66 protein-coding genes, 2 tRNA genes, 1 riboswitch and 2 other annotated features are annotated in these 82,004 nt (G+C 48.0%); of the genes, 18 read left to right on the forward strand and 50 right to left on the reverse strand.

The genetic code is table 11. From position 1 onward, the window contains the following. The first annotated feature begins 246 nt into the window (after positions 1 to 246). Positions 247 to 711 (forward strand): hypothetical protein, encoded by a 465-nt coding sequence (locus BLR65_RS17065; RefSeq protein ID WP_211285284.1) that lies wholly within the window; start codon positions 247 to 249, stop codon positions 709 to 711. Positions 712 to 848: 137 nt separating this feature from the next. Here the strand turns inward: BLR65_RS17065 and BLR65_RS17070 are convergent, their stop codons facing one another. The 7 genes from BLR65_RS17070 to BLR65_RS17100 form a co-directional block, all read right to left on the reverse strand. Further along, positions 849 to 2,051, reverse strand: a complete 1,203-nt coding sequence (locus BLR65_RS17070; RefSeq protein WP_093795395.1) for a glucose-1-phosphate adenylyltransferase — start codon at positions 2,049 to 2,051, stop codon at positions 849 to 851. 26 nt (positions 2,052 to 2,077) lie between these two features. Next, a complete protein-coding gene (gene glgB / locus BLR65_RS17075) occupies positions 2,078 to 4,009 on the reverse strand; it encodes a 1,4-alpha-glucan branching protein GlgB (protein WP_093795396.1) in 1,932 nt (643 codons plus the stop codon). A 237-nt stretch (positions 4,010 to 4,246) separates the two neighbouring features. After that, entirely contained in the window at positions 4,247 to 5,389 is a 1,143-nt protein-coding gene (locus tag BLR65_RS17080) for a glucose-1-phosphate adenylyltransferase (protein WP_093795397.1), read from the reverse strand. Positions 5,390 to 5,552: 163 nt separating this feature from the next. After that, positions 5,553 to 6,677 (reverse strand): YibE/F family protein, encoded by a 1,125-nt coding sequence (locus BLR65_RS17085; RefSeq protein WP_093795398.1) that lies wholly within the window; start codon positions 6,675 to 6,677, stop codon positions 5,553 to 5,555. Position 6,678: 1 nt separating this feature from the next. Continuing rightward, positions 6,679 to 8,163, reverse strand: coding sequence for an alkaline phosphatase (locus tag BLR65_RS17090; RefSeq protein WP_093795399.1), 1,485 nt, complete (start codon positions 8,161 to 8,163; stop codon positions 6,679 to 6,681). A 217-nt stretch (positions 8,164 to 8,380) separates the two neighbouring features. Continuing rightward, entirely contained in the window at positions 8,381 to 9,148 is a 768-nt protein-coding gene (locus BLR65_RS17095; RefSeq protein WP_093795400.1) for a CXXX repeat peptide modification system protein, read from the reverse strand. A 20-nt stretch (positions 9,149 to 9,168) separates the two neighbouring features. After that, entirely contained in the window at positions 9,169 to 11,394 is a 2,226-nt protein-coding gene (locus BLR65_RS17100; RefSeq protein WP_093795401.1) for an ATP-binding protein, read from the reverse strand. A 159-nt stretch (positions 11,395 to 11,553) separates the two neighbouring features. Here BLR65_RS17100 and BLR65_RS17105 point away from each other — a divergent pair, with 159 nt between their 5' ends. After that, positions 11,554 to 11,955, forward strand: a complete 402-nt coding sequence (locus BLR65_RS17105; RefSeq protein WP_093795402.1) for a hypothetical protein — start codon at positions 11,554 to 11,556, stop codon at positions 11,953 to 11,955. A 101-nt stretch (positions 11,956 to 12,056) separates the two neighbouring features. Here BLR65_RS17105 and BLR65_RS17110 read toward each other — a convergent pair whose 3' ends face one another. After that, the gene (locus BLR65_RS17110; RefSeq protein WP_245692859.1) at positions 12,057 to 12,773 is read right to left on the reverse strand and encodes a polysaccharide deacetylase family protein; all 717 of its coding nucleotides are present in this window, start codon (positions 12,771 to 12,773) and stop codon (positions 12,057 to 12,059) included. A gap of 120 nt (positions 12,774 to 12,893) precedes the next feature. Here BLR65_RS17110 and BLR65_RS17115 point away from each other — a divergent pair, with 120 nt between their 5' ends. Further along, positions 12,894 to 14,051 carry a D-alanyl-D-alanine carboxypeptidase family protein gene (locus BLR65_RS17115; protein WP_093795403.1) on the forward strand — a complete coding sequence of 386 codons (1,158 nt, stop codon included), beginning with the start codon at positions 12,894 to 12,896 and terminating at the stop codon, positions 14,049 to 14,051. On the opposite strand, the gene BLR65_RS17120 is transcribed toward BLR65_RS17115, so the two are convergent. The 9 genes from BLR65_RS17120 to hypA all read right to left on the reverse strand — a co-directional run bounded on the left by BLR65_RS17120 (position 14,046) and on the right by hypA (position 22,215). Beyond that, positions 14,046 to 14,825, reverse strand: a complete 780-nt coding sequence (locus tag BLR65_RS17120) for a CheR family methyltransferase (protein ID WP_093795404.1) — start codon at positions 14,823 to 14,825, stop codon at positions 14,046 to 14,048. The genes BLR65_RS17115 and BLR65_RS17120 overlap by 6 nt on opposite strands. Positions 14,826 to 15,105: 280 nt before the next feature. Then, positions 15,106 to 15,306, reverse strand: a complete 201-nt coding sequence (locus tag BLR65_RS17125) for a hypothetical protein (RefSeq protein WP_176772759.1) — start codon at positions 15,304 to 15,306, stop codon at positions 15,106 to 15,108. 106 nt (positions 15,307 to 15,412) lie between these two features. Further along, positions 15,413 to 16,528 carry an alanine dehydrogenase gene (gene ald, locus BLR65_RS17130; protein ID WP_093795406.1) on the reverse strand — a complete coding sequence of 372 codons (1,116 nt, stop codon included), beginning with the start codon at positions 16,526 to 16,528 and terminating at the stop codon, positions 15,413 to 15,415. Between the two features lie 323 nt (positions 16,529 to 16,851). Then, complete coding sequence (locus BLR65_RS17135) at positions 16,852 to 18,234, reverse strand: alanine/glycine:cation symporter family protein (protein ID WP_093795407.1); 1,383 nt, start codon at positions 18,232 to 18,234, stop codon at positions 16,852 to 16,854. A gap of 109 nt (positions 18,235 to 18,343) precedes the next feature. Further along, complete coding sequence (alr, locus tag BLR65_RS17140; RefSeq protein WP_093795408.1) at positions 18,344 to 19,456, reverse strand: alanine racemase; 1,113 nt, start codon at positions 19,454 to 19,456, stop codon at positions 18,344 to 18,346. A gap of 53 nt (positions 19,457 to 19,509) precedes the next feature. Continuing rightward, on the reverse strand, positions 19,510 to 20,871 hold the full coding sequence (locus BLR65_RS17145; protein WP_093795409.1) for an amino acid permease: 1,362 nt from the start codon (positions 20,869 to 20,871) through the stop codon (positions 19,510 to 19,512). Between the two features lie 95 nt (positions 20,872 to 20,966). Next, entirely contained in the window at positions 20,967 to 21,167 is a 201-nt protein-coding gene (locus BLR65_RS17150) for an aspartyl-phosphate phosphatase Spo0E family protein (RefSeq protein ID WP_245692861.1), read from the reverse strand. 19 nt (positions 21,168 to 21,186) lie between these two features. Beyond that, a complete protein-coding gene (hypB, locus tag BLR65_RS17155) occupies positions 21,187 to 21,843 on the reverse strand; it encodes a hydrogenase nickel incorporation protein HypB (protein ID WP_093795410.1) in 657 nt (218 codons plus the stop codon). A 3-nt stretch (positions 21,844 to 21,846) separates the two neighbouring features. Then, entirely contained in the window at positions 21,847 to 22,215 is a 369-nt protein-coding gene (hypA, locus tag BLR65_RS17160; protein WP_245692863.1) for a hydrogenase maturation nickel metallochaperone HypA, read from the reverse strand. 179 nt (positions 22,216 to 22,394) lie between these two features. Here hypA and BLR65_RS17165 point away from each other — a divergent pair, with 179 nt between their 5' ends. Beyond that, positions 22,395 to 22,682: an alpha/beta-type small acid-soluble spore protein gene (locus BLR65_RS17165; protein WP_093795412.1), complete on the forward strand. Its 288-nt coding sequence runs from the start codon at positions 22,395 to 22,397 to the stop codon at positions 22,680 to 22,682. An 88-nt stretch (positions 22,683 to 22,770) separates the two neighbouring features. On the opposite strand, the gene BLR65_RS17170 is transcribed toward BLR65_RS17165, so the two are convergent. Beyond that, positions 22,771 to 24,762, reverse strand: coding sequence for a penicillin-binding protein (locus BLR65_RS17170; protein ID WP_093795413.1), 1,992 nt, complete (start codon positions 24,760 to 24,762; stop codon positions 22,771 to 22,773). A 140-nt stretch (positions 24,763 to 24,902) separates the two neighbouring features. Beyond that, positions 24,903 to 25,592, reverse strand: coding sequence for a TerC family protein (locus BLR65_RS17175; RefSeq protein ID WP_093795414.1), 690 nt, complete (start codon positions 25,590 to 25,592; stop codon positions 24,903 to 24,905). Positions 25,593 to 26,168: 576 nt separating this feature from the next. On the opposite strand from BLR65_RS17175, the gene BLR65_RS17180 reads away from it, so the two are divergent. Further along, on the forward strand, positions 26,169 to 26,888 hold the full coding sequence (locus tag BLR65_RS17180) for an alpha/beta hydrolase (protein ID WP_093795415.1): 720 nt from the start codon (positions 26,169 to 26,171) through the stop codon (positions 26,886 to 26,888). Positions 26,889 to 26,895: 7 nt separating this feature from the next. Here BLR65_RS17180 and BLR65_RS17185 read toward each other — a convergent pair whose 3' ends face one another. Genes BLR65_RS17185 through BLR65_RS17200 form a run of 4 tightly spaced genes read right to left on the reverse strand, consistent with a single transcriptional unit; the run spans position 26,896 to position 29,768 of the window. Next, positions 26,896 to 27,546: an amino acid ABC transporter permease gene (locus BLR65_RS17185; protein ID WP_093795416.1), complete on the reverse strand. Its 651-nt coding sequence runs from the start codon at positions 27,544 to 27,546 to the stop codon at positions 26,896 to 26,898. Next, positions 27,543 to 28,214, reverse strand: coding sequence for an amino acid ABC transporter permease (locus BLR65_RS17190; RefSeq protein WP_093795417.1), 672 nt, complete (start codon positions 28,212 to 28,214; stop codon positions 27,543 to 27,545). Before BLR65_RS17190 ends, BLR65_RS17185 begins: the two co-directional genes overlap by 4 nt. After that, complete coding sequence (locus tag BLR65_RS17195; protein ID WP_093795418.1) at positions 28,214 to 29,026, reverse strand: transporter substrate-binding domain-containing protein; 813 nt, start codon at positions 29,024 to 29,026, stop codon at positions 28,214 to 28,216. Before BLR65_RS17195 ends, BLR65_RS17190 begins: the two co-directional genes overlap by 1 nt. Positions 29,027 to 29,042: 16 nt before the next feature. Then, the gene (locus tag BLR65_RS17200; RefSeq protein WP_093795419.1) at positions 29,043 to 29,768 is read right to left on the reverse strand and encodes an amino acid ABC transporter ATP-binding protein; all 726 of its coding nucleotides are present in this window, start codon (positions 29,766 to 29,768) and stop codon (positions 29,043 to 29,045) included. Positions 29,769 to 30,127: 359 nt separating this feature from the next. On the opposite strand from BLR65_RS17200, the gene BLR65_RS17205 reads away from it, so the two are divergent. The 3 genes from BLR65_RS17205 to BLR65_RS17215 are packed head-to-tail and all read left to right on the forward strand — an operon-like array spanning position 30,128 to position 34,051. Continuing rightward, the gene (locus BLR65_RS17205; RefSeq protein WP_093795420.1) at positions 30,128 to 31,750 is read left to right on the forward strand and encodes a spore germination protein; all 1,623 of its coding nucleotides are present in this window, start codon (positions 30,128 to 30,130) and stop codon (positions 31,748 to 31,750) included. Positions 31,751 to 31,755: 5 nt separating this feature from the next. Beyond that, positions 31,756 to 32,928, forward strand: coding sequence for a Ger(x)C family spore germination protein (locus BLR65_RS17210; RefSeq protein ID WP_093795421.1), 1,173 nt, complete (start codon positions 31,756 to 31,758; stop codon positions 32,926 to 32,928). A 19-nt stretch (positions 32,929 to 32,947) separates the two neighbouring features. Next, positions 32,948 to 34,051: a GerAB/ArcD/ProY family transporter gene (locus BLR65_RS17215; RefSeq protein ID WP_169717029.1), complete on the forward strand. Its 1,104-nt coding sequence runs from the start codon at positions 32,948 to 32,950 to the stop codon at positions 34,049 to 34,051. 89 nt (positions 34,052 to 34,140) lie between these two features. Here BLR65_RS17215 and BLR65_RS17220 read toward each other — a convergent pair. Further along, a tRNA-Ser gene (locus tag BLR65_RS17220) sits at positions 34,141 to 34,231 on the reverse strand. A gap of 138 nt (positions 34,232 to 34,369) precedes the next feature. Next, positions 34,370 to 34,458, reverse strand: a tRNA-Ser gene (locus tag BLR65_RS17225). Positions 34,459 to 34,894: 436 nt separating this feature from the next. On the opposite strand from BLR65_RS17225, the gene BLR65_RS17230 reads away from it, so the two are divergent. Then, positions 34,895 to 35,842, forward strand: a complete 948-nt coding sequence (locus BLR65_RS17230; RefSeq protein WP_093795423.1) for a magnesium transporter CorA family protein — start codon at positions 34,895 to 34,897, stop codon at positions 35,840 to 35,842. A 264-nt stretch (positions 35,843 to 36,106) separates the two neighbouring features. Then, positions 36,107 to 36,994 carry an LPP20 family lipoprotein gene (locus BLR65_RS17235; protein WP_093795424.1) on the forward strand — a complete coding sequence of 296 codons (888 nt, stop codon included), beginning with the start codon at positions 36,107 to 36,109 and terminating at the stop codon, positions 36,992 to 36,994. A gap of 76 nt (positions 36,995 to 37,070) precedes the next feature. Here BLR65_RS17235 and addA read toward each other — a convergent pair whose 3' ends face one another. The 7 genes from addA to BLR65_RS17270 form a co-directional block, all read right to left on the reverse strand. Next, positions 37,071 to 40,832 carry a helicase-exonuclease AddAB subunit AddA gene (gene addA, locus BLR65_RS17240; RefSeq protein ID WP_093795425.1) on the reverse strand — a complete coding sequence of 1,254 codons (3,762 nt, stop codon included), beginning with the start codon at positions 40,830 to 40,832 and terminating at the stop codon, positions 37,071 to 37,073. Continuing rightward, positions 40,832 to 44,308 (reverse strand): helicase-exonuclease AddAB subunit AddB, encoded by a 3,477-nt coding sequence (gene addB / locus BLR65_RS17245; protein WP_093795426.1) that lies wholly within the window; start codon positions 44,306 to 44,308, stop codon positions 40,832 to 40,834. Before addB ends, addA begins: the two co-directional genes overlap by 1 nt. After that, a complete protein-coding gene (locus BLR65_RS17250; RefSeq protein ID WP_093795427.1) occupies positions 44,298 to 45,896 on the reverse strand; it encodes a diguanylate cyclase domain-containing protein in 1,599 nt (532 codons plus the stop codon). The genes addB and BLR65_RS17250 overlap by 11 nt, the downstream gene beginning before the upstream one ends. 102 nt (positions 45,897 to 45,998) lie before the next feature. Then, complete coding sequence (locus tag BLR65_RS17255; RefSeq protein WP_093795428.1) at positions 45,999 to 47,138, reverse strand: iron-containing alcohol dehydrogenase; 1,140 nt, start codon at positions 47,136 to 47,138, stop codon at positions 45,999 to 46,001. A 198-nt stretch (positions 47,139 to 47,336) separates the two neighbouring features. Continuing rightward, positions 47,337 to 48,113: a basic amino acid ABC transporter substrate-binding protein gene (locus tag BLR65_RS17260; protein WP_093795459.1), complete on the reverse strand. Its 777-nt coding sequence runs from the start codon at positions 48,111 to 48,113 to the stop codon at positions 47,337 to 47,339. Positions 48,114 to 48,277: 164 nt separating this feature from the next. Continuing rightward, the gene (locus BLR65_RS17265; protein ID WP_093795429.1) at positions 48,278 to 48,793 is read right to left on the reverse strand and encodes a mismatch-specific DNA-glycosylase; all 516 of its coding nucleotides are present in this window, start codon (positions 48,791 to 48,793) and stop codon (positions 48,278 to 48,280) included. Continuing rightward, positions 48,790 to 50,013, reverse strand: coding sequence for a metallophosphoesterase (locus BLR65_RS17270; RefSeq protein ID WP_093795430.1), 1,224 nt, complete (start codon positions 50,011 to 50,013; stop codon positions 48,790 to 48,792). Before BLR65_RS17270 ends, BLR65_RS17265 begins: the two co-directional genes overlap by 4 nt. A gap of 171 nt (positions 50,014 to 50,184) precedes the next feature. Here BLR65_RS17270 and BLR65_RS17275 point away from each other — a divergent pair, with 171 nt between their 5' ends. Further along, on the forward strand, positions 50,185 to 50,787 hold the full coding sequence (locus tag BLR65_RS17275; RefSeq protein ID WP_093795431.1) for a hypothetical protein: 603 nt from the start codon (positions 50,185 to 50,187) through the stop codon (positions 50,785 to 50,787). An 8-nt stretch (positions 50,788 to 50,795) separates the two neighbouring features. On the opposite strand, the gene thiD is transcribed toward BLR65_RS17275, so the two are convergent. Together thiD and BLR65_RS17285 are read right to left on the reverse strand one after the other, a co-directional pair. Continuing rightward, a complete protein-coding gene (thiD, locus tag BLR65_RS17280) occupies positions 50,796 to 51,605 on the reverse strand; it encodes a bifunctional hydroxymethylpyrimidine kinase/phosphomethylpyrimidine kinase (RefSeq protein ID WP_093795432.1) in 810 nt (269 codons plus the stop codon). 4 nt (positions 51,606 to 51,609) lie between these two features. Continuing rightward, on the reverse strand, positions 51,610 to 53,529 hold the full coding sequence (locus tag BLR65_RS17285; protein WP_093795433.1) for a putative bifunctional diguanylate cyclase/phosphodiesterase: 1,920 nt from the start codon (positions 53,527 to 53,529) through the stop codon (positions 51,610 to 51,612). A 348-nt stretch (positions 53,530 to 53,877) separates the two neighbouring features. Here BLR65_RS17285 and clpB point away from each other — a divergent pair, with 348 nt between their 5' ends. Together clpB and BLR65_RS17295 are read left to right on the forward strand one after the other, a co-directional pair. Further along, positions 53,878 to 56,460, forward strand: coding sequence for an ATP-dependent chaperone ClpB (gene clpB, locus BLR65_RS17290; protein ID WP_093795434.1), 2,583 nt, complete (start codon positions 53,878 to 53,880; stop codon positions 56,458 to 56,460). Positions 56,461 to 56,622: 162 nt separating this feature from the next. Next, a complete protein-coding gene (locus BLR65_RS17295) occupies positions 56,623 to 57,714 on the forward strand; it encodes an HD-GYP domain-containing protein (protein ID WP_093795435.1) in 1,092 nt (363 codons plus the stop codon). 55 nt (positions 57,715 to 57,769) lie between these two features. On the opposite strand, the gene BLR65_RS17300 is transcribed toward BLR65_RS17295, so the two are convergent. Further along, complete coding sequence (locus BLR65_RS17300) at positions 57,770 to 58,351, reverse strand: tryptophan transporter (RefSeq protein WP_093795436.1); 582 nt, start codon at positions 58,349 to 58,351, stop codon at positions 57,770 to 57,772. 77 nt (positions 58,352 to 58,428) lie between these two features. Then, positions 58,429 to 58,690: a binding site (T-box leader), on the reverse strand. Positions 58,691 to 58,826: 136 nt separating this feature from the next. Between BLR65_RS17300 and BLR65_RS17305 the strand changes: the two genes are divergently transcribed. From BLR65_RS17305 to BLR65_RS17320, 4 genes are all read left to right on the forward strand, one after another. After that, positions 58,827 to 59,927 carry an N-acetylmuramoyl-L-alanine amidase family protein gene (locus BLR65_RS17305; protein WP_093795437.1) on the forward strand — a complete coding sequence of 367 codons (1,101 nt, stop codon included), beginning with the start codon at positions 58,827 to 58,829 and terminating at the stop codon, positions 59,925 to 59,927. A gap of 2 nt (positions 59,928 to 59,929) precedes the next feature. After that, positions 59,930 to 60,850 carry a DUF5050 domain-containing protein gene (locus BLR65_RS17310; protein ID WP_093795438.1) on the forward strand — a complete coding sequence of 307 codons (921 nt, stop codon included), beginning with the start codon at positions 59,930 to 59,932 and terminating at the stop codon, positions 60,848 to 60,850. 68 nt (positions 60,851 to 60,918) lie between these two features. Further along, on the forward strand, positions 60,919 to 61,116 hold the full coding sequence (locus BLR65_RS17315) for a hypothetical protein (RefSeq protein ID WP_093795439.1): 198 nt from the start codon (positions 60,919 to 60,921) through the stop codon (positions 61,114 to 61,116). Next, a complete protein-coding gene (locus tag BLR65_RS17320; protein WP_093795440.1) occupies positions 61,103 to 61,960 on the forward strand; it encodes a serine hydrolase in 858 nt (285 codons plus the stop codon). The genes BLR65_RS17315 and BLR65_RS17320 overlap by 14 nt, the downstream gene beginning before the upstream one ends. Positions 61,961 to 62,178: 218 nt before the next feature. Here the strand turns inward: BLR65_RS17320 and BLR65_RS17325 are convergent, their stop codons facing one another. The 11 genes from BLR65_RS17325 to BLR65_RS17375 all read right to left on the reverse strand — a co-directional run bounded on the left by BLR65_RS17325 (position 62,179) and on the right by BLR65_RS17375 (position 76,132). After that, positions 62,179 to 62,439: a hypothetical protein gene (locus BLR65_RS17325; RefSeq protein WP_093795441.1), complete on the reverse strand. Its 261-nt coding sequence runs from the start codon at positions 62,437 to 62,439 to the stop codon at positions 62,179 to 62,181. A 1-nt stretch (position 62,440) separates the two neighbouring features. Next, on the reverse strand, positions 62,441 to 64,087 hold the full coding sequence (locus tag BLR65_RS17330; RefSeq protein ID WP_093795442.1) for a vWA domain-containing protein: 1,647 nt from the start codon (positions 64,085 to 64,087) through the stop codon (positions 62,441 to 62,443). Beyond that, positions 64,080 to 65,438, reverse strand: a complete 1,359-nt coding sequence (locus BLR65_RS17335) for a magnesium chelatase ATPase subunit I (RefSeq protein WP_245692865.1) — start codon at positions 65,436 to 65,438, stop codon at positions 64,080 to 64,082. The genes BLR65_RS17330 and BLR65_RS17335 overlap by 8 nt, the downstream gene beginning before the upstream one ends. Before the next feature lie 157 nt (positions 65,439 to 65,595). Beyond that, on the reverse strand, positions 65,596 to 66,828 hold the full coding sequence (locus BLR65_RS17340; protein ID WP_093795444.1) for an LL-diaminopimelate aminotransferase: 1,233 nt from the start codon (positions 66,826 to 66,828) through the stop codon (positions 65,596 to 65,598). Positions 66,829 to 67,060: 232 nt separating this feature from the next. After that, positions 67,061 to 67,738 carry an energy-coupling factor transporter transmembrane component T family protein gene (locus BLR65_RS17345; protein ID WP_342741398.1) on the reverse strand — a complete coding sequence of 226 codons (678 nt, stop codon included), beginning with the start codon at positions 67,736 to 67,738 and terminating at the stop codon, positions 67,061 to 67,063. After that, positions 67,728 to 68,561, reverse strand: a complete 834-nt coding sequence (locus BLR65_RS17350) for an energy-coupling factor ABC transporter ATP-binding protein (protein WP_093795446.1) — start codon at positions 68,559 to 68,561, stop codon at positions 67,728 to 67,730. Before BLR65_RS17350 ends, BLR65_RS17345 begins: the two co-directional genes overlap by 11 nt. After that, a complete protein-coding gene (locus tag BLR65_RS17355) occupies positions 68,554 to 69,420 on the reverse strand; it encodes an energy-coupling factor ABC transporter ATP-binding protein (RefSeq protein WP_093795447.1) in 867 nt (288 codons plus the stop codon). Before BLR65_RS17355 ends, BLR65_RS17350 begins: the two co-directional genes overlap by 8 nt. A 225-nt stretch (positions 69,421 to 69,645) precedes the next feature. Beyond that, positions 69,646 to 69,906 (reverse strand) — a binding site (T-box leader). Positions 69,907 to 70,044: 138 nt separating this feature from the next. Then, the gene (locus BLR65_RS17360) at positions 70,045 to 70,518 is read right to left on the reverse strand and encodes an 8-oxo-dGTP diphosphatase (protein ID WP_093795448.1); all 474 of its coding nucleotides are present in this window, start codon (positions 70,516 to 70,518) and stop codon (positions 70,045 to 70,047) included. A 54-nt stretch (positions 70,519 to 70,572) separates the two neighbouring features. Continuing rightward, positions 70,573 to 71,457 carry a diacylglycerol/lipid kinase family protein gene (locus BLR65_RS17365; protein WP_093795449.1) on the reverse strand — a complete coding sequence of 295 codons (885 nt, stop codon included), beginning with the start codon at positions 71,455 to 71,457 and terminating at the stop codon, positions 70,573 to 70,575. 209 nt (positions 71,458 to 71,666) lie between these two features. Next, a complete protein-coding gene (locus BLR65_RS17370; RefSeq protein WP_093795450.1) occupies positions 71,667 to 74,879 on the reverse strand; it encodes an AAA family ATPase in 3,213 nt (1,070 codons plus the stop codon). After that, complete coding sequence (locus BLR65_RS17375) at positions 74,876 to 76,132, reverse strand: exonuclease SbcCD subunit D (RefSeq protein WP_093795451.1); 1,257 nt, start codon at positions 76,130 to 76,132, stop codon at positions 74,876 to 74,878. Before BLR65_RS17375 ends, BLR65_RS17370 begins: the two co-directional genes overlap by 4 nt. 302 nt (positions 76,133 to 76,434) lie before the next feature. On the opposite strand from BLR65_RS17375, the gene BLR65_RS17380 reads away from it, so the two are divergent. Beyond that, the gene (locus BLR65_RS17380) at positions 76,435 to 77,871 is read left to right on the forward strand and encodes a bifunctional diguanylate cyclase/phosphohydrolase (protein ID WP_093795452.1); all 1,437 of its coding nucleotides are present in this window, start codon (positions 76,435 to 76,437) and stop codon (positions 77,869 to 77,871) included. Between the two features lie 45 nt (positions 77,872 to 77,916). Here BLR65_RS17380 and BLR65_RS17385 read toward each other — a convergent pair whose 3' ends face one another. From BLR65_RS17385 to BLR65_RS17400, 4 genes are read right to left on the reverse strand one after another with little or no spacing between them, the layout of a single operon-like run. Beyond that, complete coding sequence (locus BLR65_RS17385) at positions 77,917 to 78,735, reverse strand: MetQ/NlpA family ABC transporter substrate-binding protein (RefSeq protein WP_093795453.1); 819 nt, start codon at positions 78,733 to 78,735, stop codon at positions 77,917 to 77,919. A gap of 19 nt (positions 78,736 to 78,754) precedes the next feature. After that, positions 78,755 to 79,954, reverse strand: a complete 1,200-nt coding sequence (locus tag BLR65_RS17390; protein WP_093795454.1) for a pyridoxal phosphate-dependent aminotransferase — start codon at positions 79,952 to 79,954, stop codon at positions 78,755 to 78,757. A 15-nt stretch (positions 79,955 to 79,969) separates the two neighbouring features. Then, positions 79,970 to 80,623, reverse strand: coding sequence for a methionine ABC transporter permease (locus BLR65_RS17395; RefSeq protein ID WP_093795455.1), 654 nt, complete (start codon positions 80,621 to 80,623; stop codon positions 79,970 to 79,972). After that, positions 80,592 to 81,647: a methionine ABC transporter ATP-binding protein gene (locus tag BLR65_RS17400; RefSeq protein WP_093795456.1), complete on the reverse strand. Its 1,056-nt coding sequence runs from the start codon at positions 81,645 to 81,647 to the stop codon at positions 80,592 to 80,594. The genes BLR65_RS17395 and BLR65_RS17400 overlap by 32 nt, the downstream gene beginning before the upstream one ends. Before the next feature lie 81 nt (positions 81,648 to 81,728). Continuing rightward, a riboswitch (SAM riboswitch) is annotated at positions 81,729 to 81,837 on the reverse strand. Positions 81,838 to 82,004: the final 167 nt, after the last annotated feature.

Here is an 82,004-nt window from a genome sequence, read left to right on the forward strand (position 1 = left end):
TCTTGCTCTGTGTACACTTCACCTATGTTGTTACCAATATAGGCGCAACACTCGATACGGATGGCTGGTTAGGCCTTATCCTGCGCGGACTCTCACCGCGCCAGAAACTACCAAGCTTGGCTTGGCGTACCACAAATAAGTGTTGCTTCGAGCACGCAGACTTATCTTTGTATAAACAACTCGTTTATTGCTAGGCAATCAGTCCCTGCTGCTAATCCCTGTATATTTGGGAAAGGAGTTTTTCCTGTGGCTTTAAAAATCGTCTATCCCATCTGTTGTGGCATTGACGTTCACAAAACCTTCGTCGTAGCCTGTATCGCTTCTTCCAACAGCAAAGGCATCACTGCTTACAAACGCCATCGCTTTTCTACCTTTACTAAAGGTCTCAACGGGATTTCGAGAGCCGGCTGCTACATCAAGCCTCTCTTGGTACAGTGTGCTACCGCCGTAATCAAAAGCGAAAAGCATCCCGAAATCCGAAACCGCTATCTGCAACTGAAGCGGCGCAGAGGCCATAAACGAGCCATCATTGCCATTGCTCGTATGCTGTTAACAGCCATCTATCACATTTTAAAAACCAAAGAACCCTATAACCCTAGTTTATATAAACAATCTGATGTTCGTCCTGTCGTTCATCATGAATTTACGATAAAAGAAGCCATTCTGCTGATACAAGCACAGGGTTATCAAATTCTGGCACCTACACCCTAATTCTTAATTAAAATACATTATTTACCATTATGTCGTCCTACGGACGGCCTGTTTGGCATGCTCTTTTCCCTTATTAAGCATGTTAACCAAGGATTTCAGACTTTTCCTCCCCCTAACGGCAGCTTTTTATTACAGAATCACTGGCCGGTATGCAAGCCATTATGCCTCAGCCTCATCCCGGCGGTAATAATGAGGTTATCACCTATTAATGTTATACCGGCAAACTTGTTACTGATTTCCTGACTGCTTTGCTCATTACTGCCAAGTTGCGTTCCAGCCTCAATCACTGCTTTCCGGCCAACAATCGCTTTGTTCACAACGGCTTTAGAGCCAACTGTCGCATCGGGCATAATAATGGAGTCCCTCACAATCGCTTCTTTGCCGATATAGACGCCGGGAAATAGTACCGAGTTTTCAACCTGCCCGAAAATCCGACACCCTTCACTAACCAGCGAGCAAACCACCCGCGCCGCACCGGCGATTACGTGCGGGGGCTGCGTCGGAGTAACCGAATAAATCCGCCAGTCGGAATCATATAAATCGAGCGCAGGCTCATCGCCGAGAAGATCCATGTTGGCTTCCCAGAAACTTTCCACCGTACCGACATCCTTCCAATAACCGTTAAAACGGTACGCATAAAGCCGTTCATGGCCGGCCAGCATTTGGGGAATCACATTTTTGCCAAAATCATGACTGGAGTTGCTATCAGTGGCATCTGCCGTTAAATAAGCCCTGAGCACAGGCCAACTAAATACATATATGCCCATTGAGGCAAGATTATTCCTGGGTTTTTTGGGTTTTTCCTCAAAATTGGCAATCCGGTTGTCTTGATCCGTATTCATAATGCCGAAGCGGCCGGCTTCCTCCCAGGGTACTTCAATAACGGCAATCGTGGCATCGGCCTGCTGAGCTTTATGGTAATCCAGCATGAGAGAATAATCCATTTTATAGATGTGGTCACCTGATAAGATCAGCACATAGTCAGGCTGAAACATTTCAATAAAATTAAAGTTTTGATAAATAGCGTCGGCCGTGCCCTTGTACCATTCACCGCCCTTTTCCCGCACATAAGGCGGCAGCACAAAGACACCGCCGTTGCGCCGGTCCAGGTCCCAGGCACTGCCGATCCCTATATAGGAATGAAGGGCCAGCGGCTGATACTGGGTAAGAACGCCGACAGTATTAATTCCGGAATTGTAACAATTACTTAGAGGAAAATCAATAATCCGGTATTTGCCCCCAAACGGTACGGCCGGTTTTGCCAGCTTTTTGGTCAGCATTCCCAGCCGGCTTCCCTGCCCGCCCGCCAAAATCATAGCGACACATTCTTTGCTTTGCAAAGTGCTCTCCTCCCCTGTAGTCCTGTCTATTCCGGAACGCAGTTTGCTGCCGGCAACTTTGGGGGCTTTTTATAGCCAACCGGCTTAAAATATACGGCAGCTAAAGGCGGCAGGGTTATCACCAGCGAAGCCGGCTGGTTATGCCAGACAACCGCTTCCGGTTTACATTTTCCGTGATTACTCTGACCGGAACCGCCATATACCGGATTATCACTGTTAAATACTTCAAGATAATAGACTGCGTCCGGTACTCCAATCCGATATTCCCGCCGGACAACCGGTGTAAAATTTACTACAACAATAATAAAATCGTCGGCTTGCTTGCCTTGCCGTTTAAATACTAAAACACTTTGCCGCCAGTCTTGACAATCGATCCAGGAGAATCCCTGCCAATCACGGTCATTTTGCCACATGGCGGGATTTTTTAAATAAAAATGATTAAGGTTCCGGACATACTCCTGTAATTTTCGATGCATTTCATAGTCCAGTAAGTGCCAATCCAGACTATCCTGACAGTTCCATTCAATAAATTGTCCAAACTCCCCCCCCATAAACAGCAGTTTTTTACCGGGGTGAGCCATCATATAAGCATAAAAGGCGCGCAAGTTGGCAAATTTTTGCCAATAGTCTCCCGGCATTTTATCCAGCAATGACCGTTTGCCATGAACTACCTCGTCATGGGATAACGGCAGGATGAAATTTTCGGAAAACGCGTACATAAATGAAAATGTCACCAGGTTGTGATGATGCTGGCGATACACCGGATCAAGCTCCATATAGCGCAGCATATCATTCATCCAGCCCATATTCCATTTAAAATTAAACCCCAGTCCCCCCAGATAGGTGGGATGAGTAACCAACGGCCAGGCTGTAGAATCCTCGGCAATCACCAATGCCTGCGGGTAACTCGCAAATACGGCTTCGTTAAGCCGCCGCAAAAACTGAATAGCCTCAAGGTTTTCTGTCCCGCCATAGCAATTAGGCGTCCATTCGCCCTCTTCCCGGCCATAGTTGAGATACAACATATTGGCAACCGCGTCAATGCGAATTCCGTCAATATGGTAAATGTCCATCCAGAATAAGGCGTTGGAAATGAGAAAGCTCATCACTTCCGGTCGGCCAAGATCAAAGTTGAGCGTTCCCCAGCCCCGATTTTTACTGCGGCGCGCATCAGCGTATTCATAGAGTGTTGTACCGTCAAAGGCTGGCAGTCCGTGCGCATCTTGGCAAAAATGTCCCGGTACCCAGTCAAGGATCACGCCAATCCCCCGCTGGTGGCAGCAGTCTACCAGATACATAAAATCTTGGGGCGACCCATAGCGGCTGGTTACCGCATAGTAGCCGGTAGCCTGATAACCCCAGGACCCGTCAAACGGATACTCGGCAACCGGCAACAGTTCAATATGGGTATAACCCATCTCAGCAGCATAGTCAGCCAAATCCCGGGCCAAATCCCGGTAAGATAAGCGTTGCCTGTCGCCGCCCAGTTTCCATGAACCCAAGTCGACTTCATAAATATTTATGGGCTGGCTATAAACTGACTGCCTGGCCTTTCTTTTCAGCCAGGCAGCGTCCTGCCAGTCATACCCCTCCAGCCTAGCTACTTTAGAAGCCGTTTTTGGCCTGAGTTCTGCGGCAAAAGCATAAGGATCTGCCTTATGCAGAGTTTCTCCCCCGGCAGTAATAATCTCATATTTATAAAAGGTGCCGACCTGGGCTTCGGGAACAAACAGACTCCAAATACCGCAAGTACTCACCCTTTCCAGGGCATGTCTACTGCCATCCCAGTTATTGAAATCGCCAATAACCCGGACAGCCTGCGCATGCGGCGCCCACACGGTAAACCTGACTCCCTGGCGGTCCTCGGCCACATGCGCCCCCAAGAGGCGATAGCTGCGCTGGAGATTACCTTCATGAAACAAATATAGATCCTGATCATCAAAACAGGCAGTGTCCATTGTTTATCATCCTTATCTTCACTGTACTTTTCCCTATTTTGCAGCTAATAAAGCAAAAACTTGCGGCAGGGTGTTAGGTAAAGCAAGGTCAAGCCCCACGGTAAAATGCTGCTAACACCCCTGACAGAAAGAGAATCTTTATTGCCTTTACCTATAGATTTTGTATAGAATAGTTCGCCGCTAATCCCATAAACTCCTGTAAAATTATGGTTTTTATTCTTTATTTTTCCACTACCTTTAAACCGCCAGGTATACCGGCTCAATCTGTTTCCGGGCAACCGGTATGACACCGCTGATGCTCGCTTCCTCCTTACTTGTACAAACTATGGTATTGGCAGTAACAATTGCACCCTGTACCGAGGCTTCTCTTTTCACTCTGGCATAAGGCATGATAACACTGTCTTTTATCTTGACCCCTTCTTCAATATAAACTCCGGAGAAAATTACCGAGTTTTCCACTTCACCCAAAACGGTGGCGCCGCCGGCAATCAAAGAACTGGTTACTCTGGCTTTCTCACCATGATAATGTGGCGGCAGGCTTAATTTCCCGGAATATACCGGCCATTCAGGCTCATTCAGCACAAATCTGGGGCAATCCCCCAGCAAATCCATATTAGCTTCCCAATAACTTGCCAGTGTTCCAACATCTTTCCAGTAACCGTCGAAGCGGTAAGCATACAACCGCTGACCGGCAGCCAACATGGCCGGAATAATATCCTTCCCGAAATCGTGCTGAGTACTCTCGCAGGAAGCGTCATGGCTCAAATACTGTTTTAACACTTTCCAAGTAAAAATATACACCCCCATGGAAGCTTGGTTCCCTTTCGGCTGGCAGGGTTTTTCAATAAAATCGACAATGCGCCCGCCGGTTGCCGTTTCCATAATTCCGAAACGATGGGCTTCTCCCCACGGCACTTCCAGCACACCAATCGTAGCATCAGCCTGCCTGATTTTATGCTGCTCAAGCATAGCCCTATAGTCCATTTTATAAATATGATCTCCGGACAGCACCGCTACGTATTGTGGCTGAAAATGTTCGATAAACTCCCTATTTTGGTAAACGGCATCAGCGGTCCCCGCATACCATTTACCTCCCTTTTCCCTGGCATAAGGCGGCAAAATATGTATTCCCCCGTCTGTTCGGTCCAGGTCCCAGGCAGCGCCGTTGCCGACATACGAGTGAAGGGTCAGCGGCCGGTACTGAGTCAATATGCCGACAGTGTCTACTCCTGAATTCCGGCAGTTGCTCAATGTAAAATCAATAATCCGGTAATGGCCGCCAAAAGGCACGGCCGGTTTGGCAATTTCCTTGGTCAATGCTCCCAGCCTGGTGCCTTGCCCTCCAGCCAACACCAGCGCAATCCACTCTTTATTTTCCAAAATGTTCCCTCCTTGAAGTTGGCTGCACGGCAGATATAACCAGCTTATGCTCCAGGAAAGAGATATAGAACCTGCTTTATAAATGCACAAAGCACCTGCTCTGCGAAAGTCTGATCAGGTGCTTTGTGCGTTATTTGAGGGGGGGAAGAAATATTTAGTTTATTTATTGCCGGCTGATTAGCAGCCAGCCCGCCAGCCAGGCCGTAAACGGCGCTACCAGAATAACGCCAAAACTGCCGACCAGCGTATGCAGAATTTCTGCTGCAATATACGTTAGGTTCAAGATATTCATGATTGGCGTACCTTGCGCCATAAATACCATCATCAACGCGGTAAAGGAACCGGAATACGCCAGTAATAATGTGGTTGTCATTGTGCCGACAACAGCCCGGCCGACATTCATGCCGGAAGCAATTGCCGCCTTACGGGTAATGGCCGGATGTTTGGCAATAAGCTCGGTTACGGCTACCGCAATATCCACGGCCACGTCCATCATGGCTCCGGAGGAGGCCACAAATATGCCGGCAAGAAAGATTTTCGTAAGGTCAATATGACTGAAGCCTACATGCAGCAAGGTCTCGGCGAACGGGACAACGGCACCATGGACTTTGAATATCTGGCCAAACCAAACAGCCAGGAAACAAGCGGCCATGGCACCGGACACCGTTCCGAGAAACGCGACCACTCCTGTCCGGCTGAGCCCTGTTACCAAAAAGGTAACACAGCCAACAATCGCGCAAACCACCAGCAGCGACAACAGTATAGGATCCCAGCCTTTTAAAAATAAGGGCCAAAGTACTTTCCATAAAATCAAAATGGTAAAAATGAAAGACAGAACCGCCTTTACCCCAGTCCAGCGGGCATACCAAAACAGCACAAGGATAAACAGCCCAAACAAAAGTACTTCCTTGTCAAGCCGGTAGTGATCAATTACGTTGGCCACACTCACCTGGCCATTTTGTCCCTTAACTACTACAAATGCCGTATCTCCGGACTGGAAGAACTTATCCATTTCCAATTTTCCCAGCAGTGTATTATTGGCTTCAATCTGCTGACCGGCAAATTCTCCCTCTTCAATTCGCAAGGTTAACCCTTGGATTCCGGTCCGGACAACACCGCGCTGATGAACAGCCTGGTTATCAACCGCAATTACCTCAGCCTTGCAGCGGACATAGTCATCTGCTTGCGTCGGAAACCCGGTCGGCAGGAAATATAATACCAGACAAAGCACAGCAATTACCAATACAAATATCTTATCGATGTTGCGGAAATTATTCCCTGTTGGCATGTTATTGCGGTTTTACGCCCATTATATTCATAATCTTTTTGGCAATATCGGTATTATCATAGTAGCCTTGGAACAAATCGCCGCCAACTCCTTGCGCAAATACCGGCACAGCTACCCCGGTGTGCGCATAGGTGGTCCAACCAATGCCGGCCTTCTGATTAAGGATATGAGTAACGGTTACACTAAACGGTTCATAAGGACCATAAAGCAAATAACTGGCGGGATCTTTGCCGCGTTTCTTGGGATCAACCATACTGGCGGCCAAAGCACTCTTGAGCCGGCTCTTGTCATAGTCAGTTAAATCCGTCAAACCAAAATTGTCGGCGAGAATCGGCAGCCAGTCATTCAGGTTGCCATTCTGTTCACCAACTAAATTACGATAAGCTTTTATCCTTTTGTCAAATTCTTCAAAAGATAGATTTTGATTATCAATTTTGCTGAAAAATGTTTCATATTCTGTACCGGCAAAGCCGATTGACATCCCACCGGTCTCATGGTCGCCGGTTACTACGATAAGTGTTTCATTAGGATGCTTGGCATAAAATTTAAGAGCCTCACTAATTGCATTATCAAAAGCCAGTACATCGCGAACCGTTGTTGCGGCATCATTGGCATGGCAGGACCAGTCAATCTTACCGCCTTCCACCATCAGGAAGAAGCCTTGGGAATTATCCAGCAGTTCAATACCTTTTCTTGTTAAATCTGCCAAAGTAACCTGACCGGAACTGCTGTCAATATCATATGGCATAGCCGCTTCGGCGGCAAGCTCCTCAGCCACGGCGAATACTTTGCCGTCCTGTTTGCTCAAATTAGTAAACTCCGCCTGGGTGTTGACCACTTTATAGCCGTTATTTTTGGCGATATCAAAAATACTTGTTTTATCCCTTTTGGGACCGGTAGGAGCCAAAAGGCCGCCGCCTGCAAAATAGTCAAAACCGCTGTTGGCCAGCGCCAAGCCAATTTCATAATAGTTTTTGCGGGTAGGTTCATGCGCATAGAAGGCCCCCGGCGTGGCATGGTCAATCGACACATTGGACACAATCCCCACTTTCATGCCTTTCTCCTTAGCCAGTTCAGCCATAGTTTTAAACTTTACGGTTTTTGTCTCATCCATGCCTAAAATATCGTTATTGGTTTTATGTCCGGTAGCCAGAGCGGTTCCGGCTGCAGCCGATTCCGTGATAAATGTGTTGTTCGACTGAGTGGTCTGCATTCCCTGATACGGGAAAACCGTGAACGCCAGCTTGCCTTTATGCATTTTATTGTCACTCTCAAGCGTACCCTTAAAAATCTCGGCAGCATTCACTTGCGGCATAGCCATACCGTCGCCGATAAAGAAAAATACATATTTTGCCTTCTTGCCGGCATAGCCGTTGTCTACACTGGCGTTAGCTATCTGCTGCTGCGGCAAGGCAGCTACCAGCACAACGGCAATTAAAACAATAATGGCAACAGACAAGCTAACCCATTTTATTCTCTTATTCACCCTGTCTCCTCCTTTGGTTTTGTTATGTATATATCTCTATTATAAATAGCATCTGGATATTATTGGTTAATTTATTGTTAAGTGTTTGTTAAGAAAGAACCGGGCTTGCGCCAACGGCGCAGGTGCTGTGTCCTGCCTTGCCGGCGGAAAACAAAAATATGAGAGTGAATAAAATAAAAGCGCCTGCCTTGCTTCACCGCTGGCAGACGCGTATAAATTATTTTGCTGTATCTTCCTTGTCTTCTGGCGCTATATTCTTTACTAATACCTGACCACTCTCATAATCCACTTCAATTTCGTCGCCGACAATATTATCCCATTGGTATTTTTCAAACTTTTCATCCCACCATTGTTCGCAAGCCGTAGATACCTCGCCCATTTCCTGAACAAGCATATCGTACAAGGTGCAGTACAATTCTTCCTTATCCATATCAATCAGCTTTTTTAATTTGCCTTTAAGTTCAGCCTTCCGGGCATTTAAAAACTTAATGGATGCCGCCTCTTCTGAGGTAACACAGCCGATTACAACCTGATCCCTTACTTTTGCGGGCTGCTCCCAAGCCTGTCTTAGCTCAATTGGATGATCTGCTTTTTTTTCCGTGGTCTGCAAAGCATCTCTAACCTTTTCCGGCAAAATGGTTTGCAGCTCCAACGGTTTGAGCGGTTTAATAAAATAATCATACGCTCCCAGCTCAAGTGCCTGCTTGATGCTGGCTGTATCCGATACGGCCGAATAAACAATGACCGGAATATGCTTATAAAGCACGCTTGCCTTAATCTGCCGCAACACGTCAAAGCCGGCTAAGGCTCCCGGCATAATCAGGTCCAGGATAACGAGATCAATTGTTTGACTGTGAATATACTCCAATGCATTAACACCGTCGGCGGCTTCCAGAAAGGCCACGTCCGGCAGGGCGCTTAGGGCCACCTTGACTACTTTGCGGTTTAAAAGCACATCATCAACCAATAATATATGGTACGCCATAATCTCACCATACCTTTACATTATAATAAGCCGGCGGCACGTTTAAGCGCCGGTCCCACCTGCCTCAACTCCGTATCAACTTTAGCCATCAGCGTTCTTGCCTCTACACAGTTTCCGTTTTTGCTCAGTTGTTCCAGGTCGCCGAATAAATTACTCAGTCTGATGGCACCAATGGTCGCACTCATTGACTTTAAGCTGTGAGCGACAGCACTCGCTTGTGCGGCATCGCAAGCCAGCAGTGCATTTCTCAGCTTTTCGGTAAGCGACGGCAATTCCTCCAGATAAGAATCAATAAACAGGTCGATATGAGATTGACCGCTGTCGGCTAATTGCTTTAACTCCTTTAACACGCTTCTGTCAATGCACTCAGAAAAATCTTCCCGCAGCCAGCGTTCAACCATTTGCCTAAGATCCTGAACAGATACAGGCTTTACCAGGACGTCGTCCATCCCGGCAGCTAAACACTGCTGCAGTTCATCAGGCAAAGACCTGCCTGTCAGGGCAATGATCGCCACATGCCGCCCGCTTGCAGCCTCTTTGTCGCGAATCAGCCGGGTTGCAGCCATTCCATCCAGTAAAGGCAAACCACAATCCATAAAAATCAGTTTATATTCGCCATTCAGCGTCTTTTGTACGGCTTCCGGGCCATTACCTGCTACCTCCGGCGTTAGTCCCAGATGTCTGAGTTGGGATATCAGCACCTGTTGGATAACCGGATTATCCTCTACAATCAGAACATTACCTGCTTGATTTTCTGCTGCTGACGCAATGGGTTGCGTCAACCAGGCAGGCAGTTGCTCCGCCGGAGCAACCGGCGTACTGAGCATAGCTTCGTCGAGACAGGACGCACTATTAGAAGTGGCCGACCGGAAAGGAATGGTAATCCAAAAAACAGAGCCCTCGCCTTTATGACTGGTAACCCCGATATCACCGCCCATAAGTTTGACTAAACTGGCGGAAATAGAAAGTCCCAGTCCTGTTCCCATATACTTGCGGCTATTTGCGCCTTCAGCCTGGGCAAAAGGCTGAAACATTTTGTCCATTTCATCCGGCTCCAGTCCAATACCGGTATCGTCAACCGTAATTTTCACCTGCACAGTGCTGGCATCTTGGCTAAGACATGCTGCCTTAATTTCTACTCGTCCCGCATCGGTAAACTTAATAGCATTACTTACCAGATTCAGCAGGACTTGCTGCAGCCGCGCCGGGTCCCCGCCCAGTATCTGCGGAATGTTTTGATCAACAGTGGTCACCAGTTCCAGTCCTTTATTGATGGCCGCTGCCTGCAGCATTTTTTTTATTCCCGCCAGCAGGGGGCGAAAAGCAAAGTCGACATTCTCTACGACCATTTTGTTTGCTTCAATTTTAGAGAAATCCAAAACATCATTTAGCACCGTTAACAGCGAGCGGGCTGAATAATCAATCGCAACCACATAGTCCTGCTGCTGCCTATCCAGCAACGTTGTCTCCAATAACTCTCTTAACCCTAAAATGCCATTAACCGAGGCGCGAATCTCATGGCTTAAATAGGCCATGAACTGACTTTTGGCCCGACTTACGGATTCTAGCGCCTCTTTAGCCTGTTTTTCCGCCAAATATACCCGTTCAGTCGCTTTGGCCGAAGTTTGCAGCGCGTAAAACAAAGCATACATCACCATAAGGATGGCCAGTGTTATCCCCATGCCAATCAATCTCGTGCTAGTCACAGCAACCTGCCAGTCACGCGCTGCTATATCCATGCCCAAAACAGCGACTATCTGCCCACTGGCGGGATCACGCACTGCCGCAAGCCCTGACACCCAGGTCCCCCATTCATCGCTAAGGGGTCCCTCGACAAAAGCTTTGCCGTCAATAAAAATTTGGCGTAACGCGTCAGAAGCCTCACTGTATTCCGAACCGGGCGGCGAGTAGTCCGCCGAGGTCGTCAGCTCTGAATCCGCCAAAAATACCATTCGCTTGTCCACCACTTTTAACAAATACACAAATCGACAGTCTGTATTCACCGCGCGAGTAGCAATCAACTGCTCGCGCAAATATTCATAACTGGGGGAACCGCTATCTACTGCCGTTGCGGTCAACTGTTCTATCCGTTCATAGCTAATCATGGTTGCGGCTGTTTCTGCCCTGAGCAACAACTTGCTCCGCAACTCCTCTTCGGTTAACTTTACCGCCAAGGTCATTCCCAGCCAGCCGGCTGTCAGTATTAACAGGGTTATAGCTATCAGCCAGCGCCGGTAGTTATTCAAATTGTGTTCCCCCCTTGCGCCAAAACTATTTAAGAAAATTGGATCATTTCTATTAGAAAAATTCTCCACTATGTCCGGTTTCTCCTGTCAAGTCTCAATTTTTTACCTGCATCATAGTCGGCTGATTTTTCGGATACACTAGGGGCGGAGGGATGTCATATGAACGAAATTGTATGTAAAGGCTGCCATAACTATTTGCCGAGAGATCTGACTGCTTGTCCGGGCTGCGGCAGCATGCTAATCTTTGACGGTGAAAGCAAAAATGTTATTGACCGGCTGCAGCCCAATTGCCTGATTCATCGCTACGAAGGCTCTGACCTGCTGGAACCGGCGGTCCTAATTAAAGAAACGAAAACCAATTGCAAAGTGGCTACCAAGCTTAAGGAATATGCCAAACCGCTTACCGTACCCAAAGCGAAAGTTTACCAGTTTGACCAAAAAATTCTGGGTGCCATTCAATCGCTCAGAAATGAACGGACTGCCACGATGTACCGCTATGACCGGCTGATTCAGGCCCATTGGCAAACCCTAAAGCCTTATACCCCACCTGTCAAAAACTAGTTGCTCTTGCCAACGTCCCTTTTCCGCTTTCCGGTCCGCGCGCGAGGTACACCTGAAATTTCCAGACACCAAACGGACCTGCCTTTCGATCAACTGAATCTTTATTGACTTTCTTCGTAATACTGCAATAATTCGCTTACTGTCACCAACTGATAGCCCTGGTTACGAAGATTGTCAATAATGCTGCCAATTGCCTGCGGGGTCGGCAACGGGTACTGTCCATCGTGCAGCAGTACAATGCTGCCCGGCTGCACTTGCTCGAGTGTTGTCCTAACAATCTGTTCAACAGACAGGCGCCGCCAGTCCCCGGGATCAACCGACCAAAGTATGGTTGTATAGCCCCGCTGGCGAAGCAAGGCAACAATTTGATCATTATAGCCTCCTCCTGGCGGCCGGATCAAGCTAGGTCTGGCCACTCCCGCGTTGGTTATAATCGCTTCCGTCCGTTCTAGCTCATCCAAAATAGCGTCAGGGGACATTTTGTTAAGAAAACGATGGCTGTATGCATGGCTCCCTATTTCGTGCCCATCCGCCGCTGCCTGGGCGATAATCTCAGGATAAGTCTCCGCATTCGCTCCAAGAACAAAAAATGTTACTTTAGCCTGTTTCTCTTTTAGAACTTTCAGTACCTCGGGGGTTGTTTTATAATGTGGCCCGTCATCAATAGTAAGAGCGACCACCTTGTGCGTGGTGGGAACTTTTCTGATTGCCTGATTTTGATTATCAACAAGCGCAACTGTCTCAGCCAGCAGACTGCCTACCACGCCAATAACAAGCATGGTGAAACAAAAAAAATTACGATATAGCAGACTACGCAAAAAGGATTCCCCCTACATAGTATTCCTGATTGATACTACGCAGGCCAGGAGTAAGATATGACAGCAAATAAGGCGAATAACCGCCGGCTGATGAACCGGCAAATTTAAAGGAGGTATTCTATGGCCCGCATATTACTCCGCTCTGCCACCCTTTTGCTTGTTTTCTGGTGGCTGGCCACCGGTATGGCTTACGCCGCCACGCCGGTCATATCCGCTCAAGGCGCCATTTTGATGGATGCCAAAACCGGTCAAGTGCTTTATGAGCGAAACATGAACAAAAAACTGGCACCGGCCAGTACAACCAAAATTATAACCGCAATCATTGCTATTGAAAGCGGCCGCTTGGACGAAACCACGCGTGTAAGCGCCCGGGCAGCGGCCACCGCCGGTTCTTCCCTGAACCTATATCCAGGTCAAACCATCACTCTGCGTGAGCTGGTAACCGGCCTCCTGCTGCGGTCAGGCAATGATGCTGCGGTTGCTATTGCCGAGCACCTTGCCGGTTCGGTTGACACCTTTGTTGATCTCATGAATAAAAAAGCCGCTAGTATCGGCGCCAGCCATACCCATTTTCGCAACCCGCACGGTCTCAGCGCCCCAAACCATCTGTCAACTGCCTTTGATCTGGCCACGATAACCCGCTATGCCCTCACAAATCTGACCTTTGCCCAGATCGTCAGTACCAAAGAAACAAATATCGAATGGCTAGATCGCAAAGGCAACAGCCAAGACCGCAATCTCCGCAATACCAATAAACTGCTCTGGATGCTGGAAGACGCCGACGGCGTAAAAACCGGTACAACCGGCATGGCCGGTCCCTGCCTGGTTTCAAGCGCTACCCGTGACAATCAAAAGCTGATTGCCGTTGTTTTGCATGACCACGCCCGCTGGTATGATTCGATGCAATTATTAAAATACGGCTTTGACAACTACGACCTCTACGAATACGCTGAAAACGGCACTGTGTTTACCGCTCTGCCAGTGGAAAACGGTATGATGGACATAGTGGATGCCCTGGTAGCCGATCATGGTTCTTTAGTGGTTCCGGCAACCGATTATGCTTCCGTAACCGTAGAAGTAGACTTGCCCGAAAAAATAAAAGCCCCGGTATACCAGGGCCAAAAAATTGGTGAAATCGTATTCTATGTGCAGGATAAAGCAGTAAAAACCGTCGATCTTGTTGCCGGCAATACCGTTGAGGAAAGTACCGTAAGCAAGATCCTCCTTAAGCATTGGCTGACTACCCTGCAGCGTCTGTCCGGTTGGGGACTGCTATAAAGGTTTCCGATAGAAGAACGGCAGATAGTGGGCAAATCCAATATCACGGAAGTTCAGGATGGCTTCGGTACCACCGACAAACAACACCCCGCCCGGTTTAAGCGAAGCGAAAAAGCGACGATAAAGGCTGTCTTTAGCTTCTTCCGTAAAGTAAATGACGACATTACGGCATAGAATCAAATCAAAACCAACCTCAAACTTATCCACCAACAGGTTGTGCCGCTTAAATTCAATTCTTGTTCTAATATCCTCATTGATGGTCGCCATGCCGTCAGCCTGCTTAAAATATTTATTAAGCCGGGCAGCCGGTATATTTTTTAATTCATTAGCGGTATAAGCCCCAAGCCTGGCTTTGGCCAGCATCTCCACATCCAGATCTGTTGCCAGAATCCGGTGTCTGGTATGAGGCGTAATTTCGTTCAGCATAATGGCCAGCGAATACGGTTCTGCGCCAATCGAACAGCCTGCACTCCAAATGGACAGTTTCGCACTTTGTTTTAACAGATCGGGAATAACCTTTTTCTCCAGTTCATCAAATTTCTCCGGTGTCCGGAAAAACTCAGTCACATTAATAGTTAAAAAATCAATAAAATCCTTATATAACTTTTGGTTGGCCTCCAGCTTACTGAAAAAGTCAAGATAACCGCTGGCCCCGTGACGGCTCATCATATTGCCAATACGGCGCTGCATTTGCGCCGGTTTATAGTCATTTAGATTAATTCCCGATTTGGTATGAAGCTTTTGCTTAAACAGCTCCCACTCTTTGTCGCTCATGAGCAACCCCCTACTGTTATTGTTAACGCATAACATTGCAAGTAATTTTGTATGATGGGAAATTCGACACATCTGCTGCTTTTTCCTCCACCATTCCCTGCTTCCTTTATGTATCTTTACCTGCTAAATTTATAGGAAATCCAATAATATTTTCCTTCTTTGCTTTTTGCCCGCATCTTTTTTACTACATATAGTTGGAAAATATAGAAAAATGGGTGACAAACTGTCGTCACCCATTTTATAAATTCCTTATTCATGGTTTAAAGACAATCAGCAGGATTTAAACTTGAAACCGGCTAACTGCCGCCTGTAGTTTTTCAGCCATTTGCGCCAGATTTTGACTTGATGACGCAATCTCTTCCATGGCTGCCGATTGCTCCTGCGTAGCGGCAGACACAGTCTGCGCTTCTTCGGCTGAGCGTTTACTTAACTGGTCAAGCTGTGTTACCGATGATACAATCTGCTGACTGCCCCCGCTCATCTTTTGGACAGCAACAGAAACTTCGCCTATTTGCTCCGATACCTGTTGTACCAAGCTGTTCTTTTCGAACCGGGAACTTTTGTATCAGGCCATCAGGCCGCAACTACTAACCCAAAATCTCCTCCACCGGTGTGCATGGCAATCTATGTGCTTCCGCAACACCCTTAAAGGTTATCTTGCCGTCATACACATTAAGGCCCTTAGCCAAGCCCGAATCTGCCCTGAGGGCACCCTGCCAGCCCTTATTGGCAATCTGCAGGGCATAGTCAATGGTCGCGTTGGTCAGGGCAATGGTGGACGTGCGGGCAACGGCACCAGGCATATTGGCGACAGAATAATGAACTACTCCGTATTTTACATAGGTAGGATCACTATGGGTCGTTACCCGGTCAATGGTTTCCACAGATCCTCCCTGGTCGATGGCTACATCTACGATTACTGAACCGGGTTCCATGGATTTAACCATTTCCTCAGTAACCAGCTTGGGTGCCTTAGCTCCAGGCAGTAAGACGGCCCCGACTAAAAGATCGGCGTTTTTGACCCAATGGGCAATATTATAACTGTTGGACATAACTGTTGTTACCTTGCCGCCGAAGATATCATCAAGATAGACTAGACGCTCAACCGATTTATCAAGAACGGCAACCCGCGCCCCCATACCGACTGCCATCTTGGCTGCATTGGTGCCAACCGTACCACCACCGACAATAACAACCTGCGCCGATTCAACCCCTGGCACACCGCCTAATAAAATTCCCTTGCCGCCGAACGGCTTTTCCAGGCAGTGGGCGCCAACCTGTACAGCCATTCTTCCCGCCACTTCGCTCATGGGCGTTAACAGGGGCAGCGTATGGTTGCGCTCAATGGTTTCATAGGCGATGCCAATGACTTTTTTCGCAAGCAGAGCCTTGGTTAATTCCGGTTCAGGCGCTAAATGCAGATAAGTGAACAGAATTTGCCCTGCGTGAAACAAATCATACTCCGGAGCGAGTGGTTCCTTGACTTTTATAATCATATCCGCCTGGTCAAACAATGCTTTTTTATCGGCAATAGTCTGCGCTCCGGCTTTTATATAACTTTCATCAGAAAAACCACTGCCTAACCCGGCACCTTGTTCAATAAGTACAGTATGCCCAGCCCTTTTTAATATTTCCGTGCCCGCAGGTGTAAGAGCCACCCTATTCTCATTGTTTTTAATTTCCTTTGCCACACCAATAATCATACATCTAACCTCCTTTAATAAAACTACCGGCAAATGCCAGCATAGTTTTTTTATTTATTATATTGCATTTATTATGCCAAATTTATCTAAACTATCTTAAAAATATTTGATACCCCTTAATTCCTCTATTCACTACACTTGGTAGTTTTTTTTATCATTACAAGCTGGCTGCTTTTAAAACTAGCCCACCCCAATGGAAACTAATGTTTCCATTGGGGTGGTACTCTTCTTTGCCAGTCGGAAACTTTAGTTTCCAACTTTATTGTATACAAAAAGAGACTCCCCCGTAAAGGAAGTCTCTGGTAACCGGCTGACCCAAAAATCTATTTTCTTTCCTTTACATACTGTTCAGTGGCTTCCCGTTCAAGTCCGCCTTCTTCCCACAGATAACGTTTGGTATCTGCAACAATTACCCCGCTTAGCGCAATCAGCGAGACCAGGTTGGGAATAGCCATCATGGCATTCATCGCATCAGCAAGATCCCATACCAGGGTTAGCGAAGTAACCGACCCTAGAAAAACGGCAATTACCCAAACGATGCGATAAGGTCTGATCGACTTTTTGCCAAATAGATATTCTACCGCCCGTTCCCCGTAATAGGACCAGCCAAGAATAGTGGAAAATACAAAGGTTAACAAGCCTACACTAAGCACAATTGGTCCGATTACCGGTATCTGGGCAAAAGCCCCCTTGGTTAAAGCTGCGCCTGAAAGCTGGTTGAGACCCGCCGGATCTTCAATAACACTACTCACAAGTACCAAACCTGTCATAGCACAAACTACGACTGTATCCCAAAAAGTGCCGGTCATGGATACCAGCGCCTGGCGTACCGGGTTTTTGGTTTGGGCCGCTGCCGCCACAATAGGCGCAGATCCTAATCCAGATTCATTGGAAAACAAACCGCGGGCAATACCATAGCGCATGGCCATCATCACACTGGCTCCGATAAAACCGCTGCCGGCGGCCTGGGGAGTAAATGCCGATTGAATGATAAGCGAAATAGTTGCTGGCAGATAGGAAGCATTCATCACAAGAATAATTGCACAACCAAGTACATAAAAAACTGCCATAAACGGAACCAGCTTCTCACAGACACTGGCAATTGATTTAACACCACCCAGAATAACCACAGCTGTCAGCACAGCCAGAATACCGCCTGAGAAATAGGGATTTATCCCCATAGTTTCTTGCAGCATAACAGAAATTGAATTAGCTTGCACCATATTGCCAATACCAAAAGCAGCAACCGATGTAAATATGCAGAATAAAACGGCCAGCCACTTCATATTCAGGCCATTTTCCAAAGCATACATCGGGCCGCCCAGCATGGTGCCATCCGATGTTTTGACACGATAGCGGACAGACAATAACGCTTCCGAATATTTTGTGGCCATGCCGAAAACACCTGTCAGCCAGCACCACAAAACTGCCCCAGGACCGCCAAGACCAACAGCAGTCGCCACCCCTACAATATTACCAGTACCAATCGTAGCGGCAAGCGCTGTCGTTAAGGCTCCAAACTGGCTTACATCTCCATCACCTGACCGGTCTTTGCTAACAGATAACTTGATGGCTTTGCACACATACTTTTGAATAAATTTAAGCCGTAAAGTAAGGAATACATGTGTCCCAAATAATAAAACCAGCATAGGAGCCCCCCAAAGATAACCATTGGCCCAATTAACCAGATCATGAAACCCTTGCATAAAAACACCCTCCTTTACATTGTTCTTCCGGTTAACCCGCGCTACCCCTCCTTTCCGGCTATCCTCACTCCACAACGAATTTATTCATAGCCTGCAACAAATCTATCTGTTAGGCGTTAAGGTACGTACGCGGCACGCGTTTTCCCACCATACACACCAATTCATAATTGATTGTGCCCAAAATACCGGCAACCTCATCGGTTGATAGTTCCGGCACCCCAAACAAAGTAGCGGTATCACCCGCTTCCACCGTAGCTATGTCACTAACATCCGCCATACACTGATCCATGCAAATTCTTCCGACCAACGGGGCCCGCTGGTCGTGAATCAGCACATTGGTTCTGCCGGATAACAGCCTGCTCCAGCCGTCAGCATAGCCAATAGGCAATGTCGCGATTTTACGCTCGCGCGGAGCTCGATATGTCCGTCCGTAACTGATACTTGTACCTGCTGTCACCGTTTTTACATGGGCAACCTGAGCCTTAAGGCGCATGGCCGGCCTCAGCTCAATACAGCGCTGCACCTCGGCCGAAGGCCATAATCCATACAATATAATGCCGGGCCGGACCATGTCCAAATGCGTTTCCGGCATCTCCAGCGTCGCGGCACTGTTCGCTATATGCCTGATAGGGATATGGATTCCCTTGGACTGGATCCGGGCAAGCGCTTCCTCAAATCTGGCATACTGCTCGTGCGCGTAAGTTTTGTCAGCAGCATCCGCGGTGGCAAAATGTGAAAATACCCCTTCAATTTCAACTCCCGGCAAGTCGGATACCGCAGCGGCAAATTCTCCGGCCTCTGCCGGCAAAATGCCAATCCTCCCCATACCCGTATCAATTTTTATATGGAGTTTTACTTTCTTGCCGGTGTCAAGCCCGGCTGCGGACAAAGCGCGTACGGCATCCAGCGAATACACCGTCTGCGCAATATCATACGCCGCTACCGTTCTGGCCTGGTAAGGCGGCGTATAGCCAAGTATCTGAATGGGAACCAAAAAACCTGCTTGCCTTAAAGCAATGGCCTCATCCAAAATAGCTACAGCCAGGCGGTCGGCCCCGGCTGACAGTACGGCTCTGGCCACAGCTACCGCGCCATGCCCGTACGCGTCGGCCTTAACGACGGCACAAAATTTTACACCCGGCTCTATGCATTTTTTTATCTCTTTAACATTATGTTTAATTGCCGCTAAATCCACTTCTGCCCAAACAGGACGTCCAAACATAACCAATCCCCCATTCCAAAAGTTACGCAAAATTTATCGCTATCTAGCGCAGCCTACCGTAGATTCACCCGCCCCCAATAGACAAGCGCCAGCCCCAGCAGCCAAAGCGGACCGATTATCAGGGCCGGAGCCGTATCGGCATTATAACTCATCACGACAGCTACCAGCACGAGCATTGCCAAACACAGAATGCCGGAAAAAGGATATAACGGCATTGGATAGCCTAATTGGGCAGCCGCCCCCTTCGACAGGCGCTGCCGAAACCTAAGCTGCACAATGAAAATAATGGCCCATACCCACAAACAGGCAAACGTGCCGATACTTGTTACATAAATAAATACTTTGGCCGGGATAAAGTAGTTTAGCGCTACCCCGACGAGTAGGCAGACGGCGGATACCAGCACCCCATATACCGGAATTTGGCTGCCGTTTAGCGTTCGCAAAAACGCAGGCGCCTCACCCTGAACCGCCAAGGTATACAGCATGCGTCCCGTACTGAATACCCCGCTGTTACAGGCAGACAACGCGGCTGACAGTACAACAAAGTTCATTATCCCAGCGGCATTGCCAATCCCTATCTTTTCAAATACAGATACAAACGGACTTCCCATACTCCCCAGTTCGGTCCAGGGGTAGATTGACATAATTACATACAGTGCACCAATATAAAATAGCGCAATTCGCCAAAACACTTTATCGATCGCCGCCGGCAGTGTTTTTCGCGGGTCCTGGGCTTCCCCGGCGGTAATGCCGATTACCTCAATACCGACATAAGAAAACAGCACCATGGAGAGCGCCATAATTGGTCCCGCCGCCCCATAAGGGAAAAAACCGCCATGTTGCCATAAATGAGCGATTCCAACCGGAATGCCGTTATTACCGACGCCAAACAGAATCATCGCCAAACCAACAATAATTAACGCAATAATGGCAACCACCTTTATAATAGCAAACCAAAACTCAAATTCACCATAAACTTCTACCCTGACAAGGTTGGCGCCGGTTATAAAAACCACGGCCAGCAACGCCGGAATCCACTGCGGCAACGTCGGCAGCCAATAGTGAACATATACACCGATTGCAGTAATCTCGGCCATACCGGTAACAATCCACATGAACCAATAGGTCCAACCTGTCAAATACCCGGCCAGCGGACCCAAAAAAGTGTGCGCATAGGCGCTGAAAGAACCGGCTACCGGCTGAGCGACGGCTACTTCTCCCAGTGCTCTTAACAAACAAAAAACTAAAATTCCCGCAATCAGATACGACACCAGCAAGGATGGACCGGCAGCCTGCATGGCGGTAGACGATCCTAAAAACAGACCGACTCCAATTGAACCGCCAAGGGCAATCAGTTGAATATGCCTCTCCTTGAGACCTCGTCTAAGTTCCTGCGGATTTTCCCGTCTATGCAATACCCATTCCCTCCGCCACGGTTACTTTTTCAGGAGATAACGCCTCCTTACTCATGTATACGAGCAACCGGAGCGGATTAGACCTTGTCTTTGTGTTAGGCGGACACCAACTTATCTTTCTGTAGCTGGCGGACACTGGCCATTTCGTATTCCACAATAAGCTGGTCAAGGTGACGGCTAAGTTCAGCTACCTCAGTGTCGGCAAAATCACCGACCTTCTGCTCCACCAGGCGGTGCAACAGAACACGAACAGTCTCAATTTCCTGTTCTCTTTCCGCCAGAGTCAAAATATCCACCCTCCCAATGTAATTTTCCTTAACCTTTAAGTAAAGCCGCCTGCCTCTTGAGCCATTCGATCCAGCCGCTTAGACCTTCGCCTGTTCTGCATGACACCTGAATCAAGGCCGCTTGCGAATTCAACCGGGCAATATCCCTCACCGCACTATCAATAGCAAAATTTGTATAGGGCAGCAAATCAATTTTATTGAGGACCACAGCCGCAGATTGGCGGAAAACGAGAGGATATTTTAACGGCTTGTCTTCTCCCTCGGTAACACTTAGTACTACTACCTTGGCATGCTCCCCCACGGCAAACTCGGCCGGACAAACCAGATTGCCAACATTTTCAATAATTAAGAGATCAATCTTATCTAAATCTAATTGCGCAACCGCCTCTTTAACCATAGCCGCGTCGAGATGGCAGCCTCCCTGGGTATTGATTTGAACAACAGGTGCTCCCTGCGCAGCAATGCGGTCCGCATCTTTAGAAGTATATAAATCACCTTCGATAATCGCAATTGCCAGTTCATTTCTCAGCAAGCCCACTGTTTGTTCAACAAGGGAAGTTTTCCCGCAACCCGGAGAACCTAACAAATTAAGTGTAAAAATTCCGCGGCTGGTTAACATCGCATTCAACTCAGCGGCTGTTTCATCATTTTTTTCAAGAATATTGCTCATAACGGTAATTTCCAAGTGCTACTCTACCTCCACACTTTCAACTTTAAGCTCACGCCCGGTTAGAATTTCCAGTGCATAAGACCCGCAGCTTGCACAGGTAAAGCAATATTTGTCAATGCAGCTTTGGGCACCACACTCCCGGCAGCGGCCTGTTAACGGCACCATCCGGATAGACAAGCACGCCTCTGCAGCCATTGATCCGGCCCTCAGCGCATCAAAACCAAATTCCAGTGCTTCCGGCACAATTCCGGCAAGCTCCCCTATCAAAACTTTAATCTTGGTCACCTTTGTTGCCTTATGGCAGGAGGCTGTACGTAATGCAATGTCCAGTATCCCCTGCGCAATAGCGAGCTCATGCATAATATACTCCTTAAAAAGTTTATACATCTATATAAATAAATTCTCTGCCACTCTGTAAATTCCTTCCATGTGAAAATCGTCATTTTCCTTAACCACACTGACAGTCATTGGAACGTTTTTACTTAATTGACATAATATAATAGGAATAACACAGATTCTCGTCGCAGATACTAGGATTAGAAAAATTTCAGGAGGTGCTTAATTATATGGCTAGAAGCAACAAACCGGTTAACCCGGGCGCAGAAAACGCACTTGACCGCATGAAAATGGAAGTAGCAAATGAACTTGGTATCAGTGAACGCGTACGCAATCAAGGCTGGTCTACTATGACTTCAGCCGATTGCGGCCGGGTAGGCGGTCATATGGTCCGCCGCATGATTGAACAGTATGAATCAGCTATGGGTGGCCAAACCGCCACCAGTTCAACAACCACTACCGGCTCAACAGCCACTTCCGGTACCATGACCTCCCAATTTGATATTAACAGCAAATAATCCCGAGAAACAAAAGGCGGCTAAGCCGCCTTTTGTTTTTAGCAATTTCATGGAGCTGACATGTTTTCCCGCTATAGGTTGTTCCACCTTAGGGTATTGTATTCACCGATTCAAAATAAACGATAATCTCCGTACCTGGTTTGGCGGTGGTATAAGGCGCAGGACTTTGCTTTACGGCTATGCCCGTGCCTACAGGCACAAAGGTGAGTCCAAGCCCATGCAACATATCGCCCGCTTCCCGCATAGTCTTGCCGGTTAGTGGCGGAATCAGCACTTGTCCGGCGGGTACTGCCGGAATTGTCCCTTGGCCGGCCGGCAAGGCCGCCTGATTGGTAGTTGCCGCTTCCGGCTTTGCGGGCGGTAACAAACGGCTGCCATCCTCCGGGCGAATCCCCATTACCCGCATAACCTGCGACATAATATCACTAAATACCGGAGCGGCAATCGTCCCGCCGTAATACATACCCGTCAAAGGATCATCCAGCATAACCACTGCCGCTACCTGCGGGTCATCAACAGGCCCAAATCCCGCAAATGAGGCAATATAATGCCCGGCCAAATAACCTACGCCATTAGGATTCAATTTCTCGGCCGTACCTGTTTTTCCGGCAAAACGATAGCCCTTAACAGCGGCTAGTTTGCCGCCGCCTTCGCTCACGACTTTTTCCAGCAGGCCTTTTAACGTACGGGCCGTTTCCGGACTAATAACCTGTCTGACAATAACAGGTTCAAAGGTTTCTTCCACCGTACCATCTTCATTGCGATATTCCTTCAAAATTCGCGGTTTTAGGAGTACACCGTCATTGGCAATAGCCGCAATGGCCGTAGTCAGTTGCAGCGGTGTAACTGCAATACTCTGTCCAATTGACATGGTAGCCGTATCACTGTCGCGCATATCTTTAGGATCAAACAGCAGTCCTTCCTCTTCTCCCGGCAGTTCAATGCCTGTTGCTTTGCCAAAACCGAAAGCGCGCGCATAATTTGTCAATTTCGCCGCTCCAACCCGCAGGCCAACCTGAACAAAGCCGGTATTAATGGAATTCTTAATAATATCCGTAAACGTTATGGAACCATAGCTTTCGTCACTCCAGTTTTTTATTTTCCTCCCGGAAACTTCAACATATCCCTTATCAATAAACCGCTCGTCCGGGCGTACCTTGCCTTCTTCCAGAGCCGCCGCCGCAATAACGGATTTAAAAGTCGAGCCGGGTTCATAGATAATAGAAATAGCTCGGTTTTTTAATGCTTCCGCACCGTAGTTCTCAAATTGATTCGGATTGTAGGTGGGGCGGCTGGCCATAGCCAGAATCTCACCCGTCTTGGGCTGAATAATAACCACTGTCCCCGCGCGGGCACCCGTCTTCGCCATGGCGGCATCCAGTGCCCGTTCGACAATATATTGAATATTGCTGTCAATTGTCAGGCAAACTGAGCGCCCCTTCTTCTCAGGTAAAAAAGAAAATACGGATTGAAATATGGGGGTGCCATAGCTGTCTGTATCAATAACTTGTTTTCGCTTGCTGCCTTTAATCACCTTGTCAAGCGAATTTTCAATACCCTCCAGCCCGACGTCATCTGTGCCGACAAAGCCTAAAACCTGCGCCGCCAGACTGTCATTGGGATAATACCGTTTACTTTCCTCAATGAACCCCAAGCCTGTTAGCTGATGCTCCTTGATCAGCGCGGAAACCGCCTTGGCAGCTTCCGGCTCCAGCGTTCGCTTAAGCCAGACAAACCGTGCTTCGGCTGTTAGCCTTTCCTTAAGGTCAGCCGCAGGCATCGCCAGAACCGGGGCCAAAAGTCCGGCTAATTCATCGGCATCTTTTACTTCCTGCGGGTCAGCGTAGAGAGATTTGTTCAGGCTGCTGACCGCAAGTTCCCTCCCGTTCCGGTCATAAATCGTCCCCCGGGGAGACTGCATAACCCGGCTTTCCTGAAGCTGATCCTGCACCTTGGCGCTTAGCCGCTTGCCCTCACCGAACTGAATCCAGGCGACTCTTACCGCTAATGTAAATAATCCCAGCATAATAACAGTTAAAAACCAAGCCAGGCGCTTTTGCATGTTAACTGGCATTGCCATCTATAGTCAATCCTTCCTTGGAGAAAAAATTCATCTATAGATAATTCGGCACAATACAGCAATACCCTGCAAAAAAAAGAAAACACCGCAGGGAAAACGCGGTGTTCGCAACCAGTATTCTTGTCCACAATAAGTTTTCTTTATTGTGCCGGATTCCCCTCTTTGGCGCAAGACCCGACAGCTGTTTTATGTGTTCTCTTCCACCACAAACCTGCGGTCAGCACACCAATGGTAATAGCTGCCGCTACGAACCATTCAGGTACAACGGCATGAATGACAGGACCGATTTTTTGATCATCCATAATCATCTCACCTGCCGTCCAGGCAATGAGACCGGCACCTGCATAGACAACTACCGGGAATCTATCCATAATTTTGATAATAATCTGACTGCCAAAAACGATTAGTGGGATACTGAGCGCTAGCCCCGAGATTAACAGCAAATAATCCCCTCTGGCCACCGCGGCAATAGCAAGCGTATTGTCAAGGCTCATCACTAAATCGGCAACAATAATCGTCTTGATTGCTGCCATGAGTGACGTCCCGGCTTTAATGTGGTCTTCGCCTTTGTCCTCCATAAGCAGTTTAGCCGCAATCCAGATAAGGAGCAAGCCGCCGACAAACTGCACATAGGGAATTTGCAAGAGTACAACCGCTACAAGTGTTAACAGCACCCGCAACCCTATCGCCCCGGCGCTACCCCACAGGATGGCCATCTTTTGCTGCTTCGGGGGCAGACAACGGCTGGCCATGGCAATGACCACTGCATTGTCGCCGCTAAGCACGATGTTCACCATCATGATACTAGCTAGCGCTACCAAAAACTCCATTTTTTGCACTCCTTTAAATATTTTTCTTGGCAGCAGGTCTCCGAGCTTATTGTCAGGTACCCCATTGATATCTAGTTTTAGTATCAGCTATCAAAGGCGCTGCTTTAGATCTATTTTACCTCCCACTATAAAAATGTGCAAGTCCCTTGATTACAAAATATTGTATACATGATTCTTCTCTTCCGAGTTTACCATGATACCCATAAACTGGTTGGTTTTACAAAATAATCATGAAATATTTGCCACAAAGCCAGCCATAATAAGGAGATCTTCGCCTAACTTTTCTTCCCATTTGTACTTGATTAATATTCATAATCGACAGTTTATTTAGTATTTAGTATTAATAGTTATTCCTATTATCTGAGTTTTTATCCATTTGATATTTACCCTGTTTGTCTTCCGGTGATTAGCAACAGTCCCTTACGAAGCACAACGTCTTATTTCACCGTGTCCTTAATTACCCGCAGAGCGTTTCTCATTTTTTGTAGTATTCATACAGGCCTAAAGCTTATAATTAGTATATCCAGAAAAATCAAAGCCTCGTGCGTAAATAATTCTATGATTTGAGGTAAAAGCATGAATTGTATTTCTATTGCTGCCGGCACTGCCCGGCTGTCTGCCGTTTTTCACCCGTCCACCCGTTATTTGGACAAAACACTCATTATTTCGCATGGCTTCCGGGGCAGCAAGGATGGCGGCGGACGGGCGGTCCGGCTCGCCGAGACGCTTGCGGCTTCAGGCATTCATGTCCTCCGCTATGATTTTACACCCCTGCAAAGCCTGTCTTGTCAGATCAGCGAACTCACCGCCGTGGTGGAGCATACCCGCCAAACAATTGGCGGACGGCTATTTCTGCTGGGACGCAGCCTGGGCGGCACCACCTCTCTGGCAGTAGCCGCCGGCGACAAAAACATAAGCGGCCTCATCCTTTGGGCTACACCCTGGGATTTGGCCGCTACCTTCCGGTTAGCACTGGGGAACCATTATGAACAATTGGCGGCAGGTAATACCTTAAGACTGACCGATGAATACGGCGACTTGGTACTTGCTCCCGATTTTATCCGGGATTTCTCCAATCACCCTATTCTCACCTACAGCCGGCGGCTAGATCACTGCCCCCTCCTGATCCTGCACGGCACAGCAGATGCCATTGTACCGTGCGGGCAGGCCCGTACACTGTACGAACTGGCAGCCGGCCCGAAAAAACTCATCCTTTACCCGGGTGGCGATCACCACCTGGCCGCACAAAGCAGCCAGGCCGGCAAGGATATTGCCGCCTGGCTGGGCCAATTCTAAGCTGGCATTAATAACTGCGGGCAGCTAATTTTCTTTGCTGATAACGGGCCACCAGCGACAAGGCATAGTTGACTACAAAATAGGTTGCCGCAATCATGGCAAACAGCGTGAAAACCTGTGCTGTCGTTCCGTACTTGCCCATAATAATCATGCCTTTGCCTGTCAGATCTTCAATTCCCACCGCCCAAACAAAAGATGTGTCCTTGATGACCGTTGTGGACTGGGACATCAGCGGCGGGATCATGTTGCGCAGAGCCTGCGGCAAAATAATATGCACCAGCGTCTGTAGATAACTGAACCCCTGTGAGCGGGCGGCTTCCCATTGCGCTTTATTGACTGAATTTAAGCCGCCCCGGACAATTTCTGCGACAATGGCCGCCGTAAATACCGTCATGGCGGCAATACCGGCATTTACCGGCTGAAGCGTGGTCATAAACCGCGCTGCCAAGATAAACAGTAAGAGTGGCGTGTTACGCACAATTTCAATATAAATCGAGGCTGCCGTACCAAAAACAGCATGCCCTGAGTAGCGGGCCACTCCCAGGACAGTACCGCCGAACAGACTCAGAATAATGGAAACCGCTGCTATATATAAGGTTGTCAGTAAGCCCGCTCCCAGAAACAGGAGCAAATCCGGTTGAAAAAGCTCCTGTATCATGCCGCCACCTCCAGCTTTTTTTCAAGCCGGCGGGCATAGGCAGCCAGCGGATAACACAATGCCAGGTAAAGCAGCCCGGTAACAACATAGGCCGGACCATAATAGAGACTGTTGCTGGACCAGGAGTCGGCATGGTACATCAGGTCGCCGCCTGCCACCATAGCCAGTACGGATGTATTTTTTATCAGGCTAACCGCCTGATTGGTCAGCGGCGGATATACCACCCGCTGTGCCTGGGGCAAAATAACATGCCGCATGGTCCCCCAGTAGGAGAAGCCCTGTGAAAAAGCGGCCTCAAACTGGCCCTTGGCAATCGCCTGGATACCGGCCCGCACAATTTCCGCAATATACGCGCCATGATACATGCCTACGCCAATAACCCCAACGGCAAATACCGGCACTACCAATCCCAAATGGGGCAAGCCATGATACCAGAAAAACACCTGAATAACCAATGGCGTATTTTGAATAAACTCAACATAAATCCGATTGGCAATCCTCAGCGGCCGCCAAGGCGAAGTACCAAAAACCCCGAACAGGACCCCCAGCGCCAGGGCCACGGCCAGTCCCAGCAGCGACAGCAATATGGTGGTCAGGAAACCTTCTGCAAACACCGGCCAATCCTGCGCCAATGCCAGCCATTTAAAACCGGCAAAAGGTCCAGTCACTATTTCAGCCCCCATTTCTGAATCAGCTTATCCAGTTCGCCGTTCGCCTTCATTTCACTAATGGTATCATTTACCTGCTTGGCAAGCGCGGTATTGGACTTTTTGGAGGCAACGCCATACTGCTGCGGACTGAAACGATCGGCAAGAATAACGGTAGAATCATCCAGATACCCGAACAAAATAGCCGCATCCACACTAAAACAATCGATCCGCCCGGCGTCAAGCGCAGTTTTTATTTCCGGATATGTCCCAAACTCCAGGAAAGAAAGTTTAATTCCCAGTTTATCGGCTGCTTCCTGCAGCGCTTTTTTGCTTGTTGCGCTTTGTGCCACGCCAATTTTCTTGCCATCCAAATCTTTCAGACTGCTAATGCCGGCATTTTTCTTAACCAACAGGCCCACGCCGTCGGTAAAGTATGGATCAGAGAAATTATAGCTGTTTTTCCGTTCTTCCGTAATCGTAAACGTGGCAATAACCAAATCCACTTCGCCGTTGTCCAACAGCGGTCCCCGGGTTTTAGCCGTAACTCCCTGAACATCTATTTTCGTTTCGTCACCAAGAATTTTCTTGGCCAACGCCCTTGTCAGATCAATTTCAAAACCGTCAACCTTACCGCTGGCAGGGTCTTTAAAGCCAAACTTAGGAACATCAACTTTGACCCCAACCTTTAAAACCCCCCGGTCCTTAATAGCCTTAATGTCCGGCGGTACCGTATCTTTGGCGGCATCGGTTTTTGCCGGCGAGGTACCGCAGCCGGTCAATAGCAGCATCGCCAAACAAAGAGTCATCAGCACACTAATCAGTTTTTTCATGGTATTCCCTCCATTTTTAATGTAGTATCCGACTTAAAAATAACTTGGTTCGTTCATGCTCGGGATTTTGAAAGAAATGTTCCGGTGAACCTTGTTCCAGAATACGCCCGTCATCCATAAAGATAACCCGGTCGGCCACCCTGCGGGCAAAGCCCATTTCATGCGTGACCACCACCATGGTAATCCCCTCGTTGGCAAGATCAACCATAACGTCAAGCACTTCCTTAATCATCTCAGGGTCAAGGGCCGAAGTCGGTTCATCAAACAGCATAATCTGCGGACGCATGTTGAGGGCCCGGGCAATTGCCACCCGCTGCTGCTGTCCGCCTGACAACTGGGCCGGGTAGACGTTGGCCTTATCCTTGAGGCCGACCCGCTCCAAAAACGCCAGGCCGGATTCAACGGCCTCCGCCTTGGGAACACCCTTGATCAGCGTCGGTGCCAGCGTCAGATTCTCCAACACTGTTTTATGAGGATATAAATTAAACTGCTGAAATACCATGGCAACCGATTCCCTCACCTTGCTGACAGGAGCTTTGGGGGCGGTAAGATCAACACCATTTACCGTCACCGTGCCGCTGCTGGGTCTTTCCAGCAAATTCATACAGCGGATCATCGTACTCTTGCCGGAACCGCTGGGGCCGATAATCACCACCTTTTCGCCTGCTTTTACGGTAATAGTAATGTCTTTTAAAACATGGTGACTGCCAAAATGCTTATTGACTGCCTGCAATGTTATCAATTACATCCTTCCTTTCCTTGGGATTCAAGTAAAAAAGCCGCTCTACTCCCCAATCCATATAAAAATACAGGGAGTGATAGCGGCTTTGCTACATAACTATTAGCTTCGTGGAAAACAATAGTAGAAGAAATAAAAAAGCTTATAGGATGATAACTCCTATAAGCGACATTGCTTATCCTACAGAGATTCTACTCTGCTATGTATTTTATTGTACTACAAAAACCGCCAACCGGCAATATCCTATAAAAAAATTTGATTGGCCTAAAAACGGCTGTTTACTCAGGGGTCAGCACTGAGTAAAAAAAACAGTTTCGTATAATACTAAAGTATTGCAGGTTGTATACAGGCGGTGGGCGTTGATGATAGAAAAAAAACGTTTAAACATTTGTAAGCTTTCAACCATTATACCGGAAGCTTCACAGGCTGTGGTCAAGAAAAAACTATACTCACTTAGACAACTGACCATTGAAAGTGAAAAAATCGCAGATGAAATATCACATATCATTGCCAAACTGAGAGAAACAAAAGCTACTACTGTCTTTCCAACCGTAGCTGCTAATAAAACCTTTTTGGAAAACACATTCAAGAAAAGCGGTGACGTGACATTCTCCCAATTTGTTACCCTATCAGGCATAAAAGTTCTAATTGTGTATATCGACGGATTAGTCAACAAAGAAATTTTAGGGCGCGACGTGATCAATTCATTTATCACGAAATCGCAAAATCTGCCGCCAAATACACTTCTTAATCCGAAGACTTTAAAAGGCTTGCTTGCCTCAGTTAGCGTGCAGGAAGTTAAAATCATGTCGGCAATTATTGATGATGTATTAAACGGCAATGCGGCCATGTTCGTTGACGGAGTGGCTGCGGCCCTGCTCATTGAGTCCAAAGGTTGGGAAAAAAGAGCAGTCGCTGAACCTGATACCGAATCGGTTATTAGGGGACCCCGTGAAGGGTTCATTGAAAATATCAGAACAAATACCAGCTTATTACGCCGTAAAATAAAGAACCCTAATTTGGTGTTTGAGAATCTAAGTATCGGCAAACAAACAAAAACCAGCATTGCCATCGCGTATATTGACGGTGTTGTAAACCGGGCAGTTCTCGATGAGGTAAGAAAGCGGCTAAACAAAATTAATACAGATTCTATACTAGAAACTGGGTATATTGAGCAATTTGTCGAGGACAGCCCGTTTTCGATTTTGGCTACGGTTGCCAATACCCAAAAACCTGATATTCTTGCCGCCAAAATTCTCGAAGGTCGGGTCGCCATATTTTGCGATGGCACCCCCCATGTACTCACAGTCCCTCATTTGTTCATCGAAACACTGCAAACTGCTGAAGATTACTATATGCGTCCCCTCATGGCCTCTGCTTGGCGAATTATCCGGTTTCTGGCTCTATTCACCAGCATCTTCCTCCCCGGCTTATATGTCGCTCTACAGACTTATCATCAGGAAATGATTCCCACAATTTTGCTATTACGCATGGCCGGCTCAAGCTCGGATATACCTTTTCCGGCAGGAGCCGAAATGTTTATTATGCTAGTCTTTTATGAGTATCTCCGTGAATCAGGAATCCGGCTTCCCCGGGCAGTAGGCTCGGCAATTAGTATTGTCGGCGCATTAATTGTTGGCGAAAGTGCGGTAAACGCCGGCCTTGTAAGCGCTCCTGTAGTTATTGTAATCGCCGCTACCGGCGTAACCGGCTTTATTGTACCGGCCTTATCGGAAGCCATCATGATTTACCGGTTTTTATTCTTAACAGCCGGCACTGTAATGGGCCTATATGGCATTGTTTGCGGGATCATTATCGTTGTCATGCATGCAGTTTCGCTGCGCTCCTGCGGCGTTTCCTACACATCCCCGCTGGCACCTTCTGATCACGGAGTACTTACAGATTTCATTTTAAGATTTCCCCTATGGGCCATGAGAAAGAGGCCAAAAGCTATTGAAAAAGATAATCTGCAAAGACGGGGGTAAACTTCATGATGCTACGCACAAGAATACTTTCAATAACTCTAATACTATTGTTCGTTTTACCGCTAACTGGCTGCTGGAATCGCCGTGAGTTAAATACTCTGGCCATTGTCGGCATAGTAGGTGTTGATCTTGATAAAAACGGCATTAAAAGTACATTCGAAATCATTAAGCCTGAAAAACCTGGCAAGGGCGGAGAGAAAGGCGAAGCACCCGTCAAATACATACAAACTAACGGCAAAACGCTGATGGATACATACCGAAGCGCCCCGCTGCGGTTTGACCGCAGAATGTTCTATTCGCACACAAAAGCCTTTTTATTTAGTGAAGAAATTGCCCAAAACGGGTTAGCAACGCATCTTGACCAGATTTTACGGGATCATGAAATGAGATTGACAATGCATTTAGTGATTGTAAAAGACGATTCCGTCAGTGATATCATGGGCATTGCCAGCGGAGTCAATACCATTCCCTCAAATTATCTTGAAGATTTAATTAAACAATATAAAATTCACTCCAAAAGTGTCGATTCCAAAATAATCGACTTCTTAAAAGCCTATCTTGACAAAGGCAAAAACCCAGTGGTTACGGTACTAAGAAAAGTAAGGAAAAACAAAACCGGATCTAAGGACGAAGAATATGAATTGACCCCTGAAGGCTCTGCTGTCTTTTTAAAAGACAGGTTAGTAGGATTTCTGGATGGTCAGGAAACAAGAGGATATAATTTGGTAATCGGCAAAGTGGTTAGCGGTATTGTTACTTTCCCTATCCCTAATAGCAACGGGAATGCCTCTATAGAAATATTAAAAGCTGACAGCAAAAATGATGTAGAAATTACTGACAATGATATAAAAATCAAAGTAAAGATAAACATGGTTGGTATGCTGGATGAACAAACGACTAGTTTACAAGATAAAGATATGATCGAAATCGTTGCCATACTGGAGCAGGCAGCCGCGGAAGCCATTAATAAGGAAGTGGAACATACTCTGCTAAAAGTTCAGACAGAATATCATTCTGATATCTTCGGCTTTGGTCAGATAGTCCACCGCAAGTACCCTCATGAATGGAAGATCATTCAGGACAACTGGGATGAATTGTTCTCGCACGCAGCCATTGAAGTAGAGAGTCAGACAAAGATAACAAAAACGGGAAAATCAACATTCCCTGCGAAGGAATAAAAAGGGGCCAGCATTCAAATTGACATTAAAATTAGAGAAAGTATCGCCATTACAAGTTATCCTGTTACTCAGTTTTAACCGCATAGCAATCGTGCTATTATGGTTTAAATTTTTCAACCAGGATGTATGGATTACAGAAATTCTCGCGCTGTTCTATCTTCCACTCTTATGTGCTCCGTTATTATTCTTAAGTAAGCAGTTTGCTCAATTGACAATCATCGAGTATTTAACAATCATAGCCGGCAAATGGATCGGTAAAGCGCTCGGTGTTTTATATACAGTTTTTTTTCTATTTATCGCCATAATCGATTTGTCCTTGTTTGATAACATTATTAAGCCGATAAATTTTCCTGAAACCCCTGACTACGCAATTATCGCTCTCGCCTTAATCACTTGTGGCTATGGTGTATTCAAGGGTCTGGAAGTTATTACTCGCGCGGCGGAGCTTTTTGCCCCGCAAGTTTTAGCCGTTATTGCTTTTTATGCAGTGCTGCAAATACCAGATATGGATTTCAGAGTGTTTTTGCCAATATTAGCTGACTCTTCTTTTTCGGAGATCAATTTTCGGGCCTTTAACACGGCAGCCAGAATGAATGAAATTGTGGTTCTAGCTATGCTGGTTCCGTCTATTAGCAAAAAAGGAAAGCCAACTACGATTCTTTTCTGGGCCGCGATCATTGTTACCGTATTCTCGTTGATCATTATCGTTCCAACCTTGGCCGGCTTAGGACTGGATCTTGCGAAAAAAACATTTGATCCGTATTATCTCTTTATAAAACAAATAAGCATCTATGATTTTATTACACGCATTGAATTTCTTATTGTTGCCGCATGGAATATCGGTATGTTTTTAAAGATTTCCCTATTACTATATTTATCAACAATCAGCATAGTCCAGATATTTGGACTTTCGCGGCGTAAGGTTCTCATTATTCCCATGATCACAATAATATTTATAGCTGCTTTAAAATCAAATATTCTTACATCTGTTGTCGTATTTAATATCATGGAATACATACCTTATATCAACTTAATTTTTATGTTTGGTATTCCAGTCATTGTGCTGACAACGTTTTTTTTGAAAAAAATTATTTCCGGGAAAACAGACTTTACCAAAGCCTAAAAACTATCCAATCACACTCTTTGTATCTAAGCACCTTCAATATGCATAAAAACAGCTGTTTACCTTTCGGTAAACAGCTGTTTTTATGTTGGCGGAGTGGCTGGGATTTGAACCCAGGCGGGGCTTGCACCCCCTAACGATTTAGCAAACCGTCCTCTTCAGCCACTTGAGTACCACTCCGTGTCATACTGGTTAAATTATAGCAAATACCTTGTCCTAAGTCAATTATAGAGATGTTCCTCACTACCGCTCGGAACTAAGCGACTCACACAAGTTCTCATTTCGCTTATCACTCGTGAGAACTTGGTTCGCTGCTTATGGCGGAGGGGGTGGGATTCGAACCCACGGTCCCTTGCAGGATCACTGGTTTTCAAGACCAGCTCCATAAACCACTCGGACACCCCTCCGTAATCGGCACATTAAGTATTATAGCAAACGGCAACAGGGCTTGTCAACAAATGTCCCTGAGGTAAAAATACCCTGGCGTTCCGGTGGACCGATTACTATTCAGTAGAATAGTATAGACTAAATACACTAAAAATATAAAATAAAAAAACAGATTAATTTTTGCGCAAAAGGGTTGACTATTAAAGTAAACAGAATTATATTCTTTATAGAGATATTATAAGATAATCATTAATATTTAAAAGGCAGGTGAGATAGATGGATGTAGACCGACCTAGTGGGTGTTTATTGTGTAATTTAATAAAATTTAGGGGGAATATTCCATTTTTTTCACCGAGATTATCCGGGCACACGTGATTACGTGAATTTGACTACAGGGTTACTCGGCTGATTAGGTATGCTATTGCATTTCCCCCAATAAAAATAGGGGGGAGCATTATGCTAAAAATATATCGCAGCAACTGTACACAACTTTATGAACTTACACTGCAAACGCTGGAACGGGGAGCCTGGTTTAATCTAATCAACCCTACGCCCCAGGAACTGGAGCAGGTAGCGGTCGTGACCGGCAGCCCGCTTGATTTTCTCAAAGCGGCCTTAGACGAAGAAGAACGCTCCCGTATCGAGCTGGAAGAAAACCATATGCTTGTTATCACCAATATTCCCGTCCTGCGCGGTCATGACAGTTATGATGCCTTGCCTTTAGGCATTGTGCTGACTACCGAGCACATGATTACCGTCTGCCTGGAAGGCAATGAGGTTTTAGCGGATTTTAAGCCTGAAAATCACCGGACTTTCAGCACTTTTAAGAAAACCAGATTCCTTTTCCAAATTCTCTATAAATCAGCTACTTTATATTTGAAATATTTAAAGCAGATTAATCGCCGCACTGACGAACTTGAGCGCTACCTGCGCCGTTCCATGCAAAACGAAGAAATTTTTGAACTGCTGGAGTTGCAGAAAGGCTTAACCTACTTTGCCGCATCGCTGCGCTCGAACGGCATCGTTCTGGAAAAGCTCCTGCGGCTGCGCTCTACCAGCCATGTACAACATTTGATTAAAATGTATGAGGAAGATGAAGACCTGTTGGAAGATGTTATTATTGAAAATAAACAGGCCATCGAAATGGTTGAAATGTATAGCCGTATTATGAACGGAATGATGGATACGTTTACCTCTATTATATCAAATAACCTCAACCGGGTTATGAAATTTTTGGCATCGATGACAATTATTTTGGCCATCCCAACAATGGTATCCAGTTTTATGGGAATGAATGTTGACGTACCCTTTGGTCAAAATGGCGGCTTTACGACCACCTTATTGTTTGCCGCAGTTATTACCGCGCTTAGCGCCTTTGGCCTGTGGCGCAAAGGCATGTTTTAGCTAACGGCAATACGCAGAAACCTGGTAACTCGGGTTTCTGTTTTTTTGTTGAATTTTTAAAGAATTTGTCATTGAATTTTCCCAGAGCAGGAAATTAGTGCTAGCAGGCGAATTACTTAAATATATAAAGCATATTAAAGACAATTTCTTTAACACGAAATGAATTATATTAGTATAAGAACTAAACGGGCCGTAAAAAACCGTTGCACCAGTAGCAAAATCACCACCAGGACAACTACACACTAATTTCCCAAGGAGGGTCCTATGTTTAAAAAGGCTTTTGTTTATCTCACTGCCTGTACCATGCTTCTCGCCAGCCTGCCAATGTTTGCCGGTGCGGTGAGTGTAACCACTGTTAAACCGGCGGCAACAGCCGTTGATCAGGTAAATGCCCATGGCTATATCGATTGGGATCAGAGCTTTGTTGAAGCAACCGGCTTCGGCGTCCCCTCAAGAATGGCCAAATCCCCGGCGCAGGCCCGGCTTATGGCCAGACGGGCGGCTATTGTCGACGCGCAGCGCAACCTGCTGGAAACAGTTGAAGGGGTTAAGATAGACGCCGAATCCACCGTACAAAACTATGAAATTACGAGCGATATTGTAAAAACCCAATTATCCGGCATGATCCGCGGAGCAAAAATTGTTGACGAGCAGCCACTTGCCGACGGCACTTATCAAGTAACGCTGCGCATCAACCTCTACGGACAGGGCGGCCTGGCTCAAACCATTAATTATGCGGCCAAACCGGCTGCGCCACTTTCCTTTTCTGCTCCTTCCACCGCCTATACCCCGGTAGATCTGCCCGTTTATACCGGTTTAGTCATCGACGTCACCGGCCTGCCGCTCATTAGAGCCATGTCACCGGTTATCTATGACGACAGCGGCCGTCCCATTTACGGCCATATGAATTTGAATCCCGACTATGTCGTAGCACACGGCATGATTGACTATATGTGCACTCCCGAAGATATCAGAGCCGTTGAACTCGGCCAGTCCCGCGCCGGTGACAACCCCATTGTTGTAAAGGCGCTCGGGTTGCGCGACAACAATATCAACATTATTATCAGCCAGGCAGATGCCGACACCATCCTGGCCGCTAATGCACAAAACAACTTTCTCACTAAAGCTATGGTTTGCGTAAAACAGTATTAATAATAACCTTTAAAGAGACTTTTGAGAACTCAGGTTTTCAAAAGTCTCTTTTATTAGCCCGGCACCAATAACCTTCTTACCCCAAAGCTTCCAGTTTAATTTCCCGGCCCAGACCAAAGGCATAAATATATTGTTCTTTGACCGGCCGGCCAAGAATCCGTTCAATGGCCAGCGAATACATGCTTAATTGTGCCGCATACCTGTCAACCAGTTCCCGCGGCGAAATACCATGATCGGTTTTATAATCAATCAGCACTAAGCCATCATCCTCCGCGAACAGGCAGTCAATAATCCCCTGGACAAAAATTTGCTCCCCACAACCCTGCAAATCCGCATAAAATCGTTCGGCCGGCAGCAGCAGACTAAAAGGCATTTCCCGCCACACCTGTTTGGCTCCGGTTAACCGCCGGCCAAGCGGCGAAGAAAAAAAGGCACGGATTAAATCAATATCGACGGCCGCCGCCTGACCGACCGGCAAAATCCGGCGAATTTCCAAGGCACTGATCTGCTCGGTAACGGCCTTTTCAGAAAGCTCACCGGCAAGGTCAATATGCTGCATAACCGTATGCAGCATTACCCCGTATTCTACCGGGGTCAGCTTAGATGTGGCCTGCAGGAAGCGGGGACGGACATGCACGGTTGACGGCTTAGGCGCAAATACGGTTTCGGCCTCATCCCGTTCTACCAGTTCAAGACGACGTTTAATTTCGGAGACCGACAGTTTTGCCGGTTTACTTACCGCAGCGCTGCATGGATATTGCCAGTTTAAGCGGTCACTCACCCATTTTGTATCTGTGCCGCCGGCAACCGGTTCCAGTTGCCGGACGGCTGCCAATAACTCACCGTCTGCCTCGCTTGACGCTTCCGCGGACTGAAGGTCCGGCGCTTTGATGATCGTTACATTCCAGGCGGACTGGTTCCCGGCCAGATTTGTTACCGGCTGATCGTCACACCCGCCATACTGACGAATCAGCGCACCATCCAGGTGGCGAGCAACTGCCATGCCAACCCAATCCAGATAGCTTCTGGCTTTTATAACCTGACTTGCCGGCAATTTTGCCGACAGTTCCCCGACCGAGCGGCACCAGGCGGTACAGCGCCGGGCCAGCTTCTTGGCCGAGCCGACCAAGATGAGTTTTTCTCTTGCCCGTGTCAGCGCTACATAAAGAATCCGCTGCTCCTCCGCCTTGGTCTCCAATTCAATTTTATGGGCAATGCCCCAGCGGGCCGGTGTCGGGTACCGGAACCTAAGCTCAGGCATGGTAACATAAGGACCGACTCCCAACTCCTTATGGCACAGTACCAGCGCCGTCGTATCCATCAGATTGAAATTTTTCCCCATGTCGGCGACAATGACTACCGGAAACTCAAGCCCTTTGCTTTTATGAATGCTCATTACCCTGACAACATCTTCGCTCTCGCCTAACGCCCGGGCAACCGATAAATCGGATTCCTTGTTTTTCAGCCGCTCAATAAACCGCAAAAAACGGAATAACCCCCGAAAGTTGGTAGCCTCGTACTGCCGGGCACGATCATACAGCGCCCGCAGGTTAGCCTGACGCAAAAGCCCTCCCGGCATCCCTCCCACATAATCATAATAGCCGGTATCCTGATAAATCCGCCAAATAAGATCCGCTACACCCTTGCGCCGGGCCAGATTACGCCAGACCGCCAGTTTATCCAGAAACTCCCGGACCGTATGGGAAACTGCCGGCGTCTGACCGTATGTCTGGACCGCCGTCCACAAGCTGCCCTGTTCCTGACACAACCGGATTTCGGCCAATTCATCACCAGCTAAGCCGAGTAAAGGCGAGCGCAGCACCGCTGCCAGCGGAATATCCTGCTGAGGATTGTCAATAACCTGCAGCAATGCCAGCATAATCGCTATCTCGGTTTCGGCAAAATAACCGGTGTCCAATTCTGCATAACAGGGAATCCCGTCATGCCGCAGCCGGTCTTGCACTGCCTGCGCCTTGCCCTGCACCGAACGCAGCAGGATAACAATATCCCGGTACATTAGAGGCCGATAGCCGCCCTGCTGTTTATCAAACACCTGATAGCCGCCGTTCATCAACTCCCGGATTCGCCGGGCAATCACAACGGCCTCCTGTTCAAAGGCACTGAGTTCCTCTTCGGTTATACCGGCAGCAGCAGGCGGCGGCTGATTTTCGCTTTCCTCCTCCGCATCCTGGCTGCCGGCTGTTTCGTCATCCGTGAGCGGACGCTCCGTTTCATCCTTATCCCGGTCAATCATAATCAGTTCAACCGGTCCGTCCAGGCTGGTGCCGGTACAAGCCGGATAATCAGGTCCGGGGTTAAGTTGCTCCGCCTGACCATAATCAAGCTCGGCCGTGTGTTCCGTCATGAGTTGACCAAACAGAAAGTTAGCGGCATACAGCACTCCGGCCCGGCTGCGGAAGTTTTTGCTTAGGTCGATGCGCTGGCAACCTGCCTGCTCGCCACGCCGGTAGCTAACATATTTGCTCATAAAGAGGGCCGGCTCAGCAAGGCGGAAGCGGTAAATACTTTGTTTGACATCTCCCACCAGGAAGAGGTTGGGCTGGTCATCATTGGCAACAAGCCGGATAATCTCTTCCTGCACGCGGTTAATATCCTGATACTCATCGACCATGATTTCGGCAAATCTTGTTTTAAGCTGAGCAGCTACCGTGGAAGGCGTACCTTCTCCCTGCCCGGAATCGGCCGACCGCAATACCGCCAGACATAAATGCTCCAAGTCGTTAAAATCAACAATGCCTTTGGCTTGTTTTGTCCGGGAATACTGCCCGGCAAAGGTTTGGACAAGTTGAACCAACGCAGCCACCAGCGGCTCCACCTGGCGCAAATCGGCAATCAGTTCCTGGCCGCTACGTTCAAAATAAACCGTTTTAACCTCTGCGACCTTTCTTTTGGCCTTGTTGCGCTCACCCTGAAAATAATCCTTCACTTCTTTGGGCACTTCCTTGCCAACTGAGGCAATCCGGGGAAATTTGACCGCTGCCAGGGCTTGGTCTAAAGCTATCCAGGATGTTTGGGCCGCTGCCAGCAAATTGTCCATAATCTGAATATCCTCGGCAAAAGTCTGGGCATAGGCCGCCGGGTTTCCGGGTCTGCCCGCTTCCGCCATAAGTGACAGCAGCAATTGGCGGGCCTCCTCCCACTCCAGCGCTATTTTATCGCGTACCAGCGCCGACCAGGGAGTGTTATCAAAATCGGCCTCTGCCGGCAACGCAAAACCGTTAGGCAAGCCGGCAAGCCACTGCTCCGGCCAGGGATGGCTGCGGGAAAACTCATAAAGCTTGAGCACCAGTCCTGCCAGCGAGTTATCGCCATCCTCATCGCCATAATGCTCAATCAGTGTCATAAAACCCGGGTCAGCCTCCAAGTAGCTTTGCTCAAACACCGTTTCGAGAACATCACTTTTGATGAGCGTTATCTCCGTGTCATTGGCAATGCGAAAATTTGGCTCAATACCCAACAGGTAAAAGTACTGCCGCACAAGACTCTGGCAAAAGGCATGCAAGGTAGAGATATTCGCGGCATTAAGCAGTACAAGCTGGCGTTCAACATGGCGTCTCAGTTCCGGATCGGTTAGCTCAGGCTGCCTGAGCACATCATTCAAGGCCTCGCCGATCCGGCTGCGCATCTCATTGGCCGCCGCGTTGGTAAAGGTGACAACCAGCAGACGGTCCACGCTGAGCCTTTCCTCAGGGTCAATAATTCGGCTGATAATCCGCTCCACCAGCACCCAGGTTTTGCCCGATCCGGCTGCGGCCGCTACTAACAGGTTGCAATTACGGGTCTCAATCGCCGCTTGCTGCTCCGCAGAACATTGCATTATTCTCCGCCTCCTTTCCGTTGGCGTAATTCATTCATAATGGTTTCATCCGCAAGTTTGGGCAAGGTAAAATACTCATTTTCCGGCAGCTTGCCGTCAAACTGGCATACCGGCCGCAAGGCACAGTAGCCGCAAGGCGTGCTTTTTCCCAAACGGTAAGGCCTGATTGCGTTTTCGCCGTCAAGGATAGCTGCCGCCACCTCTATAAGCTCCTGCTTAACATGACATAACAGCAATTGGAACTCTTCTGCCGTTTTAAGCTTATCCATACAATTTTCATAAAACCCGTTCTTACCTAACGCGATTTTGAAAAACTCCGACCATCCCTGTAACGTTCCGTCCAGTTTTCCGGCAATAGCCGTATCGGCGAGCAGCCAGCCCGGCATTTTCAGACGGCTGTTGACCCCTTTTTCAATTTGTTCCGGAGCTAGCAACGTTGTACCCGCAATAACAGGGTTTTTCAGAAAGTAATATAATATTCCCGCCGGCAGGCAGGCAGGCTCATGGCCGGCACTAACCGCGACCAGCAGGTATGTCAACAGTTGCAGCTTAAGGCCATAGTAGACCTCTGCCAGCGTAAGCCAGGCACCGCCAGATTTATAGTCAATAACCAGCACATAATTTTGACCGTTATGTTTGGTTATGTCCAGGCGGTCAATCTGCCCGGCCACTTCTAAAATGGCTGCGGGCAGCGTCAGACGGAGCGGCGGCAGCGCATCCGCTCCTCGCCCAAAAGCCTGCTCAAAGGCAACAGGATGAAACTGGGTGACCCGGTCCCAGGCAGCCAAACGGCTTACGGCCCGGACAGCCCTGCGCGTCAGTCGTATCACCAAATGCTCATGCTGCTTGCTGCTGAGCAGAATTTCATTTTGCAGCTTGGGTGCCAGTTGCGCAACAATGTCGCCACACAGGTTACTGATCTCGTTGTCGGCAAGCGCACCCCAGCTTTGATTTTCCGCGGCCAGTCTATCGCCAAATACCTTTAGTACAGCGTGTAAAAACTGCCCCAGGTCAGGAGCCGCCAACTGATAAACAGCCCGCTCTTTAAGGCCAAGCCCATACTGAGCAAAATGTTTGAACGGACAGGCCCGAAAAGCTTCAAAACGGGTTACACTGCCGCGCAGCACACCGTTTTTTATATATAAACGGTGTGCTAAGCCGCGTTGTAAGGGAGCTAGCTGGTTATAATGAAACAACCCGGCCAGGCTGGCCTTAAGCGATTCCCGCAACTCAGACTGTGCCAGGGCCCAGTTATAGACATCCCGCCAGGCCGGGCTGATCTGCCCGGTTTCGCGATATAGCCGGAAGGCTCCGGCCAATGCAGCCAACGTCCGTTTAGGCCGGGCGAGATATTCCGCTTCACGGCCGGGCGGAGGTTCAACCGGTAATGACAACGGCCTCCTGCCGGTAATTTCTTTCAAACGCCGGACAACAGGCGATGGCGCCAGGGCCTTGCCTTCGGCGTCAGCCAGCGGATAACTGATCCACAGATACCGGCTGGCCCGCGAGAGAGCCGTGTAAACCAAAAACTGCTCAGCAAAAACATCAGCCCTGGCGCCACTGCCAAGTTCCAGACCAAGTGATTTTAAAAGCGCCCGCTCGCTATCGTTCAGCAGACCCTCTTCCCGGCGGCGCTGCGGCAATACGCCGTCATTCACCCCGGGAATAAAAGCCGCCTTGATAGTAAGCCGCCGCGTCCGTTCCAGGGCGGCAATGGTTACATAATCCAGTCCCGGCGGAATCAAACTGAGAGTGGTCCCTTCAATCCCTTCGCTAACAACAGCGGCAAATTCCTCAAGCGTCAATGGCTGTTCGGCAAACGTATCAACAATCTGATCAAATACTTCCATTAGTTTTGGCCACATTTGCTGATGCTCCCTGGCCTGGTCCAGATCGCCGGCCGTTTCGGCCGCTATCGCCCACTCCGCCAGTGTATCTGCCACTTGCAGGTTTTGCAAAAATTCGTAGACCGCCTGGGTAAGCGCCAGCGGCGGCAAGCTTTGCTTCAGTGCCGGCGCCAGCTTTTCGGCCAGACTGACCAATGCCGCCGTACTCTCTCTGCGAATGGCATTAATCTGGCGCAGGTACTCCTGTTCGGCTGCGTCGGCCTCATCACTTGTCCACTCATCCTCGGCCAATGAATAACGGCGGCGGAATGTCCAGTCTTCAGGACTTGTCCAGCGCGTCCCGCGAATGCCAAATTCGAGACAATAATTTTCCAGAATATCCACCTGATCGCGTGTAACAGGAAATAAATCGGTTTTTAAACAACGGAAAACCGGCTCATAACTCCATCTTTCCCGTACTACGTCAAACGCCGAACGCACCAGCTCAGCCAGCGGATGGTGCACAGCCGGACGGCTGTTATCACTGAAAAACGGTATCTCATAATCTGCCAGTACGGTTGCCATTAACTCTGCATAGCTGTCCATGTCACGAATCAGAATGGCCATGTCTCGCCACCGGAGACCTTCCTCCCGGCTCAGTCTGATGATTTCACGGGCGATAGCCTCCGCCTCCGTCCGGCGGTTAGCCGCTTCCGCCAAGGTAAAACCATTGTCCGCATCGGCCGGGTTCCCCAGAATTCTGGCAGCAAAAAACTGCCGTTCAATCACTTGCAGCACCGGGCTGGCAAAACGATAAGGTATCGTTAATTCCTGCACGCCAGTCTCAGCCTGCAGGTCTAAAGCCAGCTTGTTCAATTTATGGTAGGTCTCCCATTGACGGTGAAACACCGCTTCCTCCTGGGAATGGAGCTGGTCATCCGGGTCGCTTAGGCATAGGGTCACAGTCACCGCTTGTGCCGCAGTAAGCATCGCCGTTATGACTGCATATTCCTGTGGGGTAAAAAAGGTAAAACCGTCAATCCATACTTCAGCCTGCCGCAGCAGTGACGCCTCGGGAATCTTCTCCGCCAGTAAATTCAGGTAATCCTCCGGATCAATATATCGTCCGGCTAAGAAATCCTCAAATCCTTGGTATAACAGAGCCAAATCCTGCATTTTGGCCGTTAGTGCCTGATTGCTCTGACAATCCTGCCGGGCGGCTACCGTATCAATTGCCGCCGGTCCGACACCATAGGTTTTAAACTCCTTAACTAAACCGGCGACGGTTGCGGCAAACCCTTTTTCCGTCGCCGCCCGCGAAAGCAGCTTAAAGTTATTCCTGTTTTCCATTAATAACCGGCTGAATACCATGCGCTTGCCAAGTTCGGAGATGTGCGGACTGGCGGCACCGCCGGTTTCATTGAGTACCCTGTGGGCCAACCGGCGAAAGCCCAACACATGGGCCCGCATATAACCGTGTGCCGGACAGGCTGCGGCCAGCGCCCGCTCAACTTCATAGGTAGCCTGTTCGGGCACAATAAAAAGAAGCGGCCGGCCATCAGGCGATTCGGCCAGCCTTGCCAAGATTTCCTTAAAACAGTTCCAAGTCTTGCCATACCCGGCTTGTCCTAAAATAAAATTAAGCTTCAAAGCCGTCCCTCCCAGAAAGTTTATCTACCAATTGGCAAAACAGAGTGACAAGATTCGGGTCAAACTGGCGTCCTGCCTGCCGCATCAGTTCAGCAACCGCTTCGCGGTTCGACCTTGCCTTGCGGTACGGCCGGTCATTCGTCATAGCGTCGTAGGCATCAGCAATCGCCAGCATCCGGCATTCCAACGGAATTTCTTCACCTGCCAAGCCAAGCGGATAACCGTTACCGTTCCACCATTCATGATGTTTTAAAATAAAATCGGAAATCGGGATAAGATCCGAAACCGACTGGGCAATGCGATAGCCGATATCGGCGTGTCGCTGCATCTCTACCTGTTCCTTAAGGGTCAAATAACCTTGTTTAAACAAAATCCTGTCAGGGATACCTACCTTGCCGATATCGTGAAGTTGAGCCAAAAGTTTGATATCCTCAATCCTGCGCTGCGACCACCCCAGGGCTACGGCCAGTTTTGCGGTGAGCATCTGCATTCTGTCACCATGGCCTTCGGTAATAAAATCCCGGGCTTCCAGTGCCTTTAACAGGGCTTGAAAAATAGCGCTCCGGTTTTTGCGGCTTCGACAAAGTTTTTCCCGGTACATACTGTCATCGGCTTCCCGGAACAGTTCATTCATATTAATCATGTCCTGCCGGTCGCTAACCGCATAGCCAATGGACATACTTAGCGGCAATTCGAGATGGCTGGCATTATCAGTATCCACGGCACTGCGCATTTGGACGCAAGCGTCCTCTAACAGTTTGGGATCCGCCTTGGTCAACAACACGGCAAATTCATCGCCGCCAATGCGGGCGACAATGTCTGCTGGCCGCACATTATCCTTGATAATCCGCGCCGCGGCATTCAGCAGCAAATCCCCTTGTTCGTGCCCCAGGGTATCATTAATCAGTTTCAGCCCATCGACATCACATAAAATAATTCCTACCTGACCTTTGCCGTCAGACTGTATTCTGGTCATTTCATGTTTAAAAAAAGTCCGGTTATAGAGGCCGGTTAAGGCATCATGATAGCTGATATACCGCAGCTTTTTCTCAATTTGCTTACGCTCTGCCAGTTCCTGCTGCAAAGCCGTATAAAGTCTGGCATTGGCCAGCGCAATAGAGGCTAAGTCGGCAAACCGGCTTAGTATATTTATCTCATCCTGGCCAAATATTTTATCATCAAGATATGCAAGGCCAAGAATTCCAACCAACTGTCCATTGGCTTTCAGCGGAATCCCGATAACCGCATTGAGTGTGGTATCTTTTATTTCGTGATCCCGGTTGGGCCACAGGTTATAATGATTCACAATGCAGGTTTCGGCACTAACCATAACCTGGCCAATAACACCTACACCGGGAACAATTTTTTTCCCAATAAGCCCGGAATAAAAACCTACTGCCACTTTAAGTGTGAAATTTCCGGTAACATCATTCAACAAAGCAATAAAACCATCTTGCGTGCCGACAAGTTCTCCGGCTTTCAGCACCATATTCTCAAGCAGTTCCCTTGTGTCCAGATTATTCATAAGCGTAAGTGCGGTATCATGCAAGGTATTAAGATAGGTATTCTGACGATAGATATCATCCATAGTTCATCCCTGTCTTTCCCCGAGGTTATGGTGCATGCCCACAGTGCGGCTATTAATTCGCCGCCTGATAAATAGCTTCCTGCCGGTAAAAACCGTTAAAGATTATCCGTTATATATTTTCTTTATGATTATTTCCATGTCGGCGGTTGTTACGGCTACCGGGTTAACCCGCGTGGACCCTTTAAGGCAGTTGGCTATTAATTCGTCAAAACCCTCTTCCAGCGCCGCACGGCTAACACCGATCTGTGCCAGCCCGCGGGGAATGGCAAGCTGCCGGTTTAGCTCCCTGACAGCAGCAATAAACTCACTTCGTCCGCTGCGGCCAATGCTGCGGGCCAGCTCATCGAGGCGCATACCCACAAATTCCTCCCGGGAATTATACTCCAGCACATAAGGGAGGGCAATTGCATTCAGCAGCCCATGACCAAGGTCAAACTTGCCTCCTAGCGCATGGGCAATACCATGGGCCATGCCTAGACCGGTATTGGCAAAAGCCAAACCGGCAATACATTGATAATGATGAACCTTTTCCCTGCTTTCCACTGTTTTTTCCTGATAAGAAACCGGCAGCCAGCTAAGCAAACCGGCTACCGCTCCTTTGGCCAATACCTCGCTGAAATCATCCAGGCTCCGGTTGCTATACGCCTCAACAGCATGAGTCAGCGCGTCCATCCCTGTTTCGGCCACTACATTTGGCGGCATAGTCATCGTAATATCCGCATCCAGTATTGCCAGGTCAGGAATAAACGCCGGCGTTTTTAACCCGATTTTCAGGTTAAGTTCCCGATAGGTGATAACCGCCGATTTGGTTACTTCCGCACCTGTACCGGAGGTGGAGGGAATGGCCACAAACATCAGCCTTTTACGGCAATCAGGCAGCTCCCCTACCTGAGCTTTGGCAAAATCGAGCTCCGGGTATTCATAAAACAGAGCCATAACCTTGGCAGCGTCAATAGGAGACCCCCCGCCTACTGCCACTAACAGGTCGGGTCTGAACTCGCGCATCTTGGCCAGCCCGCCAAGGACAGCCTGTTTGTCCGGATTTTTGCTAATTCCTTCATATACATAGGTCTCACAGCCTTTATGACTGAAAATACCCACTATCCTGGCAATTACGCCGCTTTTCTGCATTGCGCCGCCACCGGTAACGATAAATACCCGCTTAGCCTCAACATCGCTAAGTTCGGCAATAGAGCCACGGCCGCTAATAATGGCTTGACCACCCAAAACTATTTTCTTCACTTATCAACAGCTCCTTTAGGGCATCGTTTCAATAAGGCAAACATATATACGCTCTCTTTAATCATATAAAAGAATACTCCAAACTGCAATATTAATCTGTTCCCCATTACAAAATTTTACAGAAAATTATATCTTCGGATAATGCAAGAAAAGACCCATCGGCAAGATGAGTCTTTTCTTAGGCTTCCTTGGTTTCGCTTATTGTGGCTTTTTCCCAAACCACTTTTCGTATATTTTGGCATACTCGCCATTCTGTTTAAGTTCATCTAACGCCTTGTTGATTTTGTTCGCCAGTTCGGTATTTTTTTTCGCTACGGCAATACCATATTCCTCCGCGTTAAGAACTTCACCGACCAACTTGGCATCTTTGCTGCCGCCTTTGGCCAGGTAATATTCATTTACCGGCAAATCATTGACTACGGCATCGGCGCCACCGGCCTTGAGTTCAAGATAAGCCTCAGAGGCGCTGTTGAATTCACGTACTTTGGCATCTTTAATTTTCTTAGCGTTTTCCGCACCGGTTGTACCAATCTGGACGGCAATCCGCTTGCCTTCCAGGTCCTTAAAGTTGTTAATTGTGGAATTGTCTGCCTTTACAACAATGGATAATCCGGATTTATAGTAAGGTTTGGAAAAAGCAACTTTGTTGGCACGTTCGGCGGTAATGCTCATGGCAGATGCAATTACGTCAATTTGACTGCCTTCCAGCGCCGGAATGAGGCCGTCAAAGCCGGTATTGACAATTTGCACTTCCATCCCCATCTGTTTGCCAATCGCTTTCATCAGATCCACGTCAAACCCAACATAGTCTTTGTTATTTTCGTCTTGGAATTCAAACGGAGGAAAAGTAGCTTCAGCCCCTACCTTGAGGACTTTGGCCGCCGGCTGCTCAGACTTGCTGCTGCCGCATCCCACTAATCCCATAGTCAGGGCCAACAAGGCCACAACGGCAATGGCACTCCACTTCTTCAACATACTATGTACCTCTTTTCTGTTCAATAATCTTTTATCATTATACACAGTTTTCTTATAGCCGCCAAACTGTACTACCAGCCGAATTAAGCAAAAAGCAGGCACTTGCTTGCCCAAGCGCCTGCCTTATTCGATTTTCTAAATATTGTGTCATAAATTTTACACTCTCAGAAGACATTTGCGCCAACAAGCCGTTTAAGTTCCTGATAATAGGCCAATTGCTCCGCAAATACAATCCGTGTCAGGCCGCTGGGCGACGGCACAACAAAGTCGCTCACGCCGGCAACAACACCAACTGCTTGCCGGCCGCAGCTAACACGGGATTGCCCGGAAAACTCCCGGTACACCCCCACACCGGCAAAACAGGCTACCTGTGGCTTGTAGCGCAACAACTTCTCCCGTAAAATAACCCTGCCGGCCTGATATTCCTCTTTACTGATTTCCGCGGCAGTCCGGCTGGGGCGGGCCACAATGTTGGTAATACCCAGTCCCAGATTCAGTAATTTCCCATCTTCCTCAGGCGTAAATTGATACGGTGTAAAGCCGGCCGCGGCCAGCAGTTTCCAAAATTTATTGGAATAACCGGCAAAATGATGCCCGGTTTCTGCCGACCGGTTTCCGGGATTAAAGCCAATAAACAGGATTTTTAGGTTAGAAGCTATGATGTCAGGTACTTGGTTCACGACATTCCCTTCTTCAATGTAAAAATACTGATTTCCGCCGGACAGCCAATGCGTAGTGGCAGCCAATGCCCTGTGCCGACACTGACATATCCGTAGCAACCGTCTTGCCGGAACATCCCCCGCATATACTTATATTGCACCGGCAGCATTGACACGCCCCCGAAAGCCACCTGACCGCCATGCGTATGCCCGGCCAGCGACAAAGGTACCTTCGCCGCGAAGGCGTTATCAAGAAAATCGGGATGATGGGTTAAAAAAACAGTGAAGGAATCGGCCGGTATCCCTTGCATAGCCTGAGCGAAATAGCTGCGTCTTTTCCCCTCCTGTTCCCCCTTATTATTACCCCATGGGTAATCCACTCCCGCCAGAACAAGGCCGTTTGTCAGCACTTGATGGCTATTTGCCAGCACTTTGACCGGACTACTCTCAAGTGCCCGGCGAATACGGTTAATATCCCGGAAGTATTCATGATTTCCCCAACAAAAAAAGATACCCTGTAGCAGTTCGGAGTGGAAAGCAGTTAACCGATTAATAAGCGGTGACAATAACCCCAGGTCGTCCACCAGATCACCGGTAATAACAAGCAAATCAGGCCGTTCCCGTTTTACCATTGCCAGTACTCGCTCCAGCTTGTCCATGCCAAAAAAATTTCCCATGTGAGTATCACTGATTTGCGCTATGGTAAAGCCATTCAGGGCCGGCGGCAGTTGGGGAAACAGCAGGGTGTGCCGGTTGACAACAATGATGCTGTCCCCGCCGATCACGCCATAAGTGCTTATCATAAATGGCACGGCCGGAACAGCCATTAAAGCACCCTGTAAAAAATTTCGCCGCGTCAGAGTGGGTTCCTGACCAGCTTTTGCCGGGCCGGTCGCAGCCTGTGGCAAAATAGCTTTTCGCCTAAGCCGCCTTGCCAGTATCCGCATGGTATGCCCCAGCAATAAGACCAGCAGCAAAAAAACTAAACCGACCAGCCATATATAGGCGGCGTATAGCAAATATCTGAACCACACACCAGGAAAACTATCCGCCGGCCGCAGCCAGCGACTAAAAATCAGCGTGATTACCGCCAAAGCGGTAGTCAGCCGATAGCCGGTTTTAACCTTCTTGCCTGCGTATACCGGATGCCATTTGGCCAAAACTCGTTCGCCCAGCCAGATGATACCCAATAGAATTAATAAAGCAAGCACCGTTGCATATATTGATGGCCCATGCTGCATAGCTGCCTCCGTTTATCCTCCAGGTCTTTGATTGTCATTATTCCCCAAACCATCTTTAGTATAGTGGATAACTCCCCAAAAGAAAAGGCCGGCCATTTTACATCTCCTTAGATTAGCCAGCCAACTTCTTGTTGCATATACTAGGAGTAATCTATAGGGGGGAGATTCTGCATGGCAACCAACACAACATCCATTATTAATACCATACTATCCGATATCACTGCCGTTATTCCCAGCTTTACTTCACTGGTCAGCTCTTACCGGCTGCTAGTTGGCGCAGCTGAAGAAATTCAGCGCACCCCTGATGTGCCTTTTGAAATATTTGAGCGGGCTGTTATCCGCTATGACCGGGCTGGGACGCTCATTGACATTTTACTGGAGTTATTATGCTGTAAAATAGCCTTTAGCAGTCAGTTCCTGGCCGTAACCTGTGCACCGGTTGACATCATTCGACTCTTAACCAGCTGTACCGAATTAGGAGACGATCCTTGCCTTACAGCCGAACAAATCCTTATTCTTGAAATAATACGCCAGGCGCTCGGCTGCAATTGCCATAACTCCTGCTTTGGACCGCCGCCGGAAGGAATAACGCCGACAAAGCCACCAACTCCACCGGCAGCGCCAACCCCGCCGGCAACTCCCGCCCCGGCAACGCAGAGTGATTTTATACCAAGTGACCTGGAGACAACACAGGAACTGACAACAGAAATTACCCCGCCTGTTACCGGTCCTGTTTTTCGCTATACCGGCCCGTTAAGCCGCAGGCATATATAAGGCTTTAACTATTCTTCAAGCATTCCGGCCCGTTTATACAAACTGTAAAAATGATGGGTTGGACCTGCACCCTTGCCCAGACTGAGCGAATGCTCAATGGCAGTGGTTATATATTCTTTTGCCGCTGCTACCGCCTCGGCAACTGACAATCCCCGTCCCAGGTTAGCGGCAATGGCCGAAGATAATGTGCAGCCGGTGCCGTGTGTATTTTTGGTGGCAATCCGCCTGGCCCTAAAATAGGCAAACGCCGTGCCGTCATAAAGAATATCGGTTGAATCGCCAGCCAAATGGCCACCTTTAATCAGCACGTTGTGCGGCCCTAGCTCCCAAATCGTTTTGGCTGCTGCCTCCATGTCGGGCAAAGTCCGAATGGTTTTTCCGGCAATAACTTCCGCTTCAGGAATATTGGGAGTTACCAGAATTGCCTGCGGCAATAATTCATGTATTAACAGGTTTTCAGCATCAGGGCTTAACAAATGATAATCGCCCTTGGATGACACCATAACCGGGTCCACTATAATATTGGGGGCAGCATATTCTTTTAATTTGGCGGCAATCGCCTGAATGGTTGCTGCTTGCGACACCATCCCGATTTTGACGGCGTCAACCGCAATATCGTCAAAAACAGCGTCGATTTGCCTGGCGATTATCGCCGGCGTTATATCCTGGACCGCAAATACCCCTTGTGTATTTTGCGCGGTAACGGCGGTAATAACGCTCATGCCAAATACGCCATGGGCGGCAAATGTTTTAAGATCCGCCTGGATCCCCGCGCCACCACTTGAATCAGAGCCGGCGATTGTCAACACATTTTTCATACTCTCACTCCCGCAGTTTTGCTGTAAATTCTTCCGCCGCCAGCGGCGGACTAATAAAATAGCCCTGAATCATATCACAGTCTTTTTGCTTAAGATAGGAAAATTGCGTCTTAGTCTCAACACCCTCAGCAACAACAACCAAACCCATTTCATGCGCTAATTCAATGATGCTGCCGGTAATCGCGGTATTTGTATCGCCAAAGGTGATGTCTTCAATAAAAGCTTTATCAATTTTCAAAGCTGTGATCGGCAGTTTTTTGAGGTAAGTTAATGATGAATAGCCACTGCCAAAATCATCAAGCGCAATCCTGACCCCCATACGCCTAAGTTCCTGCAACTTGCGGATGTTATCCTCAAATTGCTCCATTAGCACACTTTCCGTTATTTCCAGTTCAAGGTATTCTGGCGGCAAACCGGTTTCCGCCAATACATCGGCAACCAATTGCACAAAATTGTCCTGAATAAGCTGTACTACCGAAATATTTACTGCCGCCCACAGCCTTCCCTGTCCGCCTACATACAGTCCCTGGCAAAAAGCACATGCCTCTTTTAGCACCCACTTACCAATTGCAATAATCAACCCGGTCTCTTCCGCCAGCGGAATAAACTTTAAAGGCGAAACTATGCCATAAACAGGGCTTTGCCACCTGAGCAATGCTTCAAACCCTTCCATCTGTCCTATTTTCATATTACACTGCGGTTGATAATAAAGTTTTAGTTCCTTATTCGGAACCGCTTCGCGCAGCCGCGCTTCCAACAGTGTTTTTTCAACAATCAAGTCATGCATGGATTTATCAAAAAAGCGAAAGGTATGCTTGCCGGATGTTTTAGCCGAATACATGGCCATATCGGCGTTTCGTAAAAGTTCTTCCACATTATCGCCATGTTCAGGATAAATAGCAATCCCGGCACTGGCGGTAACGTGAAAAATATGGCCGTTGACTGCAAATGGCTGTTCCAGCAGTTGCATGATCCTGCCGGCATAGGCGGTTATTTCTTCAACCCGCTCCATAGCAGGTAAAAAAACGACAATTTCATCCCCACCCAAACGGGCAGCCATACCAACCTCAGCCACCAGCGCTGCTAACCTGACGCTAAAACTGACAAGCAGTTTATCACCCCAGGAATGGCCATATGTATCATTAATTAACTTGAAATTATCAATATCAATAAAAATAATAGCCCCCTGCTTTCCATTCTTCGCCGCGGCAGGCAAGGTTTCAGAAACAATTTCTTTCAGTCGTTCCCGGTTGGCAAGGCCGGTCAAAGCATCATAATAGGCCATATGTTTTATACGTTCTTCCTTAAATTTCCTGTCGGTAATATCCGTATAAGAGCCCGCCATCCGCACCGGTTTGCCACTACCGTCAAACAAGGCTTTTCCCCGCGATAAAATCCATCGATAGGCGCCACTTGCCGACTTAACCCGGTACTCGATATGGTAAAAAGGTTTTTGAGCGCTTAAATGACTCTCCAGTTCAGCCATCATGCGCGGCAGATCCTCCGGATGAACCAGTTCTTTTTTCCATTGTTCCTTGGTGGTTACGGCCTTTTCGGGCAAACCAAGCAAGCTCCAGCCGCGTTCCGACAAGGTCTTGCTATCCGTAATAATATCCCATTGCCATAATCCGTCATTTGATCCTTCGGTAACTAACCGAAATAGTTCATCATGCTGTCGAATTATTTCTTCGCTTTGATACAGTTCATTATAATTGCGCCTAAGTTCTTCCTCCTGAGCGGCAAGCTCCTCATGGACTGTTGCGAGTTCTTCATTCTGCTGCTGCAATAGACCGACCGTCCGCCTGTACGTTTTGACCCTTACCAATAAATAAATAACGGCAGCGCCAAGGATAACAATAGCAGTACATAAACTGGCCGTCCACTGCTCCAGTCCGCTCATATAAGAAAGAAACTCACCTAACATCCTACACCAACTTCCCTAGGATAATCAGTCGAAATATGTCAAATTTTTACCTATATATTTATTATACACCAAAATTGTTTTTTGGGGGAAAATTGTGAATAATACCCGGGAAAGCAGCAAAAAATAATTCGTAAAAGTCAATTAAAGTCAAAAAGTCAGTAAAAGTTAGAGTTAATGCGACTGGTAATTTTTTTAGCTGAAAATCATCGCCGTATGCCTAAAAACCGCTCGTTATGGTCTTATATCCAACTCCAATTAATAACATTTTTCTGCTAGTATTGAATTGTAATCTTTTTACGATGCAATTCACCTTTGACTTGTTTACTATCATTTTAGGAGGTTGATATCATGAACAATGAAAAATATACGCAAAAAGCGGCCGCAGCCTTGCAAGAAGCACAGCAGCTTGCCGCCATGAACTATCATCAGGAATTAACAAGCAAACATCTTACGCTTGCTTTAGTTAAAGATGCAGAAGGCATTATGGCTTATCTGTTAAGCCAGCTAGCCATCGACGTACGGTTGCTAACCGCAAAGCTGGAACAACTAGTAAACAAACTTCCCTCTGTTCACGGTCAGGAAAGCGGCTTACGCCTCAATACCGCCATGATGAGGGTATTGGCTTTAGCGGAAAAATACGCAAAGTCCATGAAAGATGAATACATCAGTGTAGAACACTTACTGATGGCAATCGCCGAAGACGGTGACAATGATTTGGTCACTCTGTGCCGGGACTTTGGGCTGACACGCAGCCGCATTCAGGAAGTGGTAAACCAATTCAGGCGCGGGCAACCGCTTACCACGGATAATCCTGATGAAAATATGCAGGCTCTGAATAAATACGGTCGCGACCTGACCGAATTGGCGCAGCAGGGCAAATTAGATCCGGTAATTGGACGTGATGAAGAAATCCGCCGGGTCATCGAAATTTTGTCCCGCCGGACAAAAAACAATCCTGTACTTATCGGCGAGCCCGGTGTTGGGAAAACAGCCATTGTTGAGGGTCTGGCCCGGCGTATTATTGCCGGCGATGTACCGGAGACTTTAAAAAATAAAATTGTATATTCGCTTGACCTGGGGGCCATGGTTGCCGGCGCAAAATTCCGGGGTGAATTTGAAGAACGGCTCAAAGCTGTTTTAGCGGAAATTTCCAAGGCCGAAGGCAAAATTATCTTATTCATTGACGAACTGCATACTGTCGTAGGCGCCGGCGCCGCCGAAGGCGCGATGGATGCCGGCAACATCCTCAAACCCATGCTGGCCAGAGGAGAACTCAAATGCATTGGCGCCACTACCCTCAATGAATATCGCAAACATATCGAAAAAGACACGGCCTTAGAGCGCCGCTTTCAGCCGGTTTTAGTTGATCAACCCACTGTCGAAGACACGATATCGATTCTCCGGGGATTACGAGAACGTTATGAGGTCCATCATGGTGTAAAAATAAAAGACGCTGCTTTAGTGGCCGCAGCGGTTCTATCTGACCGCTATATAGCCGACCGGTTTTTACCGGATAAGGCAATTGATCTGGTGGATGAATCGGCTGCCAAGCTGCGGACTGAGATTGATTCTATGCCCAGTGAATTGGATGAGGTCCTCCGCCGGGTGATGCAGCTGGAAATTGAGGAACAGGCGTTAAAAAAGGAAACCGACCCTTCTTCCCAAGACAAACTGGAACGGTTGCACCATGAATTAGCCGAACTTAAAGAACAGGCGGACACGTTAAAAGCTCAATGGCAACTGGAAAAACAAGGTATCGTCCAGTTGCGTAAAGTCAAGGAGGAAATTGAAAATGTCCGCACCCAGATGGAGGCCGCCGAACGGGCTTATGACCTAAACCGGCTGGCTGAACTTAAATATGGCCGGTTGCCGGAATTGGAGAAAAAGCTTAAAACCCTGGAAGAACAACTTACGCAAAACCGTACCCACAAAACTATGCTCAAGGAAGAAGTCGATGAAGACGACATTGCCAAAGTAGTCAGCCGCTGGACCGGGGTACCGGTGACTAAATTAATGACAGGCGAACGGGAAAAGCTCGTCAATCTGGAGTCTCTTTTACATCAGCGGGTCGTCGGCCAGGATAAAGCCGTAACTGCCATCAGCGAAGCTATTATCCGCGCCCGGGCCGGCATTAAAGATCCCAACCGGCCTATCGGCTCCTTTATTTTTCTTGGTCCAACCGGTGTCGGCAAAACCGAACTGGCAAAAACCCTGGCCGAAGTATTATTTGATGATGAACGCAGCATGATCCGTCTTGATATGAGTGAATATATGGAAAAACATGCCGTGGCCCGTCTCATTGGCGCGCCTCCCGGTTATGTCGGTTATGACGAGGGCGGTCAGCTGACCGAAGCCGTCCGGCGGCGGCCATACAGCGTTATTCTTTTGGATGAAGTGGAAAAAGCCCACAACGACGTATTTAACGTCTTGCTGCAAATTCTTGATGACGGTCGGTTAACCGACAGCAAAGGCCGGACCGTTGATTTTAAAAATACCATTATTATTATGACATCCAATCTGGGCTCCCGGGAAATACTAAACAACACCTCCGGCCTGGCCCAGGAGCGGGTGCTCGAATTGTTAAAGCAACATTTCCGTCCGGAATTTTTGAACCGAATTGATGATATTGTCATATTTAGCGCCCTCACTACCGAACAAGTAGCCGACATTGCCGCCATTATGCTGGAAAGTCTGAATAAACGATTGCAAAAACAACTAACCATCACCCTAAGCTGGGATGACAAAGCCCTTGCCTTTCTTGCGCAGGCAGGCTTCGACCCTCAGTTTGGCGCCCGTCCTCTAAAACGGCTGATCAGTCACATGATTGAGACTGAATTAAGTAAAATGATCATCCGCGGCGACGTAGCTGAAGGAAGCGCCGTACAACTAAGTGCCGACAACAATAAAATTCTGTTAACAGCCAACCCCTAAACCACATATAGTGACAAAAATCCCAGTTTACCTGGGATTTTTGTCACTATATAGGACTTTTGTACTAAACGAATATGACTTTTGCCTGATTGTCTTCCATTAACATGTAATTTATACTTATGTTGCCAACCTGTTTTTTAAAATAATAAAGGAGCTGGTATTGTGTCAACCAGGATGATCGCCGTCAAAGAATTGGTTCCCGGCATGGCTATCGGCGAACCAGTCCTGTCAGCCAATGGCAAAGTATTGCTAGGAAAAGACGTAGTTATTACACCCCGTACCATTTCACTCTTAACGATGTGGAATGTCAGCCATGTATTCGTAAACAGCGAAAATGATACTTTACCAGACACTGTTACCCCGGAAGAAGCGGAAGAAACAGAAGAAACTGCCTCTGCAGAAAATGGCCTGACAGACGAATTCACCGACTTCTTTAAAGAATACGACAGCTTAGTAACAACGGCTGTCCAAACCTTTAATTTTATTCGCAATACAAATCAAATTCCTGTACAAAAACTGAAAGAAACATCCTTTAGCATTTATTCTACCGTGCTATCAACAGGTCCGGCCATTATGGATTACTTATTAGTCAGCGATTACAATTTGGCGGACAAAGTTACCCGTCATTCCGTAATGGTTGCCTTTATTAGCAGTATCATTGGCCGCAAGCTGAAACTTTCTGACGAAAAAATTAATATACTTTGTTTAGCCGGGCTTTTGCATGATATTGGCAAACTGGTTATCCCCAAGGAGGCCGACGCCGAAGCCAGAAACCATGTCATCCATGGCGCTAAATTATTGCAGCATGTATCCGTTTTGCCACAGGAGGTATTGCTTACAGTCCTGCAACACCATGAACGAATGGACGGCAGCGGCTTTCCATTAGGTACTGCGAGTGATAAAATTCACCCCTTTGCCCGTATTATTGCGGTTGCCGATCTGTTCCACCAACAAGCCTATGCCGGCGAGGAAGCAAATCCCTTCCCTGTTTTAGAATATATGTCCAAAGACCTAGTTGATAAACTGGATCAAAGTGTTTGCCAGCCGTTTATCCGTTATGTTCGCGATTGCCTGGTTAACTCTCCCGTCCTCTTAAGCGATGGCCAGTCCGGACAAGTTATCTTCTTTAATTCGAACCGGTTGGATAAACCGATAGTCAAAACTCACAGTGGTACAATTATCGATCTTGCCACAACCAAAAACATTGTTATTGAGCGCCTTATTAATCAGGAGTATTTGGCAAATGTCAACTAAAGGCCGATAAAAGCAAAGCCTGTTTTGCGTAGATGCAAAACAGGCTTTGCTTTTATTAAATTCCGTCTTCTTTCTGTTTGACAGCAATACCGCCCAACAATGCCGAAACCGGGTAGTATAAAATCTGCGCAATAACCGTATTGACAAGCGCCACGGTCACTACCACCGGCAGCATGCCATAAAGGTAAACGTTAAGCGGCAACCCTAAAATCAGTTTTGCCAACGTAGTAAATGCCAGTCCACTGGCAAAAGTGCCGCATAAAGCGCTAACTGCCGGTTTGAGATCTACGCGTCCCAGTTTCATGCTAAACGGTAAAGCAACAATTAACGCACAAACCAATGCGCCAATAGGCTCACTGATCAAATTGCCATAAGGAAAAACAGACTTGGAAGTAGCTAAACATAACGCCCCTGCCACCAAACCGATACCCATAGCCCGGCCGACCGGTAAACGAAATAAAACTATCGCCAGGCAATACATCGCAATAATCCAGTTGGGAGAAACCCCGGCAATACTCGGGCTGACCAGCCTGAGTATTGCTCCAATCGCCAGCAGCATGGCCGAAACCGCCGCCCAGCGGAACCGCCCCTCCTGGCCCGTAGTCACTGTTACTAACTCTCGCTCTTTGTTTTCCATTGCTCATACCTCCCTAAAAATTATAATGAATTGCCGAGAAAAACATAAAACCCCGTCTCTCGGATAGATAACTCTACCCAAGGGACGGGGAATAACCCGCGGTGCCACCCTTAATTGACCGGAACAAACTGTCCGGCCCGGCTCAACAAAGTACGGGACAACTGTCCGATACCCGCTTCCTGCTAACGGCGGAAGAATTCCGGCAGTGCCTACCCCGCTTCACGGCTCAGACTGCATCTTCCAGGTCCATTCAACATACCGGTCGGCGCCAACCTCCCACTACCGTTGGCTCGCTGCAGCTTCCTCTGCATGTTTACTCTTCCTGGTCATTGATCTTCAGCATATAATACTTTGTGTATATAGAATATCAGGGGACACGCACAGTTGTCAATACACAAATTACTTGGCAGGTATTCTTTTTTATCCAGCGAACACTATAGCAGATCTTCATCATTCTATATAGCGAGGTGTCGTCATGTCGTTTTTTGTGTCCTGTGTTTCTTTGTTTATTGCCTTGTTGCTGTTTTTCCCAGTTTCAACCGCGGCAAACTTTACTGCGTCTCCAACCATAACGAATGCGCCAGTAGCCGCCGAGCTTAAATTTTTCTCCCTTGACCACAAGGATGTTGCCGCAGTGGCAATTGAAACCCGTTTACCGGCCGCGAATGAATCTGATCCCTCATGCTATACATTTGAGCCGCAATACCGCATAGCAAGAGCAAGTGACTCAATTACAATTACAATAGCGGCACAACCTATGCTACCGGCCAATTCCTATGCACAGGCGTCTGCCATCCGCACCGCCCGTTTAAACCAGCTAACAATGACTGCCGCCGATAACGAAATCAGCCTAGCTATCGCTTATAATCCAAAAAAGTCCGAACCGGCTATCACGACAGTAAAACGCAAACCGGTGATTCAGCCTGACAATTCGATTATCTTCCGCACTTATCTTGTATTGACCTTTGCCGACACACCTACCGCGAAGCTACCCAAAACTATTGTACTCGATCCCGGACATGGCGGCACAGCCCTTGGTGCAACCAGTAACGATTTGCTGGAGAAAGAACTTAACCTGGATATAGCCTTGTTAAGCCGTGACCTTTTTCGAGGTCAGGGTTATGATGTCTATTTGACTAGAACCGATGACAGCAATCCCAGCCTGCTGGACCGGGCCGATGCAGCCAACATTTTACAGGCAGACCTATTTCTCTCCATCCACAATAATTCCATGCCTGCCGACATGCCCGCTGCCGCCAAGCGGCTTTACCGGGGGACGACTGTCCTCTACAACTCTTCCGCCAATAAACCAGCTAAAGAACTGGCAATTATGTTGGCCGATCAACTGGCAGCTGCACTCCGTATTCACCAGTATCCCCTGCAAGACCGGCCAGGCCTGGTTGTTCTCAACGCCACCCACGTGCCGGCGGTTATTGCCGAAGTGGCCATGATGCCCCACCCGCAAGATGCCAAAATGCTCTCTCAGCGGATTTACCGCCTGGAAGCCGCCCAGGCGATTTTCCAGGCAACCGATAAATATTTTTCCATTATTTCACTATCTGCAGGGGGGATCTAAGCATGTTACTGATGGCTTTTTTTAGACAAACAATCCTAATCATAGCCTATTTGCTCATCCTTATCCCTGTTTTTGCAAACCCGGCAATTGCCGCTGATGGTACTGCCAACACTGCCAATAACGGCCTGGCTGTCAGCGACAACGACGGAACTGTGTATTACTTGGACCTTACAGGCGACATTTACGCCAATGCCCGGGAAAATATTTATCGTTTAAAATCCGGTGAAACAGTTCCTGCCCTTATCAATGAAGATGAGGCCTGGAGCCTGGCAATTTCCCGGAAATATTTATATTATAGCAATTGGTCTGATGAACATCGCATTTACCGCATGAAGCTTGACGGCAGCGAAAAAGCCAAAATCGGCGACCAGCCTGCCCAGCAATTAACCGTAACCGGCGACTGGCTGATCTATATTAACTGGAGTAACAGCCCTGCTAATCACAGAATCTACAAACTGTCGTTAGAGAGTGAATCTGAACCGGAAAAATTATGCGATGATCCCGCGGAAAATCTCGTCATCGCCGGCAATTGGGCCTATTACCTGAATACTGACGATAACTACCGCATGTACAAAATTAAGCTTGACGGTACTGGACGCAGCAAAATTGGCGATGATCAGGTTCTCTTTATGGCAGTTGCTAATGACACAATTTACTATAGCAACCAAAGCGACGGCCAAAAGCTCTATGCCATCCGTACCAATGGTCAGCAGCGCGCAAAATTGACAGATGACCGGGCCGGATTTATTAATTTTGTCAATGACTTTATTTATTTTACCAATACCTCGCACAATCATGCCCTATACCGCATCAATAGTACTACCCGGCAGCAACAATTCATCTGCGATTTGGGCATTGGTCCGCAACCGATTACGATTATTAATAATACGCTCTATTACAACCGTCTGTTTTTCAAGCTGTAAACCGCGGTTGCAGGAAAGCCCCTCTTTGCTAGCGAAGATCTAGCCTATTCACTTAAGGAGGGCGCCTTATGTCAGTTAACCGTTTTTTTCCCCATCTCATTGTCACCCTGACAATTTTCACGCTTACCTTTAGCTTGCTGCCAACACCTGTTTTTGCCAAGCAGGCAGAACCGCCACCCGGCTACCTGCCGCTACAGCCATATAATTTACCCGCCAGGCTCACCGTTCTGGACAAACAAATTTTTGGACGCCATGAAAAAATATGATGTTGCCGGCCTATCAGCCGCAGTCTTTACTGATGGAAAACTTATCTGGAACGGCAGCTACGGCTGGGCCGACCTAAGCACCAGCCGTGCGGTAAACTCCGGCACACTGTTTCGAGTAGCCTCTATTTCCAAAATGGTGACGGCAACAGCCTTGATGCTGCTATATGAACAGGGTAAGTTCGGCCTTGATGCTGCAGGAAAAGATCTTATGCATAGCATGCAGTGGTTCGGGAACGGTCTGGAGGGCTTTTATCGGCAAAAGGGGTTAAATTTCCATATTACCGATGATCTTGTGCCAGGCAGACGCCTCATCGGCCACTCCGGCGAAGCATACGGCTTGTCCGGCGACGCTTACTTTGACCTTGACAGCAAAATCGGTTTTGTATTTCTCATGAATGGGGCTAACCTAACTGACGCCAATCCTTTTTATAGTGTGGAGACCACTCTGGCCAAAACTTTAATGACTTCATTTGCACCCCCAAACAGCAATAAGCCAATGCAGCTAAAAGCCAAAGCAGGCGATACCTTTATTGCTGTCAATGACCGCAAAATTTTTCTGCAAACCCCGGCTGCGATAACGAAAATCGGCAAAACGCAACACCTGTTTTTGCCGGCCATCGCGGCGGCTGACGCACTCTCTGCAGGCATTGAGCAAACCGCTGACAAAGCTTCTTTTACTGTTGGCCGGAATAAAGCCACCTTGACCGCCGACCAAGCTGTCCTGACATGTAATGGCGAAAAAATAGTCTTGTCGCAGGCGCCTTATCTAGACAAGGGGCAACTACTCGTTCCTGTCCGCGAACTGGCTACTGCCTTGAACATTAATATGAAACTGAGCCTTTAAATTTATTGATACATATACAATGTACGCTTTAAATCGATAGCGCCAAATATATACAACGTGCTAAAGGTTTGTGCAGGCGGGTGGTGCGTTGGCAAAAGCGGAAGTCAAACGCCAGTGGTGGAGCGTTGTCAATGCACCGCCCGCCTGCGCCGGCAGTATTCTTTGATGCGGAATAAATAGCGAAAGACGAGTGTTATTAAACAAACACTCGTCTTTCACTATTTGTTCTCAGGAACCACAATTACCGCAATGCCATCAGGGATCACGGCTATTTTGGCGTTCTTGCCCGCAATCTCATCAGCCATAGTAAGCGCTTCCGGCAGATTCGCCGCGGCTTGCATATGCATATTGCGAATCATTTGATGATCACATTGGTCGGTAACAATAATAACATGAGCCTTTAACTGAATACGCGCCAGTATTTGCGCTTCCCATTGATCCGGCTGCGTATGTTGGGTATTATGATAATCGCCAGTCATGCTAAACTGGTTCGGGAAAACAATACATAACGCCGCCAGCGGCCGTAGTGAGTTTTTGCAGAAAATTATCTCCGCTGTCCAGACCAATACACAAAAAGCTGCAGCTTGCGATTCTAATTTCGGCAGCAGCCGCTAACGCATCAGCCAGCGGCTGCCTATTTTCATCCATACGGCAACTAGGAATTCCATCAGTAATCAATATCAGCAAGGGATTTTTAACCTGTTGTTCTTTCATAAAGGTTAACGAATATCTAATCCCCAATGCCAGCGGCGTAGCCCCGTGCGGGTTAATTTTCTCAAAGGCGTTAAGTACAACCTGCCGGCTGGCAGTAAACGGTTCTATTACGGCAGCCTGATTATCCTGAAAGCTTAACAAGCTAAGCCGGTTATAACCAAACCGGCTAATTTCGGCAGCCAAATAGCCCGCTGCCTGCAGCCGGGAATCAGCCATACTGCCACTGCTGTCAACTAACAAACAAATATCACTGTCTGGCTGCTGATGCCTGTTTATAAACCTTAAATCCTGTGCGCCAATCCTTAGCTTTCCGCTTGCTCCCTCTGCCAGTCTTGTTGCGGCCGCGCTGACAGTAGCTGCGACAGCCAGCCCTAACGAACAGTTTTGGAATGAACAGGCGCTTACCGGTCGACCGGCATCTTGGCAGACCGACAGCGTCGGCGGCCCCCCCTTTACCACCCCCGACCGTTGCTGCATTAAGCTGACCGCTTGTCGAAAACTGTCATAAAGGCCCGGTGAATAAAAACCAGTCGCCCGTTTTTCCTGCAGTCGGCTACACTCACAGTTGGTTTTCTTATCGGGCCCTTGTACAGATTCTTTTAAGCTAACATAAGTCTGCCCGCGGCTGCCTGTTGCCGGCAAGACTGAACCAGCGGGATTGCCGGAAAATGCAGGACCAGGTGAAAACTCATTAGCGGAACAGCAACTGTTGTCACCTGCCATTGCCGCTTGTTGAGACGCCTCTGGTGACTGGCCAATCAACTTGGAATCCGTTTGGTCCGAATATGGACTAAGATCTGCCAGACAATCCGTCGACTCCACGTGAAAAATGCACTCATTGCGTCGTGGTTCTAATCCCAAATCTAATATTGCCGCTTCCACTGCAGCTACAATGTAAAACAAGCAAAACAAGTTGTCCATCGACAGCTTTAGCGCCACATGCACATGATTTTCATGCACCCGGCGCACGGAAAGTTTTTTACCGTACTGCAAACTGCCGTTTATCCTGCCGCCGCCGGTAGCTGTTTGAATGTCCACAAAATCAGGATTAACCATACCAGCACCTGCCAGCGCCGGTTGTGCGGCAAGTTCCCGGTAATGCGCAAGAGCGCTACAGATATACTGGGCGGCTATTCGATGGTTTACTTCACCGCACTCGTGAAAAATATCCATGTGGCCAATGCGGCCGTAATCTTTGCGGTGATAAAAGCAATGACCGGCGTCACTGTCTACCATAATTTGGACATGTTCCGGACGGTGTGAAAGGAAGGCATGTACTTTGGTGCTCAAAACCGTACTCTGGCCGATACGAACTCCCTGATCCCGTCCCAGCGCCTCAGCCACTATGGCCGCCGCTTCCCCCAGCCTGGCTAAAGGCAACCGGGCAAGGCTATGCCGCAGAGTATCAGGCATGCGGGTTAGCTTCCCTGGATACCAGTTGTTCGTCAGGCAAGCGGTTAAGCGGCGTAGCCGGTTTAGGTGGTGCAATAATTACCGTGTTTAACGGATCAGCAATATGAGCTGTCCCCTGTTCCCCCTTTCCGCCGCCAATATGGCTGCCAGGCAAAGGATACTTGTTGGGCAGGACTGCCGCCAGGCGGGCTGCCAGCGCAGCCCATGGCCTTGTCCAGCGGGATAATGTCTGTCGCGCAAGCTGCGCGGTGGCGGAAACTGTTTCCGGCTTCTTCACTTGCCCGTAAAGCAATCCATGCAAGTCACTCATAATCGCTGCTATGGTATCCTTGCTAACCCGGTGCGCCAATACAAAGGGAGCTACCTGCGCAAGTTCCGTAAGGCCGGCAGAAGATTGCCCGGCCAGTAAAGCCGCTAAACGAACAGCCGTTTCCATCGCTGCCACTGTCCGCAAACTTTCCAGGTTATACGTAATATACAACCTAGCCAATAACTGCCTTATCTTAGGGTGCATCTCAATCCTATCCAGGCAACCGGTTGTTAGGTTTACCGCTCCTCCCGGAGCGTCACTGCCGCCATGACCGGCCAAAATCTCAACCACTGCCTGTTCGGTGTCAGGACGCCCCATCGTTACGGTAACATCAAAACGGTCGGCTAATTGTTTGCGGATTCGGCTAAGCGGCCCCGGATTCTCATCCGGATTGGAAGCGGCCCAAATACATAAATGAACCGGCAGTTCAACCACGGGCAAACCCGCTTCCTCAATCTGAACCCGTCCCGGCCTTGTGCCCATTACATCCAAGAGAATATCTGCCAACTCCGGTGACGTGTCGGCAAGGCGGTTAACTTCATCAATAAAAATGATGCCCCGGTGAGCTTGAGGAATGGTCCCCGGCAATAAGGCTGCTTGCGGCTCAACCGGGTTCGTCAGTCTGGCTAAATCGATGCTGCCAACTATAGTACTCGGTTTAGCCGCCTGCGATATCTCCAGGAAAGGCCGCGGAACTTGCTCTACTCCTAATGCTTCAATTTCAGCAGGCGGCAAGTGGCGGTGAACAGGGCAATGCGGCATTGCCGGATCACAGTTATATAAACAGTTTTTTATGCGTGTGATCGGCGGCAACAGTTCTCTGGCTGTCCGCATAATGGTTGTCTTGCCAGTGCCGCGCAGACCTTCAGCCTGAATATGAAATGACTGCCCGTTTACAAGCGCGGCCACCGACATCTCGACCATCCGGAATAGATCCCTATTCCCACCATGGCGAATGAGCCGGTAATATTCACCCATACTTTGCTTCACCCCCCAGATTGTATTCTTATTGTGTATTGTTCCCTGGGCTAGGTTAGGCATACAGAAAAATTTCTTTTAAATTTCTCCTCTTTTGTCCCCGGGAAAACGGAAAAATAACCCAACTACACGGATTCGTTCTCAAATGAAAAGCAGGGAGACATTTCGTGACTCCACCAAAGAAGTACACAAAGTGTTTCCCTGCTTTATTAAGTAAGACTTATAAGCTTAACTGGGTCTTGATGCGGTCTATGGCTTCTTGGGTACTTTCCTGACTTCCAAACGCAGTCAGGCGGAAGTAGCCTTCTCCGACCGGTCCGAAACCCGCTCCCGGTGTGCCTACTATGTTGACGTCATGTAAAAGTTTGTCAAAGAATGACCAGGAATCATAACCTTGCGGCGTTTTCAGCCAAATGTACGGAGCATTAACCCCGCCGAAAACAGCCAAACCAACACTTTTCAGGCCTTCCCTAATCGTCTTGGCATTAGCCATATAATAACTAACCAACGCTTTTATCTGCTGTTGTCCTGCCGGCGTATAGACGGCTTCGGCCCCCCGCTGGACAATATAGGGTACACCGTTAAATTTCGTTGTCTGGCGGCGGTTCCACAACTTGTTTAAGGGATATTGGCTACCATCCTTGGTAGCGGCCATTACCGTTTTGGGCACTACGGTAAAAGCGCAGCGCGTACCGGTAAAGCCGGCGTTTTTGGAGAATGTTCTAAACTCAATCGCTACATCTTTTGCTCCTTCAATCTCATAAATACTATGAGGAATGCCAGGCTCCTGAATGTACGCCTCATAGGCCGCATCATACAGAATAATTGCCCCATTGGCCCTAGCATAATCAACCCATTTTTTCAGTTCCCCCTTGGGTAAGGTAGTACCTGTAGGGTTATTGGGGAAGCACAGGTAAATAATATCCACCTTTTCTTCCGGCAGGGAAGGCGTAAAGTTATTATCCGCATTACATGTCAAATAGGTTACACCGGCAAACTTGCCATTCAGCAAATCTCCTGAACGGCCGGCCATAACATTGGTATCCAAATAAACCGGATATACCGGATCAGTAATGGCCACCTTATTGTCCACACCGAAAATTTCCTGAATGTTGCCTACGTCACTCTTGGAACCGTCACTGACAAATACCTCGTCCACGTCCAGATTTATCCCCAGGGACTGATAGTCAGTGGCAATTATTTTTTCAATAAGAAATTGGTAGCCTTGCTCCGGGCCATAGCCACGGAAGGTTCTACCATCAGCCATTTCATCAACAGCCGTATGTAAACCTTTAATTACAGCCTCAGGCAGCGGTCTGGTAACATCGCCGATACCCAGTCTAATAATATTAGCGCTGGGATTATCTTCTTTAAATTTAGCTACACGCCTTGCTATCTCAGCAAACAAATAGCTTCCCGGCAGCTTTAGGTAGTTTTCGTTAATCAGGGCCATGTTTGGAAACACCTCTCTAATTTCAATAATTTCGCATTTTTCCTTAATTGTTCCCCAATATAGCAGGGTCAATGCAATGATAAATACCGGTATTTGGTATTATATTCTGCTACACGTACATTTTTCCTCCATATTTACGCAAAAAAAAGATTGTTACCCAAGCTGCGGCAACAATTTTTTCTGTTACTAACCCCTTGCCTGTAAATTTTTATTGGCAGCTGTATACAGCGTACTAAAGATGTGCAAACAGCAGTCCCACTGTTAACAGGAACATAATAAACATAGCAGCATAGTCGAAGCCGCTTAGGGCTACATCAGCAGCAAACTGTCGCCGGCCCCGCCGGCCAAAGCCCCGCAGTTCAAGACTCATCGCCATCGTTTCCGAGCGGGAGACAGCCCGCAAAACGAGCGGCTCGACAATAGCGATATAGTCCAGAAGCCGCTTTACCGGATTGCCGCGAAAGACGTAGCCGCGGCATGCCTGCGCTTCGCGCACAGCCTTGCTTTCTTCGAGAAAATCAGGAACAAAACGCAGGGCTGAGGTAAACATAAACGCATATTCGTAAGGTATCCGGCACTGGCTTACCAGGGCAGCCGTCAAATCCTGCAAACGAGTGGTGGACAAGAGGAAGACAAAAATCAGTGACATGGCAAACATCTTAAAACCCGACATCAGGGAAAAATCAAGACTGCTGCCAAACACGTACTGGATCGCAACCAGCATACCGGCAAATAAAGCTAACCCGCCAACAGCCTTCAGTTGCTTGCCTGATGGCCGGTAAAGCGTCAATAACAAAAGCTGGCCGGCAGCTAAAGCCACCTGACCCGACAGTGTGGGGATCAGCAGTGCCCATATAGATACGGCGGCTGTCAAAATAAGTTTGGTAAGCGGCGCAAGTTTAAGAATAATCTTCCCCTCCCTTCTGAATCATAGGCATGACCTGTCTGACTAGCTCTGTCACCTGTTGAGCATTCATACCGGGCAGTTGCCGGCTGATCGCAACTGCGGTCGGCGGTATCAACCCCCAGGCGGCAATATCTATTTCTCCGTTAAACAGCGTTGCCGGTGTGCCGTCAAATACTTTATGTCCCCGGTCAAGCACGATGGCCCGCGACGCATATTGGCCAATGAGTTCCATATCATGAGTAACTAAGATAATCGTAATGCCTTGTTGATTAAGGCTGGTTAACAGTTCCATCATATTCTGCGCCTCCCAGGGATCCTGTCCGCTGGTTGGCTCATCCAGAATAAGCATTTGGGGACGCATAGCAATGGCTGACGCGATAGCGATCCTTTGCTTTTGTCCCCGGCTAAGCAGCCGGGGGAAACGGCCGGCGAGTTCCGTCAGACCGGTCATACTTAATGCCCATGCCACCGAGTCGTTGACAACGGCAGGGGAAAACCTAAGCTGTTCCGGACCATATGCCACTTCCTGAGCAACGGTATCACGAAAAATCTGCCTGTCGGGATTTTGAAAAACATAGCCGACACTACGGGCCATATCAGCGGTTGTCATCACCGCCGTATCCTTTCCCTGAAAATAAATTGTACCACCACTGGGCTTTAACAAGGACATAGCCAGGCGGGTAAGTGTTGTTTTTCCGCTGCCGTTTCGACCGGCCAACGCTATAAAATCACCGGCATTGACGGTAAGATCTACTTCATTCAGTACCCGCCCGCCATGACCGTAAGCAAAAACCAATTTCTGTATCTCTAAAAGTGTTTCAGGCACTTTTGGCCACTCCCTTTACACAGGCTCCGGTTAGCCTGTTCAGTTCTTCCGCTGCTTGGCTTTCATTCTTCCAGGCAGCCAGAGTTAATCCCGTCTGTTCTTCCAGCATCAGTTTAATTGTCCACAGCGGTGGTACGCCCAGCCTGAGTTCAGGCTTTTGCCACATAAATGCCATTGTTTGTCCCAGATCGCCCGCAAATACAAGACTGCCGGCTTGCAAAACAACCACTTGACTGGCATAAGGCAAAATACGTGCCAGTTGATGCTCGACAACAATGATGGTTTTCCCCTGGCAATTAAGCTCATACAGCAATTCATAAATTCCGGCCGCCCCTTCCGGGTCCAGCGCCGACGCCGGCTCATCAAGAACCAGAATCTCCGGCGAAGTAACAAGCACAGAAGCAATTGCCAGGCGCTGTTTCTGACCGCCGGACAGCCCTGCCACTTCCCGCTCTTCCATTCCGTCCAGGCCTACCATCGCGAGTGCCTCCTTAACCCGTCCGGCAATTTGGCTGCGGCTCAGGCCTGACGTCTCCAGGCCAAAGGCAACCTCCTCCGCTGCGGTTAAGGCCACCAGCTGGCTTTCGTAGTCTGCCAATACGGTTCCCACATGTTCCGCCAGCTCACCCATACTGCTTTGCGCGGAAATAATGTTGCCAACTCGCACTGTACCTCCCTGGCGGCCACCAAAATAATGCGGCACAACACCGGCGATTGCCAGCGCCAAGCTGGTTTTTCCCGCCCCGCTGGGCCCGGTAATTACGGTAAATGCTCCCTTGGGAATCGACAGGCTAATATCATCAAGAACTACGCCGCTATGCGGGTAAGCGTAGGAAAAATGTTCAAAACTCACGGTCATACTAACGTCCTCCTTGTTTTTATCCATAATAAACTGCCGGAATTGCAGAGAAGTCTCCAGCTACTAGGCGCCCCGAGGACTGGAACGCAAGCGTACCGTGCGTACGCTGGAGTGAAGCCCGCAGGAGCAACGACGTAGATGGGGGCTTCTCTGCAATTCTAATGTGTTGGGCGCAAAAAATAACAAAAAACCCCGTCTCTTAAAGTATGCATCCAACTGCATACTTTAAGGGACGGGGTATCTATAACCCGCGGTGCCACCCTATTTGGCCTAACAAATCAGGCCCGGCTTACTAGGTACAGGATATAAATCCGATACCTGCTTCCTGGTAACGGCGGAAGAATCCCGGCAGCGCCTACCCCGGCTTGACCGGATCGGACTGCATCTTCCAGGCCCATTCGCTATGCTGAGCAGCGCCAAACTCCCACTATCGTTGGCTCTCTGTGGCCCTCTTACATAGGTACTCTTCCTGGTCATCGACAATCGCAATATCTGTTTGTGCAAAGTATAGCAAACCGCCAGACGTCTGTCAATTATTTTTTTGCCCATAATGCGCATTCTTTCCCGGCTCATGGTTGTAAAGCCACTCTGTTATCCAGGCGCTGAAACACCTCGTTCTTACTGCTATTCGGTACGAATGGTTATATCATCCACATCCTCATTGTTTTCAGCAAAAATCACCCGTCCCTTTATTTTTTTACCCTTAAGTACAGCAGGCAGCCAATAATTGTCGGACGCCCACATGTCATTGTAAGGTATATCCGCAATCTCAAACCATGCCGGCTTCATCTCATCTGTCTCTTTAGGTTCTCCCTGCCAATCAGTAAGCGTATAGATATGCACGTCATGATCATACTCCGGGTTAGCCGGAAAAATAAAGGTTAATTCTCCTGCCGGCCTGAGATCAGCCTCTTTAGCCAATATACCACATTCTTCAGCCAGTTCCCGTAGTGCCGCAGCCAGCGTGGTCTCGCCGTCCTCTATTTTTCCGCCAAAACCGTTGTACTTGCCATGGCCAAATCCTGTTTTTTTCATTCCCAGTAAAATTTTCTGTGCCGGGTTGCCTTGAACGGGCAGACATAATGTTGTTGAGCGCATCGTAATCCTCCTTCTAGAAAGGTTGCCCCATCCTATAATAATTTCAGTCGTGTTTCAGGGTAATTGAAAAACCCTTAACTTTTTGGTAACTGTGGAAATAGCAAGCGGTAGTGGCGGCCCCAATTCGCCGTCAAGATCGCTTTCAATTGGTTCATTACACTCAATATAAATATCAGTTGCCTGCAAGTGGCGAATATGGCTGCTTAATGTATGCCGCCCGGAAAAAATACTGATAAACAAACCCATTAGTTCTGAAATACTGCACTTATTTACGATTAATATATCCAATTTGCCATCATCAATCTTAGCTTCCGGGGCCAGTGGCGGAAAGCTGCCCACCACACCGCTATTCATTACCAAAAACAACAAAATGTTTTCGCTAAATGTCTGTCCATCTGCTGTAATCGAAACATGCAAGGACTGAAAGTTGGGCAACTCACCCAAGCCTTTAAAATAATAGGCCATTCGCCCCAACGTATTTTTGAGGGCAGTGTCCACATTATGAGCTACCGAAGTAAGCAGTCCGGCACTTGCCACATTTAAAAAATATTCTCCGTTTACCTTACCCACATCAACCATTCGCCATTTTCCGCTCGTTACGGCACTAAGACATCCCGGAATATTCTTGTGAAAATTCAAATATCCGGCAAAATCATTGCAAGTGCCACTGGGAATAATGCCAAGCGGCACATCGACGGCTTCTGTCATCATGGCATTAATTACTTCATGGACGGTGCCGTCGCCGCCGGACACAATGATTCCGTCAGAAGCAAATTCCTTAGCCTCCTTGATAAATGGCCGGATATCTCCCTTATACCTGGTTCGAAAGGTCAATACTATCCCGTCATTCATTTGTAAGTATTCCACAACCTCGTCCAGCTTTAATTTAAACTTAGCATCACCGGATACGGGATTATATATTAATATATATTTCTTCATCTGCTATCTCTCCTAGCCCCGGTATTCAACAAAGCTACCTGCTTCTAAGCTCTTCGGTGTATAATGTCCTCTAAATACTTGCAGGCCTTATCTTTACCCCAGGTCTTTCTAACCCCATGCTTTTCCTATCCAGATTATACCACAATGCATCCGGTCCTTGCAGGCTTAAGACTGATATTGTTAATAAAAAATCTAAATTTTATTCTCCGTTATGCTTCCTCAATTCTTACCCGGCTGCCGTGGCCGGCCGGCTCTGCCGGCTCAAGCAGCAAACGGCGGGGCATGCGCTGCTTTAATTCGGCAACATGACTGATAATCCCAATTGTCAGCCGCTCAACATGCAGTTTTTCCAGCGTTGCCATGGCAACATCCAATGCCTGCTGATCGAGAGAACCAAACCCTTCATCCAAAAAGAAAAATTCCAGCGGATACTTCCCTTTGAGCTGAATTTGTGCGGACAGCGCCAACGCCAACGCCAGCGAGGCCTGAAACGTTTCTCCGCCTGACAAGGTACTCACCGGACGTCTAACCCCGCCATTGGCATCATCCCGGATAAGAAAGCCGCCATCCGGTCCTAATTCCAGCGCATATCGCTGCTGGGTAATTTGCTTTAAGCGTTCAGATGCCTGCCAAGCTACCAGTTCCATTTGCTCCTGCGCCAGAAATTCAATAAAAATATTGCCCCGCAGTAGATTTTTAAGTGCCTGCAAACAATCTTTACGCTCCTTAAGCGCCAGCCGGTTTGTTTCCAGTTCGGACCACCGCTGATATTTTTCCGTAAGATCACGCCATTCCTTATCAGCCTCTACGCGCCGCTCCGTAGCTGCATTTCTGCTGGTTTCAGTTTGCTTAAACAGTGCTTGGCTTTGCTCCCATTCAGCTTGGGTCACACTGCGTCCTTTAAGTGTACTGGTCAAATGTTCACATTGAGCACTCAGCCGCTGGTCTGTTTCCGTATAGACTTTAATCTGCCGGCAGTATTCCTCCTGGCGCAATGCCGGCATAAGAGCCGTCTGCGCGGCCTCCATACCGCTAAACCCTTCTTCCTCCAGTTTGGCAGTAAGGCGAGCCTGTAAATGATCTCGCTGTTTAACAGCTTCTAACCAGCTAGTTTCGCTGCGGGCACGCATTTGTTCGGCAGTAGTAAGCGCCTCATTCGCCTGTTCATAAGCGACACGCGCCTGCTGCTCTTCATCGCGGATCGTGTCCAGCTCCTGCGCAGTCAAAAGGGCTAACTGGGACGCAGGTGTTCCTGCTGTAACAGTAAAAAGTTCCCGCCGTTTGGCCACCACCAGATCATTAAGGCTCTGGAGCCGGGCAGTCAGTGCCGCCAACTCGGCCGCACCGGTTTGTACCGCCTGTTGCAAGCGGTCGATTTCAGCCTGACAAGCCTCACGCTCCTGACGATAGCCGGTCATTTGCCTGGCCAAGCCTTCGGCAAGGCGATCTTGCTGACTCATATTCTTTTGCAGTTCGTCGGCCATTCTAAGAGCCTCAGTGGCAGAAAAAACTTTTCCGGTATCTTTCCCTACGGCCTGAAGGACGGCTGTAAGCTTGTTACCGGCTATAGCAATAGCTTCCTGCGCCTGGTGATATTCCTCTCTGATTTTATCCACTTCATTTTGTGCACTGGACCTCTGCTGAGCAAGCGCCACTGCAGCTTCTTTCGCCCCATTCAGGCTTTGGCGTTCTTTAGCCACCTTCCTCCCGGCTTCAGCCAGTGTTTGGTTCAGACCGGCAATTCGTTCTTTGGCTGCTATAATTTCCTCTTCAAAATTTATGTTGTCAACTTCCGTGCTTTGTCCGGCCCCTGCCGGTTGAGGGTGGTGTAAAGAGCCACATACCGGGCAGGGCTTGCCCGGAGTTAATAAATTAGCCAGCCGGCTAGCGGCTGCCTGCTTTTCACTGGCAAGCAGCTGATCTAACTGAGCCACGGCCGCTGCTAACTGTTGTTCCGCCGCCTTAGCTTCCACCGCTTCCTGTTCATCAAGCCTGACTTCCGCTTGGTGCAGCTTTTCTTCAGCCTGAAAAGCCGCAGCCCGGATAGCCTCATAATGCTTTTTGCGGGCAATGCCCTCTTGTTTAATCTTTTCAGCCGAAATACAAGCCTGTTTTAAAGACTGCGAAGCTTCCAGGCATTCTTGTACCTGGCTTCGCCGGTCGGCAGTTACTGTTGCTGCCAGTAACTGCTGCTCCAGTTTTTTTATATGTTCTGTCAGCCATTGACTGCGGGAAGCCTTTCCCCCGGCAGCATGGCTGGCTGCCTGACAGGCCTGATTTCTCACCTGCTGTTGTTTGGTTAACTCAGCTACTTCTTTATCTAGCTGAGTTACTTCGCTTTCAAGCGTTACTGCTGCCGCTAATTTTGTACGTCGTTCAATTAGTTCCGGCTCCCTCTTGAGCTTTGTTTGCTGCGCCTCTTTATAGGCTGCATTTAGCCTTTGGCTGTCGCTGGTTAATTGGGCAACCTGCTCCCATATTTTCTGCTTAAAAGCGGCAGCCTTCTGTTCAGCCACTTGACTGGCTGCAAACTCCTCTAAGACGGCGGTAACCCGCCCTGCTTTTTCGGCAGCTGCAAGCGCCGCAGCTTTTTCCTGCATTTCACCTTCCTGCCGGCGATGGAAAACCTGCTCACTTTGCTTGTTTGCCAATTCATTTTGCAGGCCATAAACTTCATTAACAGTTCGGTAGTGCTGTTCTGCCGTTTTGTACTGCTCTAAAGCCGCAACTTCCACCTGCTTAGCCTCTGCCAGCACCGATTGGGCAGCAGCCACAGCCGCCGGCGAGGCATTTCCCAGCCCTTTTTGTTCACTCTCCACTTCAATATAACTTATTTCAACGGTTCGGTACTGCTCATTGATTTTATTAATTAAAACATTACCGTACTGCTCCAGTGAAAACAACCGTTGCAACATCTCCCGCCGTTCCTTGCCGCCTAAACTAAGAAATTCGGCAAATTTACCTTGCGGCAAAACTACCGCCCTGGTAAAATCCTCTTCCCGTAAACCAAGCAATCCGGTTATTTGTTCTGTAACCTCACGATCCTTATCGGCAATAACCTCTTCCTGTCCATCGGTTATAACTACCAGGCGGCTGTAGGTATTGGAAACCGCCAGCTGGTCCTTGCGGACATAGCGGCGTTCCACCCGGTAAAGGCGCCGTTCCCGCCCCTGCCCCAAGGCGAAGGTAAACGATACTTTTACCTGTTTTTCCGCATGATTTAATATTCCCTGCGTGCGCCGGCCAGCCCGGACCACAGTTCCGTATAAAGCCAGTGTCATGGCATCAAGTATCGATGATTTACCACTGCCTGTAGGACCAAAAATTCCAAATATGCCAAGTTCCCCAAGCTGCCCGAACGGAATCTCCTGCTCCTCGCGAAAACTATGAAGGCCGGCGATTGTAAGAGTAATTGGCTTCATTCCTGTTCCCCCTCTGCCGCCTTTTTCTCACCCAAGAGATCCTGGCTTATGTCGAGAAATAATTCCACAAGTTTGCTATCAGGCGCAAGCCCACCATTTTGCTGCTTATAAAACCGGATAAACAATTCATTAAGCGGCAGACTATTCAAGCGGATTTTCTCTGCTTCGCTTTCACTGACCGTTAGGCTTATTACCGGTCTGATCGTAACAAAACCGGTATGCAATGCACGAAGTTCCTGAATTTCATCCAGTGTGAGCCCCTTGTCGATTTCCAGCTCGACCTCTATCCAGGCATCCTTATCCCGCCCGGCAGCCACCCACTCCCGCACCTGCCGCAAACCGCCAGTAGCCCGCCACCTTGCTAAAGGCCTGCCTGCAGTCACCGGCACCTCATAAATATCGGGTTTTTTACCTGGCCTGACATCAATGAGAGTTACCGACTTGGCTTGTCCTATTTCGGAAAAGCTGTAAGCCAGCGGTGAGCCTGCATAACGGCAAGGCATTAAGGTGCCGCCTACATATTGTGGGCGATGGAGATGGCCAAGAGCAACATACTGGGCTGCAGCAGGGAACACCAGCGGGTCAACGGCATAGGCACCGCCGATTTGAATCTGCTGTTCCGAATCTGATTCAATTCCACCGCGGACATAGACGTGGCTTATAGCCAAATTAACCGTATCCAAACGAAATTGGGTGTTAAGCAAGCTAAATAAACTGGTTAACCGGTCATTGTACCCCTGCCGCAAATCCTTATCTTCCAGCGACTGAGACAAAATTTCCTTAAGCCGCCCCTCAGACGGATAGGGTAGCGCTGCAATAACAGCTGTATAATCAACTCCCGGTACAGCCAGTTCCAGCCAAGCCTGCCCGCCATTTACCCGGTATACCCTTCCCGCCACCGGCCCGGTAGCGCTTAGTTCCTCTTTGGGAAGTCCTGCCAAGGTAATACCTAATCGTCCTGCCAGTGGGGATGCCGCACATAGTCTCTCAGGGTTATCATGATTTCCGGCCACAATGACAATCCCGCGTCTTCCGTTATCTGACAGTTTGTCCATGGCATAATAAAATAACTCCTCCGCAGCGGCACTGGGATTAGGGCTTTGAAATACATCCCCCGCAACCAAGACCAGATCCACTCTCTCTTGGGTGCAAATGGCACATAATTCTTCTACAAAGGCCGTTTGTTCGGGTAACCTGTCGCGTCCCTCAATCGTCTTGCCAAAATGCCAGTCGGCTGTATGTAAAATCCGCATAAAATACTTTCTCCTTTACGTCTCCCTGCGTTCAAAAAATTAAACTCTGGAGGGATTTCGCCTTTTCCTGAGCTAAATCCTGCACACCAAAATACAGCCAGGACGTTTGTACTGCTTGCCGTCCCTCCGTCGTCCATTAGTTAAAAACGAAAAAATAAAGGTAATTTCGCTAGATTTGTTGAATTATTGAATACGGAGTATTTTGAAAATATCACTCTATAGTATCTTCGCCTATGCCTTTACCTACAAGTAAAACTTACTGACTATACTGAATATATTGCCACCTGCGAGGAGATAAAGCGATGCCTGAACTCTTACACGTCTTGGTTATCGAAGATTCAGAAGCTGATATCCTGCTGCTCAAACAAACACTCCTTCTAGGGGGATACCTACCCCGCATTAGAAAGGTCGATCAGCCTTATGCTATGCTGACGGCTTTGTCCGAACAACAGTGGGATATTGTTATTGCCGATTATTCCCTTCCAAAATTTAGTAGTTTGGCAGCACTAAAACTTTTAAAACAGAGTAATTTGGATATACCGTTTATTATTGTAACCCGGGCCGCTACAGAAGAAGCCGCCGTAACCGCGATGAAGGCCGGTGCTCATGATTATATCCGTAAGGACAGCTTAACCCGGCTGATACCTGTTATTAACCGCGAAATACACGAAGCTATTATTCGCCGGGAACGGCGCAAGCTGGAAGAAAGTCTTACTTACTTAAAATTTCATGATCCTTTAACCGGCCTTTATAACCGGACACAATTTTTACACCAATTGGAACAACTGCAACAACCGTACTCTTCCCCAATAGGTATCATGGTAAGCGATTTAGACGGTCTTAAACTGATTAATGACACCTGGGGTCCAAAAAATGGCGATTATCTGCTAAAGACGACTGCCAATATTTTGCAAGAATTTTGCCCTGAGAATGCTTCCCTTTATCGTATCGGGGGAGATGAGTTCGCCTTGCTGCTTCCTTGTACCACACTTACCTTTTTGGGGAATTTATGCAATGCGATTACTCAGGCAGTAGATGCCTATAACCAGACTGCCCCCCTGTCAGAAGGTATTGTCCTTAGCCTGTCAATGGGCTTTGCTATAACACAATCCAGCCACGATGATTTACAAGAAGTCTTTAAAACCGCCGATAATAATATGTACCGGAAAAAACTAAATCACAGCCAGAGCAACCGGAGTGCAATTGTCCAAACTGCCATGAAGCTTTTGGAAGCCAGAGACTTTATCACGGAGGGACATGGCGACCGCCTGCAGCTATTAGTTGCCCGCCTGGGAACAGCTCTCGGCCTACCCGAGAATAGAGTTACAGATCTTAGGCTACTGGCGCAATTTCATGATGTCGGCAAGGTTGGCATTCCTGACAATATTTTATTTAAACCTGGAAGGTTAACTCCTGAAGAATTTACAAAAATGAAACGCCATTCTGAAATCGGTTACCGGATTGCCCAGGCATCGCCAGACCTAAGCTTAGTTGCCGATTATATTCTTAAACATCATGAATGGTGGAACGGCAATGGCTACCCACTAGGCTTAGCCGGTAAAAATATTCCTTTGGAATGCCGCATTTTATCCATTGCCGATGCCTATGATGCCATGACCAGTGATCGCCCCTATCGCAAGGCTCTTAAACACGAGCAGGCTACATCCGAACTATTGCGGTTTGCTGGTATTCAGTTCGACCCTGATTTAGTCGAAAAATTTCTCCAAGTAGTTAAATAAACAAAACCCACGGATTTGAAAATCCGTGGGTTTTTATTTGGCCTGTTACCAAGCAACAGCAACTGACCCCTTAAAATGTTCACTGACAAAATTCTTAATTTCATCTGACTGATAAATCTTAATCAGTTTGGCTACCGCCGGATTGTCTTTATCTTTCGCTCTCACTGCGATAATATTTGCATAAGGTGAGTCGCCGTCCTCAATAGCCAGTGAATCCTTATTGGGAACCAAGCCGGCAGTCATCGCGTAGTTGGTATTAATAGCTGCCAAATCAACGTCTTCCAAAGAGCGAGGTACCTGGGCGGCATCCAATTCCTTAATTTTGAAGTTTCTTGGATTTTCAGCAATATCGGCTGCTGCCGCCTTAAGACCAACACCGGGTTTTAACTTAATCAGACCCTGTTTTTCCAAAAGCAGCAAAGCGCGTCCGCCATTGGTCGGATCATTGGGAATAGCAATTGTCGCCCCAGGGCTGAGCTCGTTTAGGGATTTCACCTTTTTCGAATATATTCCCATTGGGAATATAACGGTTTTAGCGACAGAAACAATATCATACTGGCGATCTTTCACCATATTGTCAAGATAAGGCTGATGCTGAAAGCTGTTGGCATCTATATCCCCTTGACTTAGCGCTACATTAGGCTGTACATAATCATTAAATTCGACTACCTGAATGGTAAGACCGTTTTTCTCCGCTGCTTTTTTCACCGCATCCATAATTTCAGCGTGCGGCCCGGCGGTAACACCAACCTTAAGCGGTTTATTTGCTGCCGCTGGCGAGGCTGCCTGTTTTCCGCAGCCAACAAGAGAAAAAGCCGCTACTGCTAAAACTAAAATAACTGCATACCATTTTGCGTATCTCATCTTTACTTCCTCCTTACTCTCATCTTTGTTTTATTTTGAGTTTTTCCAAGCGATCAGCCGCAGCTTTTAAGGTCTCAAACTTCTTGCAGAAGCAGAACCTTATCAGATGATTGCCAGCCGTGCTTTCCGTCCGGAAAAAGCTTGAACCCGGTACAACAGCTACCCCAATTTCACTGGCCATATATTTGGCAAAAGCAATATCGTCATCCCAGCCAAATGGGGTAATGTCAGCCATAATATAGTAAGCACCATGCGGCCTCATACAAATAAAACCGGCTTTTTCTAAAACACAAAGCAAATAATCGCGACGTTCCTTGTAGAAGCCGGCCAATTCCGCATAATATTCCGCCCCGAAATTAAACGCTTCCGCAGCCGCCACCTGCAAAGGGGCCGCCGCCCCTACAGTCAGAAAGTCATGCACTTTACGAACCGAGGCCGTAATCTCAGGTGAAGCCTGTACGTAACCTATCCGCCAGCCGGTAACACTAAAAGTTTTGGAAACACTGTTCACCGCTATTGTGCGGTCAGCCATACCAGGCAATGTCCACAGGGGAATATGCCGGGTATTGTCATAAAGGATATGCTCATAAATCTCGTCATTAATTGCCAGAACATCGTATTTTATACACAGTTCAGCGATCAAGTCCAGTTCTTCACGACTAAAAACCTTGCCTGTAGGATTGTTGGGCGTATTTATGATGATAGCCTTGGTTTTATCAGAAAATGCCGCGATTAGTTCCTCACGACAAAAGTTAAAGGCCGGCGGCTTTAGACTAACATATTTGGGCACCGCACCGCAGAGGATAACATCCGCCCCGTAATTTTCGTAGAAGGGCTCAAAGATAATAACCTCATCGCCAGGGTTAACCGTAGCCAGCAAGGTGGCAACCATACCTTCCGTAGCCCCGCAACAAACGGTAAGCTGGCACTCAGGATCAATACTGACTCCGTAATCTCGCTTTACTTTGACGGCAATCGCATCCCGCAATCCTTTCGTTCCCCAGGTAATTGCATATTGATTATGATCTTCCGTAATAGCTCTGACAGCCGCTTGTTTGATCGCTTCCGGCGCCGGAAAGTCAGGATAGCCCTGTGCCAAATTGATAGCGTTATGCTCAGCCGCAATCCGGCTCATCTCCCGAATAACCGACTCGGTAAACTGCCTGGCTTTATTAGAAGCATAGCCCTCCTCACAAAAGCGCTGTATGACATTTTGCATGAACACTCCTCCCAATTATCTTTTATTAAGCTTGTGGGCAAAATAGTCCCCACTTGATTGTACAAGCTGCACCATGGCAATCAAAATGACCACGGTAGCCAACATCACATCAGCGCGGAACCGCTGGTAGCCATAGCGAATAGCCAGATCGCCCAAGCCACCGCCACCGATAGCGCCAGCCATTGCAGAATAGCCAATCAGGCTAATTACCGTCAATGTCAAGCCTAATATAATGGAAGGCATGGCTTCCGGAATTAGCACTTTAAAAATAATCTGATTCGGTGATGCTCCCATTGATTGTGCAGCTTCTATTAATCCTGCATCCACTTCCTTTAGTGCGGACTCAACTACGCGGGCAACAAATGGTATAGCGGCAATACTAAGTGGTACAATGGCAGCATTGGTGCCAATTGATGTACCAACAATAATCCGGGTAAAGGGAATAATAGCAACCATTAAAATAATAAACGGCGTGGACCGGGTAGCATTTACAATGGCTCCCAGGGTTTGATTAAATGCCAGATTCTCCTTAATATGATTCTTGCCAGTCACCACCAGTATCACTCCCAGAGGAATACCTAACAGTGCCGAAACCAATGAAGAAACAACCACCATATACAGCGTTTCCCCTAATCCCTCAACTAGCAGCATGAGCATGTCTTGCGACATAGCCAATCACCTCTGTTCTTAAATCTAAATCCTGCAAATAATGGAGCGCGGCTTCTGTATCCTTTTCGTTACCTGATAATTCCATTAAAAGTGTACCATAAGGAATATCCTGCAGATGATCAATATTGCCGGATATAATATTTACATCAATAGCAAACTTGCGGATAAGTCCGGCAATAACCGGTTCATTCGTTGCCTCACCGAAAAAGGACAGTCTCACAACAAGATTTCCGCCAGCTGTCGGTGTCTTGGACAACACAGCCGACAACGCCTCCGGCACTTTGTTATTTACTACTGTTTTTATGAAATCCTGAGCAGTCAGTGACTGTGGATTAGTAAATACGTCAAATACCTTGCCTGTCTCAACTAAATGCCCGCCTTCAATTACGGCAACCCTGTCACATATCGCCTTGATAACATGCATCTCATGCGTGATTAAGATGATTGTCAGCCTCAGTTTTTTATTGATATCCTTTAACAGTGCTAAAATGGATTCCGTGGTTTGCGGGTCCAAGGCCGAAGTTGCCTCGTCACACAGGAGCACTTTCGGCTGACTGGCTAATGCCCTGGCAATACCGACCCGTTGCTTTTGTCCGCCACTTAGTTGAGCAGGATAAACATCCCGTTTATCCGCCAAGCCAACCAGTTCTAATAAAGGAATTACTTTTTTTTCCCGTTCATTGCGACTGACACCGGCAATTTCCAAAGGAAAAGAAACGTTCTCCAAAACAGTCCTAGAGGAAAGCAAGTTAAAGTGCTGAAAAATCATCCCCATACTCTTGCGTGCTTCTCTCAATTCTCTTTCCGATAATGCCGTCATGTCTTGACCATCGACTATCACGCGACCTGCGGTAGGCCGTTCCAGCAGGTTAATACAACGAATAAGCGTACTTTTGCCAGCACCGCTTTTGCCGATAATACCAAAAATCTCCCCTTGCTCTATAGCAAGGGACACATTGTCGAGAGCCGTTACGATACCAGACTCTCCTTGGTACACCTTCTGCAGTCCAGTTAACGTTATCATTATTTTTGTCTTCCTCCTTTACGTCCAAGCAATAAGAAAAGCCTCTTCAGAAGAAGAGGCATAATTGCTTAACTATGCTATTCTTCATCTGCCAGGCCCTGTCGGGCTTCTGCAGGAATTGGCACCGTTCGCGTATGCGTGGTTGCCGCGGCTTCATAGGGCCAGTCCCTCAGCCAACTCTTGATGAAAAATACTGTATTCAATTAATAGTAATAGTACCATAGTCATTGGATTTCTGTCAATATTATTTTTGATTATAAAATTAATTATTAAGAAAAAATAATTATTGAAAAAATATACCAACAGGTATAAAATTATAGCATACATTATAGCATTTGATCACTAAAGGAGATGTGC

The sequence above is a fragment of the Sporomusa acidovorans genome, from assembly GCF_900101845.1.
GTDB classification, from domain to species: domain Bacteria; phylum Bacillota; class Negativicutes; order Sporomusales; family Sporomusaceae; genus Sporomusa; species Sporomusa acidovorans.

What these genes read in the sequence shown, in the direction of transcription:
- glgB (WP_093795396.1), bottom strand. Translation starts at nt 4,009, where the DNA reads ATGGACACTGCCTGTTTTGATGATCAGGATCTATATTTGTTTCATGAA.
- BLR65_RS17085 (WP_093795398.1), bottom strand. Translation starts at nt 6,677, where the DNA reads ATGCCAACAGGGAATAATTTCCGCAACATCGATAAGATATTTGTATTG.
- BLR65_RS17095 (WP_093795400.1), bottom strand. Translation starts at nt 9,148, where the DNA reads ATGGCGTACCATATATTATTGGTTGATGATGTGCTTTTAAACCGCAAA.
- BLR65_RS17105 (WP_093795402.1), top strand. Translation starts at nt 11,554, where the DNA reads ATGAACGAAATTGTATGTAAAGGCTGCCATAACTATTTGCCGAGAGAT.
- BLR65_RS17115 (WP_093795403.1), top strand. Translation starts at nt 12,894, where the DNA reads ATGGCCCGCATATTACTCCGCTCTGCCACCCTTTTGCTTGTTTTCTGG.
- BLR65_RS17120 (WP_093795404.1), bottom strand. Translation starts at nt 14,825, where the DNA reads ATGAGCGACAAAGAGTGGGAGCTGTTTAAGCAAAAGCTTCATACCAAA.
- BLR65_RS17125 (WP_176772759.1), bottom strand. Translation starts at nt 15,306, where the DNA reads ATGAGCGGGGGCAGTCAGCAGATTGTATCATCGGTAACACAGCTTGAC.
- ald (WP_093795406.1), bottom strand. Translation starts at nt 16,528, where the DNA reads ATGATTATTGGTGTGGCAAAGGAAATTAAAAACAATGAGAATAGGGTG.
- BLR65_RS17135 (WP_093795407.1), bottom strand. Translation starts at nt 18,234, where the DNA reads ATGCAAGGGTTTCATGATCTGGTTAATTGGGCCAATGGTTATCTTTGG.
- alr (WP_093795408.1), bottom strand. Translation starts at nt 19,456, where the DNA reads ATGTTTGGACGTCCTGTTTGGGCAGAAGTGGATTTAGCGGCAATTAAA.
- hypA (WP_245692863.1), bottom strand. Translation starts at nt 22,215, where the DNA reads ATGTATAAACTTTTTAAGGAGTATATTATGCATGAGCTCGCTATTGCG.
- BLR65_RS17165 (WP_093795412.1), top strand. Translation starts at nt 22,395, where the DNA reads ATGGCTAGAAGCAACAAACCGGTTAACCCGGGCGCAGAAAACGCACTT.
- BLR65_RS17170 (WP_093795413.1), bottom strand. Translation starts at nt 24,762, where the DNA reads ATGGCAATGCCAGTTAACATGCAAAAGCGCCTGGCTTGGTTTTTAACT.
- BLR65_RS17175 (WP_093795414.1), bottom strand. Translation starts at nt 25,592, where the DNA reads ATGGAGTTTTTGGTAGCGCTAGCTAGTATCATGATGGTGAACATCGTG.
- BLR65_RS17180 (WP_093795415.1), top strand. Translation starts at nt 26,169, where the DNA reads ATGAATTGTATTTCTATTGCTGCCGGCACTGCCCGGCTGTCTGCCGTT.
- BLR65_RS17185 (WP_093795416.1), bottom strand. Translation starts at nt 27,546, where the DNA reads ATGATACAGGAGCTTTTTCAACCGGATTTGCTCCTGTTTCTGGGAGCG.
- BLR65_RS17195 (WP_093795418.1), bottom strand. Translation starts at nt 29,026, where the DNA reads ATGAAAAAACTGATTAGTGTGCTGATGACTCTTTGTTTGGCGATGCTG.
- BLR65_RS17205 (WP_093795420.1), top strand. Translation starts at nt 30,128, where the DNA reads ATGATAGAAAAAAAACGTTTAAACATTTGTAAGCTTTCAACCATTATA.
- BLR65_RS17210 (WP_093795421.1), top strand. Translation starts at nt 31,756, where the DNA reads ATGATGCTACGCACAAGAATACTTTCAATAACTCTAATACTATTGTTC.
- BLR65_RS17230 (WP_093795423.1), top strand. Translation starts at nt 34,895, where the DNA reads ATGCTAAAAATATATCGCAGCAACTGTACACAACTTTATGAACTTACA.
- BLR65_RS17235 (WP_093795424.1), top strand. Translation starts at nt 36,107, where the DNA reads ATGTTTAAAAAGGCTTTTGTTTATCTCACTGCCTGTACCATGCTTCTC.
- addA (WP_093795425.1), bottom strand. Translation starts at nt 40,832, where the DNA reads ATGCAATGTTCTGCGGAGCAGCAAGCGGCGATTGAGACCCGTAATTGC.
- BLR65_RS17250 (WP_093795427.1), bottom strand. Translation starts at nt 45,896, where the DNA reads ATGGATGATATCTATCGTCAGAATACCTATCTTAATACCTTGCATGAT.
- BLR65_RS17260 (WP_093795459.1), bottom strand. Translation starts at nt 48,113, where the DNA reads ATGTTGAAGAAGTGGAGTGCCATTGCCGTTGTGGCCTTGTTGGCCCTG.
- BLR65_RS17270 (WP_093795430.1), bottom strand. Translation starts at nt 50,013, where the DNA reads ATGCAGCATGGGCCATCAATATATGCAACGGTGCTTGCTTTATTAATT.
- BLR65_RS17275 (WP_093795431.1), top strand. Translation starts at nt 50,185, where the DNA reads ATGGCAACCAACACAACATCCATTATTAATACCATACTATCCGATATC.
- thiD (WP_093795432.1), bottom strand. Translation starts at nt 51,605, where the DNA reads ATGAAAAATGTGTTGACAATCGCCGGCTCTGATTCAAGTGGTGGCGCG.
- BLR65_RS17285 (WP_093795433.1), bottom strand. Translation starts at nt 53,529, where the DNA reads ATGTTAGGTGAGTTTCTTTCTTATATGAGCGGACTGGAGCAGTGGACG.
- clpB (WP_093795434.1), top strand. Translation starts at nt 53,878, where the DNA reads ATGAACAATGAAAAATATACGCAAAAAGCGGCCGCAGCCTTGCAAGAA.
- BLR65_RS17300 (WP_093795436.1), bottom strand. Translation starts at nt 58,351, where the DNA reads ATGGAAAACAAAGAGCGAGAGTTAGTAACAGTGACTACGGGCCAGGAG.
- BLR65_RS17305 (WP_093795437.1), top strand. Translation starts at nt 58,827, where the DNA reads ATGTCGTTTTTTGTGTCCTGTGTTTCTTTGTTTATTGCCTTGTTGCTG.
- BLR65_RS17310 (WP_093795438.1), top strand. Translation starts at nt 59,930, where the DNA reads ATGTTACTGATGGCTTTTTTTAGACAAACAATCCTAATCATAGCCTAT.
- BLR65_RS17315 (WP_093795439.1), top strand. Translation starts at nt 60,919, where the DNA reads ATGTCAGTTAACCGTTTTTTTCCCCATCTCATTGTCACCCTGACAATT.
- BLR65_RS17320 (WP_093795440.1), top strand. Translation starts at nt 61,103, where the DNA reads ATGAAAAAATATGATGTTGCCGGCCTATCAGCCGCAGTCTTTACTGAT.
- BLR65_RS17325 (WP_093795441.1), bottom strand. Translation starts at nt 62,439, where the DNA reads ATGACTGGCGATTATCATAATACCCAACATACGCAGCCGGATCAATGG.
- BLR65_RS17330 (WP_093795442.1), bottom strand. Translation starts at nt 64,087, where the DNA reads ATGCCTGATACTCTGCGGCATAGCCTTGCCCGGTTGCCTTTAGCCAGG.
- BLR65_RS17335 (WP_245692865.1), bottom strand. Translation starts at nt 65,438, where the DNA reads ATGCCTAACCTAGCCCAGGGAACAATACACAATAAGAATACAATCTGG.
- BLR65_RS17340 (WP_093795444.1), bottom strand. Translation starts at nt 66,828, where the DNA reads ATGGCCCTGATTAACGAAAACTACCTAAAGCTGCCGGGAAGCTATTTG.
- BLR65_RS17355 (WP_093795447.1), bottom strand. Translation starts at nt 69,420, where the DNA reads ATGACCGTGAGTTTTGAACATTTTTCCTACGCTTACCCGCATAGCGGC.
- BLR65_RS17360 (WP_093795448.1), bottom strand. Translation starts at nt 70,518, where the DNA reads ATGCGCTCAACAACATTATGTCTGCCCGTTCAAGGCAACCCGGCACAG.
- BLR65_RS17365 (WP_093795449.1), bottom strand. Translation starts at nt 71,457, where the DNA reads ATGAAGAAATATATATTAATATATAATCCCGTATCCGGTGATGCTAAG.
- BLR65_RS17370 (WP_093795450.1), bottom strand. Translation starts at nt 74,879, where the DNA reads ATGAAGCCAATTACTCTTACAATCGCCGGCCTTCATAGTTTTCGCGAG.
- BLR65_RS17375 (WP_093795451.1), bottom strand. Translation starts at nt 76,132, where the DNA reads ATGCGGATTTTACATACAGCCGACTGGCATTTTGGCAAGACGATTGAG.
- BLR65_RS17380 (WP_093795452.1), top strand. Translation starts at nt 76,435, where the DNA reads ATGCCTGAACTCTTACACGTCTTGGTTATCGAAGATTCAGAAGCTGAT.
- BLR65_RS17385 (WP_093795453.1), bottom strand. Translation starts at nt 78,735, where the DNA reads ATGAGATACGCAAAATGGTATGCAGTTATTTTAGTTTTAGCAGTAGCG.
- BLR65_RS17390 (WP_093795454.1), bottom strand. Translation starts at nt 79,954, where the DNA reads ATGCAAAATGTCATACAGCGCTTTTGTGAGGAGGGCTATGCTTCTAAT.
- BLR65_RS17395 (WP_093795455.1), bottom strand. Translation starts at nt 80,623, where the DNA reads ATGTCGCAAGACATGCTCATGCTGCTAGTTGAGGGATTAGGGGAAACG.
- BLR65_RS17400 (WP_093795456.1), bottom strand. Translation starts at nt 81,647, where the DNA reads ATGATAACGTTAACTGGACTGCAGAAGGTGTACCAAGGAGAGTCTGGT.